The following is a 115,343-nucleotide window of genomic DNA, read 5'->3' as shown; positions in this document are numbered from 1 at the left end:
CAGGATGTAGACGAAGTCGAACACCAGGAACGACCAGATGATGGTCATGATCATCATCAGCGTGATGGTCGGCCGGATGCCGGGCAGCAGCACATAGCGCAGCATCTGCCAGAAGCTCGCCCCTTCGATGCGGGCCGCCTCGATCTGCTCCTGCGGCACCTGGCGCAACGCCGCGAAGAAGATGACGCAGAGAAAGCCCCACCAGTGCCAGAGGTCGACGATGGCGATGCCGTAGAGGGCAGTGGACGGTTGCGTCAGCGGGTTGGGAACTGGAAAGCCGGCGCGAGTGACAAGGCCGGCGATGCCGGTCAGCGGCGAATAGATCATGCCCTGCCAGACGCGGGCGGTGATGGCGGTGGCAATCACCATCGGCAGGAAATAGACGACCTGGAAGAAGGAGCTGCCGCGGCGGGCGATCAGCATCATGGTTGCGGCCAAGAGGCCCATGGCGATCGGCACCGTCAGGAAGATGGCCGTCCAGATCACGTTGTTGCCGAGCGCCATCCAGAAGACGCGATCAGCCAGGAGCTGTCGGAAATTGGCAAGCCCGATGAACACCGGCATGCCGATGCCATCCCACCGGCAGAAGGCGAGCGCGATGGTCAGCGCGGCGGGAATGAAGATGATGACGACGTTGATGAGCAACGTCGGGATCAGATAGAGGCGATGCATGCGGGGAATCTCCGGCGAGCGGAAGCGGCTTAAGCCGCTTCCAACCGTCGTGTTGGAGCGTCGTGCGGAAAGGGGAGAACCGTTTTCCGCCCGATGCGAACCTGAGGTCAGCGAGAAGGTACGGCCGGCACTTTGCCGTCCGCCTTCTCCTGCTGGAACGTGGCGTCGATCTGAGCGAGGTAGTCGGCAACCGTCGAGCGACCGAGCCAGACCTCCTCGATACCGTTGATCAACTGCGTATCGGTGGCCGGTGGCAGGAAGGTCCAGGACGTGTAGCCATACTTGTTGTCGCCCACCGCATCGGCCAGCGTCTTCATGGTCTCGGCATAGAGCGCCGGCACCTCGTTGCTAATCTTGACGGCGCTGAGGTCTTCGAGCGGGGCGTTCCACTCGCCCTGCCAGACGGAGTTCATCGCACTGTAGAATTCCGGCGAGAAGACGTAGTCGATGGCGGCAGCAGCACCGTCGGGGTTCTGCGACGCGGCGGCGATCGATAGGGTCGAGCCAACGCCCAACGCGTAGACGGACCCGCCAAGACCCTCGGCGCTCGGGAAGCCGACGAAGCCGCACTGGTCGGCCTTATCCTTGAAGTAGGACTGGATATACTGGAAGTGCCAGGTGCCGCTCGGCAGCATGGGTGACTTGCCGGCTGCCATCTGGGCAAAGAACTGCTCGGTTTCCAGCGAGAAATAGTCCGGGCCGAAATAGCCCTTCTGCCACCAGTCGTTCAGCTTGTTGATCGCCGTCACGAAGGGCTCGGCAGTCCAGGGGATTTCGCCCTTCAGAGCCTTGTAGACATTCTCAGGGCCGGCAATCGAGTTGAAGACGATGGTGACGTAATGCTCGTTGTTGCCGCGCCAGCCGGCGTTGCCGGACGCAAAGGGAACGAGCTTGGCCTTGAGCGCCTCGTCGGCCAGGCCTTCCAGCTCGGCAATGGTGGTCGGCGCCTTCCAGCCGTTCTTCTCGAGCACGGCCTTGTTGTAGAACAGACCGAGTGTCTCATAGGTCTTGGGCACGGCGTAGAGCTTGCCGTCGTATTTGCCCATCTCAAGGAAGACCGGCAGGATGCGCTTGTTCCAGCCGAGCTTCTCGGCATAGCCGTCGAGGGCCAGAAGCTGGCCAGCACGGGCCATCGGTGCGACGTAGCTCGGTCCGGCGGTGTAGACGACATCCGGTCCGTTGCCGGACAGGAGCGCCACGCGCATCTGCTTGTCCAGCTCGGAGCCACGGTAATCGATCGACAGGCTGTAATCCGGGTGGCTGGCGTTGAAGCCGCCGACCAGCACCTTGGCGATGGCTTCCTGCTGCGCCGGAGCAGCACTCTCATACCACCAGCTCACCGGTTTGCCGGCGGCAAAGGCAAGCTTGTTCATGAGCGGAACGAGGGAAACGCCCAAGCTTCCCGCGAGAAATGTCCGTCTGTCCATTGTATCCTCCACTTTGTTGTTCTTTCCGGCTCGACGCGCTTGCTGCTCGACTTGGTCGATCGCGTGATCCGGCCCTCTCCCGACCGGTAGATCCGGCCCCTTGCCGCACGGCATGCGCCGATTGGCGAATTTCCACGGTTTGCGGTCGCCGCTTCACGCCGAGGCGCGTTCGATAAGCTGAAAAGGCACTTCCTCGGTTGTTCCATGCGGTGGGCGCAGCCCGCGCAGTCGCTGCAGCAGCGCCTCGGCCGCCAGTTCTCCCATGCGGGCCTGGAACTGGCTGACGGTGGTCAAGGGCGGCGACACGAGGCTCGCCGGAGAAATGTCATCAAAGCCGACCACGGCCACGTCTTCGGGAATCCTGAGATGGCGATCGCGCAAGGCCCGCATGACGCCGATCGCCATCAGGTCGTTGGCGGCAAAGACGGCGGTTGGTCGGTAGCCGCTTTCGAGGATGATCTGCGCGGCGGTGAAGCCGGCCTCCTCGCTGAAAGCCTCTGTAATGGTGACCGATGTTTCCAAGCCGGCGGCAGCCATTGCCTTGCGATAACCGTCGACCCGCACACACTGCGGACCGCCGGTACCGGCCAGCATGGCGACGCGGCGATGGCCGCGATGGATGAGGTAGTCGACGACGGCGTGGGCCGCCTCAAAGCTATCGACGAATATGTCGTCGATGGCGATGTCGCCGCCTTTCTTGCGTGCCGACTCGATGCGCACCACCGGCACGCCCGCTTCGACCAGCGAGCGGAAGTCCGTTGCCCGCAAGGTGAAGAACACGCCGATGACGCCATCGACCCGGCCTTGATGCGCCCAATCGAGGAAGTGCCGCTCGCGGGCCGGGTCGCCGTCGGTATTGACGGTGATGACGTCATAGGCGCCTTCCTGCGCCACCGCCTGTACGCCACGGATCAGCACCGGATAGAAGGGGTTGGTGATGTCCGGGACGATGCAGGCGATGGTCATGGTCCGTCGCGTCTTCAGCGCCTGGGCGAACCGGTTCGGTGCATAGCCGAGCGTCTTGGCCGCCTCGGTGATGCGCTCCCAGGTGTCTGACGACACGGTTGGCGCGCCAGTACCGCTGAGGACCATCGACACGGCCGCCTGCGAGACGCCTGCCAATTTGGCGACATCCTTTTGCGTGGGACGCTTCATGGGTTCGTTTCCGCCCGCCGTTTTATTTATACGTATTACTGATACGAATAATCTCCTCCCCAAAATGCGTCAAGTCGCCGTGTGAGAGATTCCGGTGGAGGCTTTTTGTCTCTGTGCGGAGCCGGCGATGTGCGAGGCATGCTCGCCAGCACGGCCGCGCCGCAAAAATCGCCAGGCAGGGCGGGAATCTGGACGCTTATCGGGGGACAATCACCGGCTCATCGCGTTGGAACGCACATATGCGCGCTCCGCCAAAGGTGTTGGCCGAAGAAGGGATAACCGAGTTATCTGATATCAGCTGCCGGAGGCTCGGCGCTCTCGGCGTTGCTTGTGCTGGTCGAATTGCCTCATGCCCAAGAGACAACCACCACGCAAGCGCCACTCACGGGTGAGAACAGTTTCACCGAGTCCCAAGCGAAGGCTTGGCTGGAAGACGCTGGCTACACCCACGTCGGCGATCCTGTTCTCGGGTCGGATGGCGTTTGGCGCGCCAGCGCGAGGTTTCATGGCGTGCTAGCGTTGGCCCGTCTCGACTACAAGGGAAATGTCACGACGCACTGACGGCGAAGCCGCTGCGGCGCTATATCGCGCTGCATTCAGGCTGTTCAGTTATTGGCCGGAGGCGTCGCGTCGCCACGCTTGGGATGATGCGGGATTTGCTGGTCGCCTTGATCAGTGAGGGTCGGAAATTCGCCGGCATTCTCAAGCGCCTCGATCGGCTCGGGATCCGTCCCACTGTCGATGGGCAAATAAGTGCTCTCCTGGTTCTCCTCGACCGCAAGGGTCTCTTTGGCGGTAAACCAATGTTGCGCGGCGCGGCCCTCCGGCCGGCCTTCTTCTTCCCAAAGCTGATAAGCGCGTGCCCGGATCTCGTCGTCGCGATTGGCTGCGTCCATTGCTATTCTCCTTCTGTCTCCTGAGAGAACGCAAGGATTGCGCGAGAGGTTCCCGAGAGATGGGCGACCGCAGAAGCGGCCGCCGATATGCGTTACTTCGTTCCGCCGAGCTTCTTGGCGCGCGCGAAGTGCGTCTCAAGCTTGGGCGCGTTTCGGCGACTGCCAGAAATCCGAATTTCGTCCGCCTTGCCCTTCGACGATTGGCGAGACAATCATCGAAGGTGCGACTTGTTCCTACACCTGTCGGAAAGATCCAGGCGGGAAGGGGAGGGGCTGTCGGGCAGGAAATCGCTACGCGACGCGGCCATCAGGGGCTGACAGGTGGCCTGGTGCTGTCGCGGAAGATCAGATCAACCGGCCAGATTTCCTGACAACTTGCCGGATCCTTGCCGCCGATGAGGTCGGCGGCGATCTCGGCGATGCGCTCGCCCGCTCGATGGATCGACGAGAAGGTGGTGGTCAGCGGCGGGTGGTGAGCTTCCGGCCGGATCGAGGTGATGCCGTCGTCATGAGCGATCACTGAAATGTCCGAGCCGATGGTCAGCCCTCGGTCGCGAATAGCCCGGCAAGCACCGACTGCGGAAAAGATGCTGGAACAGATGACGGCGGTAGGTGGGCTTGCGCTATCCAGCATGCCGGCGGTGAGGCGGTAACCGGCCTCGTCGGTCATGATGTCGGAGCCATTGAGCATCTCCGGCGCTTCAAGACCGGCGCGGAGGAGGGCGGAACGCCAGCCGGCTTCGCGATCGACGGCAAAGGCCTGGCGCGCGTCGCCATTGACGAGGCCGATGCGCTTGTGGCCCAGGCCGATGAGCAGCTCGGCAGCCTGCCGGAAGGCGCCCTCATTGTCGATGTCGAGGAAGGCGTGCGGACGAGGCGACTTTGTACGGCCGTGCACCACGCAGGGAATGCCAAGCTTGTCGAGCAGAGGCACGCGGGAATCCTCGACGAGCGGACTTGATAGCACCACGGCGTCGACCGACCCTCGCTGGGCAAGGCGCCGATAGCTTGCGTCGGTGGTATCCAGGCTGGCACTGACCAGGATATCCATCTGGCGCCGGGCGGCACTGTTGGTAAGGCCGGAAAGAAAGTCGGTGAACAGCGGGTCGAGCAGCGGATCCTTGTCGGAGGGAAACACGATGCCGATCGCCCCGGAATGTCCGGTCGCCAGCCGATGAGCGCTGGCATTTGGCGAATAGTCGAACCGTCGCGCCGCCGCCAGTACCCGCTCCCGTGTATCGGAGCTGACGTCCTGATAGCCGTTCAGGGCACGGCTGACCGTGCTCTGGGAAAGCCCGAGATGACGCGCCAGTTCCTTGAGGTTCATAAGGGAGCCGATGGCAGGAAAACAAGGCGCTTGTATAGCCCTTGCTTCTCGATTTGTACAGGTCAGTTCAATTGACAAAAGCGCTTTCATTAGTCGGAATGAACTTTCAACCAAAGCAAGAACAATTCAAAAACTCGGAAAACCTGTCAGGTATTTGGATAATACGTTAAATGCCCGGCTCGTTGGTGGCGCGAGATAAAAGCATTGACACCCCGGTAACGCCGATGTTACGTGCACAAAAGCGCTTTTGAAAGGGTCCGGTTGGCAATCGGGCAGTATAGGAGGAGTGCCGATGAGCGCCCCCTTGTTAACGCTGGACGGCCTTCGCGCACGTTTTGGGCGATGCCCGGAGTGCCTTGTCGAAGTCGCCGACGAGATCGCCACTCGCTTTGCCGCCTTTGGCGACGGTTGCATCCCGGCTTCGTTGGCAGAAGCCGCCCGCGATCTTCTTGCCCGTCATCCAGATCCGTCCGCCCTGCCGCTCTGGGGCATGCCCTATGTGGTCGGCTCCAATGTCGACGTCGTTGGGCTGCCGACTTCGATCGGCGTACCCGCTCTCGACTTTCAGCCGGATTTCGATGCCGACGTAGTCATGCGATTGCAGGCCGCTGGCGCTCTTCTGGTCGGCAAAGTTCCGGTCGATCCTCTCGGCCTTGAGGTTCCGGCTGTGGGAGCTGCCGCGTCGGTTGCCGCCGGTCTTGCGGCTTTCGGTATCGCGAGCGATCTGGGCGCCGCTGCGGCAGCCGCACGCCATCGCGTCGTCGCCATCGAACCGACGCGGGGGCTGATCTCGACCGAAGGCTTGTTTGCCATCGCTCCGGAGCTGGATGGCATCGCGATTTTCGCGGTCGATATTCCTGGGGGGACGACGGTCCGCTGCATCATCGAGAACGCGAGTGAGATCGATGGGCGGCTCGCGAGGCCACCATTGAGCCTCGGTATTCTGGATAATGGAAGAACCGCACCGGCGTACGACGTTGCCGACCGGCTCGGTCTGGCGGCCGTCTCCGCCGCTGACGCTCCCTTTGCCGAGCTTGCTACCCTGATGGACGACGATGTCTGGCTCGCCCTTAGGCTCGACGATATTGCCGCGATTTTCACGGAACTACCTGGGCTATTTCCGCATCATCTTCGCGGGCGTCTGGCCAGAGTCTTTGGTGGCTCGGTTTCCGCTCAGGTTCATGCTCAGCGCCGCCTCTCGAACCTGTGCCAGACGATCGAAGCTATTTTCTCCGGTTTTGATCTGCTGTTCGTGCCGCCGCGGACCAACCTCACCGGTTTCACCAGAGCCTGCGGGCTGGCCGCCATCATATTACCGGACGGCGGAGCGCTTGTCGGTCCCGGCGGTAAAGACGACCAGTTGGATGCTTTGGCACGAGCCTTTGCCACTCCGAACCAAACGACATTCACTCGGCCGATTGACATCCTGGCGTCATCGCCGTTGGCTCATCGATAGCCGGATCTAAGCTTGACGTATCGTCGGCACTGGGTCCGGACAGGACCGCTGGAGCCGATGCTCGACCATTCCAAGGAGACTGAAGTGTCCGCGACCTCCTCCCCCACGCTCTCCTCGCTGCCCACCGATCCCTGGCGTCTTGTCGAAACCCGCTGGGACGCCGACGCCAACCTGCTGCGCGAGACCTTGTTCGCGCTCGGTAACGGCCATATCGGCACCCGCGGTACGTACGACGAAGCTTGGCAGGGCGAGCCCGACGCCAGCATGGAAGGAACCTACGTCAACGGCTTCTATGATACCGAGGCGATCCGCTATCCCGAGAATGCCTATGGCTTTGCTCGGATCAACGAGTTCATGCTCAATCTGCCCAACGCCAAGGGTGTCGAGATTGCCATCGATGGTGAACGCTTCAGCCTCGCTGGCGGCGTGATCGTCGCCTATGAGCGCAGCCTCGATTTTCGCGAGGGCGTCCTGGTTCGCACGGTGGAATGGAAATCGCCGGCCGGCCGGCGGGTGCGCATCGTCGCGAAACGCCTCGTCAGCCTGTCTCGCAGTGCCATCCTCGCTCAGTCAGTCGCGGTGACGCCGCTCGACGCCGACGCTACCGTTGAATTCGTTACCACCCTCAACAGCCAAGTACGTGGGTCGGAAGAAAGCTTCGATCCCCGTCTGGGCTCCGGCGCCTCTGCGCGCGCGCTCTCGACCGTTGAGACAACAGCCACGCCCGGCCGGTCGGTACTGGTATCACGCACCCGCAATAGCGGACTGACGCTGAGGATCGAGACGTTGGCCGGCGTCGCCGGCGGCAGCACGCCGGAGTGCACGGCGTCGGAGGACGGTGGCGTTCTCTCCCAGCGCTTCCGTGTCGTCGCCAAAGCCGGCGAGGCCGTCACGCTCGAAAAGATGACCGCCATCGTCACCAGCCGCGATGCGCCGGTGTCCGAGCTAGCCGCTCAAGCCGCCGGGGCATTGGAGGGCGCGCGCGCCGTCGGCTTCGAGGGACTCGCTGACGAACAGCGCACCCGCCTCGCGGCCTTTTGGGAAAAGGCCGACATCGAGATCGAAGGTGACGACGCCCTGTCGCAGGGCTTGCACTTCAATCTCTATCATCTCTTCCAGTCGATCGGTCGCGATGGCCGCACCAACATTGCCGCCAAGGGCCTGACCGGCGAGGGCTATGAGGGGCATTCCTTCTGGGACACCGAAATCTACGTCTTGCCGGTGTTCCTGCGCACGCTGCCGGACTTGGCGCGGGCCGTGCTGCAACATCGCATCGGCTATCTCGACAAGGCGCGAGCGCGCGCCCGCGATCTCGGACATGTTCGCGGTGCACTCTATCCCTGGCGGACCATTACGGGCGAGGAGTGCTCGGCCTATTTTCCGGCCGGCACGGCGCAATATCACATCAACGCCGACATCGCCTTCGCCATCAAGCAATACGTCGAAGCGACCGGCGATGACACGCTGCTCACCGATGGTGGCGCCGAACTGGTGTTCGAGACGGCACGCGTCTGGGCCGATCTCGCCCATCTCGTGGAGGACAGCTACCATATCGACGAGGTAACAGGACCGGACGAGTATACCGCTCTCGTCAACAACAACTTCTACACCAATGTCATGGCCAAGACCCATGTCGGCTTTGCCGCCGAGGTGGCTGGCTGGATGGAGCGGGAAAAGCCGGAAGCGTTCGCTAAACTCTACGAAAGGCTCGATCTGACCGCTGACGAAGTCGCGCATTGGTCCGACGTCTCGGATCGGCTGCGGCTGCCCTATGACGAGGCGCGCGGCATCCACGCCCAGGATGATGCTTTCCTGTCCCGCAAGGTCTGGGACTTTGCCGGCACGCCAGCTGAGAACTATCCGCTGCTGCTGCACTATCATCCTCTGGTGATCTACCGCCATCAGGTCTGCAAGCAGGCCGACGTGGTGCTCGCCCTGTTCCTGCGCGGCGATCTGTTCCCCAAGGCGATCAAGCGGCGCGATTTCGATTATTACGAAGCCATCACCACACACGACTCCTCTCTCTCCACCTGTATCCATTCAATCATCGCCGCCGAGGTCGGGCTCAACGAGCGGGCGTACGAGTTCTTCATGGACACGGCGCGGATGGACATCGACAACACCCACGGCAACACCTTCCATGGTGTCCACACGGCGGCGATGGGCGGTACCTGGATGAGCGTCGTGCATGGTTTTGCCGGCCTGAGAGCCCTGAACGGCGAACTGCATTTCGCTCCTACGCTGCCGAAAGCCTGGAGCCGTTATCGCTTCCGCCTGGTTGATCATGGCCGGACGCTGGAAGTCGCCGTTTCGGCGGCTGGCGTCGAGTTCCGTCTCGTCGAAGGGGAGGCCATACGCCTGTTCCATCGGGGCGAGCCGATCGATCTTTCGGCGGCGGAGCCGATGCGGTCCGTGCCGCTACCACGCGCCTTCGACCGTAAGCCGTTCAAGGCCGTCGTGTTCGACCTCGACGGCGTCATCACCGATACCGCACGTTTCCACCACCTCGCCTGGAAACGCTTGGCTGACACGCTCAACATCGGCTTTGACGAGGATCTGGCCGAGAGCCTGAAGGGCATCGATCGCCGCATGTCGCTGCGGATGATCCTCGACAAGGGCGGCGTCACCTTGGAACCGGCCGAATTCGATCGCCTCGCCGATATGAAGAACGTTTGGTACAAGGAACTGATCGGCACCATGACGCGCAATGATCTCCTTCCCGGCGCGCTTGAGACGCTTAAGACGGTGCGTGCCGCCGGCCTCAAGGTTGGTCTCGCTTCGGTCAGCCAGAATGCGCCGGCCATCCTCGAGCGGCTCGGTATTGCCGACATGTTCGATGCCGTGGTCGACGCGCGGCTTCTGAAGCGCGGCAAACCCGATCCGGAGATTTTCCTGAAGGCCGCAGCGCAACTCGGCGTCGATCCGGCTGATTGCCTCGGCGTCGAAGATGCCGTGGCCGGCGTCGCCTCGATCAAGGGCGCCGGCATGCCGGCGCTCGGCATCGGCAGATCGTCGGTGCTGACGGAGGCCGACGCGGTCATTCCCGGCCTCGACGCTTTTGTACTGAGCGATTATCTCGCCTGAACGGAAGCAAGGCGAGGCGGCAGACCTACGCCTCGCCGACGCCGTGGAAGCATCAGTTCTGCGGAGTTGAGGCATATGCCGAGCCGGCGGCGCCGGCTCAGGCGACGTCGGAAATTGGAATCTGGATACGGCACACCACGCCGGTCGGCTCGAACTCCAGCGTCGTTCCGCCATGCGGCGAGTAGGAGAGGCTACGGGAGATGACCGTGTGGCCAAAGCCTTTGCGGGAGAATGACTTTACCGGTGGCCCGTCCCTCTCCGTCCAGGTCACCTCGACGGATGGAGCGTCTGTCTTGGGATGGATTTCCAGATTGATCGACCCAGCCTCGCCGGACAGCGCGCCATATTTGGTCGCGTTGGTTGCCAGCTCGTGGAAAATCAGGCCAACGGCGATGGCGGCGCGTGGATAGAGGCTGAGATCCGGGCCGGTGATGTTGATGCGGTCGCCGCTGGTCTCGGCATAGGGCGAGACCTCGGCGCCAAAGATCTGGCGCAGCGAGAGACTTTCCCACGAGGCACCGGCCAAGAGGTTATGGGTGGCCGCGAGCGCTTCGATGCGGCCGCTGAACGAACCCTGGAAGCCCTCAAGCGTCTCCTCGCTGGCGGCAGTACGTTTGCTGATCGACAGCACCAGCGCCAGGGTGTTCTTGACGCGATGGTCGAGCTCTCGCATCAGGAGATGCATCTGCCGCTCATCCTTCTTGCGCTGGGTGAGATCGACCAGCGTCAGCACGCAGCCCTCAGGCTCGTCGTCGGAAATATTCAGCGGTGCGGCGCTTACCAGGACATCGCGGGCACCGGGAGACATGGGGGCGAAGGCCTCTATGCTGCGAAGCGGCGTCCCGCGGAGCGAGGACTCGACAAGTTCGCCGATCTCCAGAATGCCCGTCGCGTCAGGGAATTTGAGTGGAATTGCCGCATCGAGCCGGTTACCGACCAGCTTTTCCGTCGACAACGCCTCGGCCGCGAAATTGGCGTGGGTGATGGTCAGCGTACGGTCACAGACGATGACTGCTTCGTTGGCCGAAGCGATGATGGCGCTGGCGATCCGTTGCGCCCGTTCGGCGGCTTCGGCCCGAACGCGTTCGGTCAGATCGGAAAAGGTGACGGCAAAGCCCCGAATGGTTCCAAGATGCACCGGGCGTGCGGAAACGAGGTAATTGCGTTCCACCCCCCGCTCAAGGAAGGAGACCGAAACGGGCGCGGTCTCGTGGTCATCATGGCTGATCAGTTTGCTGATCAGTTGCGCGGCCGGCCCGGGAAGGATCTCAGACAGGAGCTTTCCCTTCAGGCGATCCCAATCCTCGGCGAAGATCTGGCGGAAGCGGGCGTTGGCATAGAGAAGCCGGCCATCAGCATCGACAGCCACGGCCCCGGGCTCCATGGCCTCCATGAAGTTACGGAAGGCCAATACGTCGTCACCGATAACGAGGACTTCGTCCTGGCCTTCAGCGCCCACCACTACGGCATCGACACTACCCTCGCGAATGGCGGCTAGCGTCTCCTCGGCCTCGGTCACACGCTGGCGAAGGTCGTCGATCAGACTTTTCAGTGCCTGTTCCTGGGAGCTCCGCATCATTCGACCTTCAGGTTGATGAGAACCTTCTGCTCATCGGAAAGATCACCGATAATCTTGCGAATGGGAATGGGTAACTCCCTCACGAGGGTGGGAATCGCCACGATCTTGTGCTCGCGGGCGAGCTGCGGGTTCTTTTTGAGGTCGATGACCTCAATTTGGTATTTGCCCGGCAAGTGCTCCCGGCAAATGCGCTCGAGGTTCGAGATGGCGGCCAACGACTTGGGGGTCTCGCCGGCAACATAAAGGGTCAGCTTGCGCGTGTTGGCGTTTTCCGTCGGCATTGGCGTTCCTTATGTGCTGCCGCGAGATCTGCGCATCTCGGCTTCTTCCATTTCAATCTGCGAGCGACGCTCCGCTTCCGTTTCGAGAAGTCCTCGCAGTTCCGCTTCGTCGGCGTCCAATTCGGAACGCAGGATTTCAATCTGCGCCAGCGTGCGCCGCCGGCGCTGTTCGATCATTTTCTGCGCCTTTTCGGCTTCGATCTCGCGCCGCCGTTCCTGGCGTCGCTCCTCAGCTTCGGCCACACGTCGCGCCGCGCCGGTCAACGCGCTGCCCTGGCCCGTATAGGGCAACAAGAGATGGATACCGTCATCACTCATGACGAATTCGCGGACCTGATTGGAATGGCTGAGCCCGCGCGCCTTGAGGAGGTAGAGTTCCCGGTTGAACTCGCCGTTGGACTCACGGTTGAGCAGAAGAATCCAAGCATCCATCAGGGACGAAAGCCCGGAATCGGTTTCAATAACCGTCTGCCCGCTTTGGGTGAGGTGAGTAAGAACGCCGGTGATACCTTCCGACTTCAGGAAATCGACGATGCGCAGCAGCATGGCGTGCACTTCCGATCGATCCCCCGTTTCGGTGAAGGCGGAAAGCGGGTCGAGGACGAAGATATCCGGACGGAACGACAGAACCTCCCGCAGCATCAGCGCAAGGTGCATTTCCAGGCTGTAGAATGTCGGACGCGCCGCCACGTATTTCAGTTTTCCGTCGGTGATATGGGTACCAAGGTCGATACCTAGGGATCGCATGTTGCGAACGGTCTGCTCCTGCGATTCCTCGAAGGAAAAATAGACGGCCTTCTGGCCGGCCTTGCAGGCGGCATCCACGAAGCTTGCAGCCAGAGACGACTTGCCCGACCCGGCCACACCGGAAATGAGAATGCTCGATCCACGGTGGAAGCCGCCGCCGCCCATCATGGCATCGAGATCGGGTACTCCGGTGCTGACCCTTTCTTCGAAGACACGGTGATTGAGGCCAAGCGAAGAGACCGGCAGTACCGAGAAGCCACCCTGATCGATCAGGAAGGGATACTCGTTGGTGCCATGACTTGAGCCGCGATACTTGACGATCCTGAGGCGCCGAGTGGAAATCTGGTTCTGCACCCGATGATCCAGCAGCAGCACGCAGTCCGAGACATATTCTTCCAACCCCTGACGGGTCAAAGCGCCATCGCCGCGCTCGCCGGTAATGACCGTCGTCAAGCCACGGTCCTTCAGCCAGTCGAACAGACGGCGGATTTCGGCACGCAATACCGCCTGGTTGGTGAAGGCGGAAAAAAGGCTCTCGATCGTATCGAGGACCACACGCTTGGCGCCGATCGAGTCGATGGCAAGTTCGAGGCGCAGGAACAGCCCCTCGAGGTCGAAGTCGCCAATTTCCGCCACTTCCGACGGATCGACTTCGATATGCTCAATGACGACCTTGCCGGACTCAATGAGGGTGTCGAGATCGAACCCAAGCGACGCCACGTTGTCGACGATGTCGCCCGGCCGTTCTTCGAAGCTTACGAAGACGCCTGGCTCGTCGAGTTCGCGCGCGCCATGGACAAGGAAGGTGGCGGCGAACAAGGTCTTTCCGCAGCCGGCGGAGCCGCAGACCAGCGTCGGCCGTCCCGTTGGGAGACCGCCGAGCGTGAGTTCGTCGAACCCTGAGATGCCGGTCAGGGACTTGGCAATGGACCTTACCGGGAGCCCGTCATCAGCCATGATTTACCCGCTAAGAAAACGAAACGAGGCGCGATTTCGCTACGTCGATTTCGCTACATAAGGAAAAACCCTTAGAACTAGAGTTCACCATTAGCAGGCAACACCCGCGCTACAAAGGATTTTCGAAAACGGTCAAGTACGAGCCCGGATAGTCGCGAGAAAAGCCAACAATCCGTTCGTCATAAAGGGGATGGTAGCCTGGGGCTCGACAATTGCCATGGACGTCAGGCGGAGCCCGAGGTTGGCTGATGCGCAGTGCGAGGTGCGTCTAGTCCGAATGATCGGCCTTGTCTGGGGTCACAAACGATCCGCGAGGTCGTGTTCCGGTTCCTTAGGACATTCGGGTTTCTGTCTGCGAAGTTCCTCATCAACGTTGACGAGGAGCATGAGCAGCATCGAAGCTTCAAGAGCCTTAGCCGCTTCGATGAGGCGAGGCAGTTCCTGGCGAAGTGTCAACGCTTTGTCTTCCATCGCCGTCTCCGGGGCTACCGACGGCGGGTAAACCGTCCCTCGGTATGTCCTTTTACAACTTATGCTCGTCTCTGAAGCCTGAAAAGAGGGCGCCGAGGCCACGCTTGGCTGCCAGGCGGTCGATCTCGTCAGGAGAGAGATAGCTTTCGCCGAACCAAGGATATTTTTCCTGATCGAAGGACGCTTTGATCCAGTCAATCGTTTGCCGCATGTGGCGAAACTCGACGACACTGGGATGGTAGCAAAGCCAAATATCGCGTTTCAGCAGAAACTCACGAGCGACATGGTGCAGCTGATGTGTCACCAGCCGGGCGTAGGTCGGCAAGGCCGTGACGCCAGCCCCGTGCGTTGCCGCCAGCACCTGGGCCGAGGCGGTATTGACCCTCAGAGCAACAAAGCTGCGGCTATCGTCCTCGGGGAGCTCTTCCTTGAGTGCCCCGCTATGGATTTGGGGAGCATTGATCTCGATAAAGCGGTGCCGGGGAATGTCCTGAGACGTCTCGATGATGCCGTTGCGCGAGATGTAGTCGGCGGAAGCAAACAGGACGACATGCAGCCAGCCGAGACGAACGACCTTCAGTTCCTCATCGGCGGGACGTTCGAGCTGTACGGCGATATCCACCTCAAGCCCCGACACGTCCGGCATGCGCATGTCGTTGCGGAAATCGACCTGGATGCCGGGTGCGCTCTCGAACAGGTCGACCAGGCGGGGAACCAGCCAGAACGCACCAAGCCCTTCGGTCGCGCCGACCCGTACCGTCGCACGGAGGCCTCGCTTTGAGCGGGATGACAGACGCGCAAGGGCACGCGCCTGCTCCAGCATGGCCTGCGCCATTTCGGCAACCTTGCGACCTTCTTCGGTGAGCTCGACGCCTTTCGCCGACCGGGTCAGCAGGACCGCGTTGATCTTGTGCTCAAGTGCCTCGATTCGCCGGCGTAATGCATTGACCGACACACCACTTTCCACGGACGCCGCCCGGAAGCTGGAAAGGCGTGCAACCAGCAGGAATACCCGCACGTCGTCCCAGTTGATGTCCAGGTCCGCTGCTCCGTCACCGTGTTCCATCTACCTCATCACCCCGCGTCAAAATCGGATGCACGGAACAGGCCCCGAATTGGCTACGTTTAAACTTAGACTGAAATGGGCTGTGATCATCAAGAACGAGGCGAAAGATGAACTCTCACGCTCGGAACTACGAAGAAGCATCCAGTTTCTATCCATCACGCCATATTGATCGCATCGATTACTCGAAGTATGGCCGCAACCTCTCAGTTTTCAGTCCGTCCGGCGAAATTATTGCAGATCTGATGAGAAAAGCGACCCCTGAAATTCAGGGTGTTGCCAGCCTCGAAACTGTTATGCGCATCTATACGCGCAATCCCGACACCATTCTGGCGATCTGCCGTGGACAATGGCGCGAAAAGGCCGGCAACGGGCCTCTCGGTTTCGTTTGTCTCCTGCCTCTCAATCAGGATGGGCTCGATGCCCTGTTCGACGGACGCATGAACACCGGCGCCCCGGAAGACCGCTTCATCGCCCGCCAGTGGGAAAAGCCTGCCGCCATCTATTTCTGGGGTATCTATATCTCCAGGGCGATTGCCGGCGGCATTTCGCTCGTCATGGAGCGCCTGACCTCGGACAAGTTCCGCGGCTTGCCGGTGTTCTGCAAGGCGGCCAACGACAAGGCGCGCCTCCTGTTCGAGAGCATCGGCTTCACGATGGGCGCTCGGCACGGCGATGTCTACGCCCCCGGCATCATGACTTGCCGCCGCCTGACGGATGCCGAGCGACGGGGAGGAATCGAAGGCACGGCACCTTCCTACGATACTTGGCGCCCTGGTGGAGCCGGCGCTATGGGGCAGCGGAATGCGATCGGCATCACGGTCGTTCACGACGTCAACCAGCTTCTGATGGTTCATGCGATCCGGGCGGCAACCTACCTTGCCGAACAGTCCATCCCCTTCGCAGAGGATGTCGACGGCAACGATCTCACGGCGACACACTTGCTCGGGTTCGTGGGTAACGAGCCGGCCGGCTGCCTGCGCATTCGTTACTTCGCCGGTTTCGTCAAGCTGGAACGGCTGGCTGTCCTGCCCCGTTTCCGCAAGAGCCGGCTGGCCCTCAAATTGGTGAAAGCCGGCATCGAGCTCTGCCGCACCAAGGGCTACACGCGTTTCTATGGCCAGACCGCGGCGAACGTCGCTCCCATCTGGCAGCACTTCGGTTTCGTCCTGCGCGAAGGCTCGGGCATCAACTACCTGACGAACGAAACCTATTACGAGGCCGACCTTGTGGTGTCGCCGGCCGAGGATGCGCTGTCGCCGGATTCCGGCGCTGCCGTACTCGTTCGCCCGGAAGGACAGTGGGATCGGCCAGGCATCCTGGAAAGAGTATCGGGTGATCAATGAGCGCTAAAATCGACGAGCCCATGATGGGCGAGCAGACCTATGCCGGTGACGTCCACCGTCCGATGGACATCCGTGCCATGATGACGATGATCGACTATCTCATGCCGCAAGCGCGGGAAGTGAGCGTGTCCGCCGCTCTCCTGCTAGGCCTTGCCAATGCAGAGCTCTCCGGCTTGCTGGCGCTCCAGATGGACCCCGATATCGTGGACCTTGACGAACAGCGTCGCCGGCGCCACTGACGGCGCCTGCCGAGGTACAAGCAACCTGTCGTCGCCGGTCAGTTCTCCTGGCCGGCGCGCGACATGGAAACGACGAGATCGAGCAAATGGCGGCGCACCGACGGATCGTTGATGCCGAGGAAGGCATTGTTGAGCTTGATGCCTTCCGAGCTCTTCACGAACACGTCGAAGTCGTCGGTTGCTGAAACGATGGCGCCGCTTGGCCCCCGTGTTTCCAGGGCTTCGAGCACGGCTGTCTCAAAGAAATAGCTCACGGGTACGCTGAGGAAATTGGCTATTTCCAAAAGGCGCCCAGCGCCAACACGGGTTGCTCCCTTTTCATATTTCTGAACCTGCTGGAACGTCACGCCGAGTGCCTGTCCAAGCTTTTCCTGTGAGATGCCCAGGATCATACGCCGCATGCGAATGCGGGCCCCGACGTGAACGTCGGCGGGGTTCGGCACTTTCTTCTTGGCGGCGGTAGGCTCCATTCAAGGACTCCCTGCTCGGTCCTGCAGACCGGGACGAACTCTTCACATGTTATCATTGACATGCAAAGCACGCCATGGCGCAGATTGTTGTTCCTGTCCTTTTACTTGGAATGGCGGCGCGTGCAAATGCGAGCAAATGCGGCTTTGTTGCTCGGTTACCGCAACCTTCGAAGGATCGTCGGAAATCCGGAGTCGTGGCTAGACGCCATATGCCTCTCTTGCGAGTGCTTGCCGCCTGAACAGCTCCCCTAAAGAAAACGCGCCCGAGCAGGCGCGTTCCTTATAAGGTTGGTTTCTAAAGCACATGGAGCAAGCTCTCGTTCGCCGAGGCAATTGCTCCGGATCAGCCAAGCGAGGCCAACAACTCCTCGATTTCTATGCTGGCGAAACCCACTGCACTGTCGGCGATACCATAGGGCACGAAGAGCCGCCCTGCGTGAGCCAGCGCTCCGCAAGTGTAGACGACGTTGGGAACGTAACCCTCGCGCTCGGCATCGGAAGGCGACAGGAGAGGCACCCGCGAGCGTCCCAAGACCTGGGTTGGGTCGTCCTTGTCGAGCAGCATGGCGCCAATGGCGTATTTTCTCATCGGCCCGACGCCGTGAGTCAGCACCAGCCATCCCTGATCGAGCTCAACTGGCGACCCACAGTTGCCGATTTGGAGGAGTTCCCAAGGATGTAGCGGCCCGGCAATGCGTTCGCCTTCATCCCACTCGAAGAGATTGTCGGAGCGGATCAGGAAGAGGTTTTCATTGTCTTGACGCCCCAGCATCGTGTAACTGCCGCCAACCTTGCGCGGGAACAGGGCCATGCCCTTGTTGCGGGCCGCAGGACCCGACAGCGGCCTTAGTTCGAAGCTCCGGAAGTCACGGGTAATCAGCAGTTCCGAGGCGATCGACTGACCACTGAAGGCGGTGTAGGTGCCATACCAGAGCGGCCCTTCATCCGGGTCGTTGAAGTGGACGAGGCGCAGATCCTCAAGGCCGTTGCGCTGTGCCGACGTTACCGGCAGCAACACGGTTTCATCGAGAGGGCCATCCCCTTCGCGGACGGCCCAAACCCGTCCGTCCTCTCCGATCTCCGGCCGGGAAGCGACCGCAAAGGGGCTGTCTTCCGTAAGGCGCAATTCGCCCTGGTCGGAAAGAATGCCCTCACGGAAAGTGATGGAGGATATGTGCCCCTCGCCGACCGCCCTGAGCGACAGCAGGAAACGCATCTCATCCGGCGCAAGGCCGGACTGATCTGGGTGCTGTACCACGCTGGGATTCATCAGCGCCGCTGCCTCGAAGGAATATTCGTGACAGAAGTAAGCGCCGATCAGTAGCCGCTCGGCTTCGCGCAGCGGCTCGATAAGGCCGAGATGAGCGGCCATGCCCTCGTAGCGCTGCTCGAAGAAGCGCCGAACCTCTCGATGTCGATTCTCGAAGTCGGCCATGACGAGTGAGAGCTCGGCCTGGACGGTGCGATTGTCCATTGACTGAACGGTCTCAACGATCCGCCGGGCACGTGCTTGCGACGCTGGTGTTAAGCTTCGGGGTTCGCCGGCCAGTTGGAAGTTACGAACAACCACCCGGCTGGCGTCGGGGTAAAGGCGTTGGGGAAGAAGCTGCAGCGTCATTCTGCAGCTCCCGCCAGCATCCGTTCAGAACGGCTGTGAGCGAGCCTTTGCAACTGTCTGATCGAACGCACCGAGAACTGGAAGGCCAGAATGGATTCCGCCCCCTGATTGAGATTGACACGATCGACCTGCAGGCCGTCGTAGCAGCCGCCATTCGGAGTTGCCAGCCTGAGACCCAGGTCGTTGCGGCCGTTGAACCAGTCGAACGCCGCCTCGGCATACTGCTGCCACCGGCGATCACCAGTCGCATCAAACGCCACCGTCGAGGCTTCGATCATCGCCCAAGCATCGACCGGCTGCTGGTCGAAGGGGAGAGGACGGCTATAAACCTTGCCGAAACTTTCCGTACCCACCGGTCGGAAATGGCCAGCCGGATCGGTCTGGAGTTCGGCCAGCCAATCCAGCGCGGCGAGGCCATCCCGGACCATGTCCTCCTGGCCAAGCCACTGACCGGCGCGGATCAGGGCCTCCGGCAGACGAGCGTTGTCATAAGCCAGCACCGGCTCGAACCACAGCCAGTCGGGCCGCCGCTGTTCGCGCAACATGTCGTGGAGGTCGGCGGCGAACCTGTCCAGAAGCTGGCGTGCCGGGCGATGGCCAGGGTAGACTGTGAGCCAACTGATAAGGCCCAGTGTCGTGAAGGCCTTCGAACGAGGACTGGTGAGATGGGCACTCGCTGGAATCACCCGGTCGGCAAGGCCGGTGACCCAGAGCTTCAGTCCGTGATCATCGGTGCCCGCCACCACCCGGCCAAGCGCCCAGACGGCCCGACCGTGGCTATCCTGCGAGCCGGTTTCTTCCAGCCAGTTGCGCTGATAGCCCATGAAGTTGCGGAAAGCGGCACGATCCTCGTCCCAGGCTGAGTCCACGAAGCCCGCACAAATATCGGCGATCCGTGTCGCTCGCTCGGTTTCGATGCCCTCCGACTTTAATTCGACGGCCAGCATCATGGCGCGGGCATTGTCATCCAGACAGTAGCCGTGCCGCCGGTCGGGAATGGTCGAGCGGCTGTGCTGCAGCATGCCGCAGCCGTCGGTCATGCGATCGACTGCCGCGAGCGTCGAAACCAAGGGAATTCGGCGGCCAATTCTGAGGTTGCTGACGGGCGCCGGCGCGCGACCGCCGGAACGAGCCTCGGCGAGCAGGTCGAGGTAGGAGCGTCCCACCACAGACCAGATCATTTGCCGTCCGAGATCGTAGGCCGTGCTGCGCAGGCGATCGCGCCGAGCGCCATCGGAAAGAAGGTCGCTGATGGTCGAAGCCAGCGCCTTGGGGTCGGCGAACGGGACCAGCGCGCCGGCATCGTTGGCCAGCAGTTCACGGGCGTGCCAGTAGGGTGTGGAAACGACAGCCTTACCCAGGCCCACGGCGTAGGACAAAGTGCCGGAGGTGATCTGAGCCTCATGGAGATAAGGCGTCACATAGATATCCGCCGCCGAGAGCCAGTCTTTCAGGATTGGCGCGTCGACATATTCATTCACGAACATCAAGTGATCGGCCATACCGAGCTCGTCTGCCTGGGCTTGCAGCCTTTCCCGGTAGGCCTCGCCCTCACGGGCTACCAGATGCGGATGGGTAGCCCCCAACACGACATAAATCAGATCAGGATGTGCCTGCACCAGCTCGGGCAGCGCATCGATCATGTTTTCAATGCCCTTGTTGGGCGACAGCAGACCGAAGGTCAGCGCCACCTTGCGGCCGTCAAGCCCGAAGGCGTGCTTCTGGAAAGCCGGGTCGAGGAAGGGAACGTCGGGAATGCCGTGCGGAATGACGGCGATCTTCTCGTCCGGGAAGTTCCAGTTGCGGGTCAGGATGGTGCGACCCATCTCAGTCATGACCACCAGCCGGGCGGAATGTTCGGCGAGGCGCTCCATCACGCGGCGCTGGTCGGGGGTCGGGTCGGCAAGCACGGTGTGCAGCGTCGTTACGATGGGAGCGCGCAGGCGTTCCGTCAGCTTCAGGAGGTACTCACCTGCCTCGCCGCCAAAAATGCCGAACTCATGCTGGATCGATACCGCGTCCGGATTGAGCGCGTTGATGTGATCGGCCGCGGCCGCGTAATCGTCAGCTTCGAGCTGGTTGATCTCGTATCCCACCGCCGGCGGGTAAGCATGCCTCTGCCCTTCGTCCGTGACGGCGACGGTGCTGATCCTGAGATTGGGATCTGACTCGACCAGTGCGTCGCGCAGATCGGACGTGAAGGTAGCGATCCCGCACTTGCGGGGCGGGAAGTTTCCAATTAGTGCCATGTGGCTTACGGGCGGGGTGAGATTGTCACTGGTCATCGTGGTCTCCCGAATCTGCCCAGTCATCCGCAAAACGGATCGACATAGGAAACGAATGAAGAAAAGCGAGCTGAGACCTTGCCCCGCTCTGTTGCGTCTCGATCAGCATCGGCCCGGTATCCCAAACTGATGATGGTGGTCGACGATTTGTAAGTCATTGTAATCAACAGAAAACACGCAACTAACCATCCCGAGATGGGAACAGTGAATACGAGTTTCAAGTGATCGGAGACTGAGAGCTGCCGCGCATCGACCGCATTGACGTCCGGTTGGCTCCCCGCACTCCACACATATTCTTCAAACGTCGACCGGCCTCGGTTGGTTCCATGCAAATTTCATGATTAATTTCACCCGTCGCGCGGTGGTTGCCGACAGCAAGAATGTCAGCACAGATCCTCATTCAATCCGGGGTCTACGCGACCTGTTCATTTCACAATGATCAATAATCGACACATTGACTCTGATTGTTGAGTCTCTCTCCAACGCAGCAAACGCCAACTTCTAGCAGGTCACAATCGGCAGAAGCCTTTGGGGTGCTACCTCGCGATTTCCCCTGCCAAAAATAACCTTTAGGAAACCGAAGACACCTAGAGTGCCCATCAATGGAATGTATATGCCGATATTATCACTAAACGGCCTATGTGTTTCCTGGCCGGGCAGGGTGCTTGAGATGCACCCGCACTGGCGTCAGGTGGTCATCACCTGGAGTTAGTTGGCAAAGCCGGCTCCGTTTCAAAGGTAGCACATCTGGTTGACGAGGAGGGGATCATGAAGCGAGGGGAAGCGCTTGCCAGGCAGTCCATCACGCGGAAAATCGGTGCAAGCCTTATATTGCTGGCCTTGTTGGCGGCCATTGTCGGCGCGGCGGGCGCGTTCGGCCTGAGCCGGCTGGGCTTTGCCATTGACCTGACCTCGCGCTCCGCGGCAGCTGTGGCCGACGTCGGCGCGGCGGGTGACGCAGTCAACCGCTTCATTCTGACGCGCGATCTCGAGGCTGCCAAAAAGGCGGGCGAACTGCTCGATAAGGTAAATGGCGACATCGCCGGTCTAGGGGCGGCGGACGATCCGACGTTGAAGCCGGCGAATACGGCGATCGGTGCGTTCCGGCAGTCGGTCGACGCCCTGGTCAAGGCATCAGCGGACATCGCGACGGCCTGGGGCAGCGTCGATAAATCTGTCTCCGCCTTGCAATGGGTCGCCCACAAGCTGCAATCAGATGCGAAGATGAAATCGCAGGAGATGGAGCAACTCGCCACGACAGAACAGGCGAAGGTGCGAGAGGCTTCGGAGTTCCTGGCGCTGGCCTATCAAGGACAGGTCCTGGCGGTCAAAGCCAGAACATCGCTGGTCCAATATGCTGCAAGCCACGATAGCGCCGATATCGCCGCCGCCAAGGCGGCGATCGATCAGGCAAAGACGGCGATCGGCAGCATTTATAACTTCGCCAGCTCCGATGCCATCGATGACCAGATGCGCCTTGCCTCAAAGCCGATCAACGAGCTTGCCAAGTTGATGGCGACAATGACCAAGGCGACTGATGCGGCGGAGATCGAGGGGCTACGGCTACAGACCGATGCCGGCATCGACGCGTTCGTCAAGGGAACCGAAGCCATCGTCGCTGCGGCTCGCGACCTCGGCAAAGCGTCGCAGGCGGCCGCGCAGCAGGCCGGTGACAACAAGACCAAGGCCAACACGACCTTTGATCAAGGCATTTCGCTTGGTTATACGGCCGACGGCCTCACCATCCAAACGGCGGGTTACAAGCTGGACCCGACGGACGACAACCAAGCCAACGTTGAGAACATGCTCGGCACGGCAATCGAGACCGGCAAGTCGATCGCCGCGAGCGGACTTGCCGATCCGTCCGCCGACATCCAGAATTTCGGCAATGCCTTTTCCGATCTGGTGAAGGGCACCAAGGCATTCGGCGCCGCCCGGGAGGCGTCGGTTCAGCAATCCGCTGCCGCCGTGACAGCCATCCGGTCGGTCAGCGATCAGCACGCCGCGTCGGCCGTTCAGAGCAGAACATCTTCTTACGCTCTGATGGCGGTGATTACGGCCGCGACGCTTCTGCTGGCTTTCGCCGTCAGCATCGGCATGTCGAGACTCGTTTCGCGGCCGATCGTGTCGCTGACCAAAGCCATGGCGCGGCTTGCGACGGGCGACACCGATGTCGATCTCGATGGCAGCCGCCGCCGGGATGAGATCGGCGACATGCTCAAGGCTGTCCAAGTCTTCCGCGACAATGCCATCGAGCGGCACCGCCTTGCCTCGGAAGCCGAAGCCGAACAGGAACGACGCGCGTCCCGGCAGGAGGCGATCGAACGATTGATCCAGGATTTCCGTCAGGAAATCGCCACCATGCTGACTGCCGTCTCCGGCAATGCCGATCAGATGGAAGATACGGCGCGCGCACTTGCCTCAATCGCCGAGCAGGCAAGTTCGCGGGCCACCAGCGCCGCCGAGGCATCGGGCGATGCATCTGTGGGCGTTCAGACCGTGGCAGCGGCGGCCGAAGAGCTTTCCGCTTCCATCGCCGAAATCGCACGCCAGACCGAAAACGCCACGCAGGTCGCTCGTCGAGCCTCCGAAGAAGCGCGGCGTACCGACGCGACCATCGTCAGCCTCGCCGAAGCGGCGGAACGCATCGGCAATGTCGTGACGCTGATCAAGGCGATCGCCGAGCAGACCAATCTTCTGGCGCTCAACGCCACGATCGAAGCGGCTCGCGCCGGCGAGGCGGGCAAGGGTTTCGCGGTCGTGGCTTCGGAGGTGAAGAACTTGGCCGGTCAGACGGCCAAGGCCACCGAGGAAATCTCCACGCAGATCGCCGCCATTCAGGTCTCCACTGCGGAGGCTGTCACCGCCATCCGCTCGATTTCCGACATCATGGTCGATGTCGACCGTACAACCATGATCATCTCGAGCGCCGTCACCGAACAGGGAACAGCGACGTCGGAGATTTCGAGCAATGCCCAGCGGGCGGCGGCTGGCACTCGCGCGGCGACCGAGGAAACGGAAGCGCTGACCCATGTGGTCGGCGAGACTTCACAATCGGCGTCGGCGGTTTCTGCGGCGTCCAACGACATGAACGAACAGGCCGGTCGCCTGCGGTCGGCGGTGGAGAGCTTCATAAACCGCGTCATGGCAGCCTGAGAGGCGCGCGGCCAACACTGGCCGCCGTCCTCTTCTCGCGTTCGACACGATCAAAGAAAATGAAAGCCGAGTCGGTTGGACTCGGCTTTCATTTTTGTGCGTCCGGGAAGCGAGCGGCGCGCCAATAGGCGAGGAGCACGACCTCTCCGAGGTGGCGACACGCCCCGCTGCGGTTGGGGCCAAAAGAAAGCCGGCCCGCAAGGGGCCGGCCAGCGCCGGAGGACAGGCGCCTTTAAGGGCGCGGCGGGTGGAGGGAACCGCCGCGCCTGGTTGATCAGCTGCGGGTCAGCGTGCCATCCCAGGTGCTGACGGCCTTCTTGGCGTCTTCCTCGGAGAACCAGACGGAGGTAACCGACTTGGTCTCGGTGAAGAAGGCGACGCCATCCTTGCCGAGCGTGTGCAGGTCGCCGAAGAACGACTGCTTGTGGCCCGAGAAGGGGAAGATCGAGAAGGGCACGGGAATGCCGACGTTGATGCCCACCATGCCGCCATCGGTGCGCTTGGCGAACTCGCGGGCGTGACGGCCGGAGGTCGTGTAGATGCACGAGCCGTTGGCGAAGCGGTTGGCGTTCATGATCGCCAGACCTTCCTCGAAGTCCTTGACGCGCTTGATCGACGTCACCGGCCCGAAGATCTCCTCGTCGCCGACATAGTTGCCCGGGCCGACATGGTCGAGAATGGTCGGTCCAACGAAGTAGCCGCCCTCATAACCCGGCACCTTGACGCCGCGTCCGTCGAGCACCAGCGTGGCGCCTTCGTCGATACCGCGCTGGATCGCCTTCTCGATCGACTCCTTCTGGCCGGCCGAGATGACCGGACCGAGCTGCGAACCGGCGACATAGGCCGGGCCGAGCTTGAGTTCCTGGGCGATCTTCTTGAACAGCGCCACGAACTCATCGGCGATGCTCTCCTGCACGCAGACCACCGGCAGGGCCATGCAGCGCTGGCCGGCGCAGCCATAGGTCGAGTTGATGATGCCGCGCACCGTGCGCTCGAGCACGCAATCCTCGAGAACGAGGGCGTGGTTCTTGGCTTCGGTCAGCGCCTGGACACGCTTGCCGTTGGCAGCAGCCGTCTTGTAGATGTGCAGGCCGACCGAGGTCGAGCCGACGAAGGCGACGCCCTTGACGACCGGGTTGACCAGAAGGCTGTCGGCCTCGACACGCGAGCAGGTGACGAGGTTGACGACACCCTTGGGCAGGCCGGCCTCGATCAGCAGTTCGAGCATGCGGCTCGCTGTCTGCGGCACCATGGAGGCGGCCTTCAGCACCACGGTATTGCCGGTGGTGATGGCGAACGGGATCATCCAGCCCATCGGGATCATGGCCGGGAAGTTATAGGGCGCGATGGCGGCGAACACGCCGAGCGGCTCGCGGAAGGAGACGGTGTCGTAGCCGGTCGACACGTTCATGCAGGTATCGCCCTGCATCAGGTAGTGCGTCGAGCAAGCGCATTCGACCACTTCGATCGCCTTGAGAACGTCGCCCTTGGCTTCCGACAGAACCTTGCCGTTCTCGGTGGCCAGCAGTTCGGTCAGTTCGTCGAGATGGGCGTCGAGCAGCTGCTTGAAGCGGAACATCAGCTGGATGCGGGTGGGGATCGGCGTGTCGCGCCAGGCCGGGAAGGCGCGGGCGGCGGCCGCGACAGCGGAATCCACTTCGTCCTGGGTGCAGCAAGGCGCCTCGGCGATCTGCTTGCCCGTCGAGGGGTCCATCACCGGCATGTACTTGGTGGTCTTCGATACCCGCCACTCGTTGTCGACGAGATACCTGAGACGCTCGACCTTGCCGAACTGATGCTTCAGGATTTCCATGTTCATGATCTTCTCCGTAGTTCTGTCTCAGGATTGCGATCGCCTTGAAGCCAAATGCCTGGGCGACGGGAATTCTTGCCGCGACGTTCAGCGCGATGCGGCCGGAGTGCCGAGGCCGGTAAACAGCCACTCGTGGGCCGGCTCGTTGTGGAACTTCCAGATCCGCTTCGGCCCGGCCATCACGTTGAGGTAGTAGTTGTCGTAGCCGTGGATGGTCGCGACCGGGTGGTATCCCTTGGGCACCATGACGACGTCGCCGTCCTCAAGCAGCACCACCTCGTCGAGGCTGCGGTCGTCGGTATAGACGCGCTGGAAGCCGTAGCCCTGCGGCGGGTTGAAGCGGTGGTAGTAGGTCTCTTCGAGATGGCTTTCCGCCGGAATGTCATCCTGGTCGTGCTTGTGCGGCGGATAGCTCGAGGTATTGCCGCCGGGCGTGATCACCTCGACGACCAGCAACGACTGGGCGGAACCGTCGTTCTCCGGCATGATGTTGGTGACGAGCCGGGTGTTGGAGCCCTTGCCACGGGTGATCTGCTGGTGGGTTCCGGGCGGGATCAGCTTGGCCGGGAAGCCGGCGGTGCCGGGCGCCGAGCAGACGGCGACCTCGGCGTCGGTGGTGGCCGTCAGCTCGTAGCGTCCGCCGACCGGTATGTAAGCCGCCCAAGGGGCGCCGTCGAACGGGTTCATTCGCTCGCCGATCTCGCCTTGATCCTTGCCATCGATGGCAAGGCGAACTTTGCCCGAGATCAGCACCAGGCAGACTTCGCGCTTGCCGGTTTCGGCCGCCAGGCTTTTGCCGGCCGAGAGGCGATGCAGGGCGAACCCGACATAAGTCCAGCCGGCGCTTTCCGGCGTCACTTCGCTGACGAGTCCCAGGTCAGCCTTGGGCCGGACACGGAGATGAGAGTTGGGCATCGAATTCTCCTTCTCAGCGCTTGGCTCAGTCGAAGACGCGCTGGAGGCGCTTGGCGACTTCGTAGGCTTCGCGTGCGCCCTCGACTTGCTTGCGCGGCGACGTCTCGGGCACTGCCACGTCCCACCAATGGCCACCGGCATCGGTGGTGATCAGCGGATCAGTGTCGATGACGACCACCGTCGTACGGTCGGCCGTCTTGGCCTTGGCGAGTTCGGCTTCCAGCTCGGAGATCGACGACACTTTGACGGCGATGGCGCCCATGCTCTCCGCGTGGGCACGGAAGTCGATCTGCGGCTGTTCCTGCATGACGCAGTCCTGCCAGAGATTGTTGAAGTTGGCGCCGCCGGTGGCCATCTGCAGCCGGTTGATGCAGCCGAAGCCGTGATTGTCGAGCAGTACGACCGTCAGCTTTTGGCCGAGGCTGACCGAAGTGGCGAGTTCGGAGTTCATCATCATGTAGGAGCCGTCGCCGACCATCACGACGACATCCTTGTTGGGATTGGCCATTTTGACGCCAATGCCACCGGCAATCTCGTAGCCCATGCAAGAGAAGCCGTATTCCATGTGATAGCTGCCCGGCACCGACGGTACCCACAGCTTGTCGAGTTCGCCGGGCAGACCGCCAGCGGCGCAGACGACCACCGAATTCGGGCCGCCGAGCGTGCGGGCCACGGCACCGATTACCTGGGCATCGGACGGCTTCTCGACGTTGGTCGGCGCCAGAGCCTTGCCGGCCGCCTCAAGCCATATGGTCTTTTCCTTGGCGGCGCGGTCGGCGACGCGCGGCACCTTCCAATCGCCTAGCCCCTGCGACAGCAATTCAAGGCCGACCTTCGCATCGGCCACCAGCGGCGCCGCATTGTGCTTGGTGGTGTCGTAGCTGGCGACGTTGAGCGCGACGATCTTGAGCTCGCCACTCTTGAACAGGGCCCACGAGCCGGTGGTGAAATCCTGGAAGCGGGTGCCGATGGCCAGCACCAGATCGGCGTCGGCGGCCAGCGCATTGGCGGCCGAGGTGCCGGTGACGCCAACGGCGCCGAGGGCCAGCGGGTGTGTCTCGTCGATCGACGACTTGCCGGCCTGTGTTACGGAAACCGGGATGCGATGCTTCTCGGCGAAGGCGACAAGCGCGGCGGTCGCCTCGGAGTAAAGCACGCCACCGCCGGCGATGATCATCGGGTTCTTGGCCGACTTGAGAAGACTGATGGCCGTTGCCAGCTCATTCTCGTCCGGACGGACGCGCCTCGGCATCCAGACCTTTTCCGCGAACATGCTCTCCGGCCAGTCATAGGCTTCCGCCTGAACGTCCTGGCACATGGCAAGGGTCACCGGGCCGCATTCGACCGGGTCGGTCAGAACATGCATGGTCCGCTGCAGGGCGAGGATCAACTGCTCGGGCCGCTGGATGCGGTCGAAGTAGCGGGAAACAGGACGGAAGCAGTCGTTGGCTGACACGGTGCCGTCCTGGAAATCCTCAACCTGCTGCAGCACCGGGTCGGGCATGCGATTGGCAAACACGTCGCCCGGCAGCAGCAAGAGCGGCAGACGGTTGACATGGGCGACGGCGGCAGCCGTTACCATGTTGAGCGCGCCGGGGCCGATCGACGTCGTGCAGGCCATGAAGCGGCGACGGAAGGCCGCCTTGGCAAAGGCGATCGCCGAATGGGCCATCGCCTGCTCGTTATGGGCGCGCAGCGTCGGAAACGTATCGCGGACCTGATAGAGCGCCTCGCCGAGACCGGCCACGTTGCCGTGACCGAAGATCGCCCAGCAGCCGGCGAAGATCGGCAGCTTCTCTCCATCGATGATGGTCTTCTGATTGACCAGGAAACGCACCGTTGCCTGCGCCACGGTCAGCCGCACTGTCTTACCTGCCATGTCTTCCTCCCGAAGTAGGCGCCGTCATCGTTGCGGCAGCCCCTTCTCGATTGCCTTCGTCATTCCTAGGTCGATCAGGCCACCTTTGAGGCGCCGAGCGACAACCAGATCTCAACAAGCGTACCGAACTTCTGCGCCATGTCGGCAATGGCCGCCTCGTCGTCGATCTCATTGGCCAGCCAGCGTTTGGCAGCGTCGGCGAAGATGGTGCGGCCAACGGCGAAGCCCTTGACGCATGGTGCTGTTCTGGCAGCGGCAAAGCCCTGCTTCAGCGTTTCGATCGGCGCCTCCAGCCCCAACAATACCACGCCACGGCAATAGGGGTCGTTGCGCTTGATCACACCGTCGATCGCCTGCCAGGCCACCTCTGAAGCCTGTGGCTCCAGCTTCCACCAGTCCGGCTTGAGGCCGGCGGCATAGAGTTCGGTCAGCGCCCTTGCCGCCGTGTCGTTGCTGAGCGGACCGGCCTTGGAGGCGATGATCTCGATCAGGATCTCACGGCCCACCTTGCGCGCCGCCTCGTAGGCGGTGGTGAGCTTGGCAGTCTGCTCGGCCTTGAGGTCGGCCGGATCGTCCGGATGATAGAAGCAGAGCACCTTGATGCAGTGCTCGAGCGGCCATTCGATCAGCCGGCTGCCGATATCCTGGCTGAATTCGAACTTGAGGGGGCGCGATCCGGGCAGCTCGATCGGCTTGGCCACCCAGAGGCCCTTGCCGGCACCGGCGGCGAACAGCGCCTTGTGACCATATTTGTCGTCGAGCAGCATGCCGAAGCCGGGACGTCCCGCCGCCACGCGCTGCGCCGCCTTGACGGCCAGCACCTTGAAGTCGGGAATGCGCTTCAGCGTCGCCGCGTCCTGGGCGAGGTCCTCCACCTGGCTGCGGTGGTCGATGGCCAGTGCCATCAGGGTCGGATAGCTGCCGCGCCGCGTCGTCGCCCAGTGAATGTGGTTGAGGGTTGGATCCTTGCGGAGAGCCCGCTCGCTGCTGCCATGGCTGAGGAAGTGGCTGAGCTCCTCCCAGGTCGGGTATTCCGGCGAGCAGAGCAGGCGCGACACCGCGAAAGCGCCGCAGGCATTGGCCCAGGTGGCACAGGTGGCGAGCGGCTCGCCCTTGAGCCAGCCTCTCATGAAGCCCGACATGAAGGCGTCGCCGGCCCCGAGCACGTTGAACACCTCGATTGGGAAACCCTTGCCGACGATACCGTCCTCGAGATCGTCGGAGATCGGACCGTCGTAGACGATGCAGCCCATGGCCCCGCGCTTCAGCACGATGGTGGCGCCAGCGTTCGTCTTGCGAATGAGCTTCAATGACGCCAGCACGCTGTCGGCGCCGGTGGCGATCATGATCTCTTCTTCGGTGCCGACGATCAGGTCGCAATCGGCGAGAACGGTGCGAAGAAGTCCCGAAACGCGGTCGGATTTGACGTAGCGTTCGAAGCCGGCGTCATGGCCGGCAAGGCCCCAGAGGTTTGGCCGGTAGTCGATATCGATGACCACCTTGGCGCCGTGTTTCTTGGCAAGGGCGATCGCCTTGCGCTGCGCCGCTTCGGAATGCGGGCGAGAGAAGTGCGTGCCGGTGACGATGATCGACCGGCTCTTGGCGATCAGCGCCTCGTCTATATCGGCTTCCGAAAGAGCCATGTCGGCGCAGTCGGAGCGATAGAAGATCATCGGCGATACGCCTTCATCTTCCACGGCGAGCAGCACCAGGGCCGTCAGGCGGTCGCGGTCGACGGCGATGCCGGATGTATCCACCGTCTCGCGGGCAAGCTGCTCAAGGATGAAGCGGCCCATCTGCTCGTTGCCGACGCGCGTGATCAGCGCCGACTTGAGTCCCAGTCGGGCGGTTCCGACGGAAATGTTGGCGGGACAGCCACCGACCGACTTCGCAAAGCTGCCGATATCTTCGAGGCGGGTACCGATCTGCTGACCGTAAAGATCGACCGAGGCTCGGCCAATGGCAATCAGGTCGAGTGTTTTGGCCGCGCTGGGGGTGTCTGTCATTCTTTCCTCGCAGGGCTTTCCGTCATCGCGCTGTGTCGCGCTTTGACAATAAGAATATACGTTCCGATCGCAAAGGTCGATGAAATTATTGTTCTACGACCATCGTAGTATCCCGGAATGAGGGCGCCGGGGCGGCCAGAGGCCTGCCTGCGTCTATCAACTCCACTGTTTTCTCTCGGCAACTGCCACGCTTAGGGCCAGCGCCAGCACCATCGAGGCGGAGAGCGGACGAAAGCCACCGTAGTCCGCTTCGACAACTTCGAACCAAACGTTCGAAATCGCGGCAAGGGGAGAGAATGGCGAATCCGTCAGCGACACCAGCGGCACCCCTCGCTCACGAAGGGTTCTCGCCTGTGACACGGTTTCCGACGCGTAAGGCGAAAAACTGACGGCGAAGGCCGCGTCCTTCGGGCCGGCGAATTGCAGGAGATCGCCATCGATGCCCATGGACGAACCCGCCAGCTCGCAGCGCAAACCCAGTTTGCCGAAGGCATAAGCCATGTAGCTGGCGATCGGGAACGACCGCCGACGCGCCAAGAGATAGATGGTCTCGCCGTTGGCGAGAACCGACGCCGCCTCCGAGAATACGTCGGGACTGACGGACTGGAGCGCGCTTTCCATCGAGCGGCGACCCGCTGCGAGGAAGCCTTCCAGCGTCTTTCCTGCACCATCGTCTGGGTCGATGCCGTGAGTCAGCGAATGGAGGCGTTCGCCATATTCGGAGCTGCGCTCACGCATCCGATCGCGAAAGAGACGTTGCATCTCGACGAAGCCGTCGAAGCCGAAGTGCTGGGCGAAGCGGATGATCGCCGACGGCGGAACGCCGACGTTCTTCGCAATGGAGGAAACGGTTCCGAAGGCGATTTCATCGGGATTGTCGAGGGCGAAGGCGGCGATCTGGAGCAGCCGTTTGGGCAAGGCCTTCTGCCGCCGGACGATTTCCTCTTTCAGGGGCTGGTAGCCAGTGAGCGCCGCCCGGTCGGGCAGGAGGCTGCCCGGCTGGTCTGGAAGACTGGGCATGCGGGATCACTCTGCGGCAGGGCGTTGGGAAGAACGGCCGGCGGTTATTCCGCCGGCCGCTGATTGACTCAGTAGGCGATTTCCACCTGGCGGCCTTCCTTCAGCGACTTCATGGCCGCATCGGCCATGGCGAGCGCCTTGAGGCCGTCCTCACCCGACGGCTGCATTGGCTTGCCCGCCTCGAGCGCCTTGATGAAGGAGGCGATCTCGTTGGCATAGGCCTGCGTGTAGCGGGTCATGAAGAAGTCGAGCAGCGGCTCGCGACGATAGCCTTCCGAATTGGCTACTTCGACGGTTGTAGCGCGCACGTTCTCAGCATGCACCATGCCCTTCGAGCCATGCACCTCGATGCGTTGATCGTAGCCGTAGGTGGCGCGGCGCGAATTGGAGATCTGGGCGATCTTGCCCGACTTGGTGGTGAGGATCACCGAGCCGCTGTCGATATCGCCGGCCTTGCCGATTTCCGGATCGACCAGGCTCGAACCGACGGCGAATACCTTGACCGGGTCTTCACCCAGCAGGAAGGCGGCCATGTCGAAGTCGTGGATGGTCATGTCGCGGAACATGCCGCCCGAACGCGCCACGTAGGTGGCCGGCGGCGGCGACGGATCGCGCGAGGTAATCGACACCATTTCCACGGCGCCGATCTGTCCGGCGTCGATGCGCGCGCGCACTTCCATGAAGTTGGGGTCGAAGCGGCGGTTGAAGCCGATCATCAGCGCCGCCTTTTCCTTGGCGACGGTATCGAGGCACCGGCGAACTCGATTCAGGTCGAGATCGATCGGCTTTTCGCAGAAGATGGCCTTCTTGGCGCGTGCCGCCTGTTCGATCATATCGGAGTGCATGTCGGTCGGCGTGGTGATCAGGACGGCGTCGATGTCCTTGGCATTCATGATCTCGTCGATCGTGCGCACTTCGGCGCCCGATGATTTCGAGATGAAGGCGGCCGCTTCCGGCAGCGCATCGGCGACGGCCACCAGCTTGGCCCCGGGGGTGGCGGCGACGGCGCCAGCGTGCACCTTGCCGATGCGTCCGGCACCCAGCAATCCAAATCGTAGTGTCATGATTGAGCTTTCTCCCTCGATTGTCTTCCGTGGGGGGCATCGCGGATTTCCCCCGTCGGTCAGATGTTTCAGACCGTCGCCGCGCCTAAAGGTGAAAACGATTCACAATCTCTTTCGGGATTGACCGTCGCAGGGCTGCTCCGCCTCGCACCACACTGATCTCCCGAGGAGGATCAGTTGGACAATATGGAACAGTCTTTTTTCGAGATGGAATTTAAGTTCCATCTCGCCGCTGCGTCAAGGCCTTCCAGCGTCCATAGGGGTGCTACGATAGGTGCGGCCATTACCATTTGGTCGAAGGGGAGGCGTTCCCAATCGTCGTCGGATCTTGATATTTCCGAAGGCGGCCGCAGGATTATCATTGATTATCAATGAATTATGGGAGGCTACTGCCGGTGAAACGACGCCGTTGCTACTCGACCCGGTCTTCAGATATCTGCGCCTTGGCTCGCCGGTATGGCATATCCTGCAGGAAACCGGGCGAATTCGTTGCCTGTACCAAACAAAGGCGGGTAGGTTAGTATCGGTCGGAACGGTGGAATGGCGTTGAAACATCCAATTCGATTTTGAGTGAGGCGGGGATGACTGACGAAAGCGAACCGATGGATTTCGAGGACACCGATAGTGTGGAGGCACCGCCGCAGGAATTCCGCGCCTTGCGCGATGTCATCATCGAGCGCCGGGACAAGCTGCCGCGTCGGCTGGCGCAGGTCGCCGCCTATGCCGTTGAATCACCCGATGAGATTGCCTTTGGCACGGTGGCAAGCATCGCGTCGGCTGCCAAGGTCCAGCCTTCAACCTTGGTTCGGTTCGCCAAGGCCATGGGGTATAAAGGCTTTTCAGAGCTTCAGGTGGTCTTCCAGGAGCGATTGCGCGACCGGCCGTCCAATTACGACGAGCGTCTCGATGCTTTCTCCACCCACTCGTCCGGCCGCCCCGTTACGGCGGCGATGCTCGACGGGTTCGGCAAGGCGGCAATCCGCTCGGTCGAGCGGGTCTGTGAGCGGATCGATCCAGCCGTCATGGACAAGGCGGCACGGATTCTCGCCGACGCCGAGACCATCTATCTCCTTGCCCAGCGCCGGTCCTATCCCATTACCTCCTACATGGCTTATGCCTTCGGAAAATTGGGTGTCCGCACCGTGCTGATCGGATCGCCGCTCGGAATCGACCGTGAAGTCCTGAATTTCGCGGGTCCCAAGGATGCGGCTTTCGCCATCAGCTTCACGCCTTATGCGTCCAGTACGGTGGATCATATGCGGCAGGTCTCGGTGCAAGGGGTGCCCCTTGTAGTGATCACCGACAGTCCGTTCAGCCCGCTGGTGCCGGAAAATGGCGCCTGGTTCGAAATCGTCGAGGCCGATTTCGAGGGATTCAGATCGCTGGCGGCGACTCTCACCGTGGCCATGGCGCTCACCGTATCGGTAGCCGACCTTCGTCGAGGTCGCGAAAAACAGAATTTACATACCGAATGAAATGAAATAAGGAATAATCAGATCGGAAATGATCGGGCCGGTGGGCATGCCGGGCTATTTTACCTGAATAGTCTCGCCATTTCCAACCAGCGGCTGATGTTGTCCGGAACGGTGGAAGATCATCCTTGGAGCGGGCTGAGGTCGGAATGCTTGTTCCATGGCGGTACCACCCCAAGAGATTGGCGCCCGAACAAACCTCAGGTTCTGTCCGATAACGTATTTGGCAAAGAATAGCCCGGTCGGCTGACAGCTCGTGCCGGTGCGGCTACTGGGAGAGAAGACATGATTCGCATTGGCGCCAACCCCATCTGCTGGTCGAATGACGACCTCTGGGATATCGGTGGCAACATCTCTGTCGAGCAGTGCCTGACCGAAGCGCGCGACGCCGGCATTCAGGGCATGGAAAAGGGTCACAAGCTGCCCGAGGACGGCCCGGCGCTGAAGAAGCTGCTCGCCGACTACGGCATGGTCTTCGTCTCCGGCTGGTATTCCACCTTCCTGCTTGAGCGTGACGCGGATGCCGAGTTTGCCGCCGCTCAAAATGATCTGAAATGGCGCAAGGAAGCGGGCGCCGAAGTTCTGGTCGTCTGCGAGTGCACCCGCACCGTGCACGGCACCAAATCGGCACCGCTCACCAGCCGCCCGGTGCTCACCGATGCCGAATGGGCTGTCTTCCTGCCGCGCATGACCCGCTTTGCCGAACTGGTGAAGGGCTACGGTCTGCAGGTCGTCTATCACCACCACATGGGTACGGTCGTGCAGACGCCGGAAGAGGTCGATCGCTTCATGGCCGGCACGGGCCCGGCAGTGAAGCTTCTTCTCGACACCGGTCATATGACCTGGGGCGGCGGCGACGCCGTGGCCATGGCGCGCAAATATGCCGACCGCATCGGCCACGTCCACACCAAGGACGTCCGTACGCCGATCGCCAAGAAGGCCCTCGCCGAAGGTTGGTCTTTCCTCGATGCCGTCCTCGAAGGCGTCTACACGGTGCCTGGTGACGGTTCGATCGATTTCACCGGTGTCTTCAAGGCACTGCCGAACTATTCGGGCTGGGTGGTGCTCGAGGCCGAGCAGGACCCCGAGAAGGCCAACCCGAAGAAATACGTCAACATGGGCATCACCAACCTGAAGCGTTTCCTGGCCGAAGCCGGACTTCGCTGAGTTTAGAGCAATTTCAGCAAAAGTGGGAACCGGTTTTGCGTCCGAAATTGCGGTGAACCAAAGAGCTAGAGCCTTTCCGGCGAACCAGAGTTCGCCGGAAAGGCTCTAGTATCCCAGTGTGAACATGGCCCTCTGAAGCAAAGTCTTCAGAGGGCTTTTTGTTTGCTCTCGCTCAGCTTGGTCAAGTCACCCGAAAAGACACTGCAATAAAAAGCCCGGAGACGCTGCCGTCTCCAGGCTCATTCGGCGAAAGGGGGGAGCGCCCCGCCGCGCTCCCTTGACGCGGTCAGCCGACGACCAGCGCTTGGCGCATGGCGCAGGCAAGTCGCGTTGCCTCACGCGCATCGGTGATGCTGCTCGGCGTCGGGCCACCGGTCTGTACCGCTTCGACGAAGGCGCGCGCCTCGTGCAGGAAGGCGTCGCCGAACCGCTCGAAGAAATCGACTTGGCCTTCGATCTGCTGACAACCGGCCGTCTCCAGCGCGACAGGGCGGCGCGGCACGCTCCGGCCGATGTCGAGACCGGCCTTGGTGCCGGCGATGGTCATCACCGCCTCGTAGCCGCGATGCGAGGTCCGGGAGACGTGGAAGGTGGCGACCTGTCCGCCCTTGAAGGTGACGGTGGCAAAGCCGTTGTCGACGTCACCGCAGTCCCCGAGGGCCGGATACATCACGCGGCTGCCGGCCGCGCTCACGGACGACACCTCGGCTCCATCCAGCATCCAGCGGACGAGATCGATGTCGTGGATGCAGCAGTCGAGGAAGATACCGCCCGACGTCGGCGCGAAGCGCACGAAGAACCCATCGGGATCGACAGGATCTTCCGACCGGCAACTGATCGAGAATACCTTGCCGAGTTCGCCGGCGGCGATCAGCCGTTTGGCTTCCGCATAGGCAGGATCGAACCGGCGCATGAAGCCGATCATGACCAACTGGTTTGGCCGCTTGCTGGCGACGGCGATCACCTTATCGCAATCGGTGGTCTCCAAGGCGAGAGGCTTCTCGCAGAACACATGCTTGCCCGCCTCAAGGGCAACGATCACCTGATCGGCGTGCAGCGACGTCGGGGTCACCAGCCAGACGGCATCAAGGCCGGGGTGGGCGAGCAGTTCGGTGAGGCCGGGATAGGTCTTGATGCCGGGAAGCGTTGCCTCGGCCCAGGCGCGTTCCTCCGGAATCGGGCTGGCCGCCGCCACGAGGGAGGCGCCGGGCACGCGGAGGGCCAGATTTTCGGCGTGACGTCGGCCGAGCCGACCTAGGCCGACGATGCCGATGCGGACGGAAGCGGACATGAAATGCGTACCTCGTGGTTAGGATGCCTGGCGCGGTTCTATTTGGAGCGGAGCGGCGGCATATGCGAATGGGCGAGAAAAAAACGATTCAAATTCCGTGATGGCAAACCTCTCGGTCAGCCATCACCCGAATGAAGTGGCGAAGCTGGAACGTGGGGAGGTGGCATGGAGGCTGTCCAAGCAAGTAGCGAGGCGGTTGAAGCCGCCTCGCCGAGTTTGCAGTCACTACGCGACAGCGATCACTTGATCGAGGCGCGGAAGTCCACCAGCTTCTGGGCGTTTTCCTTGGTGATCAAGGTGGCGCCGGAGTCGATGCGCTTGTCGATGGTCTTGCCGGCGATGACCTCGAGGGCCTTCTCGACACCGAGGCGGCCCATGTCGTAGTTGCCCTGGGCGATGGAGCCATAGAGGTCGCCTGCCAGGATAGCCTTGAGATTGTCGCTGTTGGCGTCGACGCCGATGATCGGAACTTCCTTGCCGCTCTGCTTGAGGGCGCGGAGGGCACCGAGGGCTTCTTCGTCGTTGCCGGCGAACACGCCAGCGATGTCAGGCGTCGACTGTAGGACGTTCTGCGTCACAGTGTAGGCCTTCTCGCGGTCCGAATAGGCCGGCTGGCGCGAGGCGATCACGATGCCAGCAGCTTCCAGCACTTCCTTGGCGCCATCGCAGCGCTGGGTCATGCTCGGGTTGCCCGGCGCACCGTCGAGCAGCAGCACCTTGTCGCCCTTCTTCAGGACCTTGAGCAGTGCCTCGCCACCCGCCTTGCCGGCCGCGATGTTGTCGGTGCCGATGAAGGAGGCGTAGTCGGTGAACTTGGCAGGCATGCCGGTGTCGACCAGCAGAACCGGTACGCCGGCCTTGCGGACCTTGGTGATGACGTTGACGGCGGTGTCGGGCTGCGACGGGGAGAAGATCAGGGCATCAGGCTTCTGGGCGAGAACGTCCTGAACCATGTTGATCTGCTGCTCGACGGCATCTTCGGTCGGCGGCCCAAGCAGGATGAGGTCGACGTTGTTCTTGTCGGCAGCGGCCTGAGCGCCGGCGGCGACGATTTTCCAATACTGGCTCGACAGCGTCTTGAGGACGACGGCGATCTTCACCTTCTCAGCGGCGGCAGCCGGGCTGCTGAGGGTGGTGATAGCAGGCAGCGCTGCGACGGCGAAGGCACCGGCCATCAGGGCAGCAACGAAAGTTCTCCGGTTCATGGTCTCACTCCCAGTAAGATTAGTCGGTTTCCGGCCTCGTATCTCCTCGTTACGAGGCCTCGTTACGTCCGTTCCACCAATTCGGAACCAAGTCGTGGACGTAGGGCGGGTCGATCGGTCCGCGGCGCCTCAGCGTGCGGACTTCAGGACATTCTGGCGAAGGACGTCGACGGCCACGGCAACCACGATCACCGCACCGATGGCGAAGGTCTGGAAGGCACTGTCGACGTTGAGAAGGTTGAGGCCGTTGCGCAGCACGGCGATCAGCAGCACACCGATGATCGTGTTGGCGATCGAGCCAACACCACCGAAGAAGCTGGCACCACCAATGATCACCGCGGCGATGGCGTCGGTTTCGTAATCGAGACCGGCCAGCGGGTAGACCGCGTTGACACGTCCGGCGAGCACCAGGCCGGCCAGTGCGGCGGTGAAGCCGGAGATCGTGTAGACCAGGTTCAGGATGCCGTTGACCTTGATGCCCGACAGGCGCGCCGCTTCCTTGTTGCCGCCGACGGCGTAGATGTAACGGCCGGTCGAGGTGCGGGTCAGGAAGAAGTACATGCCGATGTAGAGGATGCCGACCAGGATGAAGCTGACGGGCACCGGGCCGATCGAGTTGTTGCCGAGATACTGCACCTCGTCAGGGAACATGCTGATCGGAGCGGCAGCGGTCACGAACAGCGCGATGCCGCGGGCCATCTTCTGCATGCCGAGCGTCGAGATGAACGGATGCGGCAGGCGCAGCTTGGTGAGCAGCAGGCCATTGGCAAGGCCGAGCACGGCGCCCGAGCCGAGGCACATCAGGATGGAGGGATAGGCGCCCCAGCCCCAACGGTCCGAGGCGATGCCCATCATCATGGTCGATAGCGCCAGCACGGAACCAACGGACAGATCGATACCCGCCGTCAGGATGGCCAGGAACATGCCGATCGACACGATGGCGCTGACCGCCGCCTGCGAGGCGACGTTCATCAGGTTATCCATGGTCGGGAAGCGTGGCGACAGCACGCTCATCACCGCGCAGAGCAGGATGAGGCTCAGGAGGACGCCTAGCTGGTAGAGCTTATCAGTCATGGCAGCGCTCTTGGCGATCGATTTCTCGCCCGGCAGCTTGTCGTTGGTCAGGACTTCGTTGGACATCGGAAAATTCCTTCCACGGAATGCAGTCCGGCGCTCTGGCCGGGAAACGGATCGGGCGCCTCGGATCAGGACGCCTGCTTGAAGCCGGATGCGGCGTACATGATCTTTTCCTGGGTCGCGTCCGCCTGGGTCATCTCGCCGGTGATCTCGCCCTCATGCATGACGAGGATGCGATCGGCCATGCCCATCACCTCTTCCATTTCCGAGCAGATGATGATGACACCGGCCCCGTTGGCGGCCAGTTGGTTGATGAGCTTGTAGACTTCCACCTTGGCGCCCACGTCGATGCCGCGGGTCGGCTCATCGAAGATGAAGATCTTGGCGTTGGAGAGCAGCCACTTGGCGATGACCACCTTCTGCTGGTTGCCGCCGGACAGCTTGCCGACCAGCATGTCCATGCCCGACGTCTTGAGCCGCATTTCCGCGCAGATCTTCCTAGCCGTGTCTCTCAAGCGTTTCAGGCTCAGCCAACCGGCCTTGCCGTACTTGTGCATCTTGACGATGGTGGCGTTGAAGGCGACGCTCTGGATCAGGATCAGGCCCTGTTCCTTGCGGTTCTCCGTCAGGAAGGCGATGCCGGCGTTGATGGAGTCGAGCGGCTGGCGGATCCTGACCGGCTTGCCGAATACCTCGATATTGCCGGAGTCATAGGGATCGGCACCGGTGATGGCGCGCGCCGTTTCGGTGCGTCCAGCGCCGACCAGACCGGCAAAGCCCAGCACCTCTCCCGCCTTCAGATCGAAGGAGATGTCGTGCAGCACGCCCTTCCGATTGAGGTTCTTGACCGACAGGACGACGTCACCCTGCGGTGCCGGTTCCTTGGGGTATTTGTTCTGAATGCTGCGGCCGACCATGAGCTGGATGATGTCGGCGACCGAACGCTCCTTCATGGCGAAGGATTCGATGGTGCGGCCGTCGCGCATCACCGTCACGGTGTCGCAATTGTCGCGCACCTCATCGAGACGGTGCGAAATGAAGAGGATGGCGACGCCGCGCGCCTTCATCTGAGCCATGACACGGAACAGGTCATGGGCTTCCTTCTCGCTGAGGCTGGACGTCGGCTCGTCCATGATGATCAGCTTGGCGTTCGACCAGACGGCGCGGCAAATCTCGACCATCTGCTGATGGCCAACGCCGAGCGTGCCGAGCCTGGCGGTAGGCGATACGGCGAGCCCGAGGTCGGCCAGCAATTCGGCCGCCTTGGCGTTCATCTGCGCCCGGTCGAGAACATTGAGCGCCGGCGCAAGATACATCTCGCGTCCCAAGAAGATATTCTCGGCCACGCTGAGGTGCGGGATGAGGTTCAGTTCCTGATAGATGCAGCCGATGCCAATGCCCATCGCCCGACGCGGATCGAGTGACGTGTAGGTCACGCCGTCGAACTCGATCGTTCCGCTGTCTGGCGTGTGAGCGCCGGTGAGCATCTTGATCAGGGTCGACTTGCCAGCGCCGTTCTCGCCGCAAATGCCATGAATCTCACCGGCTCGCGCCTCGATATCCACTCCGTCCAGCGCGACGACACCGGGAAACTTCTTGGTTAGGCCCTTGACTCTTAGCAGGATTCCATCGGCGACCATTTCCGATTCCTCGATTGCGGTGCTGAGCAAAAAAGCCGCCGCGCGCCAGTAAACCGGCGTCGCTGCCCGACCGTCTTCTCCCACCTCCAGCTGGTCGGCTCCCCGCAGACCAGCCTCCTCCCTTGCTTCAATCGATCAAGAATGAAGCGACTGTTTTACCGCTTAGAATGGAAGATTAGTTCCACGGCCGACCTGTGCCGTCAAGCCCTTTTCGGGTGCGCGAAAACCCGCTGCTTCGGTTCAAAGGCCGTACACAACGCGGCTTAATTTCTTTAACTCACTGATTATCGGCGCCTAATGGCGGGAAGGTGTAATGTATGAGGCCGGGCGCATATGATGCTGGTCATACTAACGTATGAAATAGGCGTTTCATAAGTTTCGGTTGGCAATCTACTCGTCTCGAGAGGTGTGGTCTCAATCTCTGTCATCCAGGTAGTGCTGAATGCCGTCGGATGGCATGAATATTCCAAATGACAGCGACCGCCCGTGAGGGCGGTTGGATCTGCTCAACAATGTCTGGGTAGCTGAGCCGACGCTTCAGCCGCGATGATCCAGGCGGGCGACCAAACGGTCTCCGAACCACTGAAGGCCTGACACCAGCACGATCAGTACGGCGACGACGGCGATCATCACGCCGGTCTCGAAGCGCTGGTAGCCGTAGCGGATGGCGAGATCGCCGAGGCCGCCGGCACCGATGGCGCCGGCCATGGCGGAAGCGCCAACCAGCGTCACCAGCGTCACGGTGAAGCCGGCGACGATGCCCGGCAGGGCTTCCGGTACCAGTACCTCGCGAACGATGGTCCAACGATTGCCGCCCATGGCGCGCGCCGCCTCGATCAGGCCTGGATCGACCTCGCGCAATGACACCTCGGCGACGCGGGCATAGTAGGGCGCCGCGGCGATGGCCAGCGGCACGATGGCCGCCGCGGTGCCAAGCGAAGTACCGACAAGAAGCCGAGTCAGCGGAATAAGAGCCACCAGCAAAATGATGAAGGGCACCGAACGGAAGCCGTTGATCACCCAGCCCAGCGCCCGATTGACGACCAGATTCTCGGCAATGCCGCCGCGATCGGTAGCGACCAGAACGAGCGCCAACGGCAGGCCGGCAACAAAGGAGATGACGCCGGAAGCCAGCGTCATGATCACCGTCTCCCAGATCGACTGGAGCAGCAGGTTAAACAGGACGGGAGACATGACCGAGCACCTCGACGCGGGCGTTGATGGACCGGAGATAGGCGATGGCCTCGTCGACGAGGCTGGCCGGCTCGCGCGGCACGGTCAGGAAGAAGCGGGCGACCGGCTGATCGTGAATGTGGTCGATGCCGCCGTGCAGAAAGTGAGCCGACGGCAGGTGTGCGAGGATTTCGGCGAACAGGCCATTGCCCAGGCCGGGATCGGTGAGATCGACGCCGAGTACCGTTTCGCTGCCACCGGGGGACAGACGCGAGGCGATATGAACGGGCAGCTGCGGCCGAACGCCGGAGAGCAGGCTTTGCGTCAGCTCCGTCTTGGGATCGGAGAAGACATGCCAGACTTCGCCTTGCTCGACGATGCGGCCGGCCTCCAGCACGGCGACACGGTCGCCGATGGTCCGCACCACTTCCATCTCATGGGTGATCAGCACGACGGTGACGCCGAGCTTGCGGTTGATGTCTTTGAGAAGCGTCAGAATGGACCGCGTGGTCTCGGGATCGAGGGCGGAGGTCGCCTCGTCGGAGAGCAGAAGGGCGGGGCGGGCGGAGAGTGCGCGGGCAATGCCGACGCGCTGCTTCTGGCCACCGGACAGCGCCGCCGGATAGGAGCCGGCCTTGTCGGAAAGGCCGACGAGGTCCAGGAGTTCCAGCGCCCGCGCCCGTCGCTCGGCCTTGGCCCAACCGGCAATCTTCAGCGGAAGGGCGACGTTGTCCAGCACGGTCTTGGCGGACATCAGGTTGAAGTGCTGGAAGATCATGCCGATCTTGCGGCGGATCGGCTGCAACTCGCCCTCTGACAGGCCGACGATATTGCGCCCTTCGATCTCGATGCGACCGCTGTCGGGCCGTTCAAGGCCATTGAGGCAGCGGATCAGCGTCGACTTGCCGGCGCCGGACCGGCCGATGATGCCGAGGATCTCGCCGCGCCGCACAGTGAGCGACAGGTCATCGAGCGCGCGCGTCGGGCCGAAGCTGCGGTTGACGCCGGAAAGCACAACAACCGGCGTCTCTGAGACACCGGTTACAGGATCCACGGCCGCGAAGGCTGTGGCGGACGGCTGCGAGGTCACGTTTCTTCCAGTCATGTCTCGTCCGGAGGTACCACGTTCGGGCTCCCCCGATGAACGCGATCCGGCGGAGGGCCGCCGGACCGCTTCTACAACGGCTTTCTATGCCGTCGGTCAATAGGCGGCGACGCCAGTGCCCTTATAGACCTTGTCAAAGACGGCCTTGACCGTCGGATTCTGGTAGGCGGCAACCAGCTTGGTCACCCACGGCTCCTTGGCGTCGGCTTCACGCACGGCGATGAAGTTGCGGTAGGGATTGTCGGCGATCGCTTCCTGGGCGATGCGGTTCTCCGGCGTCAGGCCAGCCTTCAAAGCCCAGTCGGTATTGACCACCGCGCCATCGAGGTCATCGATGGCCCGACCAACCACGCCGGCATCGAGTTCCTTGATCTCCAGGTTCTTCGGATTCTCGGCGATGTCGGCGACGGTGGCGAGGATGCCCGTTCCGTCCTTCAGCTTGATCAGGCCCTGCTGCTCCAGCACCTTGAGGGCGCGTCCTTCGTTGGAGGGATCATTCGGCACGCCGATGCTGGCGCCGTCCTTCAGGTCGGCCACCTTGGTGTGGGTTTTGGAGTAGAGGCCGATCGGCCACAGGCCAGTGTAGCCGGCGACGACGATGTGATAGCCGTTCTGCTTGATCTGGTTGTCGAGATAGGGCTTGTGCTGGAAGGCGTTGGCGTCGATCTCGCCGCGCTCCAGCGCTTCGTTCGGCTGGGTGTAGTCGTTGAAGGTAATGAGCTCGAGCTTGAGGCCGGCCTTCTCGGCCTCGGCCGCGGCAGCCCGCCAGACGTCCTCGTCCTCACCCGACATGATGCCGACCTTGAGCGATGTCTTGTCGGCAGCGTATGTCGCGGTTGCGCCGAAGATGGCGACGGACGCCAGCGCGGCGGCACCGGCAAGCGCGGCAAGGCCGGCGCGGCGGCTAAGGGAGGTGGCGAGGAGGGGCTTTGTCATCTCAAAATTCCTGTGCGGTATCGGCGGTCGGACTCAGAACGACGGCGTCGTCTTCGCGTCAAAATATGGCAGATGCCGATTATCGGGGCGACGACGTGCACAGCCGTTGCGCAGTGCGCCTATGAAAAGTTCTCCCCATAACCGAGCTCCAGGAGGATGAATTTTCTAGCGCCGTTGCTCCCTGAGGCGGCGTTGAAGAAATGGGCTCCAAACTGGCGCTTTGACCTCCGAGTCATACCCGGTGTGGCGGCCAGACATCTGTATCGTGGTCCGGGTGCTGGTGATTGGTGCTGCTGATCCGATGCAGCATATCCGGATTGTCCGCGTAGGTCGGGCGATCGCCCGGCACTTTCGTCAGGTCGGCATACCAGGAGACACGACTCTCGTTGCCATACTGGTTTTGCGGCGGAGCTCGATCGGGCTCGTCGAGGGTGCCGACCAGCACGCCAAACTCACCATCTTCAGGATAGTCGAAGCTGATCGGCGTGCCGCAGGCGCTGCAGAACCCGCGTCGGCCGACATCTGAGCTCATGAAGTAGCTGAGGGTGCCTCGGGTGAGATGAAAGGCCGATTTGGGGATCGGACAGATTACCGCGAACGGTCCGCCGACCGCCTTCTGGCACATGCGGCAATGGCAGACATGGACATTCTGCGGCGGCTGGTCGAGGGCGTAGCGAACAGCACCGCATTGGCAGCCTCCGGTGAAGCGATAGCCCATCGTTTGCTCCTTCAACGAGGATCACGGACGACGAGACGAGATTGTTGCCCCGCCGTCGTCCAGGAGCAAGGCACTCTTCACACCTGTTCTGAACGCGCACCGTCCGCCGAAGGTTTCGGCTTGCCACCGGCAATCCGCTGAATGGTGACGAACAGGAGCGGCACAAAGAACACGCCCAGCAGCGTTGCCGAAATCATGCCGCCCATGACACCGATGCCGATGGCGTTCTGGGCCGCTGAGCCGGCGCCGGTGGCCCGGGCGAGCGGTGTCACGCCCAAAATAAAGGCGAGCGAGGTCATGACGATCGGCCTGAGACGCAGACGCGCCGCCTCGATCACCGCCTCGACGGGGCCGGCGCCGCCCGCCATTAGGTCCTTGGCAAACTCGACGATCAGGATCGCGTTCTTGGCGGTCAGACCGATCGTGGTGAGCAGGCCGACCTTGAAATAGACGTCGTTCGCCTGGCCGAACAGTTTGGCGAAGGCAAGCGCGCCAAACACGCCGACCGGAACCGCCAGAAGCACTGAGAAGGGGATCGACCAGCTTTCGTAAAGAGCGGCGAGGCACAGGAAAACCACCACCAGCGACACCGCATAAAGCAACATCTCTTGCGAACCGGCGAGCCGTTCCTGATAGGACAGCCCCGTCCAAGCCGCCGAATAGCCGCCACCGAGATCGGTGACCAGGCCTTCGGCCGCCGTCATGGCGTTACCCGAACTGACGCCGGACGCCGCGGTGCCGTCGAGCGCTACGGCCGCCGTTCCGTTGAAGCGGGCCAGCGATGGTGAGCCTTTCACCCACTCGGTGCTGGTGAAGGAGGAAAACGGCACCATCTCGCCGCTATTGTTCTTCGCATACCAGCGATCGATATCGCCCGGCTGCATACGGAAAGGTGTGTCGCCCTGCACATAGACCGGCTTGATATTGCCGTGATAAATGAAATCATTGACGTCGGTGCCGGAGAAGACGGTGCTGATCAGGCTGTTGATGCTAGAAACGTCTACGCCGAGCGCCCCTGCCTTATGCCGGTCGACATTGATCTTCAGCTGGGATTCCAGCGTACGGGTGTTGCCGCGGATGTTGGCGATCGATGGGCTTCCCATGGCCTTGTCGGCAAGTGTGTTGGCCGCCGCAGTGAGCGCGTCACGTCCTTTGTTGCCGCTGTCTTGAAGATACATCGAGAAACCGCTGGTCTGGCCGAGGCCCTGGATGGCCGGCGGCGACAGCACGAATACATCGGCATCGCGGATCGCGCGGAAGTAAGTCGAGGCACGGGCCGCCACGGCGCTTGCCGAAAGACGACTGTCGGTCCGCTGGTCAAAATCCTTGAGGCGAATAAAGCCCATGGCCGTATTCTCGCCGCTTCCGGAAAAGCTGAATCCCAGCGTCATGAACGCGCTCTGGACGGCGTCCTTCTCTTCGGTGAGATAGTAATTCTTTACCTTGTCGACCACGGCCTGGGTGCGGGCGGCGTTGGCATCGGCCGGCAGCGTGATCATGGTTAACAGAACGCCCTGGTCCTCTTCCGGCAGGAAGGAGGTCGGAAGCTTGCTGTAAAGGCCATAGGCACCGGCGATCAGCACCAGGAAAACGACGAACATCCGAACGGGCCTCACCACGAGCTTGCCGACGGTGCTGGAATAACCGCCCGTCAGGCGTGTGAAACCGCGATCGAACCAGCCGAACCAGCGATGAAGAGGACCTTCATGGCTGGGCCTCAGCATCAATGCGCAAAGTGCCGGCGTCAGGATGATGGCCACCAGAACAGACAGCAACATGGCGCTGGCGATCGTCACCGAGAATTGCCGATAGATGACGCCGACCGATCCGGAAAAGAAGGCCATGGGAATGAACACGGCGGTCAGTACCAGAGCAATGCCGACCAGCGCACCGGTGATCTCGCCCATCGACTTTTCCGTGGCCTCGCGCGGCGGCAAGTTCTCGTCGCGTATGATGCGCTCGACGTTCTCGACGACGACGATGGCATCGTCGACGAGCAGGCCAATGGCCAGCACCATGGCAAACATGGTCAGCATGTTGATCGAATAGCCGAGGGCGGCGAGTACGCCGAATGTGCCGAGCAACACCACCGGAACCGCGATCATCGGGATGAGCGTAGCCCGAATGTTCTGCAGGAACAGAAGCAATACCAGGAATACGAGGATGATCGCCTCGATCAGCGTCTCCACCACCTTCTCGATGGAGAGTTCGACAAAGGGTGTTGTCTCGTAGGAGTAGGCAATTTCCACGCCTTCCGGCAACGAGTCTTTGAGGCTGTCGAGCTCGGTATGGACGAGGTTGGCCGTAGTGATGGCGTTGGCGCCGGAGGCGAGCTGCACACCGAACCCCGCAGCCGGCATACCGTTGAAACTCGAGGTTTGGCCGTAGGTCTCAAGGCCGATCTCGACCCGCGCCACATCGGACAGTCGCACCACGGAGCCATCTGCGGTCGTCTTGAGACTGATGCGCTTGAATTCGTCGACCGACGTCATCTGTGATTGGGCGATGATGCTGGCCTTGAGCTGCTGCCCCTTGACCACTGGGGTGGCGCCGATCGACCCGGCTGCCACCTGGGCGTTTTGAGCCTTGATGGCGGCCGTCACGTCGCTCGGCACCAACTGGTATTTCAACATGGCCGCCGGGTCGAGCCAGGCGCGCATGGCATAACCGGACCCGAAGGACTGCACGGCGCCGACGCCGTCGAGCCGTTCAATTCGGTCCTGAATCTGGCTGTCCATGATGTCCGACAGTTCGTCGGAGCTGTAGCGTCCATCCTTCGAAATAATGTTGCCGATCATCAGGATGCCCGACGGCGAGCGATTAACGCGAACGCCAGCGGTCTGCACGGCGTCGGGCAGTTGTGACTCGACGCGCGACAGCTTGTTCTGCACTTGGACCTGGGCCAGCTCCGGATTGGTACCATTGGCAAAAGTCAGCTCGACCGAGGCGGAGCCGGTGGTCGACGACGATTCCATATAGAGAAGGCCGTCGAGCCCGGTCATGGCGCTTTCGATCTTCTTGGTGACCGAGTTTTCGACCGCCTGCGCGGTGGCGCCAGTGTAGGTCGCATTGACGCGCACAGTTACCGGAGCGATGTCCGGATACTGCGAGATCGACAGCGAGTAGATCCCCATAACGCCGGCGAGTAGCGTGGCAATGGCCAGGACGATGGCAAATACCGGCCGGGCAATGAAGAAGCTGGCAAGCGCGTTGCGCGGCGAGGAAAGCGTCATTTGCCGCTCTCCGTCGTCAAATTCTGCTCGACCACCCCGTTGTCGTTGATGGTCGCCTCGACCGGCTTAACCTCGGTACCGGCGGAAAACTTCTGGAAGCCGTCGACGATCAACCGATCGCCTGACGACACGCCGCCGGTGACGATCCAGTTGTTGCCCGATGTGCCGGTCGTGGTGATGCGTTTGGCCTCTGCTTTGTTGTTCGCCGAGACCACGTAGATCGTGGCGGTGCCATCGTCGCCGCGAGTGACCGCCCTTTGAGGGACCAGAAAGGCGTTGTTGAGGGCACCAAGATCAACTGTGGCCTGAACGAACATACCGGGTAGCAGTATCCGTTGGCTGTTAGGGAAGGTGGCGCGGAGCGTGAAGGTGCCAGTGGTCTCGCTCACCACCATCTCAGTCAGCGAGATGGTACCGGGCGTGCCGTAGGGCTTGCCATTCTCGAGCGTGAGCGTAACGGCAGGCGGTTTGCTCGGCTCGCGTCCCAACTGTCCGCTGTCTATTTCACCCCGGATGCGCAGGAGATTGGCGCTGGTATCGACAAGGTCGACATTGATCGGGTCGATCTGGCGGATGGTGGCGAGCGCGTCGGTCTGGTTCTCGGTAACGAGAGCGCCAACGCTGACCGACGAAACGCCAATGATGCCGTCGATTGGCGCCCGTATGGTTGCGTTTGCGAGATTGATGCGTGCTGTCTCGAGGTCGGCGCGCGCCGCCTCTTCGGTGGCTTGGGCCTGCAGCAGCGTCGAGCGGGAGTCGTCGACCGTCTGGGCTGCGACCGCATTGCTCTCCGAGAGTTTCTCATTGCGATCGAAGGCGGTCTGAGCGCCGGCCGTGGCCGCTTGCGCTTTTTTGACCGCAGCCTCCGCTGCGGCGTAGGCCGCCTTGAACTTGGCATCGTCGAGCTCGTAGAGCACGTCGTTGGCCTTGACCATGCCACCTTCCTTGAAGGCGACTTTGCGGACGATGCCGGCTACCTGCGGTCGAATTTCAGCCGTTGCCAGCGCTACGGCCCGCCCCGGCAACTCCATGGTGCGTGGCACCGAGGTCGGTTGGAGCGTGACATAGCCAACCTGGGCCTTTCCGGCAGGCGGTGGTCCGGACGGCGCGCTCGGTTGGCATGCGGTCATGAGGGCCAGCATCAGCAGCACGCTGCCGCTTCTTCCGATGTTGCGCATGTTCTTCGGGGCTCCAGCCGCGAGTTCCGTGATCAAAACGCCCCGGAAGAAAGTCATCCATCGGCAGTTCTGAGCGGAACAGATAATTTTCCAGCCTTTGGAAAGTCAACGCAATGCTGAAGCACAATGGTAACTGGAGATACAATTGTCGCAAGCCGGAAAAGAGCGATTGCCCGAAAGGATGAGCCTGCACATTAACCGCATTTCGCGGGCGATCATTGCTGATCGTCCGCGCCATCAAATGAGTATTGGGTCGCTGCTCGAGAAATCACAGCCCGAAGATGGCGGGCCACCAGCCGAAGCCGACGAACAGGCTGCCGGCAATGCCGGGAACAAGCGGCATCCAACGCTTTGTCAGCGCCAATCCCTGGCGCCGTAGGATGCGGTCGCCAAGCCAGATGCTCCAGACGACGCCGATCAGGAACAGGCCGCCGCGGATGACATGGACGCCTTCCATGCCGACGAAGGTATAGCGGAGCGGCATCAGCAACTCGGCGCCGAGGCCGATGATCAGGCTCATCAGCGCCACCGGCGCGTATTGGTAGCCGAGCTCCGTGAAGACTCGGCCGAAGCTACCATCGGCACCGAGGCGCCGGGCGATCGCCGCGCCAACGGCGGTGAGGCTGGCAAGGACGGCGGTGAGGACCGCCATGGTGCCGAGCATGAAGCCGACGATCATGATGAAGTCGAGCCACATGAAGGTTTCGGCGCGGGCGGGATGTACGCTCATCAGCCAGGCCGGCCCGATGCGGGTGATCCAGTCGATGTGGTTTTGGATCGCCCAGATGCCGAAGTTCTGGCGCAGGGCCTGATACTGCGGCAGCACCAGCCACAGAAAGCCGCCGAGCGCCACGCCGGTATCGAGAAACAGGAACCAAGCCTCGGCCGGATTGGCGCGATGGTCGCGGATCTCCTCCACTTCAACGCCCGGGCGGCGGAGTTCGAGCTGAATGCTGCCAGCCGCCTTCGGGTTGACGCAGCGGAAACACTCGATGCAATGGCGGCTTTCCACTTTGCGTGGTAGGTCGATCATGGTCGGGCAGGCGCCGCGCTCGGTATAGGCGTCGCCGCCGCTGAGCCGGACCTTCGGCGTGAACTGCACCGCGCCAAGCCTGGAATAAAGGCCGAGCACACGGCCGATCGGGCAGAGGTGGCGGCACCAGACGCGCTTGTTGCGCCCGTAGAGACCGCCGATGGCGATGGCGAGCAGCATGGTGCCGCCGAACAGCCCCGCCGCCGCTTCCGGGTGATCGCGCACGCCGATCGTCTGGCCGTAGAGCGTCATGATGATGAAGCTGAGGGCAGGGGTGCCTTCCCATTTGATCCAGCGGGGAATGGCGCGTTGCAGGCCGTATTTGTTGGCGAGCTCGGAGGCGGCGCCCATCGGGCAGAGGGTGCCGCACCACAACCGGCCAAAGACAATCACCGACAGGAACACTAGGGGGAACCAAATGCCCCAAAGGAGATAGCGCAAGAACAGCGTCGGATTAGTGAGGATGCCGCTTTCGGCCGGCGGGTCGGGCATCAGCACCGGCAGCCCGATGACCACCAGGAAAACGCCGAACATCAGCACCTGGACCCAGCCGAAGTGGCGCCGCCAGCGCACGAACAGCATTTCGATCTTGCGGGTGAAGGAACTGCGCGAGTCGGTGCCTCTGAGGTCGACCAGAGTCTTTATGGCCGGGCCAACGAAGTCTTCGCCACGGGCAAGCCTGTTCATTGTGTGTCCCTCCGACACCGAATTCAACGCCGTCGCTTCGCCCGTCCGCGAAGCATACAGAGCCGCTAATTGCTCGCACTTGCATTAGCGGATCAAGCTGGTGGTTTCCCTCACCTGGCTGAAACGGCAAGGCTGAGAAAAGTCGCTATTATCAACTGATTAGAATGTCTCTAATGAGCTGTCAGGGGTTTCCCCAAGATTGACCTCTATGCCATATCGTCGATACTAATGACAATCATTAGCAACTAGGACGACAAAATGCGCATCCTGACAGGACTGGCTCTGGCTTCGGCGGCTATGGGTTTTGCGACGAGTGCTTACGCTCTTGAGTATCCGATCGGTGAACCCCAGCTTGGCGGCGGCATGGAAGTGGCCGCTGTCTACTTGCAGCCGATCGAGATGGAGCCGGCTGGCATGATGCTGGCCGCCGACAAGGCGGACATCCACCTTGAGGCCGACATCCATGCCACCAAGGACAACGTCAATGGCTTCGCCAATGGCGACTGGATGCCCTATCTCGACATCAGCTACGAGCTCACCAAGGACGGCAAGTCGGTCGCCAAGGGGCCGCTGATGGGCATGGTTGCCTCTGATGGCCCGCACTACGGCGACAACGTCAAGCTTGATGGTCCCGGCACCTACAAGCTGACCTTCCACATCGCTCCGCCGGCCAGCACCGGCCACATGGCCATGTTTGGTCGTCATGTGGACAAGGAAACCGGCGTCGCTGCCTGGTTCGCGCCGTTCGATACCAACTACGAATTCACCTACACTGGCACGGGGAAGAAGGGTGGCTACTGAGCCCATGCACAACACGACGCACCGGCGGCGACTCTGCCAGACCGCCGGCTGCCTGCTCGTGATTCTCGCGGCGGCCGCACCGGCCTCCGCCGAGGATGATCCCGTGTTTCGTATTGAGTTTAACGATGGCACCGTAACGCCGGCCCGCATTGAGGTGCCGGCCGACACCCGCTTCGAGTTGCAGCTCGTCAACGTCGGCAAGACGCCGGCCGAATTCGAAAGCGTGCCGCTCCGCAAGGAGAAGGTGATCGGGCCGGGAGTCACCACCTCCATGGTGATCAAGTATCTCGACCCCGGCGAATATTCCTTCTTCGACGACTTTCACCCGGAGGCGCCGCCCGCCCTGCTGGTCGCCAAGTAGGCGAACGAGCATGAGGCGCCAAGACGAGGTCTAGTTCAATGTTCGGCTCCATAGCCTTCGTGGTCTGGCGCGAAAGCGTCGAGGCATTGCTGGTCATCGGTATTCTCGATGCCTGGTTGCGCGCCGAGACGCGCGACACTGGCCGTGCCCGCATGTTCCTGTGGGGCGGCGTCGCCGCTGGGCTGGCCTTCGCCGGTTTGCTGGCCGCCGTACTGGTCGGGCTCGCCGACGTCATCTCCGAGGACGCTCAGCTCGCCTACACGACGGCCGTGGTGCTGGTTGCCGCAGCACTCATTCTCCAGATGGTCTTCTGGATGCGCAAGCACGGCCGCTCCATGAAACGCGATCTCCAGACACAGCTCTCCACTGCCATTGCCCGTCAGTCATGGTGGGGCGTCTTCGTGCTGGCGTTAGTGGCCGTCGCTCGCGAGGGCAGCGAGACGGTGATCTTCCTCTACGGCATCCTGTCGTCCGGTGCCGCCGGCGACTACCTGTCCGGCGTCGGTGCAGGCTTGTTCGGTTTCGTGTTGGCCCTCCTCAGCTACGGCTTGCTGCAGGCGGGTAGCCGGATCCTGTCGTGGCGGATCTTTTTCCGCATCACCGAAGTCATGCTGTTGCTGCTTGCCGGCGCGCTGTTGATGACCGGCATCGACGGACTGATCGATCTCGAGATCTTGCCGCGCCTGTCGCGCCGACTCTGGGATAGCAGCTGGCTGCTCTCCGATGGTGATGCAACGGGCGGCTTCATCTCGGCTCTGACCGGCTATCGGGCATCTCCCAACCTGATGGAACTGCTCGTCTTTGTTGGCTATTGGGCTCTGGTGTTCTTCGTGATCTTCCGTCCCAGGCGGCCGATAGTGCACGCAATCGCCTGACAGGAAGCCCCTTTTTCTATCGGCCGGCCCCGGCACCTGTAACAGGACGTCGGGGCCGGCTTTTTTGCGCCGGCAGGAGCCGGATCGACCGGGCACGTTCCTTTCGCGCCACGAGGACATTTCGGAAACGGCACCAGACAGGTGCTCCAGCCCGGCTCCAGCCCGCTTCGCTACAAAAGCTTTTGAATAATGGCAGCCAGAGGGAACCAATAGATCGCCAGAAGTGTTTCCCTAATGAAGATCGGATGATTGCCGGGCTTCACCAGTCAAGCCGGTTCATTGGAACCGGTATCCAAGTTGGGGAGACGTTATGAACCGTCAGATGCTTGTTGCCGTCATCGTTCTGCTCGCCGCTGGCGTCGGCGTACTCGGATATCAGCTTTACCAGGAAAAGAAGCAGCCAGACGGCGTCGAGATCTCGATTGGTGAAAAGGGCGTCTCAGTCGAAGGGAAGTAAACGGCGGTCATCGTCGTCGGACCTCGACGGTCCCTGTCTGCAATCGGAATTGCCCGGTCGGCCTTGCGGTCCCGGCCGGCGCAAAAAAGAGGATCAGGCCATGTCCACCCTTGCCCTCGTTGAACAGTCTGCCATTTCCCATCTGCCGGCTGTGACCGGCACCGAAGTGACCACTCTGGCCGCCCAGTTTCTGGCGCTGGCACCGCTGATCGCCGCCATCATTCTGCTGGTGGCTGCCCTTGCCGCCGGTGGACGCCGCCTTCCGGCCGCCGAGATCGTTTCCCGTCGGTCGACGCGCCAGCGCAAGCTCGGAGGGTGATCCCAGTGCTCTCCAAGTCCCGTTGATTGCCCGGCTCCATAGAAGCCGGGCTTTTTTTTGCCCTGCCTCAGGTCCCGCTTGAGCGCCCCTGCGCGATGAGCTCATGAACAAATTCCAGCTTTGATAGAATCTCCGCGGACAGGACGAACGGATAGAAGTCGCGCTGACCAAGCGACCGGTTGATTTCGTTGACGGCCACTGTGAGCGGCGGCCAGGCATTGGCCAATGCGCCAAAGTCCTTTTGGCGATAGGGCGCGAAATCGACTTCCAGATCGAGCTGTTCGGGAACCGCCACTCTCGGTGAGATGGCAAGACCGAGGGCATGGGCCGTTTCAAGCGCATCCACCATGTGAATGTAGTGGGCGAAGGTCTCTGCGAAATCCTCCCAAGGATGGCAGGCGGCATAAGTGCTGACGAAGCGGTTCTGCCAGTCGGCGGGCGGTCCTTCGCGATAGTTCCTTTGCAACGCTTCGGCATAATCCTGCCGCTCGTCGCCGAACACCGCACGGAAGGCGTCGAGGCGGCCACCATCCCGTACCAGCCGATCCCAGTAATAGTGGCCGATCTCGTGCCGAAAATGACCGAGCAGTGTGCGGTAGGGTTCGCCGAGATGCACCCGGCGTTCTTCACGCGCTGCGTCGTCCGCCTCGGCGATGGCCAGCGTGATGACGCCATCGGTATGTCCGGTCATCACCGGTGTGACTCCGCCATCCGGGCCGATCTCGTCGGCGAGAAAATCGAAAGCGAGACCGGCTTCCGGATCTTCGACCCTGTTGGGTACCGGCAGCCGCCAGGCGAGCAGCGAGTAGAACAGGTGACGTTCGGCCGAGAGCACCCGTCGGAAGGCGTCGATCGTTTTGTCGTCGGTCAACGCCGGAATTGTCCGATTATGCCGACAGGCAGGGCAGAGATGGCCCGCTTGATCGATCGGCAGCAGCCAATTGCAGGCACCTATCTCGGCGTTCGTGCAGAAAGCAAAACTTTCGCCCAGGGCCAGCGAGTTCCACCCCTCTCCTGAAGGCTCCAGCGACGTCATGCGCCAACGGCTCGGGACATAACCCAGTCGTCTGCTGCAGGCGACGCAAGTCCCATTGTCGAAGTGGATGGTGTTGCCACAGTTGTCGCAAGAAAAAAGCCGCATCTATGTCTCCACCGAGAAGGGCCAAACACTTGCCTGCACAAAGCCGCCGGCCCTTTGGGAGCCGGCGGCAAAGTAGACGATATAGGAGCGGCGCTTCGTCCGGTCCGAGTAGCGATATCAGCGGTAGAGAAGGGCGATCAGAATAATGATCGGAATCGGAACGCCGAGAAACCAGAGAAGGATGCTACGCATGGTGCCTGCTCCATTGCTGGGGAAAGGAACGTTACGCCCGTCTGGAACTGCTCCCGTCCGCGGGCTTCGGTGAATACAACGTCCTATGGCTCCATTGGTTCCGAGCCGATCGGGATAGTGTTTTTGGGGTGACAATCACAACGAAGCGTACAGTTCGCCGGAACCGTCAGGCCGGCTCAGCGTTGTCCCCACCGAGCGTGAACTAGATGGAGTTATTCGCCATGCTTTACTGGTCTCTCATCTTCCTCGTTGTTGCTCTGGTCGCCGCTGTCTTTGGCTTCTCGGGTATCGCCGCTGCCTCGGCCGGTATTGCGCGTGTGCTGTTCGGCTTGTTCCTCATTTTGTTCGTCGTGAGCTTCGTATTCCAATTGCTCCATGCCTGACGGTGGGTATGCTCAGTGTGTCTCTTGTTGGAGCTTTCAGTAGGATGAAGCTTGCAGTTTCCCGGTTCGCAGGCAGAATGCGTTGGAACTTTCGGGGCGAGCGGGGAGAAGTCGGGAGATGCTGAGATCGGGTGGACGCCGGTTCGTCGGCTATAATCTCCTTCTTTTGGCGGGCGGGGCGATCGTTTTACTGATGATCGTCTCGGCCGCTTTCATTTTTTCTTCCCGCTCTCAATTGCATGCGACGGAATCATTGAAGGCAGCTCGTGTCGATCGGCTGGTGCTGGAATTCATTTCTGACCTGGTCGATGCGGAGACAGCCCAGCGTGGCTTTATCATCACCGGCAAAGAGGCATATCTCCAGCCATATGAGGATGCTCTCGGCCAACTTGCAAAGGACACGGCCGATCTACGGCTTCGGGCTGCCGAAGTCGACGAAGGTAAGGCGATCGCACCTCAGTCGGTGGAAGAGCTCATCAGACTCGGCCAGGATAGACTGGATCTTATCAGCCAAAATCTGGCTGCTTTCCGGTCGGGTCAAGTCGACAAGCTGCAGCTTGTTCCGGCACTTGATCGCGGCAAGCTCATAATGGACCAGATCCGCCAGAAGGGCGCAGCCATCCGCGAGATTGCCGCTTCGGTCCGCATCGCCCGCGCCGCCGCCATGCGCGACGCCGCCTTCATGCTGACGACCATGATCAGTCTCGGCGTTGCCATGATCGTTGTCCTGACAGCCGGCGCCACAATGGTCATGATCCGTCATATCCGACAGATCGACGAGGCACGGCGTGACCTCATCGATATCAATCAGGAGTTGGAGTCACGGGTGCGCGAACGCACAGAGGCGGTAATGCGGACCAACGACGAGCTGCAGCGCTACGCGTATATTGTCAGCCACGATCTCCGGGCGCCTCTCGTCAATATCATCGGGTTTACCGCCGAACTCGAGTCGGCAACCGAGCGGCTCACCAGTTATGTCCGGAAGGTCGACGGCGACCCTGCGGATCCAGATCGTAAGGATGCCCTGGTTGCCGTGGACGAGGAGATTCCGGAGGCCCTGGGATTCATCCGGTCGTCGATGAAGCGCATGGATAGCCTCATCAACGAGATCCTGAAGCTATCCCGGGCAGGCCGACGCGTGCTCGAACCGGTGCCGCTCGACATGCAAAACCTCGTCTCCGAATGCGTCGACTCCATTCGCCAGCGATTTGCCGAGGCAGGAGCGGAGGTGGGGATTGAGGGGCGTCTGCCGGACGTCATTTCCGATCGGTCTGCCTTGCAGCAAATCTTCACCAATCTGCTCGACAACGCCACCAAATATCTGAAGGATGAACGCCCGGGGAAAATCACCGTTCGCGGTCGCCTCGAACGAGCGTCGGCTGTGTTTGAGGTCGAGGACAATGGCCGAGGCATCGCCGAGGCCGATTTCGAGCGCATTTTCGAACTGTTTCGGCGTGCCGGTACGCAGGATAGGCCGGGAGATGGCATCGGCCTTGCTCATACGCGCATGCTGGCCCGCCGGCTCGGTGGAGATGTATCCGTGAAAAGCGACGGTGAAACCGGAACGACCTTTATTGTGACGATCGCCCGTGACCTAGTATTGCGTATGGGGAGAAACGAAACGTGAGCAAAGAACCCAAGCCCGTGGCCATTATCATGATCGAGGATGACGAGGGACACGCCCGACTCATCGAGAAGAACATCCGCCGCGCCGGTGTTACCAACGAAATCCTGTCTTTTCGCAACGGGACCAGCGCGGTTTCCTATCTGCTGGGGGCGGATGGTTCGGGATTGGCTGCCATTGGCAGGCCATCGCTGGTTCTGCTCGATCTCAATCTGCCCGACATGACCGGCATCGACATTCTGGCCCGGCTCAAGGCCAACGAACATACGCGGCGTACGCCGGTGATCGTCCTCACCACCACCGATGACGCACGCGAGATACAGCGCTGCTATGACCTCGGCGCCAATGTTTACATCACCAAGCCTTTGAATTACGAAAGCTTTGCCAACGCTATCCGTCAGCTCGGCCTGTTCCTGTCGGTCATGCAGATTCCGGAGCTAGACTGAATTGCCATATGGTACGGATATCAAGGAACCCATCAAGGTTCTGCACGTCGAGGACGATATCGCCCTTGCCGTATTGGTCCGTAAGGCTTTGGCTCGGCGGGGTCACGAGACGGTTCATGTCGCCACTGGCAATGAAGCGGTGAAGATAATCGCCGAAGGCGGCATCGACGTTATTGCCCTCGATCATACCCTCGCGGCCGAAACAGGTCTGGATATTCTGGCCCGCATCGGGCCTCGCAGCACTCGCCCGCCGGTCGTCTATGTCACCGGATCAATGGACGCTCGACTGGCCATAGAGGCTCTCAAACAGGGTGCCGACGATTATGTCATCAAGGACGCGTCGGAAGAGTTTTTCGATCTTCTGACGGCCGCCATTGAGCAGGCATTCGAACGCTGGCGGCTCAAAGCCGCTCGCGCCCGCGATCAGCAATTGATCCGGGAAGCGCGAGACCGCGCCGAGATGCTGCTCAAGGAGGTCAACCATCGCGTGGCCAACTCTTTGGGTCTGGTGGCGGCCATGGTACGCATGCAAGCCTCAGCCGTCAGCGATCCCCATGCCCGCCACGCCCTAGAGGAAACTCAAAGCCGAATTTCTGCGGTGGCCGGTGTGCATCGCCATCTCTACACCTCCGACAACATCGGCGAGGTAGATATCGGTGCCTATCTCAATCACCTGGTCGGGGAGCTGTCGGCTTCGCTCGCCGGCAACGGCGCTCTGCGCATGGTCAAGACCGATCTGATTCCGGTCTCGCTGCCGACTGACAAGGCGGTGACGCTTGGCGTCATGGTCGGCGAACTGGTGACCAACGCGTTCAAATACGCCTATCCCGAAGAAGCCAGCGGCGAAATACGCGTGCAGTCCTACAGGGTCGGCGACGGACACCTGCGTGTCTGTGTCGAGGACGACGGGATCGGTTGGGATGGAACAGGACCGGCGCAGGGAACTGGTATTGGATCAAAGGTGTTAAGGGCGATGGCCCGCAATCTCGAAGCTGAAATCTCTTATACCCATCTCAATCCAGGAACGCTCGTCTGCATCGAGTTTCCCGGAGGGTGAGTTCGCTGGGTTGTCTCTCAGCGTCGGGTGACGTTGCGGGCCAGCCAGAAGCCCATGCCGACCGCCGCGACGACAGCTGCGAGGCGGGTATGGCGAGCGGCCATGGATGCTGCAGTGGGCGCAAAGGCCATGATGGCACTTGAAGAAACAGCCGCCCTCATTTCGCGTCGCGCGCGCTTGAGCATTTGCCGGGCGATCACCAACGCGATCAGTCCGATAAACAGCAGCACGCCTGCGACGATAAGAGCCGCAGTTTCCATATCGAAGCGTCGGGCGAGCGCGATGTAACCGGCAAAGGCGGCAAAGGCGACGGCCAGCGTCACCATGACAGCCGCAATTGCCCCAGCCACCATCGCTACCCCGCCACGTCGTCTGAGGCGGGGTACGTCGATGCCGATAAGTCGCGCGATGCTCATGCGCGGGAACTGCCACGCGAGGCGAGGCCGAGAAGCAGGCCGACGCCCAAGGCGATTGCCATCGCCGTTACCGGACGCTTGGCTGCCGCTTCGGCGATGCCGTCCATGCCCTCTCTGCCAAGGGAGCTGGCACCACTGAGGGCCGCACCGATATGATCGGCGGTATCGGAACCTGTCGCCTTGACCGTTTCAACTGCTTCCGAGGCCTTTGCGCCGGTCTTGGCTGCGAATTCATCGATGATTTTCTTCATTTCGGAAAGCGCCTCCTGCGCCGCTGTTGCCACATCACCAGCCTTGCCAGCCAACTCGCTGCCGGCAGTGCCTATGTCCTCTTTAATTTTCCTGGCATTTTCGGCGACGACTCTGGCGCCCGATTGACCCAGGTCCTCACGAACCTCGTCCGCCGCGTCCGAAGCGGCAGTCCTTGCCGCCGACGACGCCGCGCCTAAGTTTTTCTTGATCTTGTCGGCCGCGCCTGGGCCGGTTTTGGGAGTAGAGGACTCAGGAGTTAGCATCAGCTTTGTCCTTTCTTCTTCATTGATCGAAGAGTTTGGATCGGACGGGCATTGGACCGCCTGCTCCAAACGGGCATCTGTTCAGACAACGCCGCATGTTGTTTCGGGTTCCACCTGATCGCCGACCAGGCGCGCGGAACCATAGAGCCTCTGGCGCATTGGTCAGGGATATGCGTTGCGTCCCCCTGGATGTGGCGCTTTGTGACGGAGCGCCACCTTGAAATACATCGTTCGCCGGACGCCATTCGACCGGTCGCGACCGGAGGAACGACCTGTGCCGGAGGATAACGGGTGGTCAGAGACACGCCGAACGCTCAATGAACTGTCGACGATCGGCTTGTTCTTGTTGGCGCTGCTCGTGGTTTTGCACGCCGCCGCCACCATGGTCGTCCCTATGGTCGCAGCAATCATCGTCGGCAGCGTCATTGCTCATGTGGGCGATCGTGGCCAGCGCATCGGAATCTCACCGATGGTGGCTGGCCTTGCGCTGACAGCCGTGCTGGGTCTCGGTATGTTCTTGCTGATCGAAGCGATCGCCGAGCCGATTTCGACGCTGGTTGAACGTCTGCCCCAGGTGTTGCCACGCCTTGCCGTGGCTGTCGGAGATTTGCTCACGCCCTTTACCACGCTCCAGGCACGCCTCACCGGCGGTACCATAGGTCCGAACGGAGGGGTCGCCAGCCTGGAGAAGATGTTGGGATCGCTGGACCTCGGCCTGGTCGCTAGCTTTCTGGGCGGATTGACGCCGGCCTTCGGCGAATTTCTGATCTTTCTTGCGACCCTCGTATTTTATGTGGCTGGCCGGGCACAGCTCAGGCGACAGTCCATCCTGGCCTTCGTGGGCCGCGACGAGCGCCTGGCCGCCATCCGCATCTTCAACGCGACGGAAGCGTCGCTGACCCACTATTTCGGGACGACATCAGTTATCTATGCTGGCGTCGGTCTGACCACCGGCTTGATTGCCTTCGTTGCAGGTTTTCCGGCGCCGGTCCTTTGGGGCTTGTTCGCCTTCGCCATGAGCTTCGTGCCGTTTCTCGGGCCGGCCGTCGTGTTACTGGCCATCGCTTCGGGTGGGCTGGTGCTCGACTACGGCCTTTTTTCCGTCCTTTGGCCGGTGGGCGCTTTCATGCTCGTTCATCTGGTCTGCGAAAATGCCGTTATTCCCGCAGTTCTGGGACGCCGTTTCGAGATAAACCCCTTTCTGGTCTTTGTATCGATCATTTTCTGGACCTGGATGTGGGGCGCCTTTGGCGCGGTGCTGGCCGTCCCGCTTCTACTGATTGCCCGAACCATCCGCAGCGAATTCAAGGTCGATAACCGGGCGCCGCTTCCGTCATAATTTTCCATGTAAAAAGGACCGGCGCACGAAGCGCGCCGGCCAATGCCTTTCAAAATGGGAAAATAAGTCGCTAGAGATCGGCGGCGCTTTGAAGCGCCATCATTTGCAGTAGCTTCTGACGGGCCCGGTTGACGCGGCTCTTGATGGTACCAACCGCGCAGCCGCAGATCTCGGCGGCCTCTTCGCAAGAAAAGCCCGACGCTCCCACCAGAATCAGTGCTTCGCGCTGGTCGTCCGGCAGCTTGTCCAGCGCGACACGGAAATCGGCAAGGTCGAGATGGCCATCTTGGGCGGGTGCCGAGACCAGACGGGCCGCTGCTTCGCCGTCGGTGTCCTGGACCTCACGCCGCGCCTTACGGTATTGGCTGAAATAGGTGTTGCGCATGATGGTGAACAGCCAGGCTCTCAAACTGGTACCCGGGATGAAGCTGGCATGCGCTCCCCAAGCCTTCATCACTGTTTCCTGTACGAGATCGTCGGCGTGGTCGTGGCTGCCGGAGAGCGAAATCGCAAAGGCGCGTAACGACGGGAGCTCTGCCAGCAGAGCGGATTTGAACGCCGCGATGGCTGTCATTGATCGCCACTCCCTTCGGCGATTCCTGACAGGCCTTCTCGCTCCTTTCGCTCGGCTCTTTCCGCCTTTTCGAGCTGGTCGAGCAGCGATGTGAGTTTCTCGGGGATCGGCTCGGATAAGATCGAACCGTATAGTTTTTTAAGTTGGTCGCCGAGATGCGCTTGAATTGGTGGTTCCAGGGCAGGACGCTCGGGCGGTACTTTCTTGTCTGACATGGCGGCTCTTTCAGGACGACTCCAAGACAACAGTCCTATCGACGAGAATGCGGCGAAGGCTGCAAATGTCCATCTTGAACGCAACGCTTGCCGCAGCTTCCGGTTCCGAGGGTGCCGAAAAATAATCAGCAGGAAAGGGAACCGACCATCTTCTCGGGCGTTTCACGCAGGACAGCATTTTATATTGTATCGCTCGCTTAAGCGTTGGAAAGGCTTCCCATGTCTCTCACGTCCCTGATCGCGCCGCAGCTTCCCCTCCTTCGCCGCTATGCGCGGGCATTGAGCGGTAGCCAGGCGAGCGGCGACAGTCATGTCGTGGCAATGCTCGAACACTTGGTGGCCGACCCGGATGGCTTTGACAAAACGCTCGACCCGCGTCTTGCCGTTTATAAATTGTTCTCTTCGGTCTGGAACGCCAACCCGATGAATTATATGCGGTTGGACGAGGAGGATCGACCGGCCGCTGATCGTCGACTTGATGCCATTACCCCGCTGCCTCGTCAGGCATTTTTGCTGACTGCGATGGAGGGTTTCTCCCCCTTTGACGCTTCGCGTATCCTCGATGTTGGCCCCGAAGCTTTCTCGGCCTTGTTGTCCGAGGCGGCGCGTCAGATCGGCGAGCAGGTCGCTTCGCGTGTTCTTGTCATTGAGGACGAACCGCTGATCGCCATGGATCTTGAGGGGCTTGTCGAGGGGCTCGGCCATACCGTGGTTGGCAACGCACGCACCCGTGACGAAGCAGTGGCCATGGCCAACCAGGAGCGTCCCGGCCTGATCCTCGCCGACATTCGCCTTGCCGATGGCTCGTCCGGGCTCGATGCCGTCAACGATATTCTCACCAGTTTCGAGGTGCCGGTCATTTTCATCACGGCTTATCCGGAGTCGCTGCTGACGGGCGAGCGGCCCGAGCCGACCTTCCTGATTGCCAAGCCATTCCGCGAGGAAATGGTAAAGGCGGTCATTTCCCAGGCGTTGTTCTTCGACAAGGTCGCCTCGTTGCGGCTGAAGGACAACGTGTGACGGTTGGGCCGGCCACCGGTACTTCCTGAACGTCGGCAGTTTGACGCGGAGGGCAAGGTGCAGCCTGAAGACCTCGAGACACTCAAAACGCTGGCGAGGGTCATGACCGTTGCCGCCTGCGCTTCCGTGTCAGCGGGCCTTCTGACCTATCTTTTCCGTATGCGCCACCGCAAGGGTGGCTTGTTGGGCACATCAGCCCTTCTGTGTGTGTTCGTCTTGGCGATAGCGGTTGGTGCGATCGGTCGGTTGCTTCCAGGAGTGACTGAGAGCGGCATTTTTGTTTTGGTGGAAGCGGTGACCGCCGTCGTCGCCTTCGTGGTCGGCATCGCCGTGTGGCCGATGATTCCGCGGCTTGTCGGTCAGCCGACGCGTCAGGAGGCCAATTACGCCAATGCCTTACTGATGGAAGGGCAGTCCGCGAACAGGCGACTGATCGACCAGCTGAGCGATCTCAACCGTGATCTCGAAACGCGCGTCGCCGGGCGAACGGCGGAACTCGAAACGGTCCGGCATCGGTTTGAAATGGCTTTGGACGGTTCCGACATTTCCATCTTGGAACTCGATACCGATCTCGTCTTCACCTGGACTCACAATCCGCCGCGCCCCCTCACCCAAGCTGATGTTCTAGGGCACCGGCCGAGCGACTTCTTGCCTCCGGTCGAAGCGGCAGAGTTTGCCAGCATCGGGCGACGTGTCCTTGCGAGCGGCGCGGCCGAGCGCTTCGAGATTTCTTTCGTTCTCAGAGGACAGCAGCGCTGGTTCGAAGGCTTCGTCGAGCCCGTGAAGGCGAACGGAGAGGTCACCGGCATCCTGACGGCGGCCATCGATGTGTCCCGCTACAAGGAACACGAGCGTGAGATGCGCGACATCCTGCGTGAGTTGACCCACCGTTCCAAAAATCTGCTGGCCGTGGTGCAGGGCATCGCCCGACAGAGTGCCGAAGGGTGCCCCGAAGCCAGCGGTTTTCTGGCGCCCTTTGGCGGTCGGTTGCTCGCGTTGTCGTCTGCCCACGAGCTTCTGGTGCAAAATGGCTGGCGCGGCATCCTGCTCGACGAGGTGGTGACCCGAGCCTGGGCCGATGTCGAGCGCACGACGCATATCAAGGTCGAACTCGATGGGCCGCGAGTGCTTCTTGGGCCTGACGTTGCACAGAATGTGATGCTCGGCGCCCACGAACTGGTTTCTGCCGCCGCCGCCGCCGAGCAGCCGCCACACCGGGTCCTGGTATCGTGGTCTTTGCTGCCGGACGGGGCTTTCCGCCTCGATTGGCGGATGTATGGGACGCCGTCGATCGAAGTCAGCGGCTTCGGTCAACGCCTTTTACGCACTGTGTTGCCCGTCGTGCTGGGTGGTGAAGTGACCGCACTCGGAATATCCGAGGCCGGCTTTGCCTATGGACTGAGAGGGCGGATCGGTCCGCAGCTTCGGCTCGCCCAGCAGTCCGCGTAATCCTTGAGGCCGGCGAGGTCATAAATGCCGCCAACCTGCTGATCGGGCGCGAGGTTGGGGCGTCCGTGCGGGCCAAGAGCCAGCATGGCGGCGCCTGTCGACGTGCCGGTAGCGCCGGCGGCGATCAAAACGGATCGACCGGTAAGCTGTTGCAGCGCCTCGGCAAATAACGTGTCGCGGCCGAACGGCCCTTCCACGACGATCGGCCCGGCGGCACCAGCTACCGCCATCGCGGCGCGGGCCACCAGTGCCAAGTAGAGGCTGGCGGCGGCGGTGCGTACGCCGCCCGAAAGCGACGCCGGATCAACGCCCCAGCTTCCTTTTCCCTCAGGAAAAGGACCGCAACCGGGCACGAAGGTCGGGCGGACCATGATGCCCTCGTCAAGAACGACACGTACATCCTCAGGGGCGGGCCTCTTTGCGTGACCGTCCGTCAGAAGATCGAACTCGCGCCCACCCATGAAACGCGATGACGGCACGGCATGACCGAAGGCATCGATATTGCAGAGCCCGTCGCGGGCGGCATCGAGCGCCGAGGCATCACCACCCACGGCGAAGATGATTGCCCAGGTGCCGGTGGAGAGCACCGTGAACGGCGGCTTTCGACTGAGAAGATGCGGCAGCAGAGAAGCGTTGGAGTCGTGGATGCCGCAATAAACCGGCGTGTCGGAAGAAAGGCCGGTTCGCGCGGCGATATCGGCTGTCACCGTGCTAAGCTTGTCGAACGCGGAGCGCAGCGGGGCAAACAGCCCGTCCCAGCCTTCGGTCGTGGCAAAAGAAGAATAGCTGCGCTTTTCCGGCACCCAGAGATCGGTGTGAACGCCGAGCGATGTCGGTTCGCTCGCCAGCACACCGGTAAAGCGGAACGCCCAGTATTGAGGATAGGGAACGATGGCCGTCACCTTCGCGAAGACATCCGGGAAGGTGCGAGACTGCCAATAGAGCTGTGCGCCTGCGTTGAGACCGCCGGGCAGGCGAGGCGTGAAGCTCTCGCTGAACGGCGGTCGGACGGTGGCATAAGCCCCGTCGAGAGCATCGGGGCCATGGAACTCATAATCGAGGATCGGCATTGCCAGCTGATCCCCAGCCAGCAGGGCAAACGTGGCGCCATGAGTGGTGAAGGAGAGCGCATCGATCTGCTGGCTGGCCGTAGCCTCCTTCAACGTATCCAGGAAGAAGGCCCACATGCCCTCCACGTCATAGTGCGGGTAGGGTGGTGCGTCGACGACGGCATTGGGCCGCGTGCGGACGAACACGTCCCCACCGCTCTCGAGGTCGTGGACCACCAGCTTGACGTTGGTCTTGCCCACATCGAGAACCGCAACAAACCTCGGCGTCGTCGACATTTCCTTGTCCTTGATTGGCGGTCAGCGGGCAATGCGGCGATGGCTGTTGATCCGCTGCACGACCAGCGGCAGGGCAATCACCAGGATCAGCATCAGGCCCATGAAGATGCTCATGACGATGCCAGGCACGTTGAGCAGGCCGAGGCCGAAGGTGACGAGGCCCATCACGAAGGCGGCGATGACCACGCCCAGGATGTTGCCGGTGCCGCCGTTGATGCCGACGCCACCCAGCACGGCCATGGTCACGGCATCGAGTTCCCAGCCGACGGCGATCGAAGGGCGAGTAGAGCCCAGCCGCGAGGTCAGCATCACCGAGGCGAGACCGGCGGCGGCGCCGGTCATCAGGAAGACGATGAACTTGATGCGCTGGACCTTGACGCCTGAAAAGCGAGCCGCCAGCGCGTTATTGCCGACGGCATAGACCTGCCGGCCGAAGATCGTCTTGTGCAGCACCACGCCAGCGATGACCGCCAGCACGAGGAAGGTGACGAACTCGATCGAGAAGATCCAGACGGCATAACCCTGGCCGAACACCGCAAAGTCGGCCGGATAGTTCTTGTAGACCTGGTCGCCGAGTACGACATAGGCGATGCCGCGATAAAGGCTCATGGTGCCGATAGTGGCGACGATGGCCGGCAGGCCGAGCTTGGCCACCAGGAAGCCGTTGAACAGGCCGCAGACGAGGCCAACCCCGAGGCCGATCAGGAACAGCACCGGCGTGCCGGCTCCCGCTGCGGCGGCGGCCCCCATGGCCGTCGAGGCCAGCGCGATAATCGAGGCTACCGACAGGTCGATCTCACCCGAAATGATCACAAAGGTCATCGCCAGCGCCAGGATGGCCTTCTCGGTGAAGTTGAATGTCGCGTCGGAGAGGTTCCAAGGATCGAGGAAGTAGGGCGAGGCCAGAGAGTTGGCGATGGCAATGGCGATCGCCACCGCGAGCAGCAGCATTTCCCAGCTTTTGAGCGCTCGCTTGAGCGGGCCGTCGAGGCGGTCCGGAATGTGGCGCGGCGAAAGGGCGGCGGATTGATCGCTCATAGCGGAAGCTCCTTGCGGCGGAGGATGACCCGGCCCTTGACGCGTTCGCCGCGGGCATTGATGACGACGGCGGCAATGATGATGGCGCCGGAAATGGCCATCTGCCAGAAGGGTGAGATGCCGATCACCGGCAGCGCATTCTTGATGATGCCCAGGAACAGCGCTCCCAGCACCACGCCGCCGACCGTGCCGACGCCGCCAATGGTCGAGACGCCGCCGATGACGCAGGCGGCGATGGTGTCGAGCTCGAAGCCCGAGGCCACGTCGACATAGGCGACGGCGTAGCGCGATACCCAGAGGTAGCCGCAGAGGCCGGCCACTGTGCCCGACAGTACGAAGGCGAGAAACCGCGTCTTGCCGATATCGATGCCGGCATAGACGGCGGCCACGGCGTTGCCGCCGGTCGCGTAGAAGGCGCGACCGAGGCCGGTGCGGGTGAAGAGCGTTGCGGCCAGCACGATGGCGAGAATGCCAACCCACGACAGCACCGGCAGACCGAGGACTAGGGCGCGGGGCAGTTCCAGGAAAGTCGGCGACATCTCATGGGCGTTGACCCAGGCGCCGCCGGATTCGACGAAAGCAAGACCCCGGAAGATGGTCATGGTGCCGAGCGTCACGACGATGGCCGGAATGTCGAGCCACCAGACCAGGAAGCCGTTGATGGCCCCGAGCAGCATGCCCATGCCCAAGGCGACGACGATCAGCACGACCACCGGCAGACCGGGAGCCAGATGATTCAGCATGGCCACCGTCATGCCGGTCAGCGCCACGTTGGCGGCCACCGACAGGTCGATCGACTTGGTCAGGATCACCGCCGACTGGCCGAGCGCCATCATGATCAGGATAGAGGTGTCGTTGAAGACGCCGGCAAGATTGTGAGGTGTCGAGAAGGCGGGGAAACGAGCGGTGATGGCAGCAAGCAGCAGAAGGCAGGCCAGCACCAGGAGCGCTTCGCGCCGCGCGAGAAGGCTGCGGAGGGTGTTCATCGGAAAAACTCCGGGGCGAAAATGGCAGGGCTGATGGAGGAGCGTCTCACGCGGCGGCCTCCTTGTTGCCGGTTGCCGCGCGCACCAGCGCCTCAGGCGTCAGGCCCTCGCGCTCGAACACGCCGGCCATTCGGCCTTCGCGCATGACGATGACGCGATCACTCATGCCAAGGATCTCCGGGATCTCGCTCGACACCATGATGACGGCGAGGCCTTCGACGGCGAGCTGACTCATGAAGGCATGCACGGCAGCCTTGGAACCAATGTCGATGCCCTTGGTCGGTTCGTCGAGGATGATCACTTTCGGCAGCGTCGCCAGCCACTTGCCGATCACCACCTTCTGCTGATTGCCGCCTGACAGCGTACCGACCGGCTGGCTGAGCGAGGCGGCGCGCAGGTCGAGCCGTTCGGCGTATTTGCGGGCGAGATCGAATTCCTCGGCCATGCGCAGGAAGTTGCGGCGGCTGGTGACCTTCAGCGATGGCAACGAGATGTTGGAGGCGATCGACATGGCGGTGATGGCGCCGTGGCGACCGCGTTCTTCCGGTACATAGACGATGCCGGCATCAATGGCATCGGATGGCGAGCGAACGGTGATCGGCTTGCCCGACAGGGTGACCATTCCGGCCGACGGACGGGTGACACCGAACAGCGCCTGACAGAACTCGGAACGGCCGGCACCGACCAGACCGTAGAGGCCGAGGATCTCGCCGCGGCGGAGCTCCAATGACACCTGGTCGAACTCGGTCGGATGGCAATAACCATCCACTTTCAGCACCACCTCGCCGATCTCGGCCGGAAGTTTGGGGAAAGCCTGCGTCACGTCGCGGCCAACCATCATCTTCACGAGGTCGGCGTGCGACACTTCGTCGAGCCGGCCTGCGCCCACCTGACCGCCATCGCGGAAGACGGCAAAGTACTCGCAGATCTGCCAGACTTCCTCGAACTTATGGCTGATGAACAGGATGGCCTTGCCAGCTTTCTTCAGCCTGTCGATGATTCCGAACAGCTCCTCCACCTCCTTGTAGGAGAGGGCGGCGGTCGGCTCGTCCATGATGACGATGCGCGCGTCGATGGAGAGCGCACGGGCGATCGCCACGAGGTGGCGCTGGGCGATCGAAAGATCCTTGAGGCGTGTGCGCGTCGAGATCGGCGCGTCGATGCCATGCAGGATGGCGGCGGCGCGGGCATGCATCGCCACCCAGTCGATCAGGCCGTAGCGATTGCGCGGCTGATGACCGATGTAGATATTTTCGGCGACCGTCAGCTCATCGAACAGCACCGTTTCCTGGTGGATGGCGGTAATGCCGAGTCCCTGCGCCGCTTCGGCGGTGGGAAGCGTAACTTCCTTGCCGTCGATCTGGATGCTGCCGCCGTCCGGCTGGTAGATGCCGGTCAGGATCTTGACCAGTGTCGACTTGCCCGCACCGTTCTCTCCGATCAGCGCCGTGACATGGCCGGGGCGAAGTTCGAGCGCCACGTCGGACAGTGCCTTGACGCCTGGAAAGGTTTTGGAGATGCCCGTCATCTTCAGGATGGGCTCTGGAATGGGAGTGTCCGTTGGGAGCATGACGTTGTCAGACGCTTTTCGCTGTGGAGGCTTGCGGCCTGAGGGATTGGGCGGCGATCGGATGGAGCCGTCGCGATGATCTCGCCGGGACGACGGCCGGCATGGATCGGTCGGCGGAGTTACCCCCTCTCCCTGTCCCTCCTGACCAGATGGGAGGGGACCCTGCCATGATCCTGAAACTGCGCTGGAGGGAGCGCATCGGATGGGACGTCGGAAGCCGGGGAGGAGGGAGCTCCGGTCTTTGGCAACCGCGTCCCCTCACCGAACTAGGGGAGGGACAGGGAGAGGGGGCTATCTCGACATATTGGAGTACCGGGCCCGGCCAAAGCCGGGCCCGGGATTTCATGCCGGATCAGAAGATCTTGGCGAATTCCTCGACGTTCTTGGCGTCGTAGACGAACGGATCGGCCATGGCCGCCTCGTTGTTGGCGTCGAGCTTGATCTTGCCCATGCGGCCGATAGAGATCTCGGCATCCGGCTTGGCTTCGGCCTTGCCGGTCTTCAGCTCATAGGCGAGGTAGGTCGCCGAATAGCCGAGGTCGATCGGGTTCCAAATGGCGAAAGCCTTGGACGAGCCAGCCTTGACGTGGCCGGCCATTTCCGACGGCAGGCCGAGGCCCGTGACGTTGACCTTGCCGATCAGGCCGGCGTCTTCAACGGCCTGGGCGGCAGCAACGATGCCGACCGATGTCGGAGCGATGATCGCCTTGAGGTTGGGATACTTGGCGATCAGGCCCTGCGTCTCGCGGTAGGACTTGTCGGCGAGATCATCGCCATAGACGGTGTCGACCAGGTTGACGTTCTTATAGTTGGGCAGGACCTTCTTCATCTCCTCGATCCAGATGTTCTGGTTGGTCGCCGTCGAGGCGGCCGAGAGGATGGCGACGTCGCCCTTGTCCGAGCCGAGGCCGTCGGAGGCCAGTTTGACGCACATGTTGCCGATCAGCGGGTTGGACGACGGGTTGAGGTGCATCAGGCGGCCTTCCGGCGCCACGCCCGAATCCCAAGAGATGACGGTGATGCCGCGCTGCATGGCCTTCTTGAGGGCCGGAACCAGAGCGTCCTTGTCATTGGCCGAGATGGCGATGGCGTCGACCTTCTGGGCGATCAGCGAGTTGACGACATCAATCTGCGCTTCCGCTGTCGAGGTGGTCGGGCCGGTATAGATGATATCGACGTTGCCAAGTTCCTTGGCCGCTTCCTCGGCACCCTTGTGGGCAGCGTCGAAGAAGCCGTTGCCGAGCGTCTTGACCACGAGCGCGATCTTGAGGTTTTCGGCGCTGGCCGGACCGGCCATCAGGGCGATGGCGGCGGCCGTCGTAACAATCAGTTTCTTGAACAGGGTCATTTGGGGTCTCCTCCCGTTGCGACCTTCCGTCGACCTCCGCCTCATTCCTCTGTCAGGCGACGGTCGGGGATTGCTGGATGTCCTCTTTCTTGTCCGTGGATGCGACGATCAGCTCGATGCCGGCGGCTTCCACCATCCGCCGGTCGCGCTCGTCGATGCCGTCATCCGTGATGATCGTGCTCACCCGTTCGAGCGGGCAGAGGATCAGGCTGGACCGTGTCTTGAATTTGGAGCTGTCGACCAAGACGACGAGTTCGTCGGCCTGTCGCATCAGCCGTTGCTCGGATTGAATGATCAGCGAGTCCGATTCCATGACGCCGAGCGGCGATACGCCGCGGGCACCCATGAAGAAGCGGCGGGCGTAGAAGTGGCCGGTGCCGTCGCTGTCGAAGGGGGACAGAATGATATTCTGCTCGCGATAGACAGCGCCGGCCGGCAGCATCACCGTGCATTTGGAATGCTTGATCAGGTGCTCGGCGATCGGGAACGAGTTGGTCATCACCTGCAGGCGCATCTGCGCCAGGAAATGCACCATCGGAAAAGTCGTCGTGCCACCGTTGATGGTGATGGCCTCGCCATCATGGCAGAGCTTCACGGCCTCGCGGGCAATGGCACGCTTCTGCGCCGAGTTGACGGTCTCGTCGGCCCGGAACGAACGGGCAGCCAGCACGCCGATCTGCGGCGGATGCAGCGCCTCGGCACCGCCGCGCACCTTCTTCAGGCGGTTTTGAAGCGCCAGCGCGCTGATGTCGCGGCGGATCGTCGCCTCCGAGGCGTCGGTCAGCTCGACGATGTCCTGCACCGTCAGGATTGGACGTTCCTGGACGGCGGAAAGGATGATGCGGTGGCGTTCGCGTTCATGCATGGGTCTGTCTCGGCTCCGGGTGGGGGCAGGGACGATGGCGCGCCGGCGCCGCGGGGGCAAGCGCCGGCGCGAGTGATCAAACGGCCTTGGGGCCGGCGAGCTTCCAGCCGTCGAGCGCCATGGCTTCGGGCTGCGGTACCACCTTGAAGCGGGCGGCGAGGTCAACAAGGTCCTGTGTCGTCATTGACTGGCGCGGTCCGCCCATCGACAACACCTTCACCAGGATCTCAGCGGCCTTCTCGGCGGTGTCGACCAAGCCGAAGGCGTCATCGAGCGTCGGGCCGACGCCGAACACGCCATGGAACGGCCAGAGCACCAGCGGCCGCTTGGCGAGCAGACGGCACGTGGCATCGCCCATCTGGTCAGTACCGGGCACTAGCCAGGGCATGGTGCCGACGCCGTCGGGGAACACCACCAGGCACTCGGTGGAGCCTTCCCAGAGCGCGCGCGTCACGTTGGCGTCGCTCCAGTCGAGCACATAGGTGAGCGCGATGAGGTTGGTGGCATGGCAGTGCAGCACGACGCGGTCGCTGCCGTTGGTGGCGTTTTGCCGGGCGATATGGCCCTTGAAATGGCTGGAGTATTCCGACGTCGGCGCGCCGCCGTCGCGATAGCCCCACAACACTTCCAGATAGCTGCCGTCAGCGCCAACGCGCACGACGCCGAGATTGTTCTCCGGATCGAGCTGGACGTTGCGGAAGAACTTGCCGGTGCCGGTAACGATGTAGCTCTGTCCGGCGATGGCCGGCAGCGGCTCGGTCATCGGCAGCCGGCGCGGTTCGCGAATGCCGGCCATGTAGGGCGCAAGGTCGTCTTCGGTGAGGCGCAGGCTGATGTTGCCGCCGTTGCGCTCATCCCAGCCCTTTTCCCAGCAGTCCGTGGTGGCTTTCACCATCGCCTTGACGAACCAGGAATCGATCATATTCGCAGTCATAGTGGCTCAGGACTCCCGCTTGGCGAGCACGTCGCGCTCATAGGTCTTGACGACGTCGAACCAGGCGGCGCCGACCGGCACGTTCCGGCTTTCGCAATAGTGATCCCAGACGGCACCCCAAGGGCTCGTCTTGTGTTCCTCGAATAACGCCATCCGCAGAGCGAAATTGCCGGATGTCTCAGCTGCCTTGAGCTTGGCGACCGGCTCCAGCATCGCCTTCAGCAGCGCCTTGCGCATGTTGCGCATGCCGATCACCCAGGCGGCGATGCGGTTGATGGAGGCATCGAAATAATCGAGACCGATGGCAGTGCGGTCGAGCATGTTGCCGCGCACCAACTCGTTGGCGATGGCCTGCAGCTCATCATCGAACAGCACGACGTGGTCGCTGTCCCAGCGCATCGGTCGCGACACGTGCAGCAGAACGCGGTCGACATACTGGAAGACGGCGGACAGCTTGTCGGACACCACCTCGGTCGGGTGGAAATGGCCGGCATCGAGGCAGAGCATGGTGCCGCGCGTCGCCGCATAGCCCATGTAGAATTCGTTGGAGCCGACCGTGTAAGCCTCGGCCCCGATGCCGAACAGCTTGCTCTCGACGGCGTCGTAGTGGAACGCCTTGGAGATCTTCTCCGAGATCACCTCGTCGAGGGCGGCCTTCAGCGTCTCGCGCGGTCCATAACGATCGAAGGGATAATCCTTCGAGCCGTCGGGGATCCAGATGTTCATCACCGAGGCCGTACCGAGCGAGCGGCCGAAATGCTCGGATACCTTGCGGCTCGCCTTGCAATGGTCGATCCAGAACTGACGGATGCCGGCGTCGGGGTGGCTGAGCGTGCGATTGTCGGCGCTCTTCGGATGCGAGAAGCAGGACGGGTTGAAGTCGAGGCCGAGGCCCCGCTCCTTCGCCCAGTCGACCCAGCGCTGGAAGTGCTTCGGCTCGATAGCGTCGCGCTCCACCTTGCGATCGGCCTCGAGATAGAGGGCGTGCAGGTTGAGCCGCTTGGCGCCGGGGATCAGCGACATCGCCTTGTCGAGGTCGGCGCGCAACTGGTCGGCATTGCGAGCGCGGCCGGGATAGTTGCCCGAAACCTGAATGCCACCGGTGAGCTCGCCATCGGGATTTTCGAAGCCCTTGACGTCGTCGCCCTGCCAGCAGTGCATCGATACGGGGATGGTATCGAGCTTGCTTAAGACGGCCTCTGTATCGATGCCGTCGCGAGCAAACAGCTCGCGGGCCAGCTCATAGGCTTTGGTAATCGGCGAATGATCGGACATGACCGGCGGTTTCCTCCCAATGGCTCCGCTGCCAGCGTCTGCTTTACGGCGTTGGTGATATCAATCATATTCCATCACGATTGATCAAGTGCAATCATATCCGTAGCGTTTGCCACAAATCTGGTTTGCGGCTGAGATCAGTGATTTGTCTCGAGCCTTGATGATTGAAATATCGAATGAAAATGGCATATCTATCTTTTTTGAAGGTAAAATTGCGTATCGCCGAAAGTTCTAGATCGCCGTGGAGAAGCCCGGCGAAGCGATCAAACGTTCGGCGAGAGATTGAAAATGATTGAATTTGCGTAATGATCCCACTGGGAGTGACTGGCTGGGATCGAATATGATTTTCCGGACGGCGGATGCGTGAGCCGGCTGGCGCGGGAGGATGTATCGTGATCAGAAAAGCGTTTGTCATGTGGGTCAACCCGGACGCCCACGCCGAATATAAACGCCGTCATGACGAGATCTGGCCGGAGTTGGCGGTGGTGCTCAAGGCGCATGGCGCCCACAACTATGCCATCTATCTCGATCCGAAGACGTCGACCCTGTTCGCCACCGTCGAGATCGAATCGGAAGACCGCTGGAATGCGGTGGCCGCCACGGAAATCTGCCAGAAATGGTGGAAATACATGGCCGATATCATGCCGTCCAACCCGGACAACAGCCCAAAGTCGGCCGATCTTCGTGAGGTGTTCTTCCTCGCCTGACGGTCAGCCCCGCACCGGAACAGGCCCGGTCGAGCCCTTTACGTCGAGATGTGGCGGCAGAATGATATGCTGGTCGGTCTGCCGGCCCTCGATCCGCTCGATCAGCAGCTTCATCGCTTCGCTTCCGAGCTGATGCCCTGCCTGATCAACCGAGGTCAGCGACAGCTGCGGCAGCGCGGCGAGACGGCTATTGTCATAACCGATCACCGAGAGGTCGTCGGGCACGCGGATGCCGAGCTTCGCCGCTTCCGCCATCAGGGTAAATGCCACGGAATCGGTCCAACAGAAGACGGCCGTTGGGCGTGGTTGGCTTTGCAGGATGCGCCGAGACACTTCCTCATCGTAGCGGTCGCCACGGAAATGCGTGCCTTCGAAAATTGATATGCGCTCCGTGAGTCCATGCGCCGCCATGGTCTCGCGGTAGCCCACCAGACGCCGCGTCGTCGAGTTGTTGGGAGCTGCCGACTCCGGATCAAGCCCGAAATAGGCGATGTCGCGATGGCCGAGCGATATGAAGTGTTCGACGGCGAGGCGCGCACCGGCGCGATCGTCGTTATTGACCGTGTCGTAACCGCAGTCGCGATCGTGGCGTCCGATCATCACCGTTGGTACCGAGGTGGCGACGGTGGTCAGGTAAGCTTCTTCGAGACGCGGGGCAACCATCAGGAAGCCATCGATCTTGTGATCGAGCATGGTGTCGATGGCGTGCTGTTCGGTGGCCTCGGCCGATGGGCGAAAGCCGATCAGCGGCTCGTAGCTGGTGCTCCTCAGTGTCGAGATGACGCCGTCGAGGATATCCGGAAAGAAAGGATTGCGCATATCCGGCAGCACGATGCCGAGCGTGTAGGTGCGTCCCCGAAGGCCACGCGCCGCCGTCTGCGGTCGATAGTTTAGCGCAGTCATTGCCGCTTCGACGCGAGCCCGCATGTCGTCGGAAAGGCCATAGGCATTGCGCAATACTTTGGAAACGGCGGCCCGCGACACTCCGGCCGCCTCCGCCACGTCCTTGATCGTCGCGCGCTTCATGATTCCCCGCCCGTTTCCGCCGTTTTCCAAGTTTCCTCTATACATTCGGCAGTTTGCCGGCAACGATCATTCTCAGCCCTTTACGGCGCCTGCCGTCATACCTTCGACGATCTGCCGGTTGAAGAACAGGAACATGATCAGCGGCGGAATAGTGATGATCAAGATATTCATGAACAGAAGATTGTAAGACGTGTTGAACATGCTCTGGAAATTGAACAGCGTTAGCTGCACCGTCGCGTTCTTTGCTCCCGGCAGGTAATAAAGGGGATTGGTGAAGTCGTTGAAAATCGCCACCGATTGCACAACGATCACCGTTACCGCCACCGGCTTCAGAAGTGGCAGCACGATACGAAAGAACAGCGTGAAGGGGCCGGCGCCTTCCAGAATGGCCGCTTCGTCGAGTTCGCGCGGGATGGTGGCGATGAAGGCGCGAAACAGCAGCACCGAGAACGACAGGCTGTAGGCGATCTCGATCAGAATCAGGCCGGACAGCGTCTTGAACAGGCCGAGCCACTGCAACAGCCAGATGGTCGGCACGACGGCCGGCGGCATGATCAGTCCGGCCAGGACCATAAAGTTGATAAGCCCGCTCCATCGCGACGGCCGCCGTTGCAGCACGAAGCCGACCATGGCGCCGAACACGACAAGGCCGGTGACCGCTACCACCGTGAGGATGATCGAGTTGATGAAGGCAGTGATCAGCATGTAGTCGCGCGCTTCCACGACCGCGACGAGATTGTCCCAGAGGTGAGTTTCGGTCGGCAAGGAGAAGTGCAGGAGCGCCGCTTCCGGCTTGTCCTTCAACGCGTTGACGATGATGAACAGGAAAGGCACAACGAAGACAAAGAAGGCCAGGGCAAGAGCCAGGATGCCCGTCACGTAGTATTTGAGCTTCTTGGCGGTCATGCCTCGACCTCCTTGCGATTGAGGGCGAAGGACAGCGGCACGACGATCGCCGCTACCAGCACGAACAACACGACGTTGCCGGCGGTGGATAGGCCGTAGAAGCCGGCTTGATACTGCTTGTAAATCACCGAGGCCACGACATCGGTCGTAAAGCCCGGTCCGCCCTTGGTCATCGCCCAGATGAGGTCGAAGGAACGAAGGCCGCCGATCAGGCTGAGGATGATCACCGTGACGGTGGCGGGACGGGCAAGTGGCAGCGTGATGTTCCAGAAGCGCTGCAGGGCGTTGGCGCCGTCCATCTTGGCCGCCTCATAATACTCGGCGGGAATGGAGACGATTCCGGCGATGTAGATGACGGTGGCGAGCCCAACACCTTTCCAGACATCGACGAAAGCAACGGACATCAGGGCAAAGCGCGGGTCAGTCAGCCAGGCAGGACCTTTCAGGCCGAAGACGGCGACGACGTCGTTGATCAGGCCATTGGTCGGATGCATCAGCATGGTGAAAGTGATGCCGACACCGATGGTCGACACCAGCACCGGGAAGAACACGATGGCGCGCAGGAGTCCCCGAACCATGACGTTGGATGTGAGCAGGATGCCAAGGAGCATGCCGAGCACCACCTTCGAACCCGAGGTGACGACGGCATAGATCAGCGTGTTGACGAGGCCCCAGACCAGGAATGGCTCGCTGAAGAATTGCCGGAAGTTGGCGAGCCCAATGAACGAATACTGGAACAGCGTCCAACGGGTCAGGCTGAAGAACAGCGAGGCGAAGGTGGGAAACAGGAACAGCACGCCGAAAATGATGGCTGCCGGCAGGTAGAACCAGGTCGGATAGGCTGCCGCAAGTCCGCGTCGGCTGCCTTTCTTGCCAAGGGTCGTCATAAGGACACTCCAGCGCCGTTCGTCCGGTCGGGCGCAGCCTAGCGCGAACGCGGGGCTGCTTCTCGGGGAGGAGAAGTCTAGACCAACCGCTCGAAAAGTCGTCAGCCCTTTCGGAGCAATCGGCTAAATGAAAACAATGAGTTCCGGCAAAGCCGGTCCGTTAGGGCCGGCTTTGGATTCCAGAAGGCGATGGCTCATTCCCAGCCGGGCAGGCCGAGCTGAAGCGCCTGCTTGCGCACGTCGTCGTCATAGAGCTTGGCGCCATCGAGCGGCGCGCGAATGCCCGAGCCGATTTCGACGGTAATCTGTTCGAGGGCCGGCCCCTTGACGGGTGACAGGAACTCGAGGGCGGGCGCGTTTTTGCCGCCTTCGGCGAAGTAGGCGACCAGATCCTTGACTGCCGGCGGAACGTCGGCCGGCAGGGTGCAAGACTTGGTCATGTAGGGGCCGATGGCCCCGACCGCCTGGGTCTGGGTGTCGCAGCCTTCCTTGCTGGCGACGAAGGCGATGAACTTCTTCACCTCGTCCGGATGTTCGGTCTGGGCATAACCGTAGATGCCGTTGGCCATCCAGGCGGTGAGGCCATTCTTGGCGGCGTCGTCGCCGGGCAAGGCGAAGAAGCCGACGTCGTTGATGTAGTCCTTGTAGTTCTCGTTGATGTTGCCGATGGCAAAGGTCAGCATCGGATAGTGAGCGCCTTCGCCCTTCGATACCATGCGTAGGCCGTCGTCATAGCTGGCCGAACCGAAGTCCTCATTGAGGAGGCCGGCCTTGAACACCTCGGCCTGATGCTCGAATCCCCTGAGAGCGGCGGGCGTCGTCGCATATTTGATCTGGTTGGCGGTGTATTTCTGGGGGAAGTCGGGCACGGCTTGCAGGACATTGTAGAAATCGCCGAGCATGAACAGCTGCGAGGTCCAGGTGTCCTTGAACGTCTGGATGACCGGCGTCACGCCGCCCTTGGCCTTGATCGTCTCGTTGTTCTTCATGAAGTCGGCCCAGGTCTTTGGAACCTGCAGGCCTAGCGCGGCATAGACCTTCTTGTTGTAGAACACGCCGCCACCCATGGCCGTCTGGAAGGGCGCGCCATAGACATGACCGCTCTCGCTGACCACCGACTTGAAAATATCCATGATGTCGGACTGGTAGGGCTCGTCGGTCAGATCGAGCATGTTCTGCTGCGGGTTGAGCGCATGAAACAGCGAGCCGGCGTTATACATGAAGACGTCGGTCATCTCACCGGTGGCGAGCCGGGTCTTGACGATATTGTCGCCCTCACCGCCGGCGGCTCGCGATTCCACCTCGATGGTGATGTCGGGGTTCTTGGCGTGGAAGGCGGCTGCCAGCGCTTCCGAGGCCTTGACGGTCGCCGGCGCATTGTCGACGAGGAAGCTCAACTTCACCTCGGCATAGGCCGAAGACGCAAAGGACAGCGCGAGTGCGCTGCCCGCGGCAGCAGCCACCAGAAGGCGGCGGGAAATTGCATGGCTCATGGTTCTCCTCCCAGGTTTCATCCGCCCGGCCGTCCTCTCGGCCGGGGCGGAGAATAATCCGCCCGTCCTCAACGAGCGATGGCGAAAGTCACGACATGGCGCCCGCTTCCCACGGCGAGACGCTGCTTGCTCTTCTCGGCGGCCGGCGCGATGGGCTTGCCGTCGAGAATGATGTTTCGGGCGCCGGCCGGCACGACCAGCGTGCCGCGAGCCCCGTCCGGAACGGACGTTTCCCAGGTGACGATGTCATCCTGGATGCGCCAACCGGCTTCGATGCGGCCGGCGGCTGAGGCGTGAGCCGCGCTGACCGGCGACAGCGCCGGAATGATGGCCGGCTCGAACAGGATGTGCCGGAAACCGGGCTCGGTTTCGTCGGGCCGGAGGCCGGCTACTCCCTCGAACAGCCACTGACAAACGGCGCCATAGGCATAGTGGTTGTAGGAATTCATGGAGGGATCGAATATCGAACCATCGGCCTGAATGGCATCCCACCGCTCCCAAATGGTGGTGGCGCCATTCTTCACCTGGTAGAGCCAGCCCGGGACCTCTTCCTGAAGGAAGACGGCACCGGCGAGCCCCGGTTCGCCGATCTTGAGTAGGGCTGGCAGGAGGGCGGGGGTGCCGATGAAGCCCGTTCCTATGCGGCCGCCCGCTCGGGCGATCGTTGCCTTGAAATAATCCTTGGCTGCCGCGCGCTTGTCCTCGGGGATGAGATCATGCAGGAAGGCGAGGGCATAGGACGTCTGATCGTCGTAGGCGAGGCGGCCGGACGGGGTGATGAACTCATGGGCGAAGGCTGCCCTCACCACTGCGGCCCGATCCGACAGGCGTTTTTCCGTTGCCTTGTCGCCGACGAGGCCGGCGATCTTGGCCGTCAGGTCCGCCGCGATGAACAGGTAGATGGTCGCCGCCGCATCGTCGCCAATAGTCGGCAGCGGTTTCTCGCTTGGACCCTTGGGCTGCAGCCAGTCGCCGAAGGAGAAGCCACGCGCCGCCCAGGGGCGTGGCGGCCGTACGATCGGACCATTGCTGATCGACCAGACGAAATCGTTCCATCGCACCATGGCGGGCAAGGTCTCGCGCAGGATGTCCAGATCGCCGTAGTGGCGATAGAGCACATGCGGAACAATGGAGATGGCATCGCCCCAGCCGGTCGAGCCGTAGAAGTGGGGATAGAGGTCTTCGTGGTTGCGCGTGGGATCTGGCACGACATGCGGGATCTCGCCCTCAGGACGCTGATCGGCCATCACGTCGCGCAGCCATTTGACGAAGAAGGCATGGCTGTGGTGCAGGTAGCAGGCCGCAGCGGCGAACACCTGAGCGTCACCGGTCCAGCCGAGGCGTTCGTCGCGCTGCGGGCAGTCGGTCGGCACATCGACGAAGTTGGACCGCTGCGACCATACTGAGTTCTCGATGAGACGGTTGACCAGCGGATGGCCGGTGGTGAGCCAGCCGGTACGCGTGATCGCCGAGGAGATCGGTATCGAGGCAATGTCGACGATTTCAGCCTTGCCGGTGACCGTCACGCGGGCGAAGCGGAAGCCCTGGAAGGTGAAGGTGGGCCGATAGGTCTCATGGCCGTCGCCCTTCAGAACATAGGTGACGCGGCAGGGAGCGGAGCGCAGGTTGGTATTGCAGAACTCGCCCTTGTCGAGAATTTCCGAATGCTCGACCAGCACCGTCGCACCAGCTTCGCCCTTTACCGCAAAGGTGACGTAGGCGGCTGTATTCTGGCCGAAGTCGTAGATGGTGCGTCCTTCGGCATCAGTGAAGGACGAGACGGGCTTGAGTGCGCCGAGTTCCTTGACGCCATTGACCTCGTGAGCGATCAGCACTGCCGGGTCGAAATCTTCGTGAAGCACGACGCCCTGATCGGCCGGTGCGCCTTCGAGGCGAGCATCGTAGGTCTCACCGAAATAGATGCCAGATCTGAGGATGGGGGTGAGGCCGCTCGACCAGCTTGTATCGGACGCGAGGATTGTCTTGCCGCCGGTCTCGAGCTCGACAATGGCGGCGATGCGATCCCCCCAAGTGTTGAGAAGAGCATGCTCGTGCGCCCACATCATCTGCGAGCGATACCAGCCGTCGCCCAGCCAGACGTCGATGACGTTGTCGCCGTCGAAAAGCAGGTCGCCGACGTCGTAGGTTTGGTAGCTGAGGCGGTCGTTGTAGGAGGTCCAGCCAGGCGTGAGGAGGTCGTCGCCAACCCGCTTGCCGTTGATGAAGGCGCGGTAAAGGCCAAGCGCGCTGATGCGCAGGGTGGCCTTGCCACCCTCCTTCGCTTGGAAGGTCTTGCGCAGGAAGGGCTGCCGCGTACCGACGCCAGCGTCGGAGAGCGGACGGATCATTCGCGCCGACCAGGCATGTCGTTCGGCAGCGTGCCTTGTTCCGCCCGTCGCGCGGGAGCCCGATCCTATCCCATCCATCTGTCTTGTCCTCCCGCCGAACAAGCACGCCACCCAAGCGGTCGGCTTGTTCTTGCCTGTTGATCCGCCGGTCGAGTTCCCTGGCGTTTTGGTGTGGAGACCGGTTTACAAATGGGGCGTGTGAACGGCTCTCATCCCCCTCCGTCCTCCTTGCAAAAAAGTGTAGACCAGTTTACGAAATTGTAAAGAGGCCGGGTTGAGGAAGCCGGCCGTACCAAAGTCGGGGTGGAGGATGTCAGCCCAAGGGAAGGCCTGACGTAGAGGATCGCCGGCTGCTTGATATATCCGACGGGTCGAGGGAGGACGATGTGGCGGGACTGAAACTCGAGAGCGTGCGCAAGAGCTTTGGCGAGCTCGCGGTCATCCACTCTGTTGATCTCGACATCGACAGCGGCGAGTTCGTTGTTTTCGTCGGCCCGTCAGGCTGTGGCAAATCGACGTTGTTGCGCCTGATCGCTGGCCTTGAAGACACGACTTCCGGCCGCATCGAGATCGACGGTGCTGACGTCACCGAGACACCGCCGTCCGAGCGTGGCGTCGCCATGGTGTTCCAGTCCTATGCGCTCTATCCGCATATGACGGTGGCCGAAAACATGGGTTTCGGCTTGAAGATCAATCATGTGCCAAAGACCGAGATCGCGCGCAAGGTTGGCGAGGCGGCTCGCGTGCTGCATCTTGAGGAACTGCTTGATCGCAAACCCAAGCAGCTCTCGGGCGGTCAGCGTCAGCGTGTGGCCATCGGCCGGGCCATCGTCCGCAATCCCAAGGTCTTCCTGTTCGACGAGCCGCTATCCAATCTCGACGCGGAGCTGCGCGTTCAGATGCGCCTCGAGATCGCTCGCCTGCACCGCGAGGTGAAGGCGACGATGATCTACGTGACGCACGACCAAGTGGAGGCCATGACGCTGGCCGACAAGATCGTCGTGCTCCGGTCGGGTCGCGTGGAGCAGGTGGGCCGGCCGATCGATCTCTATGCCGATCCGAACAATCTATTCGTCGCCGGTTTCATTGGCTCGCCGAAGATGAACTTCCTGAAGGGGATCGTCGGCGAGCGGACTGATGTCGGCACCGAAGTTCGCATTCCTGCCTTTGGCCTGTCGCTGATCCTGCCGGCTGCGGCCGATCTGAAACCCGGAACGGCTGTGTTGGCGGGCGTGCGTCCCGAACACTTCCACCAAACGGCCGCTCATATGATCGTGCTGCCCATTGAGGTTCTGGAAAACCTCGGGGGGCAGACCTACGCCTATGGACGGACGCCGGACGGTGATCAAGTGGTCGCCGAGGCACGGTTCCTGCCGCCCGGTTGGCGTGGCGACAAGCTCGATATCGGCTTCAATGCCGAAAACGTGCTTCTGTTCGATCCGGAAAGTGGCCTGCGTGTCCGCTGAACGGGTTAGCCAGTGGCGACCCCATCGAGGAATATGGCGACCGATGCCTTCACCCACTGGTGCTGTTCGGCAATGGTCAGCGGTTCTCGGAGGCCGAGCAGGATCTGGCGCTGCGCCTCATTGATCGTACCGCGCAGAAGATGAGCCGCTATCTCGACGTTGCCGGGGCGCAGAAAGCCGCTTTTCTGATGCTCGCGAATCCATGCCTCGAACACACCGGTAATGCGGGCCGTTGCCTGTTGATAACTTTCGGCAAGGGCCGGAACCTCCAGACGCTCGGCCGCGATGAGACGGGTGAGTCGCACAGCATCGTCGGATAATGCCAGGCCGGCATACCCCAAAAGCAGGGCTTCGAGGCTCACGCGGGGATCGGTTGCGGTTATCCGCGCTGCGTCGAGGCTGCCGAAGGCCATGTCGATCCGCGCCTCCATAGCCTCCTTCAGCAAGTCCTCCTTGGCGGAGAATAGACGATACAGCGTCCGCGTTGACACGCCGGCCTCGCGGGCAATGGTGTCGATTCCGGTGCGGATATACCCCGTCTCCAGAAAGGCCCGTGACGCCGCCGCGATGATTACGGCGCGCGTCTCGTCGTCGCTTCTGAGGGGCGGCCGTCCGGGACCGCGCGTTGGAGCCTGATTGCTGTCGACCATCTGCATCCCCTTTCTTGACACAAGGTGGCTTCCGGAAATAAAGAAAACAATGATTTTCCAAATTATCGCAAGCTGAATCGGATTTCGAGCCGGCTTCGATACGTAAGGATGAAATCCGTGTCCGCTTGGCGTCCTCTCGTTATCGCCGGACTGGCGGCTGCCGGCCTCGGTCTTTCCGTTGTTTGGGCAGTCGATCATCCGGAACCGCTGATGCTGCAGGGCGAGGTGGAGGCGACGCGTGTCGATCTCGCCGCCCGTGTTGCCGGTCGGGTTCTCAGGACACCGGTCGACATGGGCGACCGGGTGGCTCAGGGCGATCTGGTGATCGAACTCGACAGTCCAGCGCTTCGGGCCGGACTCGACACATCGAAGGCGACTCTCGCCGTCGCCCGATCGAACCGTGATCTGGCCTTTTCGACGCGACAGGAGACGATCGACGCCCGCCAGGCCGAGCGGGAGAAGGCCGAAGCCGACGTGCTGTTGGCGCAGAAGACCTACGACCGCGTCAGCCAGTTGCAGGAACGCTCCTTTGCCTCCGAACAGGTGCTCGACGAGGCGTCCAACAAGCTCAACGCTGCCCTGAAGGCTCGTGCTGCAGCCGAAGCCAATCTCCAGCTCGCCATCAAGGGCAACAGTTCCGAGCAGAAGGCGGTCGCAGTGGCGCAGGTCGAACAGGCAGCAGCCGCCGTCGCCCAGATCGAGACCGACCTTGCCGAACTCACGGTGAAGGCGCCGCTAGCGGGCGAGGTGACGGCCCGCACCGCCGAAATCGGCGAGCTATTCGGCGCCGGCACACCGCTCGTCTCCATCGTTGACGTCGATCATGCCTGGTTCACTTTCAACGTCCGGGAGGATTTGCTGAATGGCCTTGTGGTCGGGAACCGGCTGAAGGTACGCGTGCCGGCACTGGGTGGCCGCGAAATCGACACCCGCGTAACAGTCATCAACGCGCAAGGCTCTTACGCCAACTGGCGCGCCACCAAGGCGACCGGCGATTTCGATCTTCGTACCTTCGAGGTGAGGGCGCGGCCCGACGGCCCGGTCGAGGGGCTGCGTCCCGGTATGAGCGGGCTGATCGACTGGTCAGGGCCTCGGCTCATGGAACGCTGAGCCATGGCGCAGCGAGCCCATCTTAAGGCCGGCTTCCGGCGGGCTCTTCTCGCCGAGTTGCGGCAGATCGGCGCGCGTCCTGGACTGATGTTCATGCTGGCGCCGTTTCCGCTTCTGCTGTTTGCACTCCTGGCGGCGGTGTTCCAGCTCGGTCTGCCGCGCGATCTGCCCATTGCCGTCGTCGACCAAGACCGCTCGACGCTATCGCGACAAATGGTGCGCATCGTCGATGCAACCCCGGAGGTGGCGGTCGCCCATGAGGCGAGTTCGCTTAGCGAGGGGCGCCAGCTTCTTCTCTCTGGCGAGGCCTACGCCGTGGTGCTGATCCCGGCCCGCACGGAGCGCGACGTACTGGCTGGTCGACGGCCCGAGGTCGTGCTGTTCTACAACAATCAGTATATGACGCCGGGCAGCCTGGTTGCCCGTTCCGTCGGCGGTGCCCTGGGCACGGTTGCGGCCGGCATTTCGATCGAGGCGCGCGTTGCCCGTGGTGCCGATGTTGAAAGCGCCACGCAGGCGGTAACGCCGGTGCCTGTAAGGCAGAGTGCGCTGTTCAACCCCAGTCTCGAATACGTCCAGTTTCTGCTGGCGGCCGTCATGCCAACAGTGCTGCAGATTTTCATTGGCGCCAGCGCCGCCCTGTCTTTCTCCCGTGACCGGCAAGGCGTTGCTGGTTTGGGCCGGTCGCTTCGGCTCGGCGGCACGCTCATGAGAACGGCAACCGGCAAGCTCGCACCCTATACGCTGACCTATCTTCTCGTGCTGTGGGGCGCCGATGCGCTGCTGTTCGGACCGATGGGCGCGCGCTTTGGCGGCAATCTCGCCTTTCACGTCGCCTATGGTCTGGTCTTCGTGCTTGCCTCGCAGATGCTTGGCGCGGCGGCGGCGCTTATAGCTCGCGACACGGTGTCGGCGCTCGCCGCCATCGGCGTCATCACCGGGCCGGCCTTCGGCTTTACCGGCATCACCTTCCCGCGCCTTTCCATGAACGGCTTTTCCACCGTCTGGGCCGACCTCCTGCCGGTGACGCACTATCTCGAGCTTCGCACCGACAACATCCTGCGTGGCGCATCGTTCGACATCTCCCTGCCAGCTTTTGTTTCGCTGGCGACGCTGGCACTGGCCTATGGTGGAGTGACGCTTCTCCTCCTCTGGCGTCACGGGCGACCACGGCCTGCCATCGCTGTGGAGGCCGGCAGATGATTGCTGCCTTCTTCCACGAGATCGTCATCGCGATCATGGCCATCTGGGCCGATAAAGGTGCCAGGTCGACCATGCTGGGCGCGACGCTGTTCTTTTCCGTCTTCTTTCCGCAGCCCTACCTTTCCGAGGTGGTGCGCGACATGCCGGTGGCCATCATCGATCAGGACGGATCGACGCTGAGCCGCGAATTGATCCGCCGCATCGATGCCGCCGATGCTGTCGCCGTCGCCCGCTACGCACCCGACATGCCGTCGGCCCGCGCCCTCTTCCTGAAACGCGAGGTCTACGGCATCGTCGTCGTGCCGCCGAAGTTCGAGCACGATCTCTTGGCCGGTCGCGCGGCGCCGATCGCCGCCTTTTCCGACGGTGGATACTTCTTGCTGAATTCGGTGATGTCGTCGGCGCTGTCCAATGCGACGCGCAGCCTCGGCGCCGAGGTCCAGGTCGGAAGGCTCACAGCCTCAGGCACCGACATGGCCTCAGCCATGGCCATCGTCGAGCCGCTGCGCGTTACCACCGTACCGCTGTTCAACCCAACCGGCGGCTATGCGAGCTTTGTGCTGCCGGCCGTCTTCGTGCTGATCCTGCAGCAGACGTTGCTGATGGGCATCGGCAATCTCAAAGCCGGTCGCCGCTCCCTCGGAGCCTTTTCCACCTTGGCCGATGCGATCGTCTACGTCGGTCTCTATAGCCTGTGGGCTGGGGTCGTGCTGGTGCTGCTGCCCTGGGTTTATCGACTACCCCGCATCGGCGACGTCGCCGTCATGTATGCGGTGGTCGTACCATTTCTATGCGCCGTCACAGCGATGGGTATCGCAGTTGCCCGGCTGATCCCCACCAAGGAAGGCGTCATCTTCTTCTTGGTGGTGCTCGGCATGCCCCTGTTTTTCCTGTCGGGTGTCTCCTGGCCGGCCGAGGCCATGCCGAGACTGCTGCATGCCGTCGCCTTCATCATTCCCTCGACGACGGCGGTACCGGCTCTGGTGCGCGTCAACCAAATGGGCGCCGACGTCCGGTCTGTCGAGACGACGATCCTGATCCAACTCGGCCTCTGCCTCGCTTACTCAACACTCGCCGTAGCCGTGGAACGGGTTAAGCAAAAGCGCCTCGCCTGACGCGGCTTGCGTGTCGGGTTGGTTCGGACCACACTCGGGAAAATACTGAGGCGAGGTGTGGTATGGCGGCGGCGGGGCTCGGGGCGACGATTGGCCCGGTGGTGGTGCTTCTTTCGGCCGGTGTGCTGGCAGTGCCGCTGTTCCGCCGGCTCGGTCTTGGCTCGGTGCTGGGTTATTTCGCGGCCGGCGCCTTGGTCGGCCCCTCGGCCTTTGGCCTGTTTTCCGATCCGGCCGCCATGCTGCACGTGTCGGAACTCGGCGTCGTCATGTTCCTGTTCCTGATCGGACTGGAGCTGAGGCCGCAAAAACTCTGGGCAATGCGTGTCCAGATCTTTGGGCTTGGCCTCGCACAGGTGGTCGTCTGTATCGGCCTGCTGACGTCTGTTGCCTTCTTGGCGTTCGGACTACCATTTATTCCGGCTTTCATTGCCGGCGCCGGCTTCGTTCTGTCGTCCACGGCGGTTATCATGTCGCTGCTGCAGGAGCGAGGCGAGCTGGCGAGTGTCGACGGGCAGAAAGCCGTTTCGATCCTGCTGTTCGAGGATCTCTCCATCGTGCCGCTTCTTGCCCTGGTGGCTTGGCTGGCGCCACCCGATGGTCATGGCGGCAATGGCTGGATTGGAGTGGGGCTCGGTGTTGCGGCTGTGGCGGCGCTGCTACTGGCCGGCCGCTATCTTATCGATCCATTCTTCGGCCTGCTTGCTCGCGCCCGTACTCGTGAAGTGCTGACCGCCGGTGCGTTGTTGGTCGTGCTGGGCGCGGCCTTGCTGATGGAAGCGGTCGGCCTGTCTATGGCGATGGGCACATTTCTCGCCGGCGTCATGCTGTCGGGTTCGAGCTACCGTCATCAAGTCGAAGCCGATGTCGAGCCCTTCAAGGGGCTGTTGATGGGCCTGTTCTTTCTCGCGGTCGGCATGTCGCTCGATATCCGGGTGGTCGTGGAACGCTGGCCGCTGCTGATCGGTCTTCTCTTCGCCTTTGCCGTGGTGAAGGGGATCGGCATCTATGTGGTGGCGCGCCTGTTCGGCTCCAACCATCGCTTGGCCTCTCGCCGCGCCCTGATGTTCGCCCAAGGTGGCGAGTTCGCCTTCGTGCTTTACACGGCGGCGGCGAGCGGCGGCGTCATTCCGACTAGTGACGCTGCCTTATTCGCCACGGTGATCATCCTCTCGATGGCGCTGACACCGCTGGTCCTTGCCATCTCGGGCCACTTCCGTCGCGAAGAGGAAAAGTCGCTCGATGGTGTCGAGGAAGCGCGTGATCTTCGCGGTAGCGTGTTGCTGATCGGCTTCGGCCGCTTCGGCCAGGTCGCCGCGCAGCTGCTGCTATCGCGCGGTGTCGACGTGTCGATGATCGAGAACGATCCCGACCGCATTCGCGAGGCGGGGCGGTTCGGCTTCCGCATCTTCTATGGCGATGGCACCCGGCTCGACACGCTCCAGCATTCCGGCGCGGCCGAGGCGGAAGTGATCATGGTCTGTGTCGACGACCGCAAGGCGGCGAACCGGATCGCCGAATTGGTCAAGGCCAATTTCCCGCTGGCGCGATTGCTGGTCCGGTCCTACGACCGCATCCACTCGATCGAACTGATCCGCGCCGGAGTCGACCTCGCGGTGCGCGAGACTTTCGATGCGGCTCTGCATATGGGTGCCGAGGGCCTGCGGGCACTCGGTTGCAGCGAGGAGCGGACGGAGGAGGCTCTTGCCACCATCCGCCGCCTCGACGCGGAGCGGCTATTGGCCCAGGTGCAGGGCGGCATCATGGCCGGCCGCGAAAATCTGACGACGCGGCCGGTACCTGAACCCCTCACGCCGCCGAAGAAGGTGGCGGCCGAGTAGTCCAAGCTCAGACGGCCCGTATCGCCGCGTTGGCCTGGAGACCGTTAAGATCCAGCGCGTAAAGCGCATCGCACAGTTCCTGGGGCAGGAAGCCGGGGCCTTTCACCCGCTTGCCGGCGATGGCGCCGGCCGCGGCATAGATGGCAAGCGCTGCCACCGTGCCCTCGAAGGCCGGCGCAACGGCGACGAAGGCGCCGACGAGGACGGTCAGCGAGCAGCCGAGGGCTGTCGAGAGCGGCATCAGTTCATGGCCGCCATCGATGGCGACGGTGCGCGTCCCATCGGTGACATAGTCGGTCTCGCCGGTCACCGCGACAACCGCCCCACTCGAGCGGGCAAGCGCGATGGCGCTGTCGAGCGCGGCATTGGAGCTCGCCGAGCTGTCGACGCCCTTCGAGGCGACGCTGGCAACACCCGAAAGCGCCATGATTTCCGAAGCATTGCCACGAATGACAGTCGGTCCCATGGCGACAAGGTCGGCAGCGGCCGTATTGCGGAGACGGGTCGCACCAACGGCGACAGGATCGAATACGATGGGTTTGCCGGCTGCCTTGTAGACGCTGGCCGCCAGCTTCATGCCGGCGATCCAGTCGGACGACAGCGTGCCGATGTTGAGCGTCAGCGCGCGGGCGATACGGCCGAAATCCTCGACCTCGTCCATCGAGTGCACCATGGCCGGCGAGGCGCCGGCGGCGAGCAGCACGTTGGCGGCGATATTCATCGCCACGAAATTGGTGATGTTGTGCACGAGTGGTCGTTCGGTGCGTACCTTCTCATGAAGGGCATGAACGTCGGCAAGCGTCAGGGTGGTCATCGCGGGCTCCTTCGACGACGATCGCCCGCGGACAAGAAGACGTGTGGCTGCCGGACAGGCCGGGCCGCTCGCCTCAATCCCTCCGCCGGCATGATCCGGATCAGGTTCGTGGGGTTGGATCGCTCCTCTCAGTCCGGCGAACCGGACACCCCCTTGAGACGGTGCGAACATAGGCGGGGGGAGGGGGAAGCGCAAGGGAGAGGCGCTGAGAGCGGAGCAGCCTGCGCGAACGTTGTGGTTCTACCGGATAGCTATACAGACGCGAACGACGACCACGATTTGACCTCAGTCCGTCAGTTCAGCATGCGTCCTACGGCTTCCAGCAAGAATTCATCCTGATAGTGCCCTGAGGCAAAGGACAGGCCGACCGGGCAATCGTCAACGGTCAGCAGCGGAGCTGTGATTTCTGGCAAACGCGCCACACCGGAGAAGGCGGTAATGGTCATTGTTCGGTCGTAGAAATCCAACACGGCATCCAGGTTCGTCAACGTTCCCTTCAGAGGCGCGATGACAGGTGTCGTCGGAAAGCAGATGACGGTGCCCGGTACGAGGTAGGCGTTGATCTTCTCAAAGAGCCGTTCGCAGCGCGCAAGACTGTCCATTGCCGCAATACGGTCAAAGCGTTGCACATTGCCATAGGCCATGGAGAAAGCGATGCCAAGCTCTGGCTTGGCCGTCTCGATCCAGTTGCCGACTGTGCTTTCAAACTCGGCGGATTGCAGGTTGCGGAGCGCCTTCACGTTGCAGTCGCTCAGCGGGATATCCTCGCTAACGATTTTCGAAAAATGGATTGTTTCCAATGAGATGCCGACATCGTGGGAAATTCGCTGAAGAGCTGAGCAGACCTGGTCCTGCACGGCTTTGTTCGCGACTTCCAGCGCATCGGTCAGAAGCAGGAGACGCCGCAAAGGCACCCCTGTCTTTGGACCGCTATGCAACATGACGCGAGCGGCGGCATTCAAATGCTCAAACCGCGCTGCCAGAACACCAACAGTGCTTACGCTTGGCATGAAGGGCAGCACTCCGGCCTCTGATATCCGGTGCAGCGAGGGGCGCATGCCCCAGATTCCACACAAACTTGCCGGAACGCGAACGGATCCCCCTGAATCCGTACCAATCGAAAAGTCCGCGAGTCCATTGGCGACCGAGGCGGCTGATCCGCTCGAAGAGCCGCCTGGAATTCGCTCCGGCGCTTTCGCGTTGCGCGGCGTTCCGAGAAATTGGTTTTCGCCATCAAGGCTATAGGTGAATTCGTCCGCAATGGCCTTGCCCACACAACGCGCACCGGCGGCGAGCAACTGATCGACGCAGACAGCGTTATGCACCGGTGCCGGATGGGCATCTCTCCATGCCGGGCTGCCGTAGGAGGTCCTCAGCCGTGCAATGTCGATGTTGTCCTTCACGGTGAAGGTCGTCCCGTCCAACGGACCGCTGCCTAAGGGAGAGAGATCCAGTCGCTCTACAAGGCAACAAGCAGGGTCGTCGGGAAGGGGTGTCTGAAACATGACTTTCACGTCGAATAAGCTACGCGGCGACGAAAACCATCACGATTCGGAGGGTGAGACAACGCGAACCAAAAATGTGATGGATCGATTGGAAATGAGTGGCTCTTTCGCAGGTGCCAGTCCGACTGGACCGGGTTACGCCATCGTGAGAAAAATCCGAGAGAGAGGGGAATTACGCAGAGGTCGGAATTGAGCCTCCTGAACGATGCAGCGCAGCATCATTCTAGACATTAGGATTTTTACTTTCGCCCAATAGGTCGATTTTTTGCAATTTCCACGGGAATTTGGAGAATGATTGCGAGTGTTAAATACTGTTGACGATAAATTATTTACCCGGCAGGGCTAAGATAGTCTCCGCCTTCTGTTGCCCAGCAGGCCGTTTTGTTTGGAGCGATGTAGCGAGATATGCGGATACGGCTAGCCATATTTGCGCTGATCGGCTTCAGTCTGGCGCCGTTCCTGGTAAGCCAAATTTTAGTGGCCGAAAAGAACATGCATATGGCTCTCGCGACGGCGGAGCAGAGCGTGCGGCTTTCGTTGGCGCGCACCGAAGATATATTCGTCGGCGCAAAGGTTGAGCTTGAAAATCTGTCCGCGACAGTTGCGCTGATCGACTCCCTGCGCTCCAGCTCACCTGAGCAGTGCAGCCAAACTCTGCGAAAGATTGTCGGGACCCACAAGCATGTAAAAGCTGTGGCGTTGCTATCCCCACAGGGTCTTGCTTATTGTGGGTCTGAAGATAAAGCGGTCGGTCTTTCGTTTTCTGAGCGTAAGTATTTTAGAGAGAGTCTCGATTCTATTGGAATCGCTTGGGGCGATCTACAGATCAGCAAGGTGAATAATCAGATCACTGTCGTTTCGGCGCGCGCCGTTCGCTTTGAAGGGAAAGTGGCTTTCGTCGTACTCGTAACGCTCGACGTCGCGTCCATGAAGCAGCAGACTTTCGAACAATTTCAGCTTCAGGTCGCCGAGGCGGCCCTTATGGATGGGCAAGGCGAAGTTCTGGACAAGGTCGTCTTCGACAAGAATGTACCTCTCTTTGACGAACAAACGCTCGGCCGGGCACGAGCGATGAGCACTGGGATCATTCCTTCGGATACTCATGACCAGAACTCAAGCCTAGTTGCCGTCATGAAGCTGCCGATGGCGGCCGGGCGTCTCGTCTTTGCCGTCCCGATTGGTCAGATCTACACTGTCGCACATCGTGAAATGGTTGCCGCGGTGGCATTGGTTTGCCTGGAAACACTGCTCATCGCCGCGTTCGTTCTCGCCGCTTTGGAGCTTCTGATCCTGCGAAGCCTACGCCGAATGACCGATTTCGCGAGCCGCATTACCGCTGGCGATCAGTGCCATAGCATGGCTGTTCGGTCGCCATTTCCCGAGTTCACAATCCTGTCCTCGGCACTGAACATGATGGTCGAGAAGCTCGAAAGCGTAAGCTTTACCGATCCGTTGACCGGCCTTGCCAATCGGCGTGCCCTCGAAATCCATCTTGAGCGCTGCGACGAGCGCCTCCAAAGCGACGGCGTCGAATGCTCCGTTGCCATGATCGACATCGATCATTTCAAACTATTCAATGATCGGTTCGGCCACGGTACCGGAGACTCGGTGCTCCAGATGGTTGGCGAAACGCTGAGGAGTTTTGCGCCGTCGGGTGAAGAGATGGCTGCGCGCTACGGCGGCGAGGAGTTCACCTTCATTCTGTCCGATACGAGCGTTGAAAGCATCACCAGGCGTCTCGATGCGTTACGCTGCTCAATCGAGGATCTGGATATTCTTCACCCGGATTCGAGGTACGGTCGGCTCACTGTCAGCATCGGCTTTGCGCTGGCGCTTTCGGGCGGGAACATGCAGGAAACGCTCGCACGTGCCGACCTCGCCCTCTATGCCGCCAAGGAGCGTGGACGCAACCGGGTGGAAAGCGATTTAAAGCCACCGCCCACACCGGCAACAGCTCGAGATCGCCTCACTGAGGAGGCGTTGGCCTGAGGCCGAGCATCAAGTGAGAAGTGGCCTACTTCTCGACAAATACCGACGCGCGGAAAAGCCCGGAGCGGCGGCGCGGATATATCCGGTGCTTACCGCTGTCAGTATCAGCGACTGATCCGCTTCACCGGTTCACTTATCGGCCAGCCAGCGCCCCGATTTGCCGCCATCCTTTTCGAGAAGGCGGATGGCCTCGATGCGCACGCCCTTCTCGGCCGCCTTCACCATGTCGTAGACGGTAAGGCAGGCGACGGAAACGGCGGTCAACGCCTCCATCTCCACACCGGTATTGCCGGAGCAACGGACGATGGCGGTAATGTCGAGGCCCGGCAGCGTCGGGTCCGGCGAAATGTCGATCGCCGCCTTGCTGATCGGTAGGGGATGGCACAGCGGGATAAGGTCGGACGTTTTCTTGGCGGCCATGATGCCGGCAAGACGAGCGGTGGCGATAACGTCGCCCTTGGGTACCCGTCCGTCGAGAATGAGCGCCAGCGTTTCGGCCTTCATCACCACTTTGCCGGCGGCTATGGCCGTACGGGCGGTGGTCGCCTTGTCACTGACGTCGACCATGTGGGCGGCGCCCTTTTCATCGAGATGGCTGAGAGGGGAGGTCATGTCAGGCTTCTCTCGACAGCGCTTCGACGAAGCGGATCGGCTCACCGGTGGAGGGTGTTGCAAGATCGCCCTCCCACATCACTCTTCGGCCGCGCACGATGGTGCCGACCGGCCAGCCGGTGACCTCCACGCCGTCGTAAGGCGTCCAGCCGCAGCGCGAGGCAATCCAGCTGTTGCGGATGGTTTCGCGGCGCTTCATGTCGACGATGGTGAGGTCGGCGTCGTAGCCGACGGCGATGCGCCCCTTCCGCGCCATTCCGAAGATACGCGCCGGCCCGGCCGAACTGAGGTCGACGAAGCGTTGCAGCGTCAGCCGTCCGGCGTTGACGTGATCGAGCATGATCGGCACAAGCGTCTGCACGCCGGTCATGCCGGAAGGGCTGTCCGGGTAGGGCTTTGCCTTTTCCTCGAGGGTGTGTGGCGCGTGGTCGGAACCGAGCACATCGGCGATGCCCTGCGTCAGGCCCCGCCAGATGCGGTCGCGATGGGCGGCCGAGCGCACCGGCGGGTTCATCTGAACGAGGGTGCCGAGCCGTTGGTGGTCGGCTTCGGTCAGCGTCAGATGATGCGGCGTGACCTCGACCGTCGCGACATCCTTGTGATCCTTGAGAAAATCCATCTCGTCGCCGGTGGAGATGTGCAGCACGTGGATGCGGGCGCCCTTGTCGCGGGCGATACGGACGAGCCGCTCGGTCGATTTCAGCGCTGCCTCCACGTCGCGCCAGACGGGATGGCTCGACGGATCGCCGGCGATGCGCAACGGCTTGCGCTCGTTGAGCCGCGCCTCATCCTCGGAATGGAACGCGGCGCGGCGGCGCGTGGCACCGAGAATGGCGGCGACGCCCTCGTCATCGGCAACCAGAAGGTCGCCGGTCGAGGAACCCATGAACACCTTGATGCCGGCAGCGCCCGGTAGCCGTTCGAGCTCGGGGATGTCGCGCACGTTGCCATGCGTGCCGCCCACCCAAAAGGCGAAGTCGCAATGCATGCGATGGGTGCCGGCCGCCACCTTGTCCGCAAGACGCTCCGCGCCGGTGGTCAGCGGGTTGGTGTTGGGCATCTCGAACACGGCGGTCACCCCGCCCATGACGGCGGCGCGGGAGCCGGTTTCCAGGTCTTCCTTGTGGGTGGCGCCGGGTTCGCGAAAGTGCACCTGGCTGTCGACGACGCCGGGCAGGATGGTGAGGCCGGCGCAATCGATCGTCTCGCCGGCTGAGACGCGGGAGAGATCACCAATCTCGGCAATACGGCCCTCGCGGAGGCCGATGTCGCGCTCGCCGATGCCGTCGTGGTTGACGACAGTGCCGTTTCTAAGGACGGTGTCGAAAGTCATGGGGCGTGGTCCTATGCGAGTGGCCTACGGCCGGCGGGAAGACCTCTTATCGGTCTTTCCACCTATTCGCTAGATGACCCCTCTCCGTCCTCCGGCGAGGAAGACGGCGCCGCTCGCGCTCCGGCGAGACCGACCATCGATCCGAAAAGCCGCGCCTGATGGCAGCAGCGTGTCGTCTCGACAAGCTCTCTTCCTGTTCTCGGGAAGAGCTGGAGAGGGGTGGCGGCCCGCCCTCCTGGCGGTACTGAAACAGCGGCTCCGGCGCGTCCTCGGATGAGGAATGCGCCGGAGCCGCTAGTATTACTTGTAAGCGGCGGCAATGCCAAGGAAATCGGTGGCCTTCAGCGAGGCGCCACCGACGAGGGCGCCATTGACGTTCTCAACGGCCATCAGCTCGGCGGCGTTGGACGGCTTCACCGAACCGCCATAGAGAATGCGGATGCCGTTGGCGTCGGCGCCGAAGCGGCGGACCAGTTCCTTGCGGATGAAGTTGTGCACTTCCTTAACGTCGGCGGCGGTCGGCGTCAGGCCGGTGCCGATGGCCCACACTGGCTCGTAGGCGATGACGGTATTGGCAGCCGTCGTGCCGTCGGGCAGCGAACCGGCGACCTGGGTGCCGACGACGTCGAGCGTCTTGCCGCCGGTGCGCTCGGCATGGGTCTCGCCGACGCAGACGATGGCGATCAGGCCGGCGCGCCAGGCGGCTTCGGTCTTGGCCTTGACGACGGCGTCGGTCTCAGCGTGGTCGGTGCGGCGCTCGGAGTGGCCGACGATGACGTAGGTGGCGCCGGCATCCTTCAGCATCTCGGCCGAGGTGTCGCCGGTGTGGGCACCGGAAACCTTGGCGTGGCAGTCCTGGCCGCCAACCGGCAGCAGGCCCTTCTGAGCAAGGGTGGCGACGAGGGTGAAGGGCGGGCAGATAGCGAGCTCGGCCTTGGCCTTGAGGGCGGCATCATAGCCAGCGGCAATGGCCTCGAATTCGGCAACAGAGGCCTTGAGGCCGTTCATTTTCCAGTTTCCGGCAACCAGCGGCTTGACCGACATGCTCTCGTTCCTTCGATATGCGTTGCGTGGGCGTGGATCATCCCGAACCGGGGCCGGCCTGAATCCTCGAAACGGCCTGGAAGATGATCGTGTAGGCGAAAACCCGCAAGCGCATTTATATCCGGCAGATGCAAAACGCTAGCAAGGGCTATTGACTACGAAACCCCACGAAACGCTCGTCGAATGGAGCGATCCGGAATGCCGGCCGATTCTCTTGGGCGGGCCTGCCATTGCCCGTGCGATCGTGAGTGTCGCCTGCCGTGCGTCGTCCCAGATGTGGATATGCGTGACAAGGTCGCGACCGAGCAGGGTGTCCGAGGCCGGATTTCGGCACTTTATCAGGCAAAACCGGCGCTTGCGGCATGAGGCCGCCGCCCCTATGATCCCGCGCGCCGAAGCGGTCCCTGCGAGACCGGTGGCGTGACTGGGATGGATGGGCGCGCGCGCCCCCGAGACGGACGACACAATGCTTGATTCAATGCGCCGCGGGGCGAACACGCTTCCCGCGAAGATTTTTCTGGGCCTCCTGACGCTGTCCTTCATCGGTTGGGGCGTCGGCTCCCGCCTCGGAGCTTCGCATTCCGACACGCTCGCGACGGTAGGTAACACCTCGATTACGCTCGGCGAATTCCAGCGTGCCTATCAGCGGCAGTCGCAAGCGGTGGCCCGCCAGATCGGCCAGGCGCTGACGCCCGATATGGCTCGCTCCATTGGTCTGCCACAACAGACGCTCGGCACGCTGATGGCCGACGCCACCGTGGCCGACATGGCTGCCGCCGTTGGCCTTGGCGTGTCCGACGATCGCCTCGCGCAGGGCATCGCCAACGACCCGCAGTTGAGAGCTCCGGGCGCCCAGACCTTCAATCGCGACTATTTGGCCCAGCTTCTCAATCAAAACAACCTCAACGAGCCGATGTTCATCGCCCAGCGGCGCAAGGAAGAACTAAGCCGCCAGCTGTCGCTCGGCCTCGTCGGTGGTCTGACAGTTCCGAAAACCATGGTCGCCGCTATCTATCGCTACCAGAACGAGGCGCGCGACATTCGCTATGTCACGCTGGCCCGCGCCCAGGTGGAGCCGATCGGCAAGCCGGCCGACGACGTGCTCGCCAAGTGGTATGAAGAGCATAAGGCCGAGTTCCGGGCGCCGGAATTCCGCACTATCGAGGCGTTGGCTCTGACGCCTGACGCCGTTGCCGACCCCTCGGGGGTGACGGACGAACAAGTGTCGCGCGAATATGAGCGCACCAAGGATCAGTATGGCGCCCCCGAACAGCGCCGCATCCAGCAGCTGTTCTATGCAACTCCGGAAGAGGCCGCCGCCGCTGCCGCCAAGCTCAAAGCCGGTACGAGCTTTGATCAGCTCATTACGGACGCCGGCTCCAAGCCTGAGGATGTCGATCTTGGCCTTCTCCCGCGCGACAAGGTGCTCGATCCGGCGGTGGCTGGCGCCGCATTTGGCCTCGCTCTCAATACGCCGAGCGAGCCGGTGAAGTCGCCGTTCGGCACGGTACTGCTCCGCGTCACCGAAATTCAACCGGCCCATACGAAGACGCTGGCCGAGGTGGCGCCCGAGATCCGGAAAGCGATCGCCACCAAGGCCGCCGAGCGTTCCGTGTTGGAAATACATGACGAAGTGGAAGATGCGCTGGCGGGCGGCGCGACGCTTCAGGAAGTGGCGAACCGCTTCAAGCTGAAGCTGGTGACCGCCCAGGTGGACCCCGAAGGCAATGGCGTCGACGACCAGCCGGTTACTGGTCTGCCCGATCAGGCAGCACTTCTGAAGGCGGCTTTTGCCGCCGAAGAGGGCGGCGAGAACGAGCCGCTGTCCGTCAGCCGCGGCTTCATCTGGTACAATGTCTCCAAGGTGACGCCGGGCCGCGACCGTACGCTCGATGAGGTGAAGGATAAGGCCATTGTTGCCTGGACCGACGCCGAAGCGCAGGTCCGCCTGACGGCCAAGGCTGAGGATATGGTGAAGTCGCTGAAGGCGGGTACGCCGATCGACGATCTTGCCAAGACCGCGTCGGTGGAGGTCGAGACCGCTTCGGGCGTGACGCGCCAAGCGGGCGATGCCGGCCTTGGGGCCGACGGCGTCAATGCCGCTTTCGCCGGCCCGAAGGGGCACGTCGCCGCCATTCCAGGACCGGACGGTACGCGTGTCGTGCTGTCGGTCGCCGAGGTCGTCAATCCGCCGATGCCGGAAGGCGCTGGTGAGGCTGTCGATATTGCCGACAAGATCGCTACAGCCGTCGGGCAGGGGCTCTTTGGCCAGTATCTTGGGGCGGCCCAGGAAGAGTTCGGCACCACCGTCAACCAGTCGCTGCTCAACGCCGCGATCGGTGCCGGCAGCGCCAACTGATGTGAACCTGGCCTTAGGCCAGGGCTCCACATTCCACGTCTCGGAAGATCCGGCGTGGGCGTGAATTTTCCGAAACGCTCTCCGGCATTGCATTGCAATCTGCCGGAGATTTCATGCTGGGTAGGGAACGAGCGATGGCCGATTTCAAAACCCTGATCGCCAAGGTGGCGTCTGGTGCCAGCTTGAGTCGGGAGGAGGCGACCTCGGCCTTCGACATCATGATGACCGGCGAGGCGACTCCGTCGCAAATCGGCGGCTTCCTGATGGCACTCCGGGTGCGGGGCGAAACGGTCGAGGAGATCGCTGGCGCCGTGTCGTCGATGCGTTCGCGCATGCTGACCGTGGAAGCGCCGGTGGATGCCGTCGATATTGTCGGCACCGGCGGCGATGCTTCCGGCAGCCTCAATATCTCCACTGCCTCGGCCTTCGTGGCGGCTGGCGCCGGGCTCACCATCGCCAAGCACGGCAACCGGGCGCTATCGTCGAAATCCGGCGCGGCCGACGTGCTGATGGCGCTCGGCGTGAAGATCGATATCGGGCCGGAAATCATCGCCGCCTGCATTCGTGAGGTGGGCGTCGGCTTCATGTTCGCGCCGGTGCATCATTCGGCGATGAAGCACGTCGGGCCGAGTCGTGTCGAACTTGGCACGCGCACCATCTTCAACATCCTCGGTCCGCTCTCCAATCCCGCCGGTGTCCGTCGACAGCTGGTGGGCGTCTTTGCACGCCAATGGCTGTTGCCGGTGGCTGAGACGCTGGGCGCTCTCGGCTCCCAAGCGGTCTGGGTGGTGCACGGCTCCGACGGCCTCGATGAGATGACGCTGTCAGGTCCGACCTACGTCGCGGAACTGAAGAACGGCAAGGTACATTCCTTCGAAGTCACACCTGACGACGCCGGACTGCCACATCACGCTCCAGAAGCGGTACGGGGAGGCTCGGCTGAAGACAACGCCCAGGCGCTGAGAGCGCTGCTCAATGGCGCCGCTGGCGCTTACCGCGACACGGTGCTGCTCAATGTCGCAGCGGCCCTTATGATTGCCGATCGTGTACCGACGCTGAAGGACGGGGTGACACTCGCCGCCGATGCCATCGACAGCGGTCGCGCCCTTGCCGCGCTCGATCGGCTCGTCGAGCGCTCCAACGCCTGAGGAATATGCCGTGGCCGACATTCTCGCTCGCATCGAGAGCTACAAGCGTCAGGAGATCGCTGCTGCCGAGGCGGCAATTCCGCTTGCGGACATCAAGGCGATGGCCGCCGACCAGGCGCCGCCGCGTGGCTTCCGCGCCGCCCTTGAGAAGAAACACGCCGAAGGCCGTTACGCGCTGATCGCCGAGATCAAGAAGGCTAGCCCGTCGAAGGGGCTGATCCGGCCGGATTTCGATCCGCCGGCGCTGGCTCGCGCTTATCAGGAGGGTGGGGCGGCCTGCCTTTCGGTCCTGACCGATGCGCCGTCCTTCCAGGGGCATCCCGATTATCTCAAGGCCGCTCGCGCGGCGGCGGCGCTGCCGGCGCTTCGCAAGGACTTCTTGTTTTCCGCCTATCAGGTCTACGAAGCGCGGGCCTGGGGTGCCGACTGCATTCTGATCATCCTCGCGGCAGTCGATGACGACACCGCCAGACGCCTTGAGGACACCGCTTTCGAACTGGGTATGGACGTGCTCCTTGAAGTGCACGACGCCCCGGAACTCGAGCGGGCGCTGGGGCTGCGATCGCCCCTTCTCGGAATCAACAATCGCAATCTCCGGACCTTCGAGACGCGGCTCGAGACCACGGAAGAGCTGTCGAAAAGCGTGCCGAGTGACCGCATTCTGGTCGCCGAATCCGGCCTGTTCACGCCGGCCGATCTCGCGCGATTGGCACGCGTCGGTGCCAAGACCTTCTTGATTGGAGAAAGCCTGATGCGGCAGGCCGATGTCGCGGCCGCGACGAAGGCCTTGCTCGCCTGAGGTCGTCAGGAAAAGGAAATCCAGAGCCTGCCCAAACAGGCTCTGGAGGCCAAGATCATCAGGCTGATAGCACCATATGCGGCCGGCCATTCGACGTTTTGGATGGGCTGATGCCTGCCTCGTCGATGGTGGCGGTAACGCGCTTGCGGAAAGCCGAGAAGCTCTCGAATTCCACCACATCCACCGGTTCGTCGAAGTCGACAGTGATGGTGTAGTAGCCCGGTACCGAGGTGGCCGCCTTCAGCGCCAGCACGGTGCCTTCGAAGGCCTTGCCGAGATAGCTTCCCTTCACGCGGTCGCCGGGGTTCCACGAGCGCCGAGGCGGCTCGTTGCCGGCTTTGGCGTAGAGCGTGTTCCAGTCGGCGAAGCCGTATTGCTTGGCAATCAGCTCCAGCGATTTCGAATGGCTGATCTCGCTGCCGGCTTCGGCAAGCGAGCTTCTAAGACGGCGAGCCTGGGCTTTCAACTCGTCGAGTGTTGGTAATGGGGACGACATGACCGTTCTCCGTATGGCATCGGAGATGACCGTAAGCAGGGTGCCCGCATTGCCGAGAGGTCTCGATGCCGTGTAACGGAGCGATCGACGGGAGCTTCACCATGGCTTGCGCCGGCGGGCGGCTGGGGTCCCTCACCCATGGGCCGTCATCTAGGAGCAGCGGGCTTAATTGTCAAGGCAAAGGACCAGAATGCAAAAAACCGGGCTTTTGGCCCGGCTTTTCAGGTTCGGAATTCAGCCTCGTCAGTCCTTGATGACCGAAATGTCCGGCGCATCCACGGCCTTCATGCCGACGGTATGATAGCCGCTATCGACATGCAGCACCTCGCCGGTGACGGCGCGGCTCAGGTCGGACAGCAGATAGAGCGAGCTGTCGCCGACCTCCTCGATGGTGACGGTGCGGCGCAACGGCGCGTTATACTCGTTCCACTTCAGGATGTAGCGGAAGTCGCCGATACCGGAGGCGGCCAGCGTCTTGATCGGGCCAGCCGAGACGGCGTTGACGCGGATGTTCTGGGGGCCGAGGTCGACGGCGAGATACTTGACTGACGCTTCCAGCGCAGCCTTGGCAATACCCATGACGTTATAGTTGGGCATCACCTTCTCGGCGCCGTAATAGGTGAGCGTCAGCATCGAGCCGCCATCGGTCATCAACTTCTCGGCGCGCCGGGCGACAGCCGTGAAGGAATAGACCGAAATCAGCATGGTCTTCTGGAAGTTCGCTTCGCTGGTGTCGACATAGCGCCCCGTCAGTTCGTCCTTGTCGGAGAAGCCGATGGCGTGCACCAGGAAGTCGATCTTGCCCCATTTTTCGGCGAGCGTCGCAAAGACGGCATCGATGGTATCTGCCTCGGCCACGTCGCAGTGGCCAACCACCAGCGCGTCCAGCTCGGCGGCCAGCGGTTCGACGCGTTTCCTCAGCGCATCGCCCTGATAGGTCAGCGCGATCTCGGCACCAGCGGCATGGAGCGACTTGGCAATTCCCCAGGCGATGGAACGGTTGTTGGCCAACCCCATGATCAGGCCACGCTTGCCCGCCATCAGCCCCACAGCACCTGCCATTTTGTAACCCCGCCTAATCAAATCCGGATGTCGTGCTCGTATGACACAAGGATTATGACAATAGCAAGTCGCGGAACCGCCTCACCGGGACCCCCTTCGTGACCGCTGCCAACCCTCGACGGCCGCATCTCGTGGCTGTAGGTTCCGCCACATGAAGACCCCGTTGACGCCCGATCTCGTCTCTCGCTTTGCCACCCTCGTCGGCCCCGGCCACGCCCTCACAGAGGCGTCGGACAAGGCGCGATATCTCGTGGAATGGCGCGACCTCTACAAGGGCGAAACCCCGCTCGTTCTGAGGCCGGCCAACACGGCGGAAGTGGCCGCCATTCTGCGTCTCGCCCATGAGACGAAGACGCCGATCGTGCCACAGGGCGGCAACACAGGCCTTGTCGGCGGACAGATTCCAGTCCCTGAGCGACAGGAAATTGTCGTTTCTTTAGAACGGCTTGATAGAGTTCGCTCGATCGATCCGCTGGGTAACTGCATGGTCGTCGAGGCCGGTATGCCGCTCGCCACCGTGCACGCCGTAGCCGAGGCGGCGGATCGCATCTTTCCGCTGACGCTCGCTTCGCTTGGCTCCTGCCAGATCGGCGGCAACATTGCCACCAACGCTGGCGGCACCGCCGTGCTCGCCTACGGCAACGCGCGAAACCTGGTGCTTGGCCTTGAAGTGGTGCTTGCCGACGGTCGCATTTGGAATGGTCTCCGAAGGCTCGGCAAGGACAACGCCGGTTATGATCTGAAACAATTGTTTATCGGTTCGGAAGGCACGTTGGGCATCATCACGGCAGCTGCTTTGAGGCTCCGTCACCGCCCGCGCGGGTTGGCCGCCGCCTTCGTGTCCGTCGCCTCGCCGGCGGCGGCGCTCGGCCTGTTTGCCCGTGCTCAGGCGACGGCAAGTTTCGGCCTCACCGGCTTCGAATTGATGTCCGGTCTCGCCATGGAATTCGCCCTGCGCCATATCGCGGGCGCCCGCCTGCCGACGACTCGGGCGCCTTGGTATGTCCTGGTGGAGGTCAGTTCCGGCCTTTCCGATGCAGAAGCTGGCGCGGCGATCCTCGATATTCTTACCGGTGCCATGGAGGCGGGTGAGGCGCTGGACGCGGCGGTGGCGCAGTCGCTTTCCCAGATCGACGATTTCTGGCGGCTTCGCCACGGCATGAGCGAAGTTCAAAAACAGGAAGGTGGCTCCATCAAGCACGATATCTCCGTGCCGATCGGCGATCTGCCGGCTTTCCTGGACGAAGCGATGGCCGCCGTGACGGCTGCCTTCCCAGGTTGCCGGCCGGTGCCCTTCGGCCACATGGGCGACGGCAACATCCACTTCAACATCAGCCAGCCCGAGGGCGGCGACCGTCAGGCCTTTCTTTCTCGCTGGGACGAGATGAACGCCGTCGTGCACGCGGTGGTGCAAAAATACGACGGTTCGGTTGCCGCCGAGCATGGCGTCGGGCGGCTCAAGGTCGACCTGTTGGCGGAGGTCAAGCCGGCGCTCGATCTGGAGCTGATGGGGCGCCTCAAGGACGCTTTCGATCCGGAAGGCATCCTGAACCCCGGCAGGGTTATTCGCCGGCCATGAACATGAGCCAGCGCCCGTCGGCGGCAATCTCCAGGCGGTAGAACTCGTAGGAGCCGACTGCCCGCATCTCCTCGAAGTCGCCGGCCGTCAGCACGCGGTAGACCTCGACGAGCTGGCGGCGATTGAGGGCGTTCGGCGGGAACTCGGCAAAATAGGGCCAGACGTAACGGACCTGCGTCCCTTCACCCTTTACGGCCCAGCCGGCATCGAGCACGTCGAGCAGGATAGCCAATACCTCCAGACCGGCCTTGTCGCCGGAGGCCGTCTTCAGAATATCGATTGGATCTCCCTCGCCGGTCGATGAGAACACTGGCGCTGGGTTTGATAAACCGATTACCGCCCGCATCTGGGCTTCGTCGCCGGAACGGGCGGCAGCGATGATCTTTTCACGCATGGCCGCAACAGGGGGAGGCAACGTCGAGAGATCGTAATGCACTTCGGGAAGCGGACTCTGCGCTTCCTCGCTGGGCGGATTTGCAACGCCGCTATCGGGAGCTCCGCCGGGAACGCTGAAACCGAAGCCGCTACCGGGTGAGTGGTTCGCTTCGGGCGTTGACTGAACTCCAAAAGCCCAGGCCATCGGCATAGCGCACAGCGACAGGCTCACCGCGACCACCGCGGCGAACAAGGGCGCTCCGATGGAAATCCGCATGTCTTCCCCCGGCCTCGCGAAAGCCCGTCTCGCCTTACTGCAGGGTCCGCAACAGCGTGTATCCGCCCGAAGAAATCTTCTCCGGCAGTTCGGACACGAGCCTGGCCACGCTCTCCTCGCCGAAACACTCAACAAGTGTCGTCAGCGCTGCAAACAGCGCGGCGTGAGCAACCGCGTCAACGGGAATCCCGTCATCGTCGGCATCGTCAAAGGCGCGCTCCATGTGAGTCATGGCGCGATGCTTGAAATTATCACCCACCGCGGCCTCAACCGGCTCAAGCAGCTCGTCCCGCATATCCGACATCGGCCCCATCCGCACCTTCGGGAATCGGCCCGCAGCACGAAGGCCGCTTACCGATCCGCATCATCGACAGGGGGCACACTAGCATCGTTCCGCCAAGACGCAACGCCAACCGTTAAAGAGCGTTAACGACTTTGAAGAACTGCGGTTAACGCACTGTTAACCATCAGCGGGCGGGTGCGGCAGGCGAATCACCGGTCCGGCCGAAGCGCTGATCGAGGCGTTCGGACAGTTGTGCACCCTCGGCGAAATAACGCTGGAGCACACTGCGCGCCGCCGCCGTGCAGGTCCGATGAGCAACGGCAAAGGTGCGCTGGCCGCGATTGAAGGCTTCCACATAGGGCCGGCGTGCCGCCCCGTCGAGGCCTTGCGCATCGAGGAGCGAAACCATCTTGGCGCGCCAGTCTACCGATGTTGGCCCGGCGCAGAGACCATCGAGATAAGCGGCCGCGCCAAGCACCTCGGACAGGCGAAGTACGTCGGCCTGATAGGGCGGCGGCGAGATGGTGTCGGCAGCCAGAAGCGGCGTCGCCGAGGCAAGCGTCACGAACACGGCCAGAACCTTTAGCAAGAAACGCCCCCTGTCGCGCCAAACCTGTCGGCATTCTGGACCGTCCGCCCGGGCGGGGCAAGGATGCGTCAGCCTTCGACAAGCGCCTTTGTGCGGTCGATGAATTCGGCGAGCTTCGGTGTCAGGCTGAGGTCGGCGAGTTGTTCGGGCAGGACGAAGCGGGCAGCCAATGCGTCGGAGGCGGCTACTGGCTCCGCATTGGCGGCGGCGGTCGCAGCGAAGACGATCAGCACATAGTGGCGGAAGGTGCCGCCGTCGCCGCCCGAGAGAATCACCTCATGAACGAGTGGGATGCCGGCGATCGTCACTCGCAGGCCGGTTTCCTCGAAGACCTCTCGGCGGGCGGCCTCCTCAAGGGTCTCCCCCCATTCGAGATGGCCGCCGGGGAAGCTCCAGAGACCACCCGACGGATCGCCGGATCGTTCCACCAAAAGCACTTCGCCGCCGCGCCAGACGCCAACGCTGACGCCGATCCGGGGCTGCCGAACGTGAGGAGGGGAGGGCATGATGTCAGCCGAACAGGGCGTCGACGGCCGACTGCGCGTCGCCGGTGTCTTCGGTAACCGCCGCCGCCACCGGTGCGCCGTTGATCAGTCCCATGGCATGGGCGAGTAACGGCTTGATGCGCATTTCCGAAAGATCGGTCAGCGCCTCGATCGGCAACGCATCCATCGGGGCGTCGATGATCATGCGCTGCAGGTTGGCCATCGCAGCGTCAATCCGGGCGACGGTGTCGTCGAACGCCTGCCGACGCTCGGGGTCGGAAGCCTCATAGGCCGCGATCGCGAGATCGCGCTCCTTGAAATGCGACTGGCGGAAATGGTCGACATAGGAGCAGGGTTGCCAGGCAACGACATCCGGCGCGCAATCCGGCATCATCGGCAACATGTCGATCAGCATCACCACTTCATTGAAATGGTTGAGATAATCGGTCGCGAGCCAGGTGTCCGGGTGAATATTGGCGGCAACTAGATGCTCCGGAGAAAAATCGGTCTCCGGTCTCACGAGCTCGTCCGTGCCTGCCGTGCCCGCCAATTCGTCCCCCGCCGAAAAATTCGCTTTAGGAAACATAACGCCGTCAAGGTTGCCAAATACCTTACGCCGGCATTTGTTTCGCTATGGGCGAAGCTGATACTCCTGTGTTCCCCAAACGATTGGTTATCGAGGTCGGTGCATGTGCGGTCGATTTGTGCTCATCGAGTCGCTCAGGGCGATGCAGAACCTGTTCGGGTACCCCATCGACGCGGACTATATCCGCCGCATCCTTGATATGAGTAACCGTTATAACATCGCTCCCACCCAGCCCATCGTCATCGTGGATGCCGGGCTTGATGGCGTCCGGCACGCGCGCCTGGTGCGGTGGGGCCTCATTCCATCCTGGACGAAGGAGGCCAAGACTCAATCGCTGCTGTTCAACGCCCGCTCGGAAACGGCCGCCGACAAACCATCGTTTCGCACGGCGATGCGCCATCGCCGCTGCCTCGTTCCTGCCTCCGGCTTCTATGAGTGGCGACGGATGGGGACAGCCAAGATGCCCTATTACATTCGTCCGCGCGACGGCTCGACCATGGCCTTCGCGGGGCTGAATGAGACTTGGCTCGGGCCGGATGGCAGCGAGATCGATACCGGGGCCATTCTCACCACGTCGGCCAACAGACTGATGGCCATGTTGCACGACCGGATGCCGGTCATCCTCGACCCCAAGGATTGGGACGAATGGCTCGACTGCGGCAACCGCCGCCCGCGCGACGTCGAGCATCTCCTACGGCCGGCTGCCGACGATTTGCTGGAGGCGATCCCGGTCAGCGAACGGGCAAACAGCGTGGCCAATGACGACGAGGCGCTGATCGCCCCGCTTGCCGAACCGCTGATGATTGACGCGAAACCAGACTCGCAGACGGTCGATCCCACGTCTGACGACGACGATGAGCCACCCGCACAAGGCAGCTTGTTCTGACGACTTAGCGGGCCGAAAACAATCGCGCCGTTTCGTCCACTGCATTGGGGGCTATCTCGACGATCTCGCCCCGGACCGTCGCCTTGCCCTCGGCAATCAGCCGCAGGGCGAGGGGATAAAGGCGGTGCTCGGCCGTCAGGATGCGGGCAGCGAGGCTGTCCGGGGTATCACCTGCGATCACAGGAACAGCCGCCTGGGCAACGATCGGCCCCACATCCATTTCTGCCCGCACGAAATGCACGGTGCAGCCGGTGAGCTTGACGCCGTCGGCCAGCGCTCGTTCGTGGGTATGAAGCCCTTTGTAGGACGGCAGCAGCGACGGGTGAATGTTGATCAGCCGGTTGTGCCAGCGCTCGATGAAGCCGGGAGAAACAATGCGCATGAAGCCGGCGAGACAGACAAAGTCGACGTCGTGGGCCACCAGCGCGTCAGTCACCGCGGCTTCGAATTCGGCTTTGGAAGCATAGGCTTTATGGTCGACGAGAATGGCCGGAATGCCGTGTTGGCGGGCGAAGTCCAGCCCCTTGGCATCCGGCCGATTGGCGACAACGCAACGAACCTCGGCCGGAAATTCAGGCTTCTGCGCCGCTTCGACCAGAGCGGCCATGTTGGAGCCGCGCCCGGAAATCAGAATGCCGACCTTGAGCTTGCCCATTACCCGTCCTACTCGCTCTTCAAAACTCCAGCGCACCTTCGAACAGCGTGCGGGGGCCCTCGGGGTCGGCGACCATCTCACCGAAGCGAACGACCGTCTCGCCGGCCGCCGACAGCGCGGCCGTCACCCGGCCGACATCCTCGGGCGCGACGACGGCGATCATGCCGATACCGCAGTTGAAGGTGCGCACCAGTTCAGCCTGATCGAGCCCGCCGATTTCGGCCAGCCAGCCGAACACCTTGGGTACGTTGACCGCTGAAAGATCGATGCGCGCCGACAGACCGGCCGGCAGGACGCGTGGAATGTTGTCGACAAAGCCACCGCCGGTGATGTGGGCAAGCGCCTTGATGGCCCCCGTTTCCCTCTGAGCGGAAAGGATCGGCTTTACATAGATGCGGGTCGGCACCGTCAGGGCCACACCCAGCGTCTCGCCGTCCGAGAAAGGCGACGGATCGGCATAGGAGAGGCCCGAGCGCTCGACGATCTTGCGAACCAGCGAGAAACCGTTGGAATGAACACCGGAGGAGGCAATGCCGAGGATGACGTCGCCCGCTTGCACGGTATTGCGCGGCAGCACGCCGTCGCGTTCGACGGCGCCAACGGCAAAGCCCGCGAGATCATAGTCGCCGTCTTTATACATGCCGGGCATTTCGGCCGTCTCGCCGCCGATCAACGCACAGCCGGCCATCTTGCAGCCTTCGGCGATGCCGGCCACCACTTCGGTCGCGGTGTCAACCGAGAGACGCCCGGTGGCGAAGTAGTCGAGGAAGAACAGCGGTTCGGCGCCCTGGACCACCAGATCGTTGACGCTCATCGCCACGAGGTCGATGCCGACAAAGCCATGGATGCCCGCCTCGATGGCCACGGCGAGTTTGGTGCCGACACCGTCGTTGGCGGCCACCAGAACCGGATCACGGAACTTGCAGGCCGCAAGATCGAATAGGCCGCCGAAGCCGCCGATGTCGGCGTCGGCGCCGATCCGCCGCGTCGCTTTGACCAAGGGCTTGATGCGATCGACGAGGGCGTTTCCAGCGTCGATATCGACACCGGCGTCGCGATAGGTGAGCCCGTTCTTGCCGTTCATGGAGCCTCACGCCTCTCCTGCAATGGATATCCGGCAAGAAGCCGAAACGGCGCAAAATGACAAGTCGAATTTGCGCCTTTCCCGCCTCTCATGCTGGGAAAACAGCTGTTATGGCCGGAGGTCGGTCTTGGAAAGCGGAGCAGCAATGCTCAAATGACCCTCGGCGTCCTGAGATCGGGTCGATCGGACCGGGCCGAAAAGCCGACGCTCGGACAGTTATTGGAGAGCGCCCGGCAGCGCTCCGGACCACCTTCCGCCGGGGATACTGTTGACCATACCCAATCTTATCACGCTGGCCCGTCTGATCGCCGTTCCCGTGGTGATCCTGTTGCTGCTGGACGGTACCTTTGGTTGGGCCTTCGCCGTTTTCGTGATCGCCGGCATTTCCGACGGCGTCGATGGCGCCATCGCCCGCCACGTGCCGGGTCAGGCCAGCGAACTCGGTCGTCTGCTCGATCCGGCGGCCGACAAGGCGCTGCTGGTCTCGATCTTCGTGGTGTTGGCAGCCACCGGTCACGCACCCATGTGGCTCGCCGTGCTGGTGGTCAGCCGCGACGTGCTGATCGTCGGCGGCGTCATCGTCTCCTGGCTGGCATCCAAGCCGGTGCCGATCGTGCCGCTTCTGATTTCCAAGGCCAACACGGTGGCGCAGATTGTTTATGCCGCCCTATTGCTCGGCGATCTCGGCTTGGCATGGCAGTTGACGTCGCTTGTGGATATCATGGGCTGGGTTGTGGCAGCCTTGACCCTGGTCTCCGCCGCCGCCTACGTCAAAGGCTGGCTTGCATTCATGCAAGGGTGAGGACGACGCGTGAAGCTCAGGAATGCGGTTTTCTTCTGGACGGGCGCGGCGCTGGCCTTCGGCCTGCTGCTGTTCGTCTTTTCTTCCATTCTGCTCCCCTTCGTGGCTGGCATGGCGCTGGCCTATTTGCTCGATCCGGTCGCCGACCGTCTCGAGCGGTTGGGCCTGTCCCGAGCGCTTGCCACGGCATTGATCCTTGTCCTTTTCGTCCTGCTGGCGCTGTTGGCGCTGATGATCATCGTGCCGGTCCTCGGAAGTCAGCTCCAGGGCCTGATTGCCAACATGCCCGCTTATCTCGACGCAGCTCAGCGCTGGTTGAGTCACGAAGCGGGGACCCGCCTTTTCAAGGCTTTGCGCATTTCGGCCACTGATATTCGCGGCTCGCTCGGTGCCTTGTTTAGTGATGGCTCTGCCATCATGGGCACGCTCATCTCGTCGGTATGGAATGGTGGCCAGACGTTGATCTCGGTGATCTCGCTCCTGGTCGTGACGCCGGTGGTGGCCTTCTACATGCTGCTCGACTGGGATCGCATGGTTGCCTCCATCGACGACAACCTGCCGCGCCATCACCGCGAAACCATCCGGGCCCTCGCTCACGAGATGAATGTCGGTGTTGCCAATTTCGTGCGCGGGCAGGTGTCGGTGTCGGCGCTGCTTGGCTTGTTTTACGCCGTATCGCTGTCGCTCGCCGGCTTGTCCTTCGGCTTGTTGATCGGTCTGGTGGCCGGCCTCATCAGCTTCATCCCCTATCTGGGATCGATTGTCGGCGGCGGCCTTGCCATCGGCGTGGCGCTTTATCAATTCTGGCCGGACTGGACGTGGATCTCCGTCATCATCGGCATCTTCGTCGTCGGTCAGTTTATAGAAGGCAACATCCTCCAGCCCAAGCTGATCGGCCAGTCGGTCGGCCTGCATCCGGTGTGGCTGATGTTTGCCTTATTCGCCTTCGGCACGTTGTTCGGCTTCGTCGGCCTTCTGGTCGCCGTGCCGGCAGCCGCCTCGGTGGCCGTGCTGGTCCGCTTTGCTTTTGCCAAGTATCGCGAAAGCCCGTTTTACGATCTCGACCCAGAAAGGGCTCCCGATCCTCTGATAGGCGAGACCGTTGTCCCACCCAAGGATATCGCCCCATGAGCCGTATGAAACCGCGCCAGCTGCCGCTTGCCATGCCGCATCAGGCAGCGATGAACCGGGAAGACTTTCTGGTGGGCGAAGGCAACCGCGAGGCTGCGGCCTTCATCGACGCCTGGCCGGACTGGCCGGCGTCGGTGGTGCTGCTGATCGGCCCCAACGGCTCGGGCAAGACCCACCTCGTCAATATCTGGGCGTCAAAGAGCCGGGCTGCCGTTGTCACCGCGTCGGACCTTGGCGGCACCGACCCCGCCGATCTGATTCTGACCGGCGCGGTTGCGGTGGAGGATGCCGACGATCCCGCGCTCGACGAGAATGCCCTGTTCCATTTGCTCAACGCGGCGCGTGGACGCGGCGCCTCGGTGCTGATAACCGCCCATTCAGTACCGGCGGCCTGGGGCGTGACGCTTCCCGACCTATTGTCGCGCCTCCGCGCCGCCCAGCCGGCCTTCCTCGGCCCGCCCGACGATGAGCTTCTTCAGAAGGTGATGATAAAGCTACTCGCCGATCGGCAGCTCGCCATCGATGCCGGCGTGCTCGACTATATCCTGCTGCGCATGGAGCGGTCCTGCGCCGCCGCCTGTGCGCTGGTGGAGGCGCTTGACCGCGAGTCGCTGGCTCGCGGCCGTCGCATCACCAAGGCCATCGCCGCCGAGGTGTTGGCGCCCGAAAGCGACCACTGATTTCGAAGCCGACAAAGAGATTGTCGCCGACGACGGAAGCCGTAGACAAACTGTCACATAGCTGGTGCATGGATTTGGCACGTAAGCTAGACTGACCGCAAGCGGCCGGTCCTGCCTGAAGCCTGGGCCTACCAGCCCCGCGAGCGTGAGGTCGTGGAGATGAGCGAGACGGATGCAGCCGTGAGCGAGACGATAGAAGCCGAGCCTGCGCCGGCGATCACTCCGACCATGACTTTGGACTCGCCCGAGCGTTTCGTGAACCGCGAAATCTCCTGGTTGGGCTTCAATCGTCGCGTGCTCGAGGAATCCCAGAACGCCAGCCACCCCCTGCTGGAGCGCCTGCGCTTCCTATCGATCTCGGCCGGAAATCTCGACGAATTTTTCATGGTGCGCTTTGCCGGCATCAAGGGGCAGGTGCGCGAGCGCGTCACCACCCGGTCCGACGACGGGCTGACGCCTTCCGAGCAGTTGGCGGTGATTTCCGAAGCCGCCGCTCGGCTGGCCGATGCGCAGCAGGCTCGCTGGCGCGATCTTCGGACCGAGATCGAGAAGGCCGGCATCGTTCTGGTCGATCCCAACAAGCTCAAGGCTGGAGACGAGGTCTGGCTGGAAGATTATTTCCTGTCGTCGATCTTCCCGGTGCTGACGCCGCTCGCCGTCGACCCGGCGCACCCATTCCCTTTCATTCCCAATCTCGGCTTCTCGATCGTCCTCGATCTCGTCAGGGTGCGCGGCAACGAGAGCATGGTGGCCCTCATCCGCATGGCCGCCAAGATCGACCGCTTCGTCCGCCTGCCCGATGACAACGCCCAGGGGGTGACCCGCTTCATTCTGCTGGAGCAGGTGGTGACCATGTTCATCGGTCGCCTATTCCCCGGCTATACGGTGCGCGGCCAGGGCAGCTTCCGTATCCTGCGCGACAGCGATCTTGAAGTGGAAGAAGAGGCCGAGGATCTGGTCCGCCTGTTCGAAAGCGCACTGAAGCGCCGCCGCAAGGGCCTGGTCATCCGCGCCGAGTTCGAACGTTCAACACCGGTGGCGTTGCGTCAGCTCGTCACCGAAGCGGTCGGCTGCATGCCCGATGAGGTGCAACTCCTCGACGAGTTGCTCGCCCTCAACGATCTCAGCCAGCTGGTGAGCCTCGATCGCCCGGATCTCAAGTTCGAACCTTATGCGCCCCGTTATCCCGAACGCATCCGCGAACACGCCGGCGACGCCTTTGCGGCCATTCGCCAGAAGGATCTGATCGTCCACCACCCCTATGAGTCGTTCGACGTGGTGGTGCAGTTCCTGCGGCAGGCGGCAGCCGACCCTGAAGTCATCGCCATCAAGCAGACGCTCTACCGCACCTCCAACGATAGTCCGATCGTCCGCGCGCTGATTGAGGCCGCCGACGCGGGCAAGTCGGTGACGGCGCTGGTCGAGCTCAAGGCTCGCTTCGACGAAGAGGCCAACATCCGCTGGGCGCGCGATCTCGAGCGCGCCGGCGTACAAGTGGTGTTCGGCTTCTTCGAGCTGAAGACCCACGCCAAGATGTCGCTGGTGGTGCGCCGCGAGGGGCAGCAGCTCACGTCCTATTGCCATCTCGGTACCGGCAACTATCACCCGATCACCGCCAGGATCTACACCGACCTCAGCTACTTCACGGCCAACAAGACCATCGCCCAGGACGTGGCGCGCATCTTCAATTTCATCACCGGTTATGCCGAACCGCAGTCGCTCAACGCGCTGGCCATGAGCCCGCTGACGCTGAGGAAGACCATCATCGACTGCATCGGCCGGGAGATCGATCATGCGCGGGCCGGACGTACCGGCCAGATCTGGATGAAAATGAACTCGCTGGTCGACGCCGACATCATCGACGCGCTCTACGAAGCGAGTCAGGCGGGCGTGTCGATCGATCTGGTCGTGCGCGGCATCTGCTGCCTGAGGCCACAGATTCCCGGCTTCTCGGACAATATTCGAGTTAAATCGATTGTCGGCCGGTTCCTCGAGCACAGCCGTATTTTCTGCTTTGGCAACGGTCAGGCATTGCCCAATCCGCGTGCTACAGTTTACATCGGCTCCGCCGACATGATGCCGCGCAACCTTGACCGTCGCGTCGAGGTGCTGGTGCCCCTAACCACGGAGAGCGTGCACGCCCAAGCCGTAGATCAGATCATGGTGGCCAATCTCCGCGACAACCAGCAAAGCTGGCGCCTGTTGCCCGACGGTGGCCACGAACGCATCGTGCCGGAGCCAGGCGAAGAGCCTTTCAACGCGCACCGCTATTTCATGACCCATCCATCTCTATCGGGACGTGGACATTCGCTTGAAAACGACGCACCCAAGTCTATTGCCGGACGGAACGAAAAGCACCTGTCGGTGTGAAGCTCCCGGTCGGTTGCCCGGTTATGGCCCAGTGTCGGTCATCGACATCGGCTCCAACTCCGTCCGTCTTGTCGTCTATGAGCGCCTTTCCCGGGCGCCAACCATGCTGTTCAACGAGAAAATGCTCGCCGGCCTCGGCAAAGGGCTGGCCGCGACCGGCCGTATGAACCAGGAGTCGGTCGACCGGGCACTTGCCGCCATACGCCGCTTCAAGCTCCTTGCCGAGCAGAGCGGCTCGGTGGAGCTCTATATTCTGGCCACGGCGGCGGCCCGAGATGCAGCCAACGGCCCGGAGTTCCTCAAGGCCGTCGAGGACATATGTGGCGTCGAGGTCAATCTTCTGTCGGGGGGCGATGAAGCGCGGCTATCGGCGCTCGGCGTCATGTCCGGCATGAACAAACCGGCGGGCATCGTTGGCGACCTCGGTGGCGGCAGCCTGGAGCTCATCCGCATCGAGAACGATACGGTCGGTACCGGGCGCACCTATCCGCTCGGCGGCATACGCCTGTTGGAGGCCTCCGAAGGCTCCATACGCAAGGCTGAGAAGATCGTCGCTGATGCCCTGGAGCCTGCCATCGTCCAGATGCCGTGTAGCGGGCTGCCCTTCTTCGCCGTGGGTGGGACGTGGCGCTCGCTCGCCCTTCTCCATATGTACGAGACCGGCTATCCGCTGCACGTCATGCACCATTATTCGATCCGGGCCGAAGAGGCACTCGAGTTCGCTCGGGTTGTCGCTCGCCGCGATCCTGAAAGTGTCGACCGGATTGAGGTTGTCTCTCGCTCTCGCCAGGGCCTGCTGCCTTACGGTGCCCTTGTGCTCGAGCAGGTCATTCGGGCCATTCGCCCGTCGCATGTGGTGATTTCCGCCCTTGGCGTCCGCGAGGGCTATCTCTACGAGCGCCTTTCGAACGATGAGCGGACCAAGGATCCATTGATCGAGGCCGCATCGGAACTCAACTGGGTGCGCTCGCGCTCGCCACGACATGCCAAGGAATTGGTCTCCTGGTCGGAAGCCGCCTTCTCGATGCTCGGCATCGAGGAAACAGAGGACGAGATCCGCTTGCGAACGGCGGCCTGTCTGGTTTCCGATATCGGCTGGCGCGCTCACCCCGATTATCGCGGCGAACAAAGCCTCGGAATTCTTTCCAACGCCTCCTTCGTCGGCATCGATCACCCGGGGCGAGCCTATCTGGCGCTCGCCGTCTTCTACCGGCACGTTGGGCTTCTCGACGACGCAGTCTCGCCACGTATTCGCGAACTGGCGCCGACCCGTCTCAAGGAGCGGGCACGCACGCTGGGCGCCGTACTGCGCGTCGCCTATCTCGTCACCGCGTCCATGCCCGATGTGCTGCCCCGCACGAAGCTTTCGGTGGATGGGGATCTCCTGGTTCTCAACCTGCCGAGCGATCTTGGCGATCTCTCCGGTGACCGCCTCCTGAAGCGTGTCGTGCAGCTCGCCAAAGTGGGCGGCCTCAAGGATGGCGTGATCCGCGTTACGGGGTAACGTCGGAGCGACGTACAAAAATCAAAGGGCACCCGCGAGGGTGCCCTTTTTATGCGAGCGAACTGGAGCCAGCCCAGTCGGTTACCGTTCGATGGCGATGATCTTCTTGCCATCGAAGGTGATGGCCAGATTGCCACGCTTCAGCTTGAGGGCCAGTTCACCGAACATCTCCCGCCGCCAGCCACGCATGGCCGGAACGTCGGCGTCGTCGGAAACAGCGATGTCCTCGAGATCGTCGGTGGTGGCAATCACCTTGGCGGCGACGCCCTCGGCCTCGGACACCAGTTTGAGCAGCACCTTCATCAGGTCCACGGCGGCGCCGGTACCCTCAGGCATTTGGCGGTGGCGCGGCAGCTTCGGCCAGTCTTCCTTGGGGATTTCAAGGGCACGACGGACTGCGGCCAGGATTTCCTCGCCGGAACGGGACCGTTCCCACCCCTTGGGAATGGTGCGGAGCTGGCCGAGCGCCTCCGGCGTGGTCGGCGCCTGCGTGGCGATCTCGTAGATGCAGTCGTCCTTGATGACGCGCGAGCGAGGCACGTCACGGCCCTGCGCTTCGCGCTCCCGCCAGGCGGCGACTTCCTTCAGGATGATCAGCTCGCGCGGTTTCTTGACCCGCATCTTGAGCCGCTGCCACGCTTCGTCCGGATCGGTATGGTAGGTGCTTTCGGAGGTCAGCACCTTCATTTCCTCATCCACCCAGTCGGTGCGACCAGCCTTGGCGAGGCTTTCTTGGAGATGGCGGTAGACATCCCGCAGA

101 protein-coding genes, 1 pseudogene and 1 riboswitch (2 of these 103 only partly in view) are annotated in these 115,343 nt (G+C 62.1%); of the genes and pseudogenes, 36 read left to right on the top strand and 66 right to left on the bottom strand.

Annotated features, from left to right (window positions below; genetic code table 11):
* The 6 genes from G522_RS0102145 to G522_RS30410 form a co-directional block, all read right to left on the bottom strand.
* Positions 1–672 carry the 5' portion of a carbohydrate ABC transporter permease gene (locus tag G522_RS0102145; RefSeq protein WP_026789643.1) on the bottom strand. Its footprint begins 174 nt before the window's first position, so only the first 672 of its 846 coding nucleotides appear in the window; the start codon lies at positions 670–672; its stop codon lies beyond the left edge, outside the window.
* Between the two features lie 107 nt (positions 673–779).
* Positions 780–2,099 (bottom strand): ABC transporter substrate-binding protein, encoded by a 1,320-nt coding sequence (locus tag G522_RS0102140; protein ID WP_026789642.1) that lies wholly within the window; start codon positions 2,097–2,099, stop codon positions 780–782.
* Between the two features lie 153 nt (positions 2,100–2,252).
* On the bottom strand, positions 2,253–3,254 hold the full coding sequence (locus G522_RS0102135) for a LacI family DNA-binding transcriptional regulator (protein WP_026789641.1): 1,002 nt from the start codon (positions 3,252–3,254) through the stop codon (positions 2,253–2,255).
* 605 nt (positions 3,255–3,859) lie between these two features.
* Complete coding sequence (locus G522_RS25150; protein WP_051228092.1) at positions 3,860–4,150, bottom strand: DUF2934 domain-containing protein; 291 nt, start codon at positions 4,148–4,150, stop codon at positions 3,860–3,862.
* Between the two features lie 307 nt (positions 4,151–4,457).
* A complete protein-coding gene (locus G522_RS0102120) occupies positions 4,458–5,477 on the bottom strand; it encodes a substrate-binding domain-containing protein (RefSeq protein WP_026789639.1) in 1,020 nt (339 codons plus the stop codon).
* Positions 5,478–5,784: 307 nt separating this feature from the next.
* A complete protein-coding gene (locus G522_RS30410) occupies positions 5,785–5,937 on the bottom strand; it encodes a hypothetical protein (RefSeq protein ID WP_245586583.1) in 153 nt (50 codons plus the stop codon).
* Here G522_RS30410 and G522_RS0102115 point away from each other — a divergent pair.
* Both G522_RS0102115 and pgmB read left to right on the top strand, forming a co-directional pair.
* Positions 5,902–6,933 (top strand): amidase family protein, encoded by a 1,032-nt coding sequence (locus tag G522_RS0102115; RefSeq protein WP_245586580.1) that lies wholly within the window; start codon positions 5,902–5,904, stop codon positions 6,931–6,933. The two genes, G522_RS30410 and G522_RS0102115, sit on opposite strands and share 36 nt — an antisense overlap.
* Positions 6,934–7,017: 84 nt before the next feature.
* Positions 7,018–10,017, top strand: a complete 3,000-nt coding sequence (gene pgmB / locus G522_RS25145) for a beta-phosphoglucomutase (protein ID WP_210162871.1) — start codon at positions 7,018–7,020, stop codon at positions 10,015–10,017.
* Between the two features lie 97 nt (positions 10,018–10,114).
* Here pgmB and G522_RS0102105 read toward each other — a convergent pair whose 3' ends face one another.
* The 5 genes from G522_RS0102105 to G522_RS0102085 form a co-directional block, all read right to left on the bottom strand.
* Positions 10,115–11,596 (bottom strand): sensor histidine kinase, encoded by a 1,482-nt coding sequence (locus G522_RS0102105; RefSeq protein ID WP_210162870.1) that lies wholly within the window; start codon positions 11,594–11,596, stop codon positions 10,115–10,117.
* Positions 11,593–11,877, bottom strand: a complete 285-nt coding sequence (locus G522_RS0102100; RefSeq protein WP_026789636.1) for a circadian clock KaiB family protein — start codon at positions 11,875–11,877, stop codon at positions 11,593–11,595. The genes G522_RS0102105 and G522_RS0102100 overlap by 4 nt, the downstream gene beginning before the upstream one ends.
* 9 nt (positions 11,878–11,886) lie before the next feature.
* Positions 11,887–13,581: a circadian clock protein KaiC gene (gene kaiC, locus G522_RS0102095; RefSeq protein WP_026789635.1), complete on the bottom strand. Its 1,695-nt coding sequence runs from the start codon at positions 13,579–13,581 to the stop codon at positions 11,887–11,889.
* Between the two features lie 297 nt (positions 13,582–13,878).
* A complete protein-coding gene (locus G522_RS29885) occupies positions 13,879–14,052 on the bottom strand; it encodes a hypothetical protein (RefSeq protein ID WP_156886791.1) in 174 nt (57 codons plus the stop codon).
* A 52-nt stretch (positions 14,053–14,104) separates the two neighbouring features.
* A complete protein-coding gene (locus G522_RS0102085) occupies positions 14,105–15,118 on the bottom strand; it encodes a LysR family transcriptional regulator (RefSeq protein ID WP_026789634.1) in 1,014 nt (337 codons plus the stop codon).
* Between the two features lie 293 nt (positions 15,119–15,411).
* Between G522_RS0102085 and G522_RS28750 the strand changes: the two genes are divergently transcribed.
* Positions 15,412–16,461: a GNAT family N-acetyltransferase gene (locus G522_RS28750; RefSeq protein ID WP_051228089.1), complete on the top strand. Its 1,050-nt coding sequence runs from the start codon at positions 15,412–15,414 to the stop codon at positions 16,459–16,461.
* On the top strand, positions 16,458–16,700 hold the full coding sequence (locus G522_RS0102075; RefSeq protein ID WP_026789633.1) for a hypothetical protein: 243 nt from the start codon (positions 16,458–16,460) through the stop codon (positions 16,698–16,700). Before G522_RS28750 ends, G522_RS0102075 begins: the two co-directional genes overlap by 4 nt.
* Positions 16,701–16,738: 38 nt before the next feature.
* Here the strand turns inward: G522_RS0102075 and G522_RS0102070 are convergent, their stop codons facing one another.
* The 3 genes from G522_RS0102070 to G522_RS0102060 all read right to left on the bottom strand — a co-directional run bounded on the left by G522_RS0102070 (position 16,739) and on the right by G522_RS0102060 (position 21,073).
* A complete protein-coding gene (locus tag G522_RS0102070; RefSeq protein ID WP_026789632.1) occupies positions 16,739–17,170 on the bottom strand; it encodes a helix-turn-helix domain-containing protein in 432 nt (143 codons plus the stop codon).
* 343 nt (positions 17,171–17,513) lie between these two features.
* The gene (locus tag G522_RS0102065; RefSeq protein WP_245586571.1) at positions 17,514–18,644 is read right to left on the bottom strand and encodes a glycoside hydrolase family 130 protein; all 1,131 of its coding nucleotides are present in this window, start codon (positions 18,642–18,644) and stop codon (positions 17,514–17,516) included.
* Between the two features lie 140 nt (positions 18,645–18,784).
* Positions 18,785–21,073 carry a glycosyltransferase gene (locus G522_RS0102060; RefSeq protein WP_026789630.1) on the bottom strand — a complete coding sequence of 763 codons (2,289 nt, stop codon included), beginning with the start codon at positions 21,071–21,073 and terminating at the stop codon, positions 18,785–18,787.
* Positions 21,074–21,841: 768 nt separating this feature from the next.
* On the opposite strand from G522_RS0102060, the gene G522_RS28745 reads away from it, so the two are divergent.
* Positions 21,842–24,229 carry a methyl-accepting chemotaxis protein gene (locus tag G522_RS28745; protein ID WP_051228087.1) on the top strand — a complete coding sequence of 796 codons (2,388 nt, stop codon included), beginning with the start codon at positions 21,842–21,844 and terminating at the stop codon, positions 24,227–24,229.
* Positions 24,230–24,503: 274 nt separating this feature from the next.
* On the opposite strand, the gene G522_RS0102045 is transcribed toward G522_RS28745, so the two are convergent.
* The 6 genes from G522_RS0102045 to iolG form a co-directional block, all read right to left on the bottom strand.
* Positions 24,504–26,048 carry a CoA-acylating methylmalonate-semialdehyde dehydrogenase gene (locus tag G522_RS0102045; protein WP_210162869.1) on the bottom strand — a complete coding sequence of 515 codons (1,545 nt, stop codon included), beginning with the start codon at positions 26,046–26,048 and terminating at the stop codon, positions 24,504–24,506.
* Between the two features lie 81 nt (positions 26,049–26,129).
* Positions 26,130–26,957 carry a 5-deoxy-glucuronate isomerase gene (iolB, locus tag G522_RS0102040; protein ID WP_026789628.1) on the bottom strand — a complete coding sequence of 276 codons (828 nt, stop codon included), beginning with the start codon at positions 26,955–26,957 and terminating at the stop codon, positions 26,130–26,132.
* Between the two features lie 25 nt (positions 26,958–26,982).
* Positions 26,983–28,836 (bottom strand): 3D-(3,5/4)-trihydroxycyclohexane-1,2-dione acylhydrolase (decyclizing), encoded by a 1,854-nt coding sequence (gene iolD / locus G522_RS0102035; RefSeq protein ID WP_026789627.1) that lies wholly within the window; start codon positions 28,834–28,836, stop codon positions 26,983–26,985.
* Between the two features lie 74 nt (positions 28,837–28,910).
* Positions 28,911–30,842: a bifunctional 5-dehydro-2-deoxygluconokinase/5-dehydro-2-deoxyphosphogluconate aldolase gene (locus tag G522_RS0102030; protein ID WP_026789626.1), complete on the bottom strand. Its 1,932-nt coding sequence runs from the start codon at positions 30,840–30,842 to the stop codon at positions 28,911–28,913.
* Positions 30,843–30,998: 156 nt separating this feature from the next.
* Positions 30,999–31,862, bottom strand: a complete 864-nt coding sequence (locus tag G522_RS0102025) for a MurR/RpiR family transcriptional regulator (protein WP_026789625.1) — start codon at positions 31,860–31,862, stop codon at positions 30,999–31,001.
* Positions 31,863–31,930: 68 nt separating this feature from the next.
* Positions 31,931–32,926: an inositol 2-dehydrogenase gene (gene iolG, locus G522_RS0102020; protein WP_026789624.1), complete on the bottom strand. Its 996-nt coding sequence runs from the start codon at positions 32,924–32,926 to the stop codon at positions 31,931–31,933.
* Between the two features lie 581 nt (positions 32,927–33,507).
* Here iolG and G522_RS0102015 point away from each other — a divergent pair.
* Together G522_RS0102015 and iolE are read left to right on the top strand one after the other, a co-directional pair.
* Positions 33,508–34,401, top strand: a complete 894-nt coding sequence (locus G522_RS0102015; RefSeq protein WP_084632657.1) for a MurR/RpiR family transcriptional regulator — start codon at positions 33,508–33,510, stop codon at positions 34,399–34,401.
* A 282-nt stretch (positions 34,402–34,683) separates the two neighbouring features.
* Positions 34,684–35,565 (top strand): myo-inosose-2 dehydratase, encoded by an 882-nt coding sequence (gene iolE, locus G522_RS0102010; protein ID WP_026789622.1) that lies wholly within the window; start codon positions 34,684–34,686, stop codon positions 35,563–35,565.
* Positions 35,566–35,851: 286 nt separating this feature from the next.
* On the opposite strand, the gene G522_RS0102005 is transcribed toward iolE, so the two are convergent.
* The 11 genes from G522_RS0102005 to G522_RS25120 all read right to left on the bottom strand — a co-directional run bounded on the left by G522_RS0102005 (position 35,852) and on the right by G522_RS25120 (position 50,841).
* Positions 35,852–36,856: a Gfo/Idh/MocA family protein gene (locus G522_RS0102005; RefSeq protein ID WP_026789621.1), complete on the bottom strand. Its 1,005-nt coding sequence runs from the start codon at positions 36,854–36,856 to the stop codon at positions 35,852–35,854.
* Between the two features lie 239 nt (positions 36,857–37,095).
* A complete protein-coding gene (locus G522_RS0102000; protein ID WP_026789620.1) occupies positions 37,096–38,061 on the bottom strand; it encodes a sugar ABC transporter substrate-binding protein in 966 nt (321 codons plus the stop codon).
* A 129-nt stretch (positions 38,062–38,190) separates the two neighbouring features.
* A complete protein-coding gene (locus tag G522_RS0101995; RefSeq protein ID WP_084632656.1) occupies positions 38,191–39,201 on the bottom strand; it encodes an ABC transporter permease in 1,011 nt (336 codons plus the stop codon).
* A 65-nt stretch (positions 39,202–39,266) separates the two neighbouring features.
* Positions 39,267–40,778 carry a sugar ABC transporter ATP-binding protein gene (locus G522_RS0101990; RefSeq protein ID WP_026789618.1) on the bottom strand — a complete coding sequence of 504 codons (1,512 nt, stop codon included), beginning with the start codon at positions 40,776–40,778 and terminating at the stop codon, positions 39,267–39,269.
* Positions 40,779–41,315: 537 nt separating this feature from the next.
* Positions 41,316–41,972, bottom strand: a complete 657-nt coding sequence (locus G522_RS0101985; protein ID WP_026789617.1) for a methionine ABC transporter permease — start codon at positions 41,970–41,972, stop codon at positions 41,316–41,318.
* Positions 41,953–43,041, bottom strand: coding sequence for a methionine ABC transporter ATP-binding protein (locus tag G522_RS0101980; RefSeq protein WP_026789616.1), 1,089 nt, complete (start codon positions 43,039–43,041; stop codon positions 41,953–41,955). The genes G522_RS0101985 and G522_RS0101980 overlap by 20 nt, the downstream gene beginning before the upstream one ends.
* A 111-nt stretch (positions 43,042–43,152) precedes the next feature.
* Complete coding sequence (locus G522_RS0101975; RefSeq protein ID WP_026789615.1) at positions 43,153–43,992, bottom strand: MetQ/NlpA family ABC transporter substrate-binding protein; 840 nt, start codon at positions 43,990–43,992, stop codon at positions 43,153–43,155.
* A 232-nt stretch (positions 43,993–44,224) separates the two neighbouring features.
* Entirely contained in the window at positions 44,225–44,710 is a 486-nt protein-coding gene (locus G522_RS0101970) for a GFA family protein (RefSeq protein WP_051228082.1), read from the bottom strand.
* 77 nt (positions 44,711–44,787) lie between these two features.
* Positions 44,788–47,943: an efflux RND transporter permease subunit gene (locus G522_RS0101965; protein WP_026789613.1), complete on the bottom strand. Its 3,156-nt coding sequence runs from the start codon at positions 47,941–47,943 to the stop codon at positions 44,788–44,790.
* A complete protein-coding gene (locus G522_RS25125) occupies positions 47,940–49,121 on the bottom strand; it encodes an efflux RND transporter periplasmic adaptor subunit (RefSeq protein WP_036837813.1) in 1,182 nt (393 codons plus the stop codon). The genes G522_RS0101965 and G522_RS25125 overlap by 4 nt, the downstream gene beginning before the upstream one ends.
* 268 nt (positions 49,122–49,389) lie before the next feature.
* Positions 49,390–50,841 (bottom strand): 4Fe-4S binding protein, encoded by a 1,452-nt coding sequence (locus tag G522_RS25120; RefSeq protein ID WP_051228079.1) that lies wholly within the window; start codon positions 50,839–50,841, stop codon positions 49,390–49,392.
* A 258-nt stretch (positions 50,842–51,099) separates the two neighbouring features.
* Between G522_RS25120 and G522_RS0101950 the strand changes: the two genes are divergently transcribed.
* The 5 genes from G522_RS0101950 (at position 51,100) to G522_RS0101930 (ending at position 53,654) form a co-directional block, all read left to right on the top strand.
* Entirely contained in the window at positions 51,100–51,642 is a 543-nt protein-coding gene (locus tag G522_RS0101950; protein WP_026789612.1) for an iron transporter, read from the top strand.
* Positions 51,632–52,003: a cupredoxin domain-containing protein gene (locus G522_RS0101945; protein ID WP_245586570.1), complete on the top strand. Its 372-nt coding sequence runs from the start codon at positions 51,632–51,634 to the stop codon at positions 52,001–52,003. The genes G522_RS0101950 and G522_RS0101945 overlap by 11 nt, the downstream gene beginning before the upstream one ends.
* A 38-nt stretch (positions 52,004–52,041) precedes the next feature.
* Positions 52,042–52,878 carry an FTR1 family iron permease gene (locus G522_RS0101940; RefSeq protein ID WP_036837605.1) on the top strand — a complete coding sequence of 279 codons (837 nt, stop codon included), beginning with the start codon at positions 52,042–52,044 and terminating at the stop codon, positions 52,876–52,878.
* 310 nt (positions 52,879–53,188) lie between these two features.
* The gene (locus G522_RS30245) at positions 53,189–53,335 is read left to right on the top strand and encodes a hypothetical protein (protein WP_169453460.1); all 147 of its coding nucleotides are present in this window, start codon (positions 53,189–53,191) and stop codon (positions 53,333–53,335) included.
* A 100-nt stretch (positions 53,336–53,435) separates the two neighbouring features.
* Positions 53,436–53,654, top strand: a complete 219-nt coding sequence (locus G522_RS0101930; RefSeq protein ID WP_026789609.1) for a hypothetical protein — start codon at positions 53,436–53,438, stop codon at positions 53,652–53,654.
* A gap of 67 nt (positions 53,655–53,721) precedes the next feature.
* Here the strand turns inward: G522_RS0101930 and G522_RS0101925 are convergent, their stop codons facing one another.
* Both G522_RS0101925 and G522_RS30675 read right to left on the bottom strand, forming a co-directional pair.
* The gene (locus tag G522_RS0101925; protein ID WP_342663864.1) at positions 53,722–54,525 is read right to left on the bottom strand and encodes a zinc-binding metallopeptidase family protein; all 804 of its coding nucleotides are present in this window, start codon (positions 54,523–54,525) and stop codon (positions 53,722–53,724) included.
* Positions 54,526–54,531: 6 nt separating this feature from the next.
* Positions 54,532–54,795, bottom strand: a pseudogene (locus tag G522_RS30675) (zinc-ribbon domain-containing protein); the annotation flags it as partial.
* Positions 54,796–55,208: 413 nt separating this feature from the next.
* Between G522_RS30675 and G522_RS29375 the strand changes: the two are divergent.
* The 4 genes from G522_RS29375 (at position 55,209) to G522_RS0101905 (ending at position 58,497) form a co-directional block, all read left to right on the top strand.
* The gene (locus G522_RS29375) at positions 55,209–55,370 is read left to right on the top strand and encodes a DUF1328 domain-containing protein (protein WP_026789607.1); all 162 of its coding nucleotides are present in this window, start codon (positions 55,209–55,211) and stop codon (positions 55,368–55,370) included.
* Between the two features lie 166 nt (positions 55,371–55,536).
* Positions 55,537–56,997: a sensor histidine kinase gene (locus G522_RS25115; protein WP_169453458.1), complete on the top strand. Its 1,461-nt coding sequence runs from the start codon at positions 55,537–55,539 to the stop codon at positions 56,995–56,997.
* Positions 56,998–57,026: 29 nt separating this feature from the next.
* Positions 57,027–57,440, top strand: a complete 414-nt coding sequence (locus tag G522_RS0101910) for a response regulator (RefSeq protein WP_051228211.1) — start codon at positions 57,027–57,029, stop codon at positions 57,438–57,440.
* A 1-nt stretch (position 57,441) separates the two neighbouring features.
* On the top strand, positions 57,442–58,497 hold the full coding sequence (locus G522_RS0101905) for a sensor histidine kinase (protein WP_026789605.1): 1,056 nt from the start codon (positions 57,442–57,444) through the stop codon (positions 58,495–58,497).
* 17 nt (positions 58,498–58,514) lie between these two features.
* Here G522_RS0101905 and G522_RS0101900 read toward each other — a convergent pair whose 3' ends face one another.
* Together G522_RS0101900 and G522_RS29875 are read right to left on the bottom strand one after the other, a co-directional pair.
* Positions 58,515–58,913, bottom strand: coding sequence for a phage holin family protein (locus G522_RS0101900; RefSeq protein WP_156886788.1), 399 nt, complete (start codon positions 58,911–58,913; stop codon positions 58,515–58,517).
* On the bottom strand, positions 58,910–59,497 hold the full coding sequence (locus G522_RS29875; protein WP_156886787.1) for a hypothetical protein: 588 nt from the start codon (positions 59,495–59,497) through the stop codon (positions 58,910–58,912). Before G522_RS29875 ends, G522_RS0101900 begins: the two co-directional genes overlap by 4 nt.
* 148 nt (positions 59,498–59,645) lie before the next feature.
* Between G522_RS29875 and G522_RS25110 the strand changes: the two genes are divergently transcribed.
* Positions 59,646–60,767, top strand: coding sequence for an AI-2E family transporter (locus G522_RS25110; protein ID WP_084632653.1), 1,122 nt, complete (start codon positions 59,646–59,648; stop codon positions 60,765–60,767).
* Positions 60,768–60,837: 70 nt separating this feature from the next.
* Here G522_RS25110 and G522_RS25105 read toward each other — a convergent pair whose 3' ends face one another.
* Entirely contained in the window at positions 60,838–61,341 is a 504-nt protein-coding gene (locus G522_RS25105) for a sigma-70 family RNA polymerase sigma factor (RefSeq protein ID WP_051228073.1), read from the bottom strand.
* Entirely contained in the window at positions 61,338–61,556 is a 219-nt protein-coding gene (locus G522_RS0101880) for a NepR family anti-sigma factor (protein WP_026789602.1), read from the bottom strand. The genes G522_RS25105 and G522_RS0101880 overlap by 4 nt, the downstream gene beginning before the upstream one ends.
* Positions 61,557–61,775: 219 nt before the next feature.
* Between G522_RS0101880 and G522_RS0101875 the strand changes: the two genes are divergently transcribed.
* Both G522_RS0101875 and G522_RS28740 read left to right on the top strand, forming a co-directional pair.
* The gene (locus G522_RS0101875) at positions 61,776–62,576 is read left to right on the top strand and encodes a response regulator (RefSeq protein WP_026789601.1); all 801 of its coding nucleotides are present in this window, start codon (positions 61,776–61,778) and stop codon (positions 62,574–62,576) included.
* A 315-nt stretch (positions 62,577–62,891) separates the two neighbouring features.
* Positions 62,892–64,025 carry a sensor histidine kinase gene (locus tag G522_RS28740; protein WP_169453456.1) on the top strand — a complete coding sequence of 378 codons (1,134 nt, stop codon included), beginning with the start codon at positions 62,892–62,894 and terminating at the stop codon, positions 64,023–64,025.
* On the opposite strand, the gene G522_RS25095 is transcribed toward G522_RS28740, so the two are convergent.
* The 8 genes from G522_RS25095 to G522_RS0101830 form a co-directional block, all read right to left on the bottom strand.
* Complete coding sequence (locus G522_RS25095) at positions 63,968–65,371, bottom strand: FGGY-family carbohydrate kinase (RefSeq protein WP_051228067.1); 1,404 nt, start codon at positions 65,369–65,371, stop codon at positions 63,968–63,970. The genes G522_RS28740 and G522_RS25095 overlap by 58 nt on opposite strands.
* Before the next feature lie 21 nt (positions 65,372–65,392).
* Entirely contained in the window at positions 65,393–66,409 is a 1,017-nt protein-coding gene (locus tag G522_RS0101860; RefSeq protein WP_026789600.1) for an ABC transporter permease, read from the bottom strand.
* Positions 66,406–67,395: an ABC transporter permease gene (locus G522_RS0101855; protein ID WP_026789599.1), complete on the bottom strand. Its 990-nt coding sequence runs from the start codon at positions 67,393–67,395 to the stop codon at positions 66,406–66,408. Before G522_RS0101855 ends, G522_RS0101860 begins: the two co-directional genes overlap by 4 nt.
* Positions 67,396–67,441: 46 nt before the next feature.
* Positions 67,442–68,965: a sugar ABC transporter ATP-binding protein gene (locus tag G522_RS0101850; protein ID WP_026789598.1), complete on the bottom strand. Its 1,524-nt coding sequence runs from the start codon at positions 68,963–68,965 to the stop codon at positions 67,442–67,444.
* Positions 68,966–69,317: 352 nt separating this feature from the next.
* Entirely contained in the window at positions 69,318–70,313 is a 996-nt protein-coding gene (rhaS, locus tag G522_RS0101845; protein ID WP_026789597.1) for a rhamnose ABC transporter substrate-binding protein, read from the bottom strand.
* 52 nt (positions 70,314–70,365) lie between these two features.
* Positions 70,366–71,178: a DeoR/GlpR family DNA-binding transcription regulator gene (locus tag G522_RS0101840; protein WP_026789596.1), complete on the bottom strand. Its 813-nt coding sequence runs from the start codon at positions 71,176–71,178 to the stop codon at positions 70,366–70,368.
* Between the two features lie 76 nt (positions 71,179–71,254).
* Positions 71,255–72,100, bottom strand: a complete 846-nt coding sequence (gene rhaD / locus G522_RS0101835; protein WP_210162868.1) for a rhamnulose-1-phosphate aldolase — start codon at positions 72,098–72,100, stop codon at positions 71,255–71,257.
* Positions 72,101–72,118: 18 nt separating this feature from the next.
* The gene (locus G522_RS0101830; RefSeq protein ID WP_026789594.1) at positions 72,119–73,387 is read right to left on the bottom strand and encodes an L-rhamnose isomerase; all 1,269 of its coding nucleotides are present in this window, start codon (positions 73,385–73,387) and stop codon (positions 72,119–72,121) included.
* A 392-nt stretch (positions 73,388–73,779) separates the two neighbouring features.
* Between G522_RS0101830 and rhaM the strand changes: the two genes are divergently transcribed.
* Complete coding sequence (gene rhaM, locus G522_RS0101825; protein ID WP_026789593.1) at positions 73,780–74,094, top strand: L-rhamnose mutarotase; 315 nt, start codon at positions 73,780–73,782, stop codon at positions 74,092–74,094.
* Between the two features lie 3 nt (positions 74,095–74,097).
* Here rhaM and G522_RS0101820 read toward each other — a convergent pair whose 3' ends face one another.
* The 5 genes from G522_RS0101820 to G522_RS25090 form a co-directional block, all read right to left on the bottom strand.
* Positions 74,098–75,120, bottom strand: coding sequence for a LacI family DNA-binding transcriptional regulator (locus G522_RS0101820; protein WP_036837592.1), 1,023 nt, complete (start codon positions 75,118–75,120; stop codon positions 74,098–74,100).
* 72 nt (positions 75,121–75,192) lie between these two features.
* A complete protein-coding gene (locus G522_RS0101815; protein ID WP_026789591.1) occupies positions 75,193–76,026 on the bottom strand; it encodes a carbohydrate ABC transporter permease in 834 nt (277 codons plus the stop codon).
* On the bottom strand, positions 76,023–76,913 hold the full coding sequence (locus tag G522_RS0101810) for a carbohydrate ABC transporter permease (RefSeq protein WP_026789590.1): 891 nt from the start codon (positions 76,911–76,913) through the stop codon (positions 76,023–76,025). The genes G522_RS0101815 and G522_RS0101810 overlap by 4 nt, the downstream gene beginning before the upstream one ends.
* A gap of 194 nt (positions 76,914–77,107) precedes the next feature.
* Positions 77,108–78,406 carry an ABC transporter substrate-binding protein gene (locus tag G522_RS0101805; protein WP_026789589.1) on the bottom strand — a complete coding sequence of 433 codons (1,299 nt, stop codon included), beginning with the start codon at positions 78,404–78,406 and terminating at the stop codon, positions 77,108–77,110.
* A 68-nt stretch (positions 78,407–78,474) separates the two neighbouring features.
* Positions 78,475–80,754 (bottom strand): alpha-L-rhamnosidase, encoded by a 2,280-nt coding sequence (locus G522_RS25090; RefSeq protein WP_036837589.1) that lies wholly within the window; start codon positions 80,752–80,754, stop codon positions 78,475–78,477.
* A gap of 386 nt (positions 80,755–81,140) precedes the next feature.
* Between G522_RS25090 and G522_RS0101795 the strand changes: the two genes are divergently transcribed.
* Positions 81,141–82,220 (top strand): ABC transporter ATP-binding protein, encoded by a 1,080-nt coding sequence (locus G522_RS0101795; protein ID WP_026789588.1) that lies wholly within the window; start codon positions 81,141–81,143, stop codon positions 82,218–82,220.
* A 5-nt stretch (positions 82,221–82,225) separates the two neighbouring features.
* Here the strand turns inward: G522_RS0101795 and G522_RS25085 are convergent, their stop codons facing one another.
* Entirely contained in the window at positions 82,226–82,870 is a 645-nt protein-coding gene (locus tag G522_RS25085; protein ID WP_169453453.1) for a TetR/AcrR family transcriptional regulator, read from the bottom strand.
* Between the two features lie 117 nt (positions 82,871–82,987).
* On the opposite strand from G522_RS25085, the gene G522_RS0101785 reads away from it, so the two are divergent.
* From G522_RS0101785 to G522_RS0101770, 4 genes are all read left to right on the top strand, one after another.
* Positions 82,988–83,980, top strand: coding sequence for an HlyD family secretion protein (locus tag G522_RS0101785; protein ID WP_245586569.1), 993 nt, complete (start codon positions 82,988–82,990; stop codon positions 83,978–83,980).
* Positions 83,981–83,983: 3 nt separating this feature from the next.
* Positions 83,984–85,183 carry an ABC transporter permease gene (locus G522_RS25080; protein ID WP_051228061.1) on the top strand — a complete coding sequence of 400 codons (1,200 nt, stop codon included), beginning with the start codon at positions 83,984–83,986 and terminating at the stop codon, positions 85,181–85,183.
* Positions 85,180–86,298 (top strand): ABC transporter permease, encoded by a 1,119-nt coding sequence (locus G522_RS0101775; protein WP_026789586.1) that lies wholly within the window; start codon positions 85,180–85,182, stop codon positions 86,296–86,298. Before G522_RS25080 ends, G522_RS0101775 begins: the two co-directional genes overlap by 4 nt.
* A gap of 62 nt (positions 86,299–86,360) precedes the next feature.
* The gene (locus G522_RS0101770; protein WP_026789585.1) at positions 86,361–88,136 is read left to right on the top strand and encodes a monovalent cation:proton antiporter-2 (CPA2) family protein; all 1,776 of its coding nucleotides are present in this window, start codon (positions 86,361–86,363) and stop codon (positions 88,134–88,136) included.
* A 7-nt stretch (positions 88,137–88,143) separates the two neighbouring features.
* On the opposite strand, the gene thiM is transcribed toward G522_RS0101770, so the two are convergent.
* Positions 88,144–88,950: a hydroxyethylthiazole kinase gene (gene thiM / locus G522_RS25075; RefSeq protein ID WP_051228058.1), complete on the bottom strand. Its 807-nt coding sequence runs from the start codon at positions 88,948–88,950 to the stop codon at positions 88,144–88,146.
* A 60-nt stretch (positions 88,951–89,010) separates the two neighbouring features.
* Positions 89,011–89,113, bottom strand: a riboswitch (TPP riboswitch).
* Between the two features lie 130 nt (positions 89,114–89,243).
* Positions 89,244–90,455 (bottom strand): amidase family protein, encoded by a 1,212-nt coding sequence (locus G522_RS25070; RefSeq protein ID WP_051228055.1) that lies wholly within the window; start codon positions 90,453–90,455, stop codon positions 89,244–89,246.
* Positions 90,456–90,860: 405 nt separating this feature from the next.
* Here G522_RS25070 and G522_RS0101755 point away from each other — a divergent pair, with 405 nt between their 5' ends.
* Positions 90,861–92,444: a diguanylate cyclase gene (locus tag G522_RS0101755; protein WP_026789584.1), complete on the top strand. Its 1,584-nt coding sequence runs from the start codon at positions 90,861–90,863 to the stop codon at positions 92,442–92,444.
* Between the two features lie 129 nt (positions 92,445–92,573).
* Here the strand turns inward: G522_RS0101755 and moaC are convergent, their stop codons facing one another.
* The 3 genes from moaC to tpiA form a co-directional block, all read right to left on the bottom strand.
* Positions 92,574–93,056: a cyclic pyranopterin monophosphate synthase MoaC gene (moaC, locus tag G522_RS0101750; RefSeq protein ID WP_026789583.1), complete on the bottom strand. Its 483-nt coding sequence runs from the start codon at positions 93,054–93,056 to the stop codon at positions 92,574–92,576.
* A 1-nt stretch (position 93,057) separates the two neighbouring features.
* Positions 93,058–94,389 carry a dihydroorotase gene (locus G522_RS0101745; protein ID WP_036837586.1) on the bottom strand — a complete coding sequence of 444 codons (1,332 nt, stop codon included), beginning with the start codon at positions 94,387–94,389 and terminating at the stop codon, positions 93,058–93,060.
* Between the two features lie 300 nt (positions 94,390–94,689).
* Positions 94,690–95,433 carry a triose-phosphate isomerase gene (tpiA, locus tag G522_RS0101740; protein WP_026789581.1) on the bottom strand — a complete coding sequence of 248 codons (744 nt, stop codon included), beginning with the start codon at positions 95,431–95,433 and terminating at the stop codon, positions 94,690–94,692.
* A 466-nt stretch (positions 95,434–95,899) separates the two neighbouring features.
* On the opposite strand from tpiA, the gene G522_RS25065 reads away from it, so the two are divergent.
* The 3 genes from G522_RS25065 (at position 95,900) to trpC (ending at position 99,739) form a co-directional block, all read left to right on the top strand.
* A complete protein-coding gene (locus G522_RS25065; protein ID WP_169453451.1) occupies positions 95,900–97,792 on the top strand; it encodes a peptidylprolyl isomerase in 1,893 nt (630 codons plus the stop codon).
* Between the two features lie 134 nt (positions 97,793–97,926).
* Positions 97,927–98,940 carry an anthranilate phosphoribosyltransferase gene (gene trpD / locus G522_RS0101730; protein WP_026789580.1) on the top strand — a complete coding sequence of 338 codons (1,014 nt, stop codon included), beginning with the start codon at positions 97,927–97,929 and terminating at the stop codon, positions 98,938–98,940.
* Between the two features lie 10 nt (positions 98,941–98,950).
* Positions 98,951–99,739, top strand: coding sequence for an indole-3-glycerol phosphate synthase TrpC (gene trpC / locus G522_RS0101725; RefSeq protein WP_026789579.1), 789 nt, complete (start codon positions 98,951–98,953; stop codon positions 99,737–99,739).
* Between the two features lie 58 nt (positions 99,740–99,797).
* On the opposite strand, the gene G522_RS0101720 is transcribed toward trpC, so the two are convergent.
* Together G522_RS0101720 and fabI are read right to left on the bottom strand one after the other, a co-directional pair.
* The gene (locus tag G522_RS0101720) at positions 99,798–100,235 is read right to left on the bottom strand and encodes a glyoxalase superfamily protein (protein ID WP_036837583.1); all 438 of its coding nucleotides are present in this window, start codon (positions 100,233–100,235) and stop codon (positions 99,798–99,800) included.
* A 243-nt stretch (positions 100,236–100,478) separates the two neighbouring features.
* A complete protein-coding gene (fabI, locus tag G522_RS0101715; RefSeq protein WP_026789577.1) occupies positions 100,479–101,297 on the bottom strand; it encodes an enoyl-ACP reductase FabI in 819 nt (272 codons plus the stop codon).
* Between the two features lie 151 nt (positions 101,298–101,448).
* On the opposite strand from fabI, the gene G522_RS0101710 reads away from it, so the two are divergent.
* Positions 101,449–102,876: an FAD-binding oxidoreductase gene (locus G522_RS0101710; RefSeq protein ID WP_026789576.1), complete on the top strand. Its 1,428-nt coding sequence runs from the start codon at positions 101,449–101,451 to the stop codon at positions 102,874–102,876.
* On the opposite strand, the gene G522_RS25060 is transcribed toward G522_RS0101710, so the two are convergent.
* The 5 genes from G522_RS25060 to G522_RS0101685 all read right to left on the bottom strand — a co-directional run bounded on the left by G522_RS25060 (position 102,860) and on the right by G522_RS0101685 (position 105,405).
* The gene (locus G522_RS25060; RefSeq protein WP_051228050.1) at positions 102,860–103,528 is read right to left on the bottom strand and encodes a hypothetical protein; all 669 of its coding nucleotides are present in this window, start codon (positions 103,526–103,528) and stop codon (positions 102,860–102,862) included. The genes G522_RS0101710 and G522_RS25060 overlap by 17 nt on opposite strands.
* Before the next feature lie 34 nt (positions 103,529–103,562).
* Positions 103,563–103,832, bottom strand: a complete 270-nt coding sequence (locus G522_RS0101700; RefSeq protein WP_026783093.1) for a hypothetical protein — start codon at positions 103,830–103,832, stop codon at positions 103,563–103,565.
* Positions 103,833–103,995: 163 nt separating this feature from the next.
* Positions 103,996–104,400: a TIGR02301 family protein gene (locus G522_RS25055; RefSeq protein ID WP_051228044.1), complete on the bottom strand. Its 405-nt coding sequence runs from the start codon at positions 104,398–104,400 to the stop codon at positions 103,996–103,998.
* Positions 104,401–104,468: 68 nt separating this feature from the next.
* Positions 104,469–104,906, bottom strand: coding sequence for an NUDIX hydrolase (locus G522_RS0101690; RefSeq protein ID WP_036837581.1), 438 nt, complete (start codon positions 104,904–104,906; stop codon positions 104,469–104,471).
* A gap of 4 nt (positions 104,907–104,910) precedes the next feature.
* Complete coding sequence (locus G522_RS0101685) at positions 104,911–105,405, bottom strand: hypothetical protein (RefSeq protein ID WP_026789573.1); 495 nt, start codon at positions 105,403–105,405, stop codon at positions 104,911–104,913.
* Between the two features lie 169 nt (positions 105,406–105,574).
* Here G522_RS0101685 and G522_RS0101680 point away from each other — a divergent pair, with 169 nt between their 5' ends.
* A complete protein-coding gene (locus tag G522_RS0101680) occupies positions 105,575–106,357 on the top strand; it encodes an SOS response-associated peptidase (RefSeq protein ID WP_026789572.1) in 783 nt (260 codons plus the stop codon).
* Positions 106,358–106,361: 4 nt separating this feature from the next.
* Here G522_RS0101680 and purN read toward each other — a convergent pair whose 3' ends face one another.
* Together purN and purM are read right to left on the bottom strand one after the other, a co-directional pair.
* Complete coding sequence (gene purN / locus G522_RS0101675) at positions 106,362–107,012, bottom strand: phosphoribosylglycinamide formyltransferase (RefSeq protein WP_026789571.1); 651 nt, start codon at positions 107,010–107,012, stop codon at positions 106,362–106,364.
* 19 nt (positions 107,013–107,031) lie between these two features.
* Positions 107,032–108,096 (bottom strand): phosphoribosylformylglycinamidine cyclo-ligase, encoded by a 1,065-nt coding sequence (gene purM / locus G522_RS0101670; protein ID WP_026789570.1) that lies wholly within the window; start codon positions 108,094–108,096, stop codon positions 107,032–107,034.
* Positions 108,097–108,364: 268 nt separating this feature from the next.
* Between purM and G522_RS0101665 the strand changes: the two genes are divergently transcribed.
* The 5 genes from G522_RS0101665 to G522_RS0101645 all read left to right on the top strand — a co-directional run bounded on the left by G522_RS0101665 (position 108,365) and on the right by G522_RS0101645 (position 114,583).
* A complete protein-coding gene (locus G522_RS0101665) occupies positions 108,365–108,898 on the top strand; it encodes a CDP-alcohol phosphatidyltransferase family protein (RefSeq protein ID WP_026789569.1) in 534 nt (177 codons plus the stop codon).
* A gap of 9 nt (positions 108,899–108,907) precedes the next feature.
* Positions 108,908–110,029: an AI-2E family transporter gene (locus G522_RS0101660; protein WP_026789568.1), complete on the top strand. Its 1,122-nt coding sequence runs from the start codon at positions 108,908–108,910 to the stop codon at positions 110,027–110,029.
* Positions 110,026–110,709, top strand: a complete 684-nt coding sequence (locus tag G522_RS0101655) for an HdaA/DnaA family protein (RefSeq protein WP_026789567.1) — start codon at positions 110,026–110,028, stop codon at positions 110,707–110,709. Before G522_RS0101660 ends, G522_RS0101655 begins: the two co-directional genes overlap by 4 nt.
* 159 nt (positions 110,710–110,868) lie before the next feature.
* Complete coding sequence (locus G522_RS0101650; protein WP_026789566.1) at positions 110,869–113,079, top strand: RNA degradosome polyphosphate kinase; 2,211 nt, start codon at positions 110,869–110,871, stop codon at positions 113,077–113,079.
* 31 nt (positions 113,080–113,110) lie between these two features.
* On the top strand, positions 113,111–114,583 hold the full coding sequence (locus G522_RS0101645; RefSeq protein WP_281168416.1) for a Ppx/GppA family phosphatase: 1,473 nt from the start codon (positions 113,111–113,113) through the stop codon (positions 114,581–114,583).
* A gap of 81 nt (positions 114,584–114,664) precedes the next feature.
* Here G522_RS0101645 and rnd read toward each other — a convergent pair whose 3' ends face one another.
* Positions 114,665–115,343, bottom strand: partial view of a ribonuclease D gene (gene rnd, locus G522_RS0101640; protein WP_026789564.1) — the 3' portion only. 470 nt of this gene lie beyond the right edge of the window; only the last 679 of its 1,149 coding nucleotides appear in the window; the start codon falls outside the window, past its right edge; it ends in the stop codon at positions 114,665–114,667.

This window comes from Pleomorphomonas oryzae DSM 16300 (genome assembly GCF_000422965.1).
Taxonomy (GTDB): domain Bacteria; phylum Pseudomonadota; class Alphaproteobacteria; order Rhizobiales; family Pleomorphomonadaceae; genus Pleomorphomonas; species Pleomorphomonas oryzae.
The sequence above is the reverse complement of the archived record's forward strand: the minus strand, read 5'-3'. Positions and strand labels throughout refer to the sequence as shown.

Bases quoted from the DNA above. Each gene is read 5' to 3' on its own strand.
- G522_RS0102140 (WP_026789642.1), bottom strand. From the start codon at position 2,099: ATGGACAGACGGACATTTCTCGCGGGAAGCTTGGGCGTTTCCCTCGTT.
- G522_RS0102135 (WP_026789641.1), bottom strand. From the start codon at position 3,254: ATGAAGCGTCCCACGCAAAAGGATGTCGCCAAATTGGCAGGCGTCTCG.
- G522_RS25150 (WP_051228092.1), bottom strand. From the start codon at position 4,150: ATGGACGCAGCCAATCGCGACGACGAGATCCGGGCACGCGCTTATCAG.
- G522_RS0102120 (WP_026789639.1), bottom strand. From the start codon at position 5,477: ATGAACCTCAAGGAACTGGCGCGTCATCTCGGGCTTTCCCAGAGCACG.
- G522_RS30410 (WP_245586583.1), bottom strand. From the start codon at position 5,937: ATGACGGGCAAGAAGATCGCGGGCGGCTTCTGCCAACGAAGCCGGGAT.
- G522_RS0102105 (WP_210162870.1), bottom strand. From the start codon at position 11,596: ATGATGCGGAGCTCCCAGGAACAGGCACTGAAAAGTCTGATCGACGAC.
- G522_RS0102100 (WP_026789636.1), bottom strand. From the start codon at position 11,877: ATGCCGACGGAAAACGCCAACACGCGCAAGCTGACCCTTTATGTTGCC.
- kaiC (WP_026789635.1), bottom strand. From the start codon at position 13,581: ATGGCTGATGACGGGCTCCCGGTAAGGTCCATTGCCAAGTCCCTGACC.
- G522_RS29885 (WP_156886791.1), bottom strand. From the start codon at position 14,052: ATGGAAGACAAAGCGTTGACACTTCGCCAGGAACTGCCTCGCCTCATC.
- G522_RS0102085 (WP_026789634.1), bottom strand. From the start codon at position 15,118: ATGGAACACGGTGACGGAGCAGCGGACCTGGACATCAACTGGGACGAC.
- G522_RS28750 (WP_051228089.1), top strand. From the start codon at position 15,412: ATGCGCATCTATACGCGCAATCCCGACACCATTCTGGCGATCTGCCGT.
- G522_RS0102075 (WP_026789633.1), top strand. From the start codon at position 16,458: ATGAGCGCTAAAATCGACGAGCCCATGATGGGCGAGCAGACCTATGCC.
- G522_RS0102070 (WP_026789632.1), bottom strand. From the start codon at position 17,170: ATGGAGCCTACCGCCGCCAAGAAGAAAGTGCCGAACCCCGCCGACGTT.
- G522_RS0102065 (WP_245586571.1), bottom strand. From the start codon at position 18,644: ATGGACAATCGCACCGTCCAGGCCGAGCTCTCACTCGTCATGGCCGAC.
- G522_RS0102060 (WP_026789630.1), bottom strand. From the start codon at position 21,073: ATGACCAGTGACAATCTCACCCCGCCCGTAAGCCACATGGCACTAATT.
- G522_RS28745 (WP_051228087.1), top strand. From the start codon at position 21,842: ATGAAGCGAGGGGAAGCGCTTGCCAGGCAGTCCATCACGCGGAAAATC.
- G522_RS0102045 (WP_210162869.1), bottom strand. From the start codon at position 26,048: ATGAACATGGAAATCCTGAAGCATCAGTTCGGCAAGGTCGAGCGTCTC.
- iolB (WP_026789628.1), bottom strand. From the start codon at position 26,957: ATGCCCAACTCTCATCTCCGTGTCCGGCCCAAGGCTGACCTGGGACTC.
- iolD (WP_026789627.1), bottom strand. From the start codon at position 28,836: ATGGCAGGTAAGACAGTGCGGCTGACCGTGGCGCAGGCAACGGTGCGT.
- G522_RS0102030 (WP_026789626.1), bottom strand. From the start codon at position 30,842: ATGACAGACACCCCCAGCGCGGCCAAAACACTCGACCTGATTGCCATT.
- G522_RS0102025 (WP_026789625.1), bottom strand. From the start codon at position 31,862: ATGCCCAGTCTTCCAGACCAGCCGGGCAGCCTCCTGCCCGACCGGGCG.
- iolG (WP_026789624.1), bottom strand. From the start codon at position 32,926: ATGACACTACGATTTGGATTGCTGGGTGCCGGACGCATCGGCAAGGTG.
- G522_RS0102015 (WP_084632657.1), top strand. From the start codon at position 33,508: ATGACTGACGAAAGCGAACCGATGGATTTCGAGGACACCGATAGTGTG.
- iolE (WP_026789622.1), top strand. From the start codon at position 34,684: ATGATTCGCATTGGCGCCAACCCCATCTGCTGGTCGAATGACGACCTC.
- G522_RS0102005 (WP_026789621.1), bottom strand. From the start codon at position 36,856: ATGTCCGCTTCCGTCCGCATCGGCATCGTCGGCCTAGGTCGGCTCGGC.
- G522_RS0102000 (WP_026789620.1), bottom strand. From the start codon at position 38,061: ATGAACCGGAGAACTTTCGTTGCTGCCCTGATGGCCGGTGCCTTCGCC.
- G522_RS0101995 (WP_084632656.1), bottom strand. From the start codon at position 39,201: ATGTCCAACGAAGTCCTGACCAACGACAAGCTGCCGGGCGAGAAATCG.
- G522_RS0101990 (WP_026789618.1), bottom strand. From the start codon at position 40,778: ATGGTCGCCGATGGAATCCTGCTAAGAGTCAAGGGCCTAACCAAGAAG.
- G522_RS0101985 (WP_026789617.1), bottom strand. From the start codon at position 41,972: ATGTCTCCCGTCCTGTTTAACCTGCTGCTCCAGTCGATCTGGGAGACG.
- G522_RS0101975 (WP_026789615.1), bottom strand. From the start codon at position 43,992: ATGACAAAGCCCCTCCTCGCCACCTCCCTTAGCCGCCGCGCCGGCCTT.
- G522_RS0101970 (WP_051228082.1), bottom strand. From the start codon at position 44,710: ATGGGCTATCGCTTCACCGGAGGCTGCCAATGCGGTGCTGTTCGCTAC.
- G522_RS0101965 (WP_026789613.1), bottom strand. From the start codon at position 47,943: ATGACGCTTTCCTCGCCGCGCAACGCGCTTGCCAGCTTCTTCATTGCC.
- G522_RS25125 (WP_036837813.1), bottom strand. From the start codon at position 49,121: ATGCGCAACATCGGAAGAAGCGGCAGCGTGCTGCTGATGCTGGCCCTC.
- G522_RS25120 (WP_051228079.1), bottom strand. From the start codon at position 50,841: ATGAACAGGCTTGCCCGTGGCGAAGACTTCGTTGGCCCGGCCATAAAG.
- G522_RS0101950 (WP_026789612.1), top strand. From the start codon at position 51,100: ATGCGCATCCTGACAGGACTGGCTCTGGCTTCGGCGGCTATGGGTTTT.
- G522_RS0101940 (WP_036837605.1), top strand. From the start codon at position 52,042: ATGTTCGGCTCCATAGCCTTCGTGGTCTGGCGCGAAAGCGTCGAGGCA.
- G522_RS30245 (WP_169453460.1), top strand. From the start codon at position 53,189: ATGAACCGTCAGATGCTTGTTGCCGTCATCGTTCTGCTCGCCGCTGGC.
- G522_RS0101930 (WP_026789609.1), top strand. From the start codon at position 53,436: ATGTCCACCCTTGCCCTCGTTGAACAGTCTGCCATTTCCCATCTGCCG.
- G522_RS29375 (WP_026789607.1), top strand. From the start codon at position 55,209: ATGCTTTACTGGTCTCTCATCTTCCTCGTTGTTGCTCTGGTCGCCGCT.
- G522_RS0101910 (WP_051228211.1), top strand. From the start codon at position 57,027: ATGATCGAGGATGACGAGGGACACGCCCGACTCATCGAGAAGAACATC.
- G522_RS0101900 (WP_156886788.1), bottom strand. From the start codon at position 58,913: ATGAGCATCGCGCGACTTATCGGCATCGACGTACCCCGCCTCAGACGA.
- G522_RS25105 (WP_051228073.1), bottom strand. From the start codon at position 61,341: ATGACAGCCATCGCGGCGTTCAAATCCGCTCTGCTGGCAGAGCTCCCG.
- G522_RS0101880 (WP_026789602.1), bottom strand. From the start codon at position 61,556: ATGTCAGACAAGAAAGTACCGCCCGAGCGTCCTGCCCTGGAACCACCA.
- G522_RS0101875 (WP_026789601.1), top strand. From the start codon at position 61,776: ATGTCTCTCACGTCCCTGATCGCGCCGCAGCTTCCCCTCCTTCGCCGC.
- G522_RS25095 (WP_051228067.1), bottom strand. From the start codon at position 65,371: ATGTCGACGACGCCGAGGTTTGTTGCGGTTCTCGATGTGGGCAAGACC.
- G522_RS0101860 (WP_026789600.1), bottom strand. From the start codon at position 66,409: ATGAGCGATCAATCCGCCGCCCTTTCGCCGCGCCACATTCCGGACCGC.
- G522_RS0101855 (WP_026789599.1), bottom strand. From the start codon at position 67,395: ATGAACACCCTCCGCAGCCTTCTCGCGCGGCGCGAAGCGCTCCTGGTG.
- G522_RS0101850 (WP_026789598.1), bottom strand. From the start codon at position 68,965: ATGCTCCCAACGGACACTCCCATTCCAGAGCCCATCCTGAAGATGACG.
- rhaS (WP_026789597.1), bottom strand. From the start codon at position 70,313: ATGACCCTGTTCAAGAAACTGATTGTTACGACGGCCGCCGCCATCGCC.
- G522_RS0101840 (WP_026789596.1), bottom strand. From the start codon at position 71,178: ATGCATGAACGCGAACGCCACCGCATCATCCTTTCCGCCGTCCAGGAA.
- rhaD (WP_210162868.1), bottom strand. From the start codon at position 72,100: ATGATCGATTCCTGGTTCGTCAAGGCGATGGTGAAAGCCACCACGGAC.
- G522_RS0101830 (WP_026789594.1), bottom strand. From the start codon at position 73,387: ATGTCCGATCATTCGCCGATTACCAAAGCCTATGAGCTGGCCCGCGAG.
- G522_RS0101820 (WP_036837592.1), bottom strand. From the start codon at position 75,120: ATGAAGCGCGCGACGATCAAGGACGTGGCGGAGGCGGCCGGAGTGTCG.
- G522_RS0101815 (WP_026789591.1), bottom strand. From the start codon at position 76,026: ATGACCGCCAAGAAGCTCAAATACTACGTGACGGGCATCCTGGCTCTT.
- G522_RS0101810 (WP_026789590.1), bottom strand. From the start codon at position 76,913: ATGACGACCCTTGGCAAGAAAGGCAGCCGACGCGGACTTGCGGCAGCC.
- G522_RS0101805 (WP_026789589.1), bottom strand. From the start codon at position 78,406: ATGAGCCATGCAATTTCCCGCCGCCTTCTGGTGGCTGCTGCCGCGGGC.
- G522_RS25090 (WP_036837589.1), bottom strand. From the start codon at position 80,754: ATGATCCGTCCGCTCTCCGACGCTGGCGTCGGTACGCGGCAGCCCTTC.
- G522_RS25085 (WP_169453453.1), bottom strand. From the start codon at position 82,870: ATGGTCGACAGCAATCAGGCTCCAACGCGCGGTCCCGGACGGCCGCCC.
- G522_RS25080 (WP_051228061.1), top strand. From the start codon at position 83,984: ATGGCGCAGCGAGCCCATCTTAAGGCCGGCTTCCGGCGGGCTCTTCTC.
- G522_RS0101775 (WP_026789586.1), top strand. From the start codon at position 85,180: ATGATTGCTGCCTTCTTCCACGAGATCGTCATCGCGATCATGGCCATC.
- G522_RS0101770 (WP_026789585.1), top strand. From the start codon at position 86,361: ATGGCGGCGGCGGGGCTCGGGGCGACGATTGGCCCGGTGGTGGTGCTT.
- thiM (WP_051228058.1), bottom strand. From the start codon at position 88,950: ATGACCACCCTGACGCTTGCCGACGTTCATGCCCTTCATGAGAAGGTA.
- G522_RS25070 (WP_051228055.1), bottom strand. From the start codon at position 90,455: ATGTTTCAGACACCCCTTCCCGACGACCCTGCTTGTTGCCTTGTAGAG.
- G522_RS0101755 (WP_026789584.1), top strand. From the start codon at position 90,861: ATGCGGATACGGCTAGCCATATTTGCGCTGATCGGCTTCAGTCTGGCG.
- moaC (WP_026789583.1), bottom strand. From the start codon at position 93,056: ATGACCTCCCCTCTCAGCCATCTCGATGAAAAGGGCGCCGCCCACATG.
- G522_RS0101745 (WP_036837586.1), bottom strand. From the start codon at position 94,389: ATGACTTTCGACACCGTCCTTAGAAACGGCACTGTCGTCAACCACGAC.
- tpiA (WP_026789581.1), bottom strand. From the start codon at position 95,433: ATGTCGGTCAAGCCGCTGGTTGCCGGAAACTGGAAAATGAACGGCCTC.
- G522_RS25065 (WP_169453451.1), top strand. From the start codon at position 95,900: ATGCTTGATTCAATGCGCCGCGGGGCGAACACGCTTCCCGCGAAGATT.
- trpD (WP_026789580.1), top strand. From the start codon at position 97,927: ATGGCCGATTTCAAAACCCTGATCGCCAAGGTGGCGTCTGGTGCCAGC.
- G522_RS0101720 (WP_036837583.1), bottom strand. From the start codon at position 100,235: ATGTCGTCCCCATTACCAACACTCGACGAGTTGAAAGCCCAGGCTCGC.
- fabI (WP_026789577.1), bottom strand. From the start codon at position 101,297: ATGGCAGGTGCTGTGGGGCTGATGGCGGGCAAGCGTGGCCTGATCATG.
- G522_RS0101710 (WP_026789576.1), top strand. From the start codon at position 101,449: ATGAAGACCCCGTTGACGCCCGATCTCGTCTCTCGCTTTGCCACCCTC.
- G522_RS25060 (WP_051228050.1), bottom strand. From the start codon at position 103,528: ATGCGGATTTCCATCGGAGCGCCCTTGTTCGCCGCGGTGGTCGCGGTG.
- G522_RS0101700 (WP_026783093.1), bottom strand. From the start codon at position 103,832: ATGTCGGATATGCGGGACGAGCTGCTTGAGCCGGTTGAGGCCGCGGTG.
- G522_RS0101690 (WP_036837581.1), bottom strand. From the start codon at position 104,906: ATGCCCTCCCCTCCTCACGTTCGGCAGCCCCGGATCGGCGTCAGCGTT.
- G522_RS0101680 (WP_026789572.1), top strand. From the start codon at position 105,575: ATGTGCGGTCGATTTGTGCTCATCGAGTCGCTCAGGGCGATGCAGAAC.
- purN (WP_026789571.1), bottom strand. From the start codon at position 107,012: ATGGGCAAGCTCAAGGTCGGCATTCTGATTTCCGGGCGCGGCTCCAAC.
- purM (WP_026789570.1), bottom strand. From the start codon at position 108,096: ATGAACGGCAAGAACGGGCTCACCTATCGCGACGCCGGTGTCGATATC.
- G522_RS0101655 (WP_026789567.1), top strand. From the start codon at position 110,026: ATGAGCCGTATGAAACCGCGCCAGCTGCCGCTTGCCATGCCGCATCAG.
- G522_RS0101650 (WP_026789566.1), top strand. From the start codon at position 110,869: ATGAGCGAGACGGATGCAGCCGTGAGCGAGACGATAGAAGCCGAGCCT.